This is a genomic window from Cellvibrio sp. PSBB006 (genome assembly GCF_002162135.1).
In the GTDB taxonomy this organism is placed as follows: Bacteria; Pseudomonadota; Gammaproteobacteria; order Pseudomonadales; family Cellvibrionaceae; genus Cellvibrio.
In genome coordinates this window covers 4,880,956-4,996,298 of the sequence record NZ_CP021382.1, presented here as the reverse complement: position 1 = coordinate 4,996,298, position 115,343 = coordinate 4,880,956, and the positions used below count along the sequence as shown (strand labels likewise).

The following is a 115,343-nucleotide window of genomic DNA, read 5'->3' as shown; positions in this document are numbered from 1 at the left end:
TCAATTGATTAAAGATGCCGAAGGCAAGGTGGTGATGCGTAAACTTCCGCCCATCAACGATGAAAAACGCAAAGCGTTGGTTGAGTTTTTAAAGACATTGTAATTTTCCACAATGCAAGTTTGGCGTTAGGCCTTTTGTTTCGAAACCCTCAAGTCAAGGATGACTTGAGGGAGCTACAAGGACGTATTCATGCGTTTTCGAAACAAAAGGCCTAATGCCAAACGGATGACGAAGCGCCTAGCTAAAAAGCGAATTTATATTTTTTCCGCCCAACGTTCTTTAACCTCCAGTACTGCCGGCAGCTGTTCAAGAAACACCTCAACCAAACGCGGATCAAAATGTTTACCGCGTTGCTCACGGATGTAAGCAATCGCCTCATTCAGCGGCCAGGCTTTTTTATACGGCCGCTGAGTGGTCAGTGCATCAAAGACATCCGCCACCGCCACGATACGACCCACGACCGGAATATCTTCGCCCTGTAACCCACGGGGATAACCGCTGCCATCCCAACGCTCATGATGCGTCAAGGCAATATCGTGAGCCATATGTAAAAGTCCGATAGTGTGTACGCCGATAATACGCGCACCAATGACAGGATGTTCACGCATGATCGCCCATTCTTCCGGCGTTAATTTACCCGGCTTCTGCAAGATACAGTCGGGGATACCGATCTTACCGATGTCATGCATAGGCGCTGCATGGAGCAAATCTTCCGCCCTTGCTTCATCAAAACCGGCAGCGCGGGCGATGATATGGGAATAGTGGCTCATGCGAATAACATGAAGCCCGGTTTCGTTATCTTTATATTCAGCAGCGAGCCCCAAACGCTGCACGATTTCCAAACGTGTTTTCTTTAACTCATCGACCTGCACCAGCGATAAATGCGTAGCAACCCGCGCACGGACAATTGCTCCACTCACCGGCTTGGTAATGTAATCCACTCCGCCCACCGCAAAACCCTGGGCTTCTTCAGCCGCATCACTCAATGCACTGACAAAAATGACCGGGATATGTTGGGTAAGTATATTTTGCTTCAACCGCTCACACACCTGATAGCCGTTCATCTGCGGCATCATCACATCCAGCAGTATTAAATCCGGCAACTCTGTCTCGGCCAACTCCAGCGCTTTTTCCGGCGATTTGGCAAATAGCAAACGGTAGTGCTGTTTAAGTATTTGCCGCAATACATTCAGGTTGGTTGTCTCATCGTCTACCACCAGGATCGTGATGCTGAAGTCAGTTGTCATGATGTGACTCTCGCGATGTCATTATTGATTATTGTTGATATCGGCTATCGGGCAGATGTTGCTGCCCCAGATGTTTGCTGCAAAGCCTCAAGGTGATGTAATGCGGTGGAAAATTCAAAATCCATCATCGCCTGCTGGATTCGGTCGAGAATGATCTGCTGTGGTGCTTCACGAAACGCCTGCCGGAGAATGCGCAAGGATTTTTCATCCAGCTCACCGCGCCCCAAGGCGCGGGTCAAATGCGTCATAGCCTGACTGCTTTCCTCTGCACCAACCAATAATTGTGGCATTGCAATTTCGCGCAACTGTGGCAACGCATTAACGGCATCAATTAAATGTTCGACAACCACTTCCAATTCTGCACGCTGCTTGCGCCAGGCATCGCCTTGCAGTTTTTCAACCGGGATTTGCGCAACGTGTTTGAGCGCTTCCGTCAATTCCGGTAAGGCAAGATTCACAGCCGCCCCACGCGCCCGGTGCAGCAACTGTGCAACGGCAGACACATTGCGATCAACCAACGCAGCCTCCAGATTCTCCACCAGCGATCGGTTTTCCGCGATAAATTGACGCAGTGCGTTGTAATAAAAGGTTTCACTCTGCCACAAAGCAAGACCTGCACTCAGCGAGATCGGCACCGCTGTCGATGTCGGCATCGCAGGTGGCGCGACAGATGGCTGCAACCTGAGCCCCAGCAAGCGCGCCATCTCCGATTGCAACTCAAACAGGTTGATCGGTTTGGAGGCGAAACCATCCATACCCGCGTCGCGCGCGGCCAGTTTATCCGCATCCAATACACTGGCCGTTAACGCAATGATCGGCGTGGGATTTAATTGATTTTCCTGTTCGTGTTGGCGCATCAGCCGACTGGATTCCAAACCGTCCATCACCGGCATCTGCACGTCCATCAATACCACGTCGTAGGTGTGTTGCTTAAACGCCGATAAGGCTTCAGCGCCATCCATCGCTGAGCTAATGTCGTGGCCACCTTTGCGCAGCAAGATTTCCAACAACTGCACATTTGGTAACACGTCATCAACCACCAGAATACGCAACGGCGGCAGTGTCATTTGCTGTCGATTGGATGAGCGGGAGTGGATTTCGCCCTGCGCTAATGGAATACGGAAGGTGAAGGTCGACCCCTTGCCCACCTCACTGGTGACAGTAATAGTACCGCCCATCAACTCGATCAACTGTTTGCTGATGGTAGTACCCAAACCTGAACCGCCAAAACGGCGTGTCATGGAAGCATCCGCTTGTGTAAAAGGATCGAATATATGTTCCAGCCGATTAGCGGGAATGCCAATGCCCGTATCCTGAATGGCAAAACAGATGAACGCTTCATCGGCAGATACCTTGACAACCACTTCACCGCGCTCGGTAAATTTCACTGCGTTACCGACGAGGTTCACCAAGACTTGCCGCAAACGTTGTTCATCGCCACGAAAAAATTCACCCATGCCGGAGGAATACGCCAGGCGCAGCGCCAGGCTTTTTTGTTCAGCATTGATTTTGAAGGTCGCAAGCACCTGATAAAGCAGTTCGGTCAACGAAAAGTTAACGTCTTCCAGCTCAACAACACCACGCTCCAATTTGGCGGTATCGAGCACGTCGTTGAGTAAATGCAATAAAGACGCAGAGGCGTGATCAATGGTATCGAGGTATTGTTTTTGTTCTGCGCTCAAGGGGGTTTGCAAGAGGATATCAATGAACCCGATGATGGCGTTCATGGGCGTACGAATTTCGTGGCTCATGTTTGCCAGAAATTCTGTCTTCACGGCTGCGGCCTGCTCTGCTTTTAATTTTTCATGGCGCAACACCTGCTCCATCTCATAACGCTGGGAAATATCCAGGATGACCCCATCGAGCCATACAATTTCCCCCACATCATTGGTAATCAGGCTGCCATTTTCCCACACCCAAAAAACCCGGCCGTCTTTGTGAATGATGCGATATTCCACTTCAAATGTTTTATCGCTGTTGAGAATTTGTAAACCGATGCGGTCGCGATCATCCGGGTGCACCACATCGCTGAATGTTATGCCCCCTTGCCGCATGAATTCGCTGGCAGGGTAGCCGGTGAATTCTTCCACCGTATCGCTGATGTACAACATGGTCCACTCTTTGTCCGGCAAACAACGGTATGAAATACCCGGCAGGTTACCGACCAGCGAGCGGAATTTTTCTTCGCTTTCACGCAGGGCGGTTTCAAAGACCGTTTTGTGTTGCACCTGTTGATATTGCAGGCGGCGATACAATGCGCGATAGCGCAGAAATCCATGTACGGCTAACACAAGAACTGTCAGGACAGCGGCGATAGCAAAGGTCGCGAGTGCAATAAAGGTAACACCGCTGGGAGGATTGTCTAACTGCGCCACACCGAAGAAATGCGCTAGCGCCATACCGGTGTGATCAAACCAAGTCAAAAAATGTGTCGCCACACCAGGACCTCGTGAGGGGTGTCGTTATGTCCTGTGCGAACTGCTGGGGTTCAGGGCCGGCGCAAGCAGGATTTTTGCTCATATGGTTCAAGCATAGACTGCACCACCGAGGCTCGCGAACTCTCCCTGCCAGCACAAGCAGATTTTCAGCGCGGCGCCAGCGTATCCACTGACACACCGGACGCAAGCTCGACCGAACCGCAGATACGATTACGTCCTTCAGCCTTGGCTCGATACAGCGCTTTATCTGCCTGGGCAATCAATTCATCCGCATGGATATGGCGGGCGCTGGCAATGCCGCCGCTGATGGTGAGTATGTTGTAGGGGCTATGTTGATGACTCAGGGCGAGGAGCTGCACAGCCTGACGCGCCCGTTCCGCAGCATGACTGGCGTCGCCGATGTCGGAGCCGGGTAACAGCATCAACAGTTCTTCACCGCCGTAACGGTAAAGTGTGTCGCCATGGCGCATGGTATTTTTGATGGCCGCCACGACCGCTTGCAAGGCATGATCACCCTCCACATGACCATAGTGATCATTAAAGGGTTTGAAGTAGTCGAGATCCAGTAAAGCAATGGCATAACCCTGGCGGGTACGATGGGCCGTTGCCGCCACTTTCGCCATATCCGCTTGCATCGCGCGCCGGTTGCCAATCCGCAGCAGTGGATCTTCCCGCGACTGGGCGCGCAGCTCGGTATTGGCATCTATAAGCGCTGACTGCTGCTCAAGAATATCGACGTAAAGATTGATCATATCGGTATGGGTGACCATGCCCACCAGGTAGCCCTGGCCATCAATCACGGGCAGATGGCGCACATGGTGAGTACGGGCGAGCCGCAAGGCTTCAAAGAGGCTGGCATCCTGGCTGACACAAACCGGATCGGGCGTCATGATTGATGACACCTCCCAGCTATCGATCACCCCGGTTTGCAGCGCACGCGAATAAGCTACGACCAGATCGCGCTCGGTCAGTATTCCTTTAACCAGTCCGTCGGCCGTGATAACCGCACAGGAATGGTTGTTGGCCCGCATGGTGGCAACCACATCCACCAAAAGGTCGTCTTCCCTGGCAGAGGAACCCACTGAGCTCATCAAGTCGCTAACGGTCGTCATAAATTATCCTGAGAACCACCCTGGAAACGCCATCCTGCACCGGTCTTAATGTTATGGGTTGCAGCGGTCGCGAAAATGTGCGGCGGATAATAACACGTATGGCGTTAAAATCTTCAGCTATTGAGCAACAATTAGGCGAAGCGTTTGAGAAGTAACCGACATATCCGCCAGGGACAAGGGTTTTATCCTGAGAAGGAGTAAATGAATTGTAAAACTTTGTGCGGCTAGCCGATGGGGACAACCCTGAGGCCCAGCCCCGCCGCCTGGATATTTAATAGCCCACAACCGCCCGGCAGTACTGCTTTTCCCGACGGCTTCCGAGAATTCCTGAACCAATTGGGTTGGCCCGCAGTCCTAATTCCCGCGCCAACAGCGCCCTTACGCAAACCTAACCTCACCAGCAGATATCTGTGTGTTTGGATTGACACCGCGCCCTACGACACACAGAATCGCCGGCTAGGTTTTACTATCAGGAACAGGCTGCATGAATATTGATCGAATCCAGCGCTTGCTTAGTCGTAGCGCCCTTGTTTTTTCACTTTTAGCCAGCGCATTGGTAATGACCGCCTGCGGTGGCAGCGATAAAAATGATGATGTATTTCCCGACCCCAGCAGCAGTTCTTCCAGCCTGTCCAGCTCCAGCAGTTCATCCAGTTCCAGCGCCAACGCTGTGTGGCCTGACATCAATGTGACGGCGAATTCGCCCAAAACCCTGTCATTCAGCTGGACACCGGTGGAAGGTGCCCTGTCTTACCGCCTGTATAAGAATGCGGATGGCACCAGCGGGTTTGTGCAGGTCGGTGCCGATCTGACTAGCACCAGTGCTACCGATACTATCAGCGTTCACCTCCATGACTGGCTTAACGCCACCTATTATGTTGAAGCCTGTCTCTCCGAAGACTGTACCGATAAAACAGACTCCAATCCCGCCACTACCCCCGACGCCATGTTAGGGGCTATTGGCTACTTTAAAGCGTCCAATACCGAGACCAGTGACTGGTTTGGCTGGAGCCTGGATATCTCTGCCGATGGACAGACCCTGGTGGTTGCCGCCCCGGCTGAAGACAGCAATGCCACGGGTGTTGACGGTTCGCAAACCAGTAATACCAGCCCCTCTTCCGGTGCCGTTTATGTCTTTTTCCTGACTGAGGGCGTGTGGACGCAACAAGCCTACATCAAAGCCTCCAATACTGAGCAACCGAACGACGATGAAGACCTTACTCTGCCTAATGACCGTTTCGGTTACCGTGTGGCCCTGTCTGATGACGGCAATACCCTTGCGGTCACTGCCCTGATGGAAGACAGCTCCGGCGCCGGCATTAACTGTAACCAAGGCAATTACAAGTACATCGACACCGAAGACGAAGACAAGGTTAAACACGGCCAGGTCAATGCAGGTGCTGTGTATATCTTTACGCGCAGTGAAGCTACCTGGAGCCAGGAAGCTTATCTGAAGCCTTTTAACACCTCTTTGGATCATCAGTTTGGTTACAGCCTGGCGCTTTCCGCCGATGGCAATACCCTGGCGGTTGGCACTGTGAATGAATCCTCGTTTGTCGCTGGCATTCCCACGCTCAGCAGTTCCAGCAGCGATCCAGCGCGTTGCGAAAATGCCAACGCCTCGCCTTCGAGCGCCGCATCCAGCACCAGCTCTTCATCGAGCAGCTCCTCGTCAAGCAGTAGCTCATCGTCCAGCAGTACCAGCAACTCTTCATCCAGCTCCAGCTCCACACCCGGTGGTTCCAACTCCGGTGCTGTCTATGTATTCGCACGCGCTGAAGGTGTCTGGATGCAGCAAACCTATATCAAAGCATCCAACGCCGGTTCGGGAGATAGCTTCGGTGCTAGCGTCGCTTTGTCTGCGGATGGCAATAAACTGGCCGTCGGCGCACCCGGTGAAGATAGCGATGCCACGGGTGTGAACGGAGACCAGGCCAATAATTATGCAGTAGGTACTCAGACTGGAACCCAATACCTCAACGCTGGTGCGGTGTACGTATTTACCCGTACCGAGAGCACCTGGACGCAGGAAACCTATCTGAAACCGGATTATGTCTCCTGGGCGCTGCAGTTCGGCCACAGTGTGGATTTGTCGTCTGATGGAAATACGCTGGCGGTCGGTGGTATTGGCGACCTGAGCCGTACGACTGGCATTAACGGCGACCCGTCTGATTACGACCTGGTACAACTTGATCTGCTGTATCCATCCGATGGCGCTTTCTCATCAGGTGCGGTTTATGTATTCACCCACAACGGCACCACCTGGACCCAGAATGCTTATATCAAAGCGTCCAACGCCGAAACCAATGATCAATTTGGTCATCGGGTAAAACTGTCTGGCGACGGAAGCCGCCTTGCTGTCAGCACTATCATTGAGGCAGGCAGCTCAAAAGGTATTAATGGTGATGAAAGTGATAACAACACCTCTAACACCGGTGCGGTGTATGTCTTTGGCCTGGATGCCGGCAACTGGACCCAAACCAGTTATGTAAAACCCTCTAACACCCGTGGCGGCGATCGTTTTGGGTCAGGTCTGGGACTCAGCACAGATGGCGGCACCATGGCGGTCGGCGGTTATCGCGATCCGAGCAATGCGACCGGGGTGAATGGGGATCAGAATGATGATTCCGCGCCTTCGGCTGGCGCGGTGTATGTCTACTAGGACTTGATAGATCTTGTCCCATAGGGATGTGGAGCACCATTTGCTCGTCCCGCACACAATCCAAGTTTGGCGTTAGGGCATGTATTTCAAAACCCTCAAGTCACGGACGACTTGAGGGAGCTACAGGGAGGTATTTATGCGTTTTTGAAATACATGCCCTAATGACAAACGGACTACGAAGTACCTGAGTCGTCACACCTCGTCGTGAGGATTGAGTGGAGCGGAGTTCAACTCACACCGTCAGATTAATCTCCTGTACCGTCCCAACCTCGCCCGTCTCCGTCAGATAAACGCCGCTATTAACCACCTCTCCCAATGATCGGTTTTGTTGATCCTTCAATTGAAACGGACTGGTGACATGGCCAAGATAAATGGCACCTATTCCTTTTTCGCCAAGACCGACCAATTGACTGGAACCATCTTCGTTCATGAGCCAGATGCGCAGACGGGAATAAATGCTGTCAGCCTCATCAATAAACTGATTACTGTCCTCATCATACTGCGCCAGCTCTTCAAAGCCGCGCCCGGAACTCGGACCAAAGAGTTCACTGCCGTCGTTGATGGTGCCGTCACCGTTGCGATCCAGCGCCAGGAATCCGCTGCCGGAGCCGAGCATGGCAATCTGGTCTTCGGTACCGTCGCTGTCCAGGTCAAAGGCGAATCGGGTTTGCGATAAGGCAGCACCTTTGCCGTCAAAGTTAATCACCAGCGGATCAATGCTGGCCACCTGGCCCTGCCGAATAATTAGGCTGGATTCTTCGTAATAATCGCGCGACATGCGCAAACTGGAGCCGAAGCTGATCGTGCGGCCATCCGCTGTTTCTATAAGCCCGGTAGCCTGAAATACCAGTTGCTCAGTTTCCCGATAACGTTCCCGTCGCTCATAAACTAGGCCTCCAGCCGTGGCGTTCGTTGTCGGCGGCAGCGGTAGCGCCAGGTCCAACGAGGTAGATGCTCCCCGCTCACTCTGATTCACATCCGCCGGAGCCATCAGATGCAGCGGCCGGCCCATGACCTGTTCAAACATCATTTGCAAGATCAGGAGGTTGATACGGGACTGGGCGTCCAGCCCTGTAGTTAGATCGAAACGCTGTCGATTAACCTGGGAGGCCAGCAGGTTGAGGGAAAAGCCATGGGGTGAAATATTGACCGGGGCAGGCTGGCTCGCCTGTGTATGTGGCGATGCAACTGCATCCCTTGCCTCCGGCAGGATGAGCAAACGCTCTTCAAGCTCATGGGTTTCCTGGTATTGATGGCGACTGGCCATCGCAATCGTGGCATTGGTGACAATCATTCGCGTAGCTCCTCCACAAGCCAATAATGTGGATAGCGGCAAAAATTGCGCAAAGTTTAGTCAAAACGGCGTTTAAATTAATTTTCTTCAGGATGGATTGAGGGGGGGTACAGCGGACGAATAATTAAAAATTGCTTGCCTGATGTGAAGCCTTGGCCACATCGATCTCCGCCAGCGCATCTTTATAACGCTTGTGCAGGATACGCACACGCTTAACGTAAGCCTCGGTTTCAGCGTAGGGCGGTATACCATCGTAGCGTTTCACCGCGCCGGGCCCGGCGTTGTAGGCAGCCACGGCCAGCGTGATATTCCCGCCGTGAAGTTTCAGAAGATAAGCCAGATACCTGACCCCGCCGTGGATATTCTGGGCGGGCGACAAAGCATCTTTCACGCCCATATCCCGCGCCGTACCCGGCATCAACTGCATCAACCCCACCGCGCCTTTGCGTGAGATAACACTTTCACGAAAGGCCGATTCCGCATGGATCACAGCACGAACCAAGGCGCGATCAACATCATGTTTCCGGGCCGCTGAATCTATGGGATAGGTAAATGCGTGGGTGTTCAGTTTGATGGAGTACCAATCGACCTTTGAAGCGGGATTACAGGCGAAACAACTGTAGGTGACCACTTCGTACCGGGTGCTCATAGGTGCCCGATCCGAAAAAGAAACAACCCCATCTTTATTGTATTTGTAGACCCTCAGGTTCGGCTTTGCCTTGTCCGCCTTGCCGTCGCTGAAGCTGTTGGGCTTGGCTGACGCAGGTGTACTTTCGGTCTGGCCCACTTCGTGATGCGTTTGCGCATAGACCGTCTGGGCATCACTGACGGATGCCAAAAACAGAGCGACTGATCCAGCGAGCCACCCGGCAGCGCGGGCGGACAATATTGATACATGCACGGTAAGTGTGGTCCAGAGAGAACGTCGTCTGATAACAGCAGGTGCGCTGTTAACGCGGGTAACTGTTAGTGTAGCGCATGGCACACAAGTCTCCAGTCCGACAGCGACAAGAGGATCGAAGAGTGAGATCTGGTTCTCATCCGCTCAGCCCTACCAGAGGCTGGCGTGAGTTTTTGTTAAGTAATGTCTAGGCTCAACGCGAGTGGCAGCCATTCACTTATACTCCCGCTAGCCTTAGCCATATAAATAAGATAACCACACAATAACTAACCCTCTTGTGAAGATGTCCATGAAAAAAACCTATTCCCTGATTCGCTCGTCATCCATCTTGCTATTACCTCTGTTATTGATCTCTGCCTGTTCACCCGAAGCACCGCAAACACCGCCGCCGACGGAGACAGCCAGCAGTGCAAGTTCGAAAGCCGCGCTGGAAATACGTCAGGTGACTGACGATGAAGCAAAAAAAACCGCTGCCAGCATCAACCAGCAAGTCAATCTGGTACCGGCAGAGGGGCTGGAAGCCCAGCTTTGGGCCTCGGAAAAATTGTTGGGTGATCCGGTTGCGATCAGCGTGGATAACCGGAATCGCGTCTGGGTCGCCGTTACCAACCGCAGCAACAACTCCGAATTTGATATTCGTGGCTACCCGCAGTGGGAATTCCCATCGGTAGCATTCCGCTCAGTGGAGGATCGTCGCCAGTTCCTGCGTAGCGAACTGGCGCCGGAAAAGAGCCAGCAAAACACCTGGCTGCCGGACCGCAATAAAGACGGCTCCCACGACTGGCGCGACCTGGCGGTGGAGAAGGAAGAAGTCCTGGTTCTAGAGGATAAATCCGGTGATGGCCGCGCAGATCACTCACAGGTTTTCCTGCGTGACTTCAACGAAGAGGTCACCGATGTACTGGGCGGTATCGAATATCACAACCACCGCGATGAAGTTTTCCTCGCCGTGGGCCCCGGCTCCTGGCAAGCAAAAGATACCGATGGCGATGGCGCGGCAGATACCACAACCCCACTGGCTGACGGTTTTTCTATCCATATCGGCTTCAGCGGGCACGGCATGTCGGGTATGACGGTCGGGCCGGATGGCCGTATTTATTACGGTATCGGCGATATTGGCCTGAACACCACCGACGCCAAAGGCAAACACTGGAACTACCCCGATCAGGGCGTCATTGTTCGCAGCGAACCGGACGGTTCCAACTTTGAAGTCTTCGCCCATGGCCTACGCAACACCCATGAATTCACCTTTGATAAATACGGCAACCTGATCACCGTCGACAACGATGGCGACCATGAGGGAGAGTTCGAGCGCCTGGCTTATTTGATTGATGGCTCGGACAGCGGCTGGCGGATCAATTGGCAATTGGGCAAATACAAAGATCCCAAAAACAACACCTACAAGGTGTGGATGGACGAGAGTTACTACAAGCCCCATTTCAAAGACCAGGCGGCGCATCTCCTGCCACCCCTGGCACCCTATCATTCCGGTCCGGCTGGCATGGTCTACAACCCCGGTACAGCGCTGGGTGAAGAATGGCAGAATCATTTCTTTGTGGTGGAGTTTGTGGGCTCGGCGCCGCGCTCTGGCATCAATGCATTTACCCTCGAACCTGAAGGTGCGTCATTCAAGCTCACCAGCGATAAAAAGGTATTTCGCGGCGTACAAGGCACCGGCCTCGATTTCGGCCCGGACGGCGCACTCTATATGAGCGACTGGATTGAAGGCTGGGGCCGCAATGGCAAGGGCCGCATCTGGAAGCTGGATAAACCCGCCGAGATCGGCAGTGAGCAACGCCGGGATACCCAGGCCAAATTGGCCGAGGATTTCAGTCAACACACGCCAGAACAATTAGCGTCCCTGTTGCAACATCCCGATATGCGCGTCCGCCAGAAAGCCCAGTTTGAGTTGGCGGAACGCCAGGCGGTGCCTGCGCTGCTGGCCGCGATTGAACAACAGGAGCATCAACTGGCGCGCATCCACGGCATGTGGGGATTGGGCCAGTTGGCGCGCCAGGATCAGGCTCACGCCGAACCGCTGGTCGCGCTGCTAAGCGATCAAGATCCGGAAATCCGTGCCCAGGCGGCGCGTTTGCTCGGCGATGTGACCTATGCCAAAGCGACTGATTTGCTGATCAAGGCATTGTCTGACGATAATCCCCGCACCGTATTCTTTGCCGCCCAAGCCCTGGGCCGTATCGGCGCGGATAGTGCCATAGCGCCGCTGGTGGCCATGCTGACTGAGAACAATGATCAGGATATTTATCTGCGCCAGGCCGGTGCTATCGCATTGGGTCGCATCGGCAATGAGGCTGCTTTGGCGGAACTGGCCAACCATTCTTCGGAAGCTGTACGCATCGCCGCCGTGATTGCACTGCGTCGCATGCAAAGCCCCGAACTGGAACGGTTCCTGAGCGACAAGAGTGAGTTTGTGGTCACCAACGCGGCGCGCGCCATCAACGATGATGCGTTTGTTAAGCCAGCACTGCCTGTATTGGCCCGGATGCTGGAGCAAGCCCGCTTTACCAACGAACCTTTGTTGCGCCGTGTTATCAATGCCAATCTCTATGTCGGTACCCCCGACGCCGCGACACGTCTGGTTAATTTTGCCCAATCAAAAGAGGCGGGCGATTTGCGCGCCGAGGCAATAAAAGCGCTGGGTGTTTGGGGCGAAACCTCAGCATTTGATCGGGTCACTGGCCAATATCGCGGCGCCATTAAAAACAATGCTGACGACGCACGTGTCGCGCTGCAAGCCGCCTACCCTGCGCTGCTGGCGGACAACACGCCGGCGGTACGCGAAGCCGCTGTTTTTGCGCTGGGTGACCTCGGTTTCACCGAAGCCCTGACACAACTGAATGAGGTGATGCGTAAGGATAAGAGTCCGCGCGTGCGCATCGCAGCGCTGAATAATCTGCAAAAACTCCAGTATGAAGCCATGGGCGACGCAGTCTTTGCCGCCATGAATGATAAAGACCAGGACGTGCGCATGACCGCTCTGGGCTTGCTGCCCACCCTGGACCTGCCGGTTAAGGATGTTGTAGAGATGCATCGCATCCTGCTGGATACCGGCAGTGTCGGCGAACAGCAAGCGGCCTACATCTCCCTCGCCAATGTCGAGGCGCCGGAAGCACACCAGGTGCTGGCAGAAAAAGTACAAGCGCTGATTGATGACAAGATTGAGCCAGCTGTGCAACTGGAAGTCATTACCGCCGCGGAAAAAGCCGATACCGCCGAGCTGAAAACGTTGCTGGCAGATTACGAAAGCCGCAAAGACCCCAACAATCCGCTGGAAAAATATCGCGAGGCTCTACTCGGCGGCGATGTGCAAGCCGGACAGGACCTGTTCCGCTACAACAGCGCCGCCCAATGTGTGCGCTGCCATATGGTCGGCCATCGCGGCACTATGGTCGGACCAGTGTTAACCAACATCAGCACCACCTTAACCCGCGAACAATTGTTAGAAGCCATGGTTGCGCCAGGCGCCCGCATCGCCCCCGGCTTCGGCCGCATTACCGCAGTAATGCCCAACGGCGAACGTATCGAAGGCTTCTTTGAAGCAGAAACAGCAACGGAGATCACCCTGGTCGCCGCAGACAAAACCCATCAACTGGCAAAAGCCGATATCAGCAAAATCGAACCGGGTGTGTCGGGTATGCCGCCCATGGGCTACTTGCTGGACCGCGCCCAACTGCGTGACCTGGTAGCGTATCTGGTGACCTTGACCGGGGAAGAGGAAGAGGCGGAGAAGCATTAACCTATTATTTACCCCTCAAAGTCCATAACAAATTTTTGGGGGGTAACTGCCCATCTACTCACTTAACTCAATGTGAGTTTTGGAAGGGGAGAGAGGGTTTCGAAACCCTCACGTCAGGGACGACGTGAGGGAGCTACAGGGACGTATTCACCGCGTTTTCGAAACCCTCTCTCCCCTTCCAAAACGTATTGTGGCACCAATAACCCGCCACCTTAATAACGGCAAGCCTTAGGATCGTGTTTCACCAGATAAGACTTGTAGTTACTCGCCCTCTCATCCATACACCCCTCCAGATTCAACATACGCACCGACCGGATATCCGTGGGGTGGGTTTCCGCCTGAAAGGCGATATAACCGCTGTCGCGCGGCGTTCCGTCGTCCAGTTGCATACCGCTGTATTCCATGACCACCTCACCATCAATGATGTGCTGGGCCAGTTTATTGCCCTCCACATGCAGCTCCATCGTCACCCATTGATCGCCATGGTAAGTCTTACTGGTAGAAACGATGCAGTGATCGGTGCGCAGCTCGCCGTCGATAACCACATGGGTTCCAGGCGTACAAAGGTTGGCCGTGGTGCGGGGTTTCTCGCCGTCGCCGCCGAGCAACTGGTACTCGATACAGGAAGGAAAATCCTGGTTAACACCCATCTCCAGCGGCGATTGGGCGTGATACATGATGCCGTTGTTACGCCAAGCCCAAGCCGGACCACCCTTGACCTGTTCGCCGACAAAGCGATATTCAACTTGCAGGATGTAATGGGAGTAAGGGCCGCCGTTGTAGAAGATATGGCCAAAGTGATTACCGAATTCACTGTATTCGTCGTAACGGGCCTGCATGATGCCGTCTTGCACACGGAAGGTATTAAAAGCATTTTCGCCCGCCGGATAACCGTTGATCTTGACGGTCCAGTCGTTGAGGTCGCGCCCGTTGAACAGGTCGACCCAGACTTTTTCATCCGGATTTTCACGCGGGGTTTGGGCGATGGGATCGGTGGCACTGCACGCGGTGGTAAAGGTGAGGGCGGCCAGGACAGCCAGATGGTGTAAACGCATGTTTTACTCTCTTATGGGTTGTTATCTTCTGGTCAAACTTACCCGAAAAGAGCAGCTTCTGGCAGGGGATTAACAAAAATATACGATAAATATGAGCATTGTGATCGACGATCTGCGGCTTGGAGAACGGCGCTCAGCTCTCCAGCCAGACATCGTGAATCCAATGCCACACGGATGGCCAGGTTTCATCCGTCAGGTCGCCGTCACGCCACAACACCACCTCACCTTCCGGCTCGACGCAATAGTAGCTGCCGTTGTCCTCGCACAAGGGCACCAGATAACGGGGCACGCCCAGTGACCAAGCCACCGCAGCCACTTCCGGCAGATAGGTGTGGGAATACGGATCAGCTGCCGTGACCGGTTCCAGTGAGCCAAAAATCACATCACTGGCTTCGAGCAGGTAGGTCCGCATATCGCGGGGGATGGGTAACAGGATTTGCTCTTCTACTTCCACCAGCACATCTTCATCCGGTAAATCCAGGGGCACGGGTACAGGCTGGTTGCTGTCGCGCAGCATGTCGATAATCTCTTCCGCTTCCATATCAGTTCTCACGTTCAATAAACAATGTTGAGATGCTAAACGCCTGCCAAGTGATAAACAAGCCGCCGAGAGGTCACTTGAATAATGTCAGTTGGCTATCAACCAGTTCTGCCAGGGATTGCTCGACAAAATGTAAGATCGTATCCGCTACCGGCGTTAATTGCTTATCAACATAGTGCTGGTAATCCAGAGGACTTTGTTGCGCCGCCACCGGTTCGGCACCACTGGTGGTGATCACATAGTCAATCCAGTCACCGCGCCGTAACCGCTCGCCGGTCCACTGTTGCAATTTGCGCGCGGCCTGCACATGGGGCGGTACATTTTTTTGGTATTCGTGCAGTTGGCGACGCAGGCGTTTGCGATAAATTAACTCGGCATCCCGCTCGCCCGCCAGCACGGCTTGCGCCGTTGCACGAACAAAATCCCGATAATCTTCTCCGGCAAAAATTTTGGCGTAGAGCGCCATCTGAAATTCGCGTGCTAATAGAGTCCAGTCAGTACGAACATTTTCCAGCCCTTTGAATACCAGTTCCCGTTTGCCGTTTTTATCCACCACACCGGCGTAGCGTTTTTTGGTGCCCAGGTCAGAGCCGCGCATGGTGGGCATGAGAAAGCGCAGATAATGAGTTTCGAATTGAATTTCAAGAGCGCAGGGCAAATTGAACGAATCCGCGATGGTTGTTTGCCACCAGATATTTAACTCCCGCGCAAGGCGCGCGCCGATTTGTTGACATTGATCGGATGACTTGGGGGTTGTATCCACACTGTGATTTTCGAGCCACACAAACAACGAATCGGTATCGCCATAAATCACCGTGTAACCCTGTTGTTCAATCCAGTCGCGACTGCGCTGAATGATCTCATGTCCGCGCAAGGTGATGGAGCTGCTGATACGTGGATCAAAAAAACGGCAACCGGTTGAGCCAAGTACACCGTAAAAAGAATTCATAATAATTTTGATGGCGTGGGATAGCGGCGCGTTTTTTTCGGCTTTGGCTTGATCGCGCGCCGTCGACAAATGTTCAATGACCTGCGGCAGAATATGCCCTTCCCGCGCAAAGCAGGCGCCGTTAAAACCCGGTACGACTTGCTCGGTAGACAGTGATTGATGTTGCGCCAACCAGAATGCGCAGGGATCAATTAAAAATGTGCGCATGATGCTGGGATACAGACTTTTAAAGTCCAGCACCAAGACATTGTCGTAAATGCCAGGCTGCGAATTCATCACATAGCCGCCCGGGCTGATGATGTCCGACTCAAGTTCTCCGAGATTGGGCGCGATGTAACCGCGCCGATGCAAACGCGGTAAATAGGAATATTCAAACGCGGCCACGGAACCGCCGCTACGGTCCAGTAACAACCCTGTCAGTTGGCTGCGTTCCATCGCGAAGTGCAGCAATTTTTGATCGGCAAAGATCTGCCAGACCAATTCACAATCGCGCAGGTTGTAGGCGGCCAGAGCGGGTTTATCGGTAAGAAAAAGGTCAGTAATTTCTTCGCCGCGTCCCGGCCCCTGCAATAATTTTCCTTCCCCCAACAAGGTCTCGGCAACGTTCTGTAAGGAGTAACTGTCGAAGCGATAATTGGCCGCTTTTAATAATTCGATACCGTCCAGCGCAACACGCCCAGGCATTGTGATGTAGCGTCGGCCACCCTCGCCTTCTTCCTGTCGCCAATGGACTGATTGCCCGCCACGCCCCAGTGCCAGCGTAATACCGTCCCGCTGACACAGGGTTTCCAACACCCATAGATCAAACTGCACCAGATTCCAGCCAATTAAAATATCGGGATCATTGTCGGCAAGCCATTGGAAAAAAGTTTGCAGGCACTGTTTCGCGTCGCGGCAATAAATCAGATTCTCCATTGACGGACCTTCGCCCACCATAAAGATACGCTGCTCTGCCTCTGTCCAAACAGCAATTGAATAGAGTTGTTTGGCATCCATGGAGGTTTCAATGTCCAGGGACACCATACGCAACGCGGGGCGATAGTCGGAAGGTGCAATACGTGGGTTGCGTTGCGGTTTGTCGGCAGGGACAGAAGGTTCAGAGAAGGTCAGTTGCGCGGCGGCCGTGACAAAGCGTTCCATCAGGTATCGCTCTGGTGGGCGAATATCGGCTTCCCAATAATGAATACCGGCGCGATCGAATAATTGTTGGGCATCGCGAGCTGTACGATGGCTGCGGAAATACAGTGCGTTGACCGGTTGATCGCGAAATGTTTTGAGGTCGACTTCCGCACTGCGCCAGTGGCGCAGGTTGCGCAACAATGGCGTCGCTTCCCCGGCGTCGGCCCGCGCAATAAAAAATACCACCTCCTGCCCCAGCGTTTGGGTCCATCGGGCGCCCTGCTCTGTTGCCCACCAAAAATCGAGCACGACGCCCTCGCGGGTATCACGCCATTGACGGGTTAGCAGGAAGGCTTGGGGCATAAACAGGAACCTCAGAAAAGCTGGCTATTTATACAGCCATAACTGAAGTTTGGCAAATCAACACCTGAAAAAAAAGGCCGGATGACAATGCCATCCGGCCTTTGCTACTTACGTACGTTTAGCGTCCGGGCACACACTCCAGATTGATGTTGGTCTGGAACATGAAGTTGGAATCAACGGTATGACGCTCGGCAAAGAAGAGGTCAAACGAGTAGGTTTTACCTTTCTCAATGCCCAGTTCAGCAGCACGCTCGTCGAGACGGATACTGCGCTCGATCACACCGTGGACACCACCGATATCAATGGCCAACTTGCCGTTGATGAACACAAACAGGTCGTCGTCACCGCGGAAGGTAAAGTGCTCGCCACCTTCGTAATCAAATTCCAGGTGCGCCTCCAGAGTGAAGTGATAGTTATGGTCCGGGGCCGGCTTCGGCATATTGCCATAACCCAAACCGTCGATCGGGAAGAAGGTGTCATCAGCGTAACTCCAGACAGTCGTTCCTTCACGGCGTGTCATCTGCAATTCGTAAGGGATGCGAATATTCACACCGCTCACATCGCGATACCACTGGTTAAAGTTGGCGGCACCAGTCGTGGTGCGCGTACCACCAGAGCTGCGGGCATATACCGGCTTGCCGTCATCGCCCAGCGTTTTCTTCACGATGCCGTAGTCTTCACCGATCGTACCTTCGAAGTCAGGGTGTGACTTATCGAAGTCGCGGATGATGACCGGAATCGTGCGGCGTGTGTCACTGGAGATATCACAAACCGGGTGCTGTGCATTGATCGTGACGGTATCCGGTTGGCTATCCAGTTGGCCGTCATTCACGATCAACTGCGCCACGTAGGTTCCATCAACATCGGCAATGAAATGCGGTGCCGCACTATCGGCCGCTTGCAAACTCACTGTGCTGCCCTGGGGTTTGCCCGTCAGGCTCCAACGATAGCTGAGTTGATCACCGTCCGGGTCATGGCTGGCAGAACCATCCAGCTCAATACGGTCACCCACAGTCACGTTCTGATTAGCTCCTGCTTCTGCAATGGGTCGAACGTTAGTGGTGGTCAGGATCACCGTATCTGGCTCACTGTTTTCATAACCATCGTTAACAATCAACTGCAGTACATAGCTACCCGGCACATCAATATCCAATTCGGTGATTTCTTCAGCCGGATTGATGAGCTGGGAGCTGCTGCCCTGAGGCTGGCTCAACAGACTCCAGGAGTAGGTCAGCGGATCGCCATCAGCATCAGAGCTGGCTTCACCACTTGCCAACGCAAGCTTACCGACAAACACCGATTGATCCGGGCCGGCATTGGCTACCGGGCGGGTATTGCGAGTATCAATGGTCATGCTGTCCGGCTCACTGGCCAACCGACCGTCGTTAACCACCAATTCAATGGTGTAAAGGCCATGCAGGTCCGGTGTAAATGATGGCGTAACCCCGGTGCTGTCGACCAACCCGGCAATACTGCCAGCAGGTGCATCCGCCACACGCCACTGGTAAGTCAGTTCATCGCCATCAGCATCGGTACTGGCAGAACCGTCCAATTGCAGTTCATTACCCAGAATACCGGTACGATCCGATCCGGCATTGGCCACAGGTTTCATATTGCCAACCACGAGCTGAACCGTGTCGGGTTCACTGTGTGCCTCGCCATCGTTAACAATTAACTGAATAACATAAATGCCGTGCTCTTCGATGGTAATCGTCGGCATAACAGCTGTCGGATTGAATATGGTTGCCACGCTGTTTTCCGGGCTGATGATAGTCCATTGATAAATCAGACTGTCACCGTCTGCATCGCTACTGCCGGAACCATCCAGGGTAAGCGTATTGCCGATATAGGCTTGTTGGTCCGCGCCTGCATTGGCTACCGGCGGTGTATTTTCGGGGTCTACTGGATCAACCGGATCTACCGGATCAACCGGGTCCACTGGATCAACCGGGTCCACTGGATCAACCGGGTCCACTGGATCAACCGGGTCCACTGGATCAACCGGGTCCACTGGATCAACCGGGTCCACTGGATCAACCGGGTCCACTGGATCAACAGGGTCTACTGGGTCCACCGGATCTACTGGATCAACCGGGTCCACTGGATCAACAGGATCTACCGGATCAACAGGGTCTACTGGGTCCACCGGATCTACTGGATCAACCGGGTCAACCGGGTCAACCGGGTCAACCCCGGGATCATCACAAATCAAACGACTGGTATCCAGATCATCAACAAAATTCGTGTTGTAAGCGTGGTAAGGCAAATCCAGGCCGCGATGTGGTTGTGCCACAGCAATATCGCTGTACACCATATCCTTGCGTGCGCGAACTATTGGCAAGCGAGTATCAGATTTATTGTCGACCACCCAGATACCGTACTGGCTGCTGACCTGTCCTTCAGTGCCATCTGCTTCACAGAAAGAATTTACTCCGCCATTAACCGCAGAACACTGCGACCAACTCACCAGCATCCGCTCGGTGCCGTCACGGTAAGGCCACACGGCGCTATACCAACCGTTAAGCGAATATTGATTGGGGTAGAGATCGACGCTGCCATTCATTAATGGGCGCGGTGCAATATTGCCAAACACTTTGTTGGGTTCCGGGCTATCCGGTGATTGCAACTCCAGGATATTGCCGCCCGAAAATGAATTGTATTTATGGTGGATAACCGCAACCAGGTGACCATTTTCTGCCTGAACAATCTGGTCAAGTTCAATAAAGCTTTCATCAGACCCTTTGAGGGTCACAGTTTTATAAAGCTGTTGCAGCTCTTCACCATCAGCAGTAATGCGCAGGATAGTGTAGTGGTTGCTCGCAACCACTTTACCCAGCGGCGTTGGTTGCGCCAGAGCACACAGGGCTTCATGCGACCACTCCGGCGGCATGTCCAGCCCTTTGGGGTATTGCGCATCAAAGATGTCTTCAAATTCCGCAGCGGTTGTGCTGCCATCCAACGGACAGCCTTGAATCAAATCGTAACTGCGCGACCAACGGATAAACGCAATGCGCCCGTCTTTCAAGGTCGTCGGCTTGGTGTCGTGGTTTCTGCCGTAGGTCAACTGCAGGATGTCTTCACCCTGGTTGGTCATGGAGTGCAGCAGAGAAGGCTTTTCACTGGGGCCGACCTTGTAGCAATTCTCGGCCTGATCTTCGTCAACAATATTGTCGATAGGGCTGTTCGGATTACCGGCGGAACGATCCGAAGAAAAGACGATGGTCCCATCCAGCGCATAAGTAGGATTGGTATCTTGACCTGCGTTAGCCAGAGAGTGGGTTTTGATGATGCGACGAACCGTTTTACCTTCAAAACTGTATTCGTAAATATTCCAGGTGTAATCCGTAGGATGGTTTGCCGGACCGTGGGCCGCGAATACCAGCCGCTTGCCATCGGCTGATACGTTCAGGTCTTTGACATCATAATCGGTTGATCCGAAGTACTCAGCCAGCACTTCCGTATCGATAGCATCGACGTCGAGGCTGGACCGGCTCATCAGCTTGGCGCCGGGGCGGAATTGATAAGGGGATTCAAGATCCAGGGGGGCGCGGTCCTGCCCGCTCATCGAACGCTTGAAACGTTCTTTGCTGGCCTCGTTATCTTTAGCCAGGTTGCGTTCAACGTAGACAAAAGGCGTGTCCTGAGACAGGCCAAGGCTTTCGGACGAGGCATCACCGCCACTACCGCCACCGCCTCCACAAGCTACCAAAATCAAAGGCGTGACAAAAAACACAAGTGATTTTCGACATGATTTGATTAGCCAAGACATTTTCAGCACCATGATAATTTGTTGTTGCATTGGATTACGGGAAAACCGCAAAGCAGGGATGGTAGTGCTGTCAGCAGTACCCCAAGTCAAGCAATGAATATCCTTTAAAAAGGATTTTGTATTTCCCGGGAGGCTGTTATTGATCAACAACTTTTATCCACAGGATTTTTTTGGACACTGACATGTTGCCAGTAGCGGATTAAGGAAAAAGGTACAGGATCACAATTGCCATAAAATCCATTTATCAGGTTATTCCGGTTTAATTTTTTGTGAACTTAAACACTGGTGAGTATCGGACTTTCTTACAGTTTTTGCGTGAGCTGACGCATGTTTAAAAAGCAGAAATAAACGATTTTTTGGTGGCGATTGATCTTTCAACGACGATGATCTGATATCGACAGGGACAAAGAACATTGCCTCAATGAATAATGCGCCGCTACCAAAATCCCTCAGCAAGAACTAATCGAAATGCTTGATCCATTAGCTTATGAACAAAAAAACCGTTTTGCGTATTTTGCAAACCATCAATAAAAAACCCCTGATCGATTCAGATCGATCAGGGGTTTCAGTCCGAACAAAAATCAATCAGCTCGGCAAGAAAACAAATTTATATTCAATTACTGTGGCAGAGACATCTTTCGCGCCGAAGTTCACCTGCTTGATACGCGCAAGGATACTGTCTTCCAACTCCGCAATACCCAACTCGCTCACCACCAGCTTCAAATTGGAGATACTGCCATTGGGCTCAATCACAATCGAAAACGTGAACTTGCCCGCAAGTTCAGGGTGATCCAGTAACGCGCGCTGATACAGCGTGTACACGCTGCTTTTGGTTTGCTCCAGCGTGCGGCGAATACTTTCCATATCGCGCTTGCCCGATTGACCGGACAAATGACTGTATTGGCTACCGATATTGGAATCACCGCCGACAACACCTTCCACCTCGGTAGACTGGTGTTCCGCCAGGGCAACCAGTTCGCCCTTCATGATTTCTTCATTGACCACGATACCTTCGCTTTTCCTGACGATGTTGTCAGCGCCCAGAACCGAGCGATCACTGGCGGCGACGGTACCACCGGTATTGGTAGATACGTTTTTATTTTGCATCTTGGCAACATCAACAGAACCACGCAGGGATTTTAATTGGCTGGATAACTCCGCCAGTCCCTGTGATTTTGCGATCGATGTTCTGGTGTCGACCGTCGGTGCTTTCGCAACCGCTTTGGGGCGATCATCTACCTTGGGCGTAGGCGTCGGTTTTGGTTCAGCCACCTTGGGCGGCTCCACCGGCACCGGCTTGGGTTTTTCCTGCACAACTGGCGGTGGCGGTGGTGGCGGGACTGGTTTGGGGGGGTCCAGCAAAATCACCGTTTCCACCCGATCTTCATCGGGCACATATTCCTGCTCAATCTGGCTCAACCAGGGAACCAGCAGAAACAGGATCAATAAGGGAATAAGAACTTTTTTGAGGATGTTCTTAAATGCCTTTTCGCGCTCTTCATCTGCATGCCAGGGCAGTTGCAGCTCTAACGCAAATGGCTGCGCGGCAAAAGACTGAGCGGCAAACGGCTGAATATTTGCAGACATGTTAACCTCCAGCCTTTGAAGAAGTATTAGCCGTTGCTCTGGCCGCCATGCCAGCGGCATTCGGTGTTGTAACCACCTGATTAACAGCAAGGGAAATTTCACGGAAATCACTTCCCTGACAGGTGGCCATAACACTTTTCAACAAGGTGTAAGAGACGGTTTTGTCCCCCAGAATTGTCACCGGCAAGCCATTGTGCTTCTCATATCCGGTTAAATCACCCAAGGATTCCTTGTGTGCAGCCAACGCCTGGGTTAAGGCATCGATAGGCTTTTCCGGCGCTTTTAATACGTCGGCCACATCGGCAACGGCTTGATCGCCGATCCAGATTTTATCCTCATCGATCATGATGAATAATTCATTGTGCGGCGTCACACCCGAAATGGAGTCCGGCAGCTCAATAAATTTAGCATTCTCAATTTTCTGGCTTTCACCTGAATTGAGGAGCAAAAAGAACACCAGAATCGTAAAGATGTCCATCAACGCCACAAGATTCAGCTTGGGCACAATTGATGTCTTGGGCTTGGTGTAAAAAATAGTTGATCCAATCATTTTGTCATCAACTCACATCATTTTTTAATGGCATCCCCCAGAGAAATCTCCGGGAAAAGTTCAATTTCCACCACGCTTGTCGCCACAACAGTCTTGTAAGACTTAACGGCGTCCATGGTAAACACCAGGTTCTGATAATCAACGTTTGGGTCAGACAAGACCAACACATCGCGCTTTTCAGGCAGTTGCCGTTTTACTTCCTGCATCACCTGTGAGAGCTGCACATAATCATAGGCATTGCCCTCTTCGGTTTCTTCAAGAGGGATTTCCTTGACCAGCACATTCTCCGGATAGAAAACCTTGAAGCCATCTTCAGCAATACGGATTTCCAATTGCGATTGCTCTGTCTGGCTCACCGCTGGACCGCCGGTCAATTCCGGTAGTTTGACATCCAGCACCGTGATTTGCGTAAACGTCATGCTGAGCAGCAATACTGGCACCAACACGATCATCAAACTCATGAACGAGGTGATCTCAAGTTCTGCCTCATCGGTGCCCTTGTATTGAAATTTAAGGTTCATGGCATCAGGCCTGACTTAATACCGCACCAGCGGGCAACACATCATCAGCCGGCGCTTGTTGTGCGGGAGCAGCCTGTGCCGAAGCAACCGGTACCGAAGTAACCAGAGTTTCCTGCGGGCGCGGTGCGCCGGCTTCAATCAAACGGTGCAGTGTCATGATGTTGAGGAATTTCACCGCCGACATCTGGATACTGGTCACAATAGCTGCAACTTTGTTTTGCAGCACAGCATGCAACACCAACAGTGGAATTGCCGCAATCAAACCGAACGCGGTGGTGTTCATCGCCACAGAGATCGACATGGACAGCAATTGTGATTTTTCAGCAGGGTTTGCATTGGCAACGGCAGTAAAGGCGCTGATCAAACCGATAATAGTTCCCAAAAGACCTAACAGTGTGGCAACGTTTGCCAGCACAGCGAGATAACCCACACGCTTCTCCAGGCGCGGCATGGTTTCCAGCATACCTTCGTTCATGGAGTTCTCGATATCGGCGCGTTGCTTGGATACTTTCATCATATCCAGACCACAGGCAATGATGCGGGTAACCGGTGCCTGGCTTTCACGTGAATACATCTGCATTTTTTCCATGTCTGTTGTGCGCAACAACGGCAGGAAATTTTCGAACGCTTTGATATTGCGGATGCGCTCGCGCGTCAGATAAACCCAACGCTCCAGACTAATTGCCAATCCAAGCGCTAATACCAGAGCGATTGGATACATAAAAAATCCACCGTCCTGAAGGAAGCTGGTTACCATATTGTATAAATCGTTCATGATATCTTCTCTCTGTTAACAATTAATCTGCTGAACCGGCGCTTTCCAGATTCATTTCGTTGTAAATATTCATCGAGTTAAGCAAAACATCCCGGTCGACAACCTGCAGTGTCTGGTCATGCTTGCGCTCCATATTCCACTGCAATTTATCCGGCGTGGTATTTCCTTTCCACGGAATAAAATAACTGATCGCTGGCTGCTCTTTGTCTCCAATAAATGTAGATTCCAACAAAATCGTCGGATCGGCATTTTCGGAGGCTTCCTCCGCCCAAACGGTCGGAACCACAGACAACAATACGGCGACAATCAATACGTTTTTCATAGGGTTATTCATTTCACGATAAAGGCTTGGATTCAGCTTTTTGCTTCTCTACTACCAGGCTGATGGGAACACCGGTGCGTTGCTGGATCTCTGCCAACCACTTGGCGACATCCTTATTCTCACCTTGGGTGAGAAATTGGTAAGCCTCCATATGCTTTTGTGCGCGCAGTGGGTGGTTGAGATAAATGTCGTAGAGCACAGCGAGATTCAGATGCGCTTCGGGAAAATCCGGCCACAGGGCAAGGGATTTGGCATAGGTATTCTGTGCATGGAGAAAGTTGCCTTGCATACGCTGTGCTTTTGCCAGCCGCATATAAGCATTCACATTCTTACTGTTAAGCTCTATCGCTTTAGCGTAATGCGTTATCGCCTGATCATATTGTTTTTGCTCAAGCGCCACATCACCCAATCCGATCCATGGGCCAGATAGGCTTTTGTCTTCCTCCGTCAGGGTTTTGAAAAGCTGCTCTGCATGACGATAATTTTTTTGCTTCAACGCCCGCTTGGCATCGATGTATTTAACAATCGATTCCTGCTTTATCTTGCCCCGCTGGGCAAGATAAGGGTTTTCCTTCGGCTCATAAGGCAGATATGCCCCTGCTTCATCTGTCTCGGGAACGGGCAGATATTCCAGAGTCGACACCAGGGTAGCCTCCTGGTTTTCGTCCACCACGAGATTGACTTTTGATCCAGAGGTTGTGGCACAACCTACACTGATCAGCAACCCGCCCGCCAGTAATGTGCATGCAATAACCTTAACGTATTTCATCGCCGTAACTCACCATAATTTCCGTCTTGTTATATCTTGCCGGATTCAGTTTCATCATCTCGGCAAAACTCCGGTCGATCCACTCGTTAAACTTGCCTTCCCATGCGCGATCAATATTGGCCTGATGCAGCTCAATGGCCAGACCATCAAATGGCAACGCCTGCTCTTCAATAATTTCTGCGTAGATAGTTTGCTCATCCGGCGATAACCCGGCCGGTTTGGGTGACGCCCGTAACTCCATAGCAAACTGCTGATATAAGTTCGCAATCTTGAAGCTGGACATGGTGACAAATTCCAGAATGCCGTAATCAGCTGACGACTGATATTGTTTTACAGCACTTTCCAGAGACTTGTTTTTAGCGGGTAAGCTTTTCACCAAAGGTAGATAAAGCTTGTGCGATGAAAATTCAGCCGCGTAGTAATCCCCGTACTTAATGTTTGCCCACGCCCCAAGCCATCGGCTGCGATCCGTGCGTTGAGGGCCGGCTTTCTGGTCGCCCTCGATTAAACGCTTTAACCAAAATAATTGCTTTTCTGTATCGCCCAACTTCTCGTACTGGGTCGCCAGGTGGTAGCGCGCTTCCATTCGGGAAGTAAAGGGTTTTTCGTAAGTAGCATCGTAGCTCTTAAAATGTTCGATTGATGTGGCGTAGTTCTTGTTTTTCTCAAACATTGTTGCCGCCAGGAACAAGGCTTCCCGGCGAACTTCTGCATCGGGATCTTTTTCACTCAGTCCGAGGTAACTTTCAGCGGCCAGCGCCCAGTTTTCATTCTTCTCATAAGCGAATGCCAGCTTACGCGGAAACTCTACCGCCAACTCATGCTCAGGATAAAGTGCAGCCAGTTCTTTCAATTCTGTAATCGCGCGATCCCATTGCTCCAGTTCCAGCAGCATACTGGCCGCGTCAAACTGGGCAGTAACGCGGATGGTGGAATCAGGAGTCAGGGTTTTAATCTTCAGCAATTGCCCGATAGCGGCTTCTTTTTCTCCGCTGTCCACAATACCTTCAGACTTTTTATAAATAGCCGCCGCCAGACGCTCGGAAATCTGGGTATATTCATCACTGGTGCGGTCAACCAACTCACGCTGATTCAGGTAATTGTTTTCCGCATTTTGATAATCACCCAGCTTGAAATGCGAGTGCGCCATAATGCCGTAGGCGGTTTTCTTGAGGGTTCTGTCCAGTTGTGGATTGTTTGCAATCAGACCGCCAGAGACTTCCAGCGCACGCTGGTATTGATCGAGACTAAACAGGTATTCCGCCGCGTTGGTCAGCACCATGGGGGAACGGCTGTCGGTGTGAAAGGTCTTGGCGAATTGCAAACTGCTTTCTACCGCTTGTGCCTGCCATTTCTTCACATCCTGGCTGTCTGCCGGCAGGGTTTCAATGTGCTTTTGGTAAGAAATAATCGCTGCATAACCGGCATTGGCTGCGTGTTTTTCAGCACTTTTTCCTTTTGGACGATAAGCCACGCGCTCGTAGTCTGCCACGGCTTCTGCATAACGCTTGGCGAGGAATAAAGCTTCAGCCTTGAGGAAATAAATCTCATCAATGCGCGCATCATCAGGGAAAGTCGCCACGTATTGCTGATAGAAATCCGCAGCACGATCAAACGACGCAATGGACATTATGGATTTCTCAGCAATCTCTTTGTCGTCGCGGTTCTTTTTCTCGGCAAGCTCAGCAACCAGCTCCTGATAATCCTGACCTTCGTTGTAGTAATGACGCGCAAGCTCATCAAGATAAACCTTGATCGATTGACTTACGTTAGCCGGCATACCACCACGATTACCCTGATAATCCGAATGCAAGCCATAGGCATTGACGTAGGCTTCTTTCTCATCCAGCGCCTTACGTGGGAAACCGCCTTTAATATAGGTATTAATCAGTTTTTCATGCAGCATCGGCGCCTGAACTGAATGGCGATGATTGTTAACAAATAATCTGAAGGCTGTAGCAGAATCTTCATAAAGCTCTTTTTCCAGATAATGCTCGCCGATATCTTCGTAGATCATCCACACATAACTTTTGGTGGCAATCGCCTCCAATGAAGCAATGGTCTCCGCTCCACCGATTCTGTCGAGCGCCAGGGTCATGGAATGCAGGGTATCTTTTACCAACGGCTTTTCAGCTTTACCCAAATTCTCGATGGAAGATTGGTTAATCAGCAACTGATCGAGCACATACGTGAACGCATCAATACTTTTGTTGTACTCGGTTTGCTTGTAGTAGGCCCAGCCCAACATGTAATGGGCATTGATTGCCAGCTTACTTTTATCCAGCTGGGTCACTGCGTGGTAAGACTGCTCGGCGCGCCGATAATCCTGATTGTTGAAGTGGATATCGCCCTTGCGAAAATAGGCTTCGGCGAGATTGGGATAAGTAGGATGACGCGTAGTCAGCTGGGTCAGCATCTTCAGCGCTTCTTCCTGATCACCCTCCATGTCGTAGGCTTTTGCCAATTGATAAAGCACTTCAGCGTTATCAGGTGAATCCGGATATTTATCGAGGATATTGCGGTAGGCTTTAATCGCGTCCACATAATAGCTTTGACGCTGTGCCTGCTGATTTTGATCGTAGACGCCTTCCATCATGTAGACATCGGCAATACGACGCTCAATCTGCTCTTTGAGTTGTTTATCCTCAAATAAGTCCAGCAGTTCCTTGTATTCCGCCCTGACCTCCTGGTGATTGAGCTTCTGGAATTCAATCTCCTCTTCTTTTTCTTTGGGAGTATATTTCAGAGCGCCCAAGGTGTTGCTTTTATTGGAAGCACAACCGAGCGATAGAACCAGCACCCCTACTAAAGGTATCCAGGCTTTCATCGTCTTCATTATTCATCCCCCTGTGCATCAGCACCAACATCGTCTTGTACTGTGGATTTAGCTTTTTCAAGCGACAGCAGTGTCATATCGTACAAACGGGCTTTCGCCAGTTTGGATTGCGCGGCGTAATAGCGCATACGTTCTTCATGTTTATCCAGCTCCACCTTGACGAGACCGCGCATGATGGTTTCAAAGCTTTGAACAAACTTTTCTGTTTCTGCCAGTTGCCGCTCAATTTCGCGGTGCTTTTCGGCAACCATTTTTTTGTAGTAAGCCGGTTGTTCGTAAGGTCTTTTGTAATCCCTGAACTTGGCCACCTTGCCATCCAGCAATTTCAATTCACGCTCAGTGGTTTCGATTAACGCCTTGAGGCGATCCTGGTCTTCTTCATTAAGCGCCAATGAATGCAAGCGTAATTCAGTATTCTGGTCAGAAAATTGTTCGTTTAATTCAGCACTCGTCTTAACCAGCTGTAACACCGAATCGTCAAAGTTTTTCTTTTTATTGGCGTTGTCGAGAATCAACAAATGCTCATTCGCCTGAATTGACCAGTACTTAAGGTTTTCTTCAATCGCGTAAAGATCTGCCAGCTCACGCAGGGTCTCGTGAAACGGATGGCTGGCCATCAGGTCAATCAGAAAGGGCGTGAGCTTCTGGTAGTCAACGGATGGACGCGTGCTATACCAATCACTGTCGTCCATCATGGCATCCAGATTTTTGATAAATTCGCGCGGCACGTCCTGCTTTTCAATAACCCGGCGCGCTTCCGCAATCATTTCAACACCCTCATGAAATTCTTTTTCGGCGATGAGATTACGTTTAAGCGCCTTGCGCGGAGCACCCTCTTGCTCATAGACGTGAGCCAATAACACCTTAGCTTCCTGCACTTCCGGTATGGCAATAGAACGCTCATTCAACAGCTCAAGCGCAGGAATAGCTTGCTGGTATTGTTTCAAATTGATAGCTGCCCAGGCGTAGGACAAGAGCGCACGATTGGAATACAGGCCGGTGGTGCGGATATCTTTCAGGTAAAGCCAGGCCTGCATTAAATTGCCGTGTTGCAAAGCCAATTCTGCCAGGCCATGCCGAGCGCGGTCAGACAATAAAGAAAGCTCTTCACTCACCCCCGCGTAATTCGTCACCGCTTCAAGATTAGCTACTGCGGATTCCAACTTGTTATCCTTCAATTGCAGGATAGCCATGTTGAATAATAAATAAGGGTAGTAAGGATTTTCTTTGGAGACTGCTTTGAATTTATTTTCAGTGTCACCGAGATGATTACCTTCGTGGTTCAACAAGGTAGCCAGGTAGTGGTAATCCGTATGCAGATCGTCAGGCATCTTGCCGCGAATTTGTGCCAGGGATTCACGCGCATTCTGCGCATCAGATTTACTGTAGAACAGCTTGGCCAGATAAAACCATGCGCGGTTTTTCACTTCTTCCGATGCAGAAGAATCCAGCAAGGTATCAAACATGCGTTTTGCTTCATCGGCCATGCCATATGACAGCATCATGCCGCCTTTCAGCACCTGCCCGCGCGGGCTCTTGGCCGTGGCATTATTGATGGCCTGCGCATATTCCTGCTCAATCAGGGCCGAAAAATAATCCTGCTGGAAATAATCAAACAAGATAACGCCATACTCCAGATCCGTCGTGGACTTGTTAACGGAGATAGCGGCAAAGACAGGCTGGGTTACCACAGACAACACTACAAACAACACCAGACACAACATCAACCTGGCCGCAGCGAAAAGCTGTTGCATCGGTCTGTTGACAAGAGTTACTACAACCTTATGTAACATGTGATTACCACTGTTTGATTCCAAAGACTGGTTCTTGTGTAACGCTGTCGTCACTGATGGCGACTTCCAGGTATTCCCCAGCCGGACCCTTCTCAAAATCAATGGTCGACGCGCGTTTGTACGCACGCCCATTTGGCCCTACACCGGTAAAAAATATCGTTGCCGTATGCTGACCTTCATTCAAATTCGTAATATAAAATTTGTGGATGCCGCCGCGAATCAACGCCTGGCGCTGCTTCTCGGAGTAGAGATGCGTAGCCACCAACTTGCCATCCAGCTTGAGTTTGATACTCTCCAACGAAAAGAACTGACCGGAACTCATGGAGACAAAAACGGAATATTTGGTGCTTGAAGGAAAGAGTAATTTTTCCTCCATCAGCCGCAAATCTTTATTAAGATCAATAACCTGCTGCTTCAACTGTTGAATATTTTTGGAAACCCGGTTTACCTCAATACTCGCATCCTGCGTGGCTGCGGAGTCATTCTCGCTCGTGGTATCGGTTTTTTTTCCTGCTGTGGTCGTGGTCCACTTGGGATCGGCAGGCTGCTCGGCAGCGAGCAGCGGCAGAGACATAAACAGCAACGCGGCCATCAGACAGCCCGTCGACATTCTTCTTACCAGATAGTTGTTGGCCATAAGTCGTATACCCATTTCATCCGCTACACACACCAGGGTTTGGCACCAAATATCCAATATACGAGATAAAACAGATCAGACCCGGAGATTTTTTTAAAACTCGAACGCCAGTCACACTTGGTGTTTTGATTTTATGAACTAATCACCAAAAACCTGGTCGCTGCGATTTCGCAGTTGACGAAAAAATAAACGCAGGAAAAATAAAATTCGTTGGAGGGAAAACGACAAAACCGGGATACGCATCGCCCTCAAAGTTTTAACCATATCAAACCACTTCTGTGATGCAGAACAACAAATACCAACATTGGAAGACACTTTACAGCAGCCGACAGACAGCAGGAAATATTTCGCGAATGCACTCCGCCAAACCTTATCAAATTGAAAAACCCATGGCGTAATTATGTGTCAATTCTGCGATCCAACTAACACCAACAGGTTGTTCATTCAGGTGCAAATTCAGGTATAGTTGTCGGCAACATTGGATTTGCATCCCGCTGCGACACAGCGCGGCCGAAGCTAACTCACTGCACATCCAACCTCTATTCCATCATTACCCGCGAGAAAAAGAAGATGTCACGCTCCTTTAAGATTCTGGCTTGTCTTTTGAGCTTGGGGACTGCCGCTCACACCTACGGCAACGACGACAATCAACCCGTCACGGTTATCGATCCAGACAAGAACATGCCAAACATCCAGGCTGCGGCCATTGATACCGAAAAATTTGAATTGGGTGCTTACGTTGGCCTTTTGTCGGTCGAAGACTTCAATACCAACCCGGTAACCGGCATCTCCTTTACCTACCATATCAACCGCAAATTTATTGCCCAGGCAAACTACGGTGTATCGACAGTCGGCAAAGCCGCGTTTGAAGAAGTAGCCGGCGGTAATTTTCTGGCCGACGGTGATTATGATTTTGAATACGTCAACCTGCTTGCCGGATACAACCTGCTGGACGGCCGCTCCTTCCTGGGCAAACGCCACAAATTTAACTCCGCCATCTACCTGTTAGCCGGCGTTGCCGACGTGAGCTTTGCCGCTAACGACAAAACCGGCATGGTGATTGGAGCTAGCTACCGCGCCGTTATAACCGACTGGATGACAATCAACCTGGACCTGCGCGACACCATCGTTGACCGGGAATTTTTGGGTGATAATAAAAAGACCAACAACACCGAAATGTTGATTGGTGTAAATGCGTTATTTTAGAAACTCGACGCTCGCACAATGCAAGTTTGGTATCAGGCACTAGGGTTCGAAACCCTCAAGTCATGGATGACTTGCGGGAGCTACAGGGATGATTCATTCACCACATCCCTGTGGTTCACCCTTCGGGCAGCTTCGCTGTGCAAATTGGCTGTCCTGCCAATTTGTTATGCGTTTTCGAACCCTAGTGCCTGATACCAAACGGATAACAAAGCACAAACCCACCACATCAAAACAAAAATTTCACACCAGAAGATATCTGCGCAGCACCCACAGTGCGTTTCTCATCAGACACCAACGTCGACCGGTAAATATAATCCCGGAAATCAAAGTGCAACCCAATACGACGGGTCAGCGCAACCTGATAACCAATCCCCACCGTATACGTCAGACTGGACTCCCCACCAAACTCCGTATCACCCACACCACCCACCACATAAAGGCTCGACAGATTCGCCTTAGGTGGCGAAGGGAAAAACTCCCCCTGAAACAAGTTATAACCAATCAATAAGTCGTAATGCTTAAATGTCCGGTCATCGCCATCAAACAATTTACCCTGATTGTTTTCATAGGACGAAGCCGATACATCCGTTTGCAGGTAATTGTACTGAATAAAAAAATCTTCCGACGCACGGAAGGTAGCACTGATACCCGGCACAAACTCGCTGCCAAAATCCTCAATATTGATGATGCCGGCAAAAACACCCAACTCAAACACTTCGTTATTGATGTCCGAGATATCAGTCGTTACCGACTCATCCGCAAAAACTGCCGGCGCAATGCACATAGCAGCAGCCAGGGTTGCAGCCTTCATCTTTAAAAGAACGAATTGAAACCTATTGTCCATGCTTCTAGACTCACATTGTTATCATCAGTGGAAACGGAGTAAGAGCGATACTCGCCCTTGAACAGAAAGTTTCTGCCCAGGTAGTAATTAAACCCCAGACCATAATGATTAAAGTCTGAGTCATCGATTTGCAGCGGCACCAGCTTGGGTTGCGAATCAATCTTCATCACACCGCGCCCAATCAATACCGTAGGAGATATACGCCAATCCGAGAAAGGCTCCACCACCAGATTCGCACCGTAGAAATCACCCTTGATATCCGTACCAAAAATTTTTCCCGCCTCCAGCTCAACACCCAGCCACCCCAACGGGCGGTAGCCAACCGTTGCACTGAACAATTCGCTGCTTTGCAATTCCCCACTGGAAAATTGCCCGGTATTAAAACCGGCACGCCAACTGTTCTTCAGGTAATCACCATAGCTGACGGTGGGTAGATCGGCAGGCTCGCCGGTGGTTTGGATCGTGCGGGAAATTTGTGCGGCCGTGGTCCAGCCGGTTTTGCCGTCCTGGGTGCGCACCTCATACCAGCCCGGGCGCCGGGTGATCACGTCAACCCGCTCTCCCTGCTCGATGACATAGAACACCGGATAACCGCGTCCCGGTCCACTGTGCATCTCAACATAGGGATCAATCACTTCAAGCCATAACGGTTCTTTAGCAGAGTCAGCAGAGTCCGCCAATGCTTGCGTTGCGCCCAGAACCCCAAAGGAAAGGCCCACTAACATCATTAACAATCGCATTCGAACTCCCTACTTTTATCTTTCATCAAGGGTGCTGAACCAGAAGCCCAAGGCTCCACGTAGCGGGGCATTCTACGCCATTATGCGCAGCGATTAATTTGCGGCAGGTAGCATTAATAAAACTTGTGATGGAACACTACTCATAATTGCGAACCGTACATCATCCAACGAATAGCGATGCCTCGCAAAAAACAGGCACATTTTCAACAAGCACATCGTAGGAAGGATACCGGTGAGGCGAGCAAACCTCACCGGACGGGATTTACCCTTGGGCGAGTAGACGCCGCAGATCAATGATGGCCGCGTTGGCGCGGGAGATATAAGAAGCCATAACCAGCGAGTGATTGGCGAGCATACCAAAGCCACTACCGTTCAAGACTATCGGGCTGAACAGCGTCTGTTGCGTCGCCTCCAGCTCGCGAATAATCTGTTGCACGCTGACCCGAGCGTTTTTCTTTTCCAGCACATCGGCAAAATCTATCTCCACCGCTTTAAGCATATGAATCAAGGCCCAGGCCGATCCGCGTGCTTCAAAAAACACATCATCCAATTCGTTCCAGGGCGTTTTTACGACGCCGTCATCGAATGAATGCGTTGCGGGAGCAACACCCGGCAGGTCAGTATTCAGGCGCTGCTGCCCAACGCTGGCACTCAGCCGCTGGGACAAATTACCCAAACGCGTCTCAACCGTTGATAACCAATAATTCAAATTATCCGCACGCGCAAAAAACTGCGCATCCTGTGGGTTATCGTCCGCCAGCCGCTGCAGGTAGCGACGCAGATAATCTGCCCCCTCCTGATATTGGGATTCCGATGCCGGAAATATCCAGCTCGCGTTATCAAAATTAAAACGCGGTTCAGCCAGGATCAGATCTTTGTCTTCGCGGGATTGGGACTGCGAACGACTGAAGGCTTCGCGCATGGCCTTGCTCATATCGCGCACCTGGATCAATACCCCGTATTCCCAGTTAGGCATATCGTCCAGCCATAAACCCGGCGGCATGATGTCATTGGAAAGATAACCGCCCGGTTTGTCCCAGAGCGTCTCGGCGACACGAATCAGGGTCGCCGTGGTAACTGTGCCGTTTACCAGTGTCTGTTGCTCACCGGCTAATTCCTGTTGTGCATTAGCGCGAACGTCAAACAGACCGGGGGACAAACTCCAGTAAATGCCAACGGCAACGGCAATCAGCAGATAAATCACCATTACAATCAGCGCCACCCGAAACCACAGACTGCTGCCGGCAATATCTTCCTGCGTATCGGAATACCCGTCGCGCGCCTTGCGTACACCACGCACCCATAAATTTTTAAACTTCGGTAATGCCATGGCTGTTAATCCTTAAAATCGCTTAATGATGATGTGCCTTATCAAAAATACTTTTCACCTTTGCTGTGGCGACCAGCTGTTTACCGTCAGCAAAGGTTAATAACAATTGTAGCTCCTCACCGGTTTGGATGCTGCGTTGCAGATCGAACAGCATGACATGGTAGGAACCAGAAGCAAAAGCCACGCTGGATTGCGCCGGAATCAGGATCTGTTCTTCGCGACGCATTTGCATCATCCCATCCTTGGTGGTGTGGCTGTGCAACTCTGCCCGCTGCGCCACATCGACTTCCACCGACACCAGACTGATGGGCTTATCCGACAGGTTGCGCAGGGTAAAGTATGCGGCGGTATTTTTGGTTCCGGGCACCGGGACGTTGATATAAGCCCCGTCCACGCGAACCTGCGTGGCGACCTTGACGAGAGCAGATTGAGTGCTGGCAACCTCGGCAGGAACAGTGGCCGGTTCAGGTTGACCAGCAAAAGCCGATCCGACCACAAAAAATAAGGTAAGAACAAAAATACGGTGCATGGTGTTGAGCATGGTATGACCCTTGGCAGTTGTTATGAATTATTGCAGGCGCGGTACAAATTTAATGCGCGGCTGCTGGGTGATCCTGATATCACCACGCAATAAAAAGCCCGGCACTGCATCGCGCATCTGTTGGTATATCCAACGCCCTTCGGCATCATTGCGCGCGTGAATCATAACCAGATCACCGCTTTCCCGCGCCACCTGCGCCAACTCACCCAGTTGCGCGATAACCTCCGGGCTTTTTGCCGATAGCGCCCTGGCATCAATCATGCGCTCGTCCGGCCCCGGCTTGTAGGGGGCGGGTGGTTTCTGGTTGGCAATCTCTTTGCGCAGAATGACTGCAAACTCTTCTACCAACGGGTTTTTCGGGTCCAGATCGCGGGCGTTTTTCAAATGTCCCTGTGCTTCAGCATAACGACTGCGCGCTGCTGCACTGCGGGCCAACTCCAGATAGCGCAGGGTAATCGCCTGCAAACCGGTTTTCGCTTCACTGTTGTCGGGGTCCATCAACAACACGGCGTGGTAGCGATCGTGGGCGTTGTCATTGAGCGGCATCAACAACTGGTTTTGACTTAACGCATACTCCGCATCTGCGAGCAAACGCTTGATGCTTTGCTCGCGGGTATTAACCGGCTTGGGTGCCGGGCGGGGCTCGGGAACGACAGCCGCCGGAGCCGGTTTTTTGGGTGCAGGCTTGGGAGATGTCTGGCAAGCCCCCAATACCGTGGATAACACACTGACAACAAATAACTGACACATCACTTTACGCATAAAACCGGGTTCTCTGATAAAGAAGTTCAACTACAGGCGCGTCATATGATACGAATCTATCAAAATTGCTTGAACAGAATGACAAACGGAGTAAAAAGTTGTGTGAACCAACACACCAAAGCCTGTCTAATCCGCTAGAATTTTCCAGGTGTCTTCTACCGCCACGGATCGCTTCATTCGGAATCGAACGGGGATCATGCAGAAATCAAACGGCGTCACTCAGAAATCAAACCGGGGCCTATACTACTAGGCCACAAGATTCATGACACCCCCGGCGACACATAGCCCGAATACTTACCCAACTCACAACAAGAAATCACCGACTATGCCTGCTCTCGTGACCTTGCCCCATCCTGCCCGCTTCCTGGCTTATCTTGCCCTGATGTTCAGCTGCCTGCTATTTGCGTCAACAAGCCAGGCTCAGGATATTTTTGACACCCCCAAACAAAGCGGCCTGGATACCAGCATTCTCGCTCCCGACGATGAATTTCTGTTAGTAACTGAAGCCTTTCAACTGCAAGCACATGTTGAAGATAACCAGCTTGTACTGGAGTGGGCCATTGCGCCGGCTTACTACTTATATGAAGAACGCTTCAAACTGAGTGCCAGCAATGGCATCGCCCTGACACCCCAATTCGGCACAGGCATCACCAAGTACGATGAGTTCTTCGCCAAAGACATGACCGTGTTTTACGACAAGGCGGTACTGACAGTCGACCTGCCACCCGATACAGCCCCCTTTAATTTGCAAGTGGAGTCCCAGGGGTGTGCTGACGCGGGTTTGTGCTATCCGCCCTATACAGACTACCTGCAGGTTGACCCGGGAAATAATCAGGTCGTGATCCTGCCACCGCCGGAAGATCCATTGCTTGTAGAAACCCCGCCAACTGCAACAACAGCAGAAGTGCCGGCGTCACTGATCAAGATCATGCTCTTCGCCATCCTCGGTGGCATCATCCTGAACCTGATGCCCTGTGTTTTTCCAGTATTGTCTATCAAGGTCATGAGCCTGGCACAGGCGGATCGCGACCGCCTGCCCCTGCACGGCTGGGTTTATACCGCTGGCATCGTGGTGTGTTTTGTGGCCTTCGCCGGCGCATTACTGTTGGCCAGAGCCGGCGGTGAAGCCATTGGATGGGGGTTTCAGTTGCAATCCCCGCTGCTGATCGCCGCTCTGACCTATCTGTTTTTTGTGATGGGGCTGAGCATGTCGGGGCTGATCAATATCGGCACCCGTTGGATGGGAGCCGGACAATCTCTGACCCAGAAATCCGGCCTGAGCGGTTCTTTTTTCACCGGCGTATTGGCCGCTGTTGTGGCCAGCCCCTGCACGGCGCCTTTTATGGGCGCCGCACTGGGATTTGCCTTAACCCAGCCCGCCATCGTTTGCCTCGCCATCTTTGCCGCCTTAGGGCTGGGCATGGCGCTACCCCTGTTATTACTGTGTTATATACCCGCCCTCGCCAATCGCTTACCAAAACCCGGCGTCTGGATGGAAAACCTGAAAGAATTTCTCGCATTTCCCCTCTACCTCACAGCGGTCTGGTTGCTGTGGGTATTGGGTCGTCAGGCGGGTGTCGATGCCAGCATGATCGTCGCCGCCGGCGCAGTAGCTATCGCATTTGGTTGCTGGCTGCTTAATCGCTCAGCTCAGGGTGCCTGGCAATGGTTACGCCGCGCCCTGATCGCTGCCGCCTGGATTGGCGCGCTTGTTTTGCCCTGGCAGATGATCGGGCAAGCCACCGAACCTTCACGTTGGCAGGCGTACTCACCGGAGCGCTTGCAGCAATTGCGCGCGTCGGGAACACCGGTATTCGTCAACCTCACCGCAGACTGGTGCCTGACCTGCCTCGCCAACGAGCGCTTGACCCTCCACACCGAAGAAGTAGAACAAGCGTTCGACGATTATCAGGTCGTCACCCTGAAAGGCGATTGGACCAATCGCGATCCGCAAATTACCGCCTTGTTAACCGAATATGGCCGCAGTGGCGTCCCTCTCTACTTGTGGTTTCCCGCTGAAACTAGCGGTAAAGCAGAGATTTTGCCGCAATTATTAACACCTGGGCGCCTGATTGAATCAATAAGTGGCCAGAAAACAGCTTTTAACAACTAAATCTACAATTTTGGCAGCCTTTTCCCGGAGCTTCGTGAAAAGTCTGCCAAACACCCCTGATCAGGGCTACAACGTGCCGGCTTCAGAGCTGAACGCGAAATAAAATGAACCTGGCAAATCCGCATTAGTAGCCTAACTTCCTTAAACTTGCCGCTATTTTCGGGCAATTACGCAAAATCTTTCCTGACCCGTGGACAGCCCGTTTTTTTTACGGCAAACTCGCCCCACTTCGCACTAAACACAAGCGGGTTTTTGCAGGTTCCGGTTTGATTTGCTCATAAACCGAACTAGTCTTAGCCAATAAGCTCAAATTCGACGAAGTTCGATGTAACACTGGTGCCATCGGCACACACGTTTGCCAGATACATATCAAGAACAGGATTAACCGAATCCATGGCTACCATTCTGGTACTTCACGGCCCCAACCTTAACCTGCTCGGATTGCGCGAGCCGGGGATTTACGGAGCGGCAACGCTGGATTCCATCAACCAGCAACTCTCCCAGTTGTGCCATGACGCAGGCCACCACCTCCTGACTCTGCAAAGCAATGCGGAATACGAGCTGATCGAACGCATCCACGATGCCCGTAAAGAAGGTGTGGATTTTATCCTGATCAATCCTGCGGCCTTTACCCACACGAGCGTTGCACTGCGCGATGCGCTCCTCGCCGTCGATATCCCATTTATTGAGGTACACCTATCGAATGTCCACAAACGTGAGGGATTCCGGCATCACTCTTACTTTTCCGATGTCGCCCAGGGCGTCATCTGCGGCTTCGGTGCAACCAGTTATGAACTGGCGTTGCGCGCGGCCTTTCAATTGCTAAAGCATTAACCCTATTTCACATACAACCCTTGTTCTAGAGAGGACTCTATGGATATTCGCAAAATTAAAAAATTGATCGAACTGCTGGAAGAATCCGATATCGGTGAGCTGGAGATCAAAGAAGGCGAAGAATCAGTACGTATCAGCCGTAACTACTCAGGTCAGCCGCAGTACATCGCAGCACCAATGCAAGCCGCTTATGCGCCGCAACCGGCCGCGCCCGCCGCTGCACCGGTTTCAGCACCCGCCGCTAACAATGATGCTCCCGCCAAGGCCTCATATGATGGCCATGTTGTGAAATCGCCCATGGTCGGCACCTTTTATCGTTCACCGAGCCCAGGCTCTCCAGCTTTTGCAGAAGTAGGTAAACACGTCAAAGTGGGCGATGTGATTTGTATTATCGAAGCCATGAAGATGATGAACCAGATCGAAGCCGACAAAGCCGGCGTAATTGAAGCCATTCTGGTTGGCGATGGTGAACCGGTCGAGTTTGACCAACCGCTCGTGACAATCGTTTAAGTTATAGAAAGCCAACGAACACGCCGTCGGCGCTGTTTATACGAACGAGCTTAAGGAACTGGTTATGTTTGAAAAAGTTCTTATCGCCAACCGCGGCGAAATTGCGCTGCGTATTCTGCGCGCCTGCAAAGAGATGGGCATCAAAACTGTCGCCGTCCATTCACAGGTAGACCGCAATTTAAAACACGTACGCCTGGCAGACGAATCTGTCTGTATTGGCCCCAATCCTTCACCCAAAAGTTATCTCAATATTCCGGCGATCATCAGCGCCATGGAGATTACCGACGCTGTAGCGGTGCATCCCGGCTATGGATTTCTGGCCGAAAATGCGGATTTTGCTGAGCAAGTGCAAAAAAGTGGTTTTGTGTTTATCGGTCCCGATCCTGACGTTATTCGTATGATGGGCGACAAGGTAGAAGCCATTAAGGCCATGAAGAAAGCCGGTGTACCCACCGTGCCAGGCTCCGACGGGCCGCTGCCAGCAGATAACGCCGAACAATGTCTGGAGATCGGCCGACGTATCGGTTATCCGGTGATCATCAAGGCAGCTGCCGGTGGTGGCGGTCGCGGCATGCGCGTCGTACACACAGAAGCAGCCCTGATGAACTCTATCCATGTTACCCAGGGTGAAGCCAAAGCTGCTTTTGGCGATGGCACCGTGTACATGGAAAAATTCCTGCAAAATCCGCGTCACGTCGAAGTCCAGATCCTGTCCGATGGCCAAGGCAATGCCATTCACCTGGGTGATCGTGACTGCTCTTTGCAACGCCGCCACCAAAAAGTATTGGAAGAGGCACCGGCTCCCGGAATCCCTGAAGATGTACGCCAGGCTACTTACGCATCCTGTGTAAAAGCGTGTGTGGACATTGGGTATCGCGGGGCAGGTACTTTCGAATTCCTGTATGAAGACGGCCGTTTTTACTTCATCGAGATGAACACCCGTATTCAGGTAGAACACCCGGTATCCGAAATGGTGACCGGCATCGACTTGATCAAAGAACAGATTCGCGTTTGTGCGGGTGAAAAACTGTCGATCAAGCAATCCGATATCGTGATTCGCGGCCATTCCTTTGAATGTCGTATCAATGCGGAAGACCCCAAAACCTTTATGCCCTGCCCCGGCCTGGTTAAAAACTACCATGCCCCCGGCGGCTTGGGCGTTCGGGTTGACTCTCATCTTTACAGTGGTTACACCGTTCCGCCCAACTACGATTCCATGATCGCCAAGGTCATCACCTACGGTGAAACCCGCGAGATTGCCCTGAACCGTATGCGCAACGCTCTGGACGAAACCATTGTTGATGGCATTCGCACCAATATCCCCCTGCAACAAATGCTGGTGCGCGATACGGAATTCCGCAAAGGTGGTGTCAACATCCATTACCTTGAGAAGAAACTCGCCAATTAACATCCCGACCGGTCACCCGTCATGGGTGACCGGCCTCTCCCCGATTCGAGATCCCCATGCCCTGGTTACAACTCAAGGTCAAAGCCACCCGCCCCCAAACTGAAAAACTCGAAGATGCGTTACTGGCCAGCGGTGCGGTTTCGGTCACCCTGCAAGATGCCGCCGATCAACCGATTTTCGAACCCGCATTAGGCGAGACACCGCTGTGGGACGATATCAGTGTTACCGGGCTCTATTCAGCAGACATCGATACCGTCAAGGCGACGCTGCAAGCGCAAAAAATTTTTGGTGGTGAGTTACCTGAACATAAATGGGAATTACTGGAAGACAAGGACTGGGAACGGGAATGGATGAAAAATTACCATGCGATCCGTTGCGGTGAACGTCTGTGGATTTGCCCCAGCTGGCAGCAACCGCCTGAGCCGGACAAGATCAACCTGATGCTCGACCCCGGCCTCGCCTTCGGTACCGGCACCCACCCCACCACCTTTATGTGCCTGCAGTGGATTGACCAACAGGATCTCACCGATCTGCATATTGTGGATTACGGTTGCGGCTCCGGCATCCTCGGTGTTGCAGCCCTATTGATGGGCGCCAGGCAGGTCATCGGTGTCGATATCGATCCACAAGCGTTATTGGCCACCACCGAAAACGCCAAACGCAATAACCTGCCGGCCGATGCCATGCCCGTGTACCTGCCACCGCGCTGCCCAACAGTGCAAGCCGATGTAGTCTTGGCTAATATCCTGGCCGGCCCATTGGCGGAATTGGCCGCGAATCTTAACGCACTGACCAAACCCGGCGGCAAGATTTGCTTGTCTGGCATCCTGGGTGTGCAAGCCGAGAGTGTGATGGCCGCTTATGCACCCTGGTTCGATTTCGATCCGGTGACCAGCCTGGACGAATGGGTGCGATTGACAGCGATCAAAACCCGCTCATAATTCGCTTCCGCTGTTGGCGAGCGCGGTAATGCGTGATACTTAGGTAATGCGCGATACTTAACAGTCCTGCGAGGAAAAATTTACCGCGCTGGCGCCAGGAGCTACACTGATTCCACACTGCAACTTGTCGATAAAAATCAGGACAAACACCTGCCTATGAGCAACATGGTTACCCGCTGCCCCAAATGCGCCACCTCATTTCGCATCACCAGCGCGCAATTGCAGTCCGCCAAGGGCGCCGTGCGTTGTGGCTCCTGTCTGCACATCTTCAAGGCGCAGGACTATCTGGTAAGCGGTAGTACGGCAAATGCAGCCAAACCGGTAGATGCGCCGAAGGTATCACCGACAAAACCTGCTTCCCCCAAGCCAACAGAAAGTACAGCGACCAGGCGAGAGCCCCCTAAACCGACTATACCGTCTGCGCCAGTGCCAAAGGCAGCAATACCCAGGCCCACTGAAAAATCTGCAAGTACGACGCCTGCAACGAGCAATAAAGTCGCATCAACCCAAACAGCGGCGACTAAACCGCCACAACCACCCGCAAAGCCCGGCGACCAGAAACTGGCATTCAGTCAGGATGAAATCAATCGCGAATTGGCCCTGAGTGGGGACGATGATTTTCTTATCAGCGATGACATGGATGAGCCGGATCAACCCAAGCAAACTGATTATGAGTTTGACGGCTTTCTGGATATTGAGAAGTTGCCCAAGCAAAGCGCCTCACTCTTCGACCGCGAAATTCGCCTTAAGGAACCGGAAAAAGATGATGTCGACCCGGACGAAGCCTGGGCGATGGAGCTGCTTGATGAAGCTGACGATGAAATGCGTAGCTCATCCAATGAATTGCGCAGCAAAAATGATAAAAGAAATGATGAGGACGAAGCATTCAGCGCTCACGAGCGATTGAGCGACGTCGACCAATACAATGGCGAACCGGAAGAGGATGAGCAGGAAGAGGCGAAACCGCGAAGCACTTCTTTTACCCCCCATTCTTCTCCCGCCTATAAAGGCCCGGTATTCAACATCGTTGCAGAGAAAGACGACGCGCAGCATGAAGATGCGGAAGAAATCCACGCCCAGCCTTACAACGAGAATCAGCTTTACCAACAGGCAATGAGCGACAACGGCAAGGATGACTCCCGCCTGCGCGCCTTCGATACTTCGCGCGCCGCGCTCTTGATGAACATCATGCCCGAGCCGGTCGAGATGACCACCCGCTATGATCGGCAACGTTCAGCCAAGCGCCTGTGGGGCGGATTATCCCTGCTGCTGGTGCTAATCCTGTTTATACAAATCGCCTGGTTGCAGTTCGATAATCTGAACCGCACCGAACCCTATCGCAGTTTTTATGCAAGTGTATGCTCGGTCGTCGGCTGTAAGCTGCCGGCACTGGTAGATCGCAGCAAAATCCGCGCGTACAACCTGGTGGTACGCAACCATCCCAAACTGGAAAATGCCCTGATTGTGGATGCCATCCTGTTGAACAACGCCAGTTTCCAGCAACCCTTCCCCGACCTGATCCTCGCATTCAGTACGATTGATGACACGCCCGTGGCTTCGCGCCGCTTCAAGCCCCAGGAATACCTGCGCGGGGAATTGGCCGGCAGGAGCCTGATGCCACAAAATCAACCGGTTCACCTCACTTTAGAACTGGTCGATCCTGGCTCTGCAGCAGTGAATTACCACGCGTATATTCCTGAATAATCTACTGGCGATATTGACAAGCAGCGCTCTTGCCCACACGACTATTGGGCGCTCAAAAAAACGCCACTTTGCGCAATTTCCACGTTCCCATCAGCGATGCAAACAGGTATCATGGCGACCCTTTTACGCAGGTGCCTTAACGCAGAAAATCCATGGGCCAGAGGTTGTGAGTCCTATTGCGGGATAACAGCTTTGGCACATCGCTGGTAACAGCGAGATCCTCCATCATTTTTTGTAATCTGCTCATCCAGTGGAGCGCCATGTGTTCCGGATAGGTCCCTATCAGATCGACAGCCAGGTCATCCTTGCGCCCATGGCCGGGGTAACCGACCGCCCCTTCCGGCAGTTATGCCGTCAATTGGGTGCAGGTCTGGTGGTGTCAGAAATGGTAACGGCCAATGCGGAACTCTGGGGCAGTCGCAAGAGCAGTTTGCGTCTGGACCATCGCGGTGAAGTCGCACCGATATCGGTGCAAATTGCCGGCGGTGAGCCAGAGATGATGGCCGAGGCAGCGCGCCTGAATGCGGACAACGGAGCCCAGATTATTGATATCAATATGGGTTGCCCCGCCAAGAAGGTCTGTAAAAAAGCAGCAGGCTCGGCCTTGTTAAAAGATGAACAATTGGTAAACGATATCCTGCGCGCTGTTGTCTCAGCCGTGGATATCCCGGTGACCCTGAAGATTCGCACCGGCTGGAGTATGGAAGAACGTAACGCCGTGCGCGTTGCGCGAATCGCACAGGACAATGGTATCGCCGCACTCGCGGTCCACGGACGCACCCGCGCCTGTGGTTTTGCGGGAGCGGCGGAGTACGACACGATAGCCGCCGTGGTGCAGGCAGTCGATATTCCGGTGTTTTGCAACGGTGATATCGACTCGGCTTCCAAGGCGCGCCATGTGCTTGATCATACCGGCGCGCAAGCGGTCATGATCGGGCGGGCTGCTCAAGGGCGGCCGTGGATTTTCCGCGAAATAGCGCATTACCTGCGTACAGGTGAACAATTACCTGAACCCTCTCTGACGGAAGTCAGGGAAATTCTTTGTAGCCATCTGCGTGAACTGTACGACTTCTATGGCGATGTAATGGGGCCGCGTATCGCTCGCAAACATGTGGGCTGGTATTTGCAAACCGTCGCTGGCAGTGAGTTGTTTCGCCAACAGTTCAATCGTCTCGAAAACGCAGAAGAACAACATGCCAGCGTTCAAACATTTTTTGAACAGCTGATTACGAAAGAGGATATAGCGGCATGAACACAGCAACTTTTATGACAGAAGCCCCAGCCACCACCAGCCCCGCCAATGGCTTTGCCCAGGCAGCGCAGTCACAGTCCCTGCGCGGTTGCGTCGAACAAGCAATGGAAAATTATTTCCAGAATCTTGATGGCCAGCCGGTAAGTGATGTTTACGATATGGTCATGGCTGAAGTTGAGGCACCCATGTTGGAGATCGTGCTCAAGTACACCCGTCATAACCAGACCCGTGCCGCCCAAGTACTGGGTTTAAACCGCGGAACCCTGCGTAAAAAATTAAAGCAATACGGCCTGCTCTAGGGCGGTATCGCGGAGCGCAACCCAGCGTCTCCCAGAGAAGGGGTGGAATAAAAACCACCCCTTTTGCTTTTTAACAGTTTGTCGATTTCTGTTTAACCATGGGGAAATACCACCAACATGTCCAGCGTTAATCTTGTTCCCGTCAAGCGCGCTTTGATCAGCGTCTCCGATAAAACCGGTATTGTGGAATTTGCACAAGCCCTGCACGCCCAAGGCGTAGAAATTTTATCCACTGGCGGCACTTACCGCCTGCTCACCGACAACAAGATTCCTGCCATTGAGGTATCTGATTACACCGGTTTTCCAGAGATGATGGACGGCCGCGTCAAGACCCTGCACCCCAAGGTGCACGGCGGTATCCTCGCCCGTCGCGGTATGGATGATGCGGTAATGAGTGAGCACGGGATTAGCGCCATCGATATGGTCGTCGTCAATTTATATCCCTTTGAAAAAACCGTCGCCAAGGCCGATTGCTCGCTGGAAGATGCGGTAGAAAATATCGATATCGGCGGACCCACCATGGTACGCGCGGCCGCCAAGAATCATGCGTTTGTGAATATTGTTGTTAATGCATCGGACTATGCTGCCATCCTTGAAGAATTAAACGCCAACAACGGCAGCACCACTTACAAAACCCGTTTTGATCTGGCCATTAAAGCTTACGAACACACCGCAGCTTATGATGGCGCTATTGCCAATTACTTTGGTCGCCTGGTTGACGGTGGCAGCGAAGATTTTCCGCGGACATTCAATATCCAATTTATCAAAGCGCAAGAGATGCGTTACGGCGAAAACCCGCATCAGAAAGCAGCGTTTTATGTTGAAAAAAATCCGCAGGAAGTCAGCATCGCCACCGCCAAACAATTACAAGGCAAAGAACTTTCCTATAACAATGTGGCCGACACCGATGCCGCATTGGAAACGGTTAAATCCTTTACTGAGCCAGCCTGCGTCATCGTCAAACACGCTAACCCCTGCGGCGTGGCCATTAGCAGCAATATCAAAACCGCTTACGACCTGGCTTATGCCACTGACCCGGAATCAGCCTTCGGCGGCATTATTGCGTTTAACCGCGAATTGGATGCGGAAACCGCTAAAGCCATCATCGAACGCCAATTCGTGGAAGTGATTATTGCACCGAGCATTGCTGCAGATGCGATTGAGGTTGTGAAAGCCAAACAAAATGTGCGCCTGCTGGCCTGCGGCGAGTGGGGTACTGAACGCATTGGTGGTCTGGATTACAAACGCGTCAATGGCGGTTTGCTGGTGCAGAATCGCGATAACGGCATGGTGACGGAAAGCGATTTGAAAGTCGTGACCAAACGTGTGCCCACCGAAGCTGAAATGCGCGATTTATTATTTGCGTGGAAGGTGGCCAAGTTTGTGAAATCCAATGCGATTATCTACGCAAAAAATAATCAAACTGTCGGCGTGGGTGCGGGCCAGATGAGCCGCGTAAATTCCGCTCGCATCGCGGCGATTAAAGCTGAACACGCTGGCTTGCAAGTCGCCGGTTCGGTCATGGCTTCCGATGCTTTTTTCCCCTTCCGCGACGGTATTGATAACGCCGCTAAAGTCGGCATCGCGGCGGTAATCCAGCCCGGCGGCTCCATGCGCGATGAAGAAGTGATCGCCGCTGCCGATGAACACGGCATGGCCATGGTGTTCACCGGCATGCGCCACTTCCGCCATTAAAATGTAGGTCGGATTAAGCGCGCAGCGCTGTAATCCGACAAGCGGCCTATTTAATAAAAATGTCGGATTACGCTTCGCTAATCCGACCTACGGGTAGAGAAATAAGTTATGAACATTTTGATTATTGGCAGCGGCGGACGCGAACACGCGTTGGCCTGGAAGGCGGCGCAAAGCCCGCAGGTCGAGAAAGTGTTTGTTGCACCGGGTAATGCCGGAACCTTGCTCGACAATAAACTCGCCAATGTGTCTCTCGATATCCTCGATTTTTCCAGACTCGCCGACTTTGCCGAAGCAAACGACGTTGGCTTAACCATCGTTGGGCCGGAAGTCCCATTAGTAGCCGGCATTGTCGATTTCTTCAAAGAACGCAACCTGCCCTGCTTTGGCCCCACTAAAGGTGCCGCGCAGTTGGAAGGCTCCAAAGCCTTCACCAAAGATTTCCTCGCCCGCCACAAGATTCCCACCGCCGAATATCAAAACTTTACCGAGGTTGAGCCAGCCCTGGCTTACCTACGTGAGAAAGGTGCGCCCATTGTGGTGAAGGCCGATGGCCTGGCGGCGGGCAAAGGGGTGATCGTTGCAGAAACGCTGGCGCAAGCCGAAGAGGCCGTGCGCGATATGTTATCTGGCAATGCCTTTGGTGATGCCGGCTGTCGTGTCGTGATTGAAGAATTTCTTGCCGGTGAAGAAGCCAGTTTTATTGTGATGGTCGACGGCAAAAATATTTTGCCGATGGCCACCAGCCAGGATCACAAACGCGTGGGCGATGGTGATACCGGCCCTAACACCGGCGGCATGGGTGCATATTCTCCCGCGCCGGTCGTGACGCAAGCGGTGCATGATCGCGTAATGCAGGAAATCATTCGTCCCACCGTGGACGGCATGGCTGCCGAAGGCAATGATTACACCGGCTTTTTGTATGCCGGTTTGATGATTGATGCCTCCGGTACCCCCAAGGTAATTGAATACAATTGCCGCTTTGGCGATCCGGAAACCCAACCCATCATGCTGCGTCTGCAATCTGATTTAGTAGAACTGTGTCTGACTGCTTTGAAAGGCGATCTGGATAAAGTAACCGCCGAGTGGGATGAGCGCGCTTCCATCGGTGTTGTGTTGGCGGCGGGCGGTTATCCCGGCAATTACAACAAAGGCGACGTGATTTCCGGTTTACCCACCGAAGAAGTTAACGGCGAAAAAGTTTTCCATGCCGGCACGACCAATAAAGATGGCATGGTCGTTACCAGCGGTGGCCGCGTGCTCTGCGCTACCGCTCTGGGTAAAACCGTTTCTGAGGCGCAACAGCGCGCTTATGAGTTGGCGGCGAAGATTCAGTGGGATGGCGTCTTCTATCGCAAGGATATTGGTTATCGCGCGATTGCGCGGGAGCAGAATTAGCATATAAACAGCGGTGTCGGATTACGCCTTCGGCTAATCCGACTTACTTGCTGGCACTTTGGTCGGTTTATCCGTTATAGTCTGTGCATTCCCGACTACGAGATGCGCGTGTGCCCAACCACCTTACCCGCTACCGCCGGTTTATTTTCCTGACGTTGATCGTCTGGTTGTGCGCCATGTGGGGTGGGTTGCATGGGCATTTCTGTTTTGATGGACAGGAATCACCGGTGTCGGTGCATATGGATTTGCTGAATGGTCACCCCGATCACGAACATGGCGATGAAGCCCATATCGATACTGATGCCGAACTCGTAGAATCCATTTTATTCAAGCTCACTAAAGTCGACCTGCCACTGCTCATCACCGCGCTGATTTACGCGCTGCTGTTGATTGTCTCCACACCCTCGTTTATCCGCACCGTTTCTCAGCCATTCGCCAATAAACATTTCCTGTTGCGCCCGCCACTGCGTGCACCTCCACCTTTCTCCAGCTAGGCCTTTTATCCTCCCGTTTTCTCATTGAAAACCGTGGCTCTTTTTATTTGCTGAAATCTCTATGCTGGAGTTTCTATGCGTAATTTATTACTGCACGGCGCGTTGATGGCGTTGTGCTTATTCATTATGGCGTCGGCCAAGGCTGAACAGCCTGACCAACGTTTATTGTCATTGCAGGACGCACTGCGTCTCGGGCTGCAGCAACATCCGCAGTTAATTCACTTTACACTGCGCGCACAATCCCTGGCGGGCGATATGGAAAGTGCGGCCTTGTCACCACCGCTGACCTTATCCGCTGAACTGGAAAATATCGCCGGTAGCGGCAACTTTCAGGAAACCCAAAATGCTGAACTGACGCTGTCATTGTCATCGGTTATTGAACCGCGTTATCAAAGGGACGCGCGGCAGTCGATTATCACCGCGCGACAACAAGCGCTGGCGACTGAAGAGCAATTGTTTGCACTGGACCTGTTGACGGAAATTACGCGCGGTTTTATTGCGGTGGTCGCTGCTCAGGAATTATTAAGCATTCATCAACAAAGCCATCAACTCTGGCAGGGTCGCGTCACGAATTTACAGAAGCGCGTCGCTGCGGGTCGCTCTCCCAAGGTTGAGTTGCTGCGCGCGCAAGCAGCCCTTGCTCAAGCGGATATTGCCCGGCTCGAAGCAGAAAACACCATGCTGTTAGCCAAAATGTCACTAAGTAAATTATGGGGCGAGCCAGACGATTTTCATTTCTCGGCTCAGGGAAACTTGCGCAACCTCGGCGCACCGGCATCCCGCGAACAAATTCTCAACCTGTTAGATCAACACCCCGACCTGCGCTTATTGGCTGATGAAACGCGATTGCGCAAGGCTGAGTTGGATCTCGCACGCAGCCGTAGCTCGTTGACGCCGGAGTGGCAAGCGGGCATTCGTCATATACGCGAAAGTGATGACACTGCATTGGTGCTGGGCATCAGTGTGCCCTTATCCAGTCAAACTCGCGCATCCGGTGAGATAAAAGCCGCGCGCGCGCAACAACAATTAGCCAAGCAGCAACACGACACCGCGATACTCGAACTGCGCAGTCAACTCTTGCAACTGGGGGAACAACAGCAGCTCGCGATCCAGCGGGCAAAAATCTTGCGCGACGAGGTAGTGCCATTACTGTCCCGTGCGGTTACTGAGGCCGACGATGCATTTGCACGCGGTCGCTACAGTTACATGGAGTGGAGCCTTGCACACAATGAGTTACTGGATGCCCAACGTGAATTGATTCAATCGGCGGCCCAGGTGCATTACTGGCGCACTGACATTGAACGTCTGAGCGGTTCAATATTATTTAACGATGTGCAACAGCAATCCATACAAGGAGTCACACCATGAAATTTCCCACCATATCTATGACTGTTTTTGTATGCATGTTGCTGTTGCTACATCCCTCATTAATCATGGCTTCATCAGAACATGAGCACGGCGCTAACGAAACACATGATCATCACGATCACGATGAACACGAACACGGTGACCAAGAACATAGTGAAAGCCAGGTCACTATTTCATCTGCGTTAGCCAAGCAATCCGGCATTCAAACCCAAACCGTCGGTGGCGGTGTTTTACAACAACGCGCTTTGTTATTTGGCCGACTTAAACCCGACCCGCAACATATCAGTCATATTCGCGCCCGCTTCCCGGGACTTATCCGCCAGGTAAATGTCCAGATCGGTGAGTCAATAAAAGCCGGTACTGTCATCGCACGCATTGAGGCCAATGACAGTTTGCGCATTTATGACATCACCTCACCCATTGATGGCGTTGTGATTGATCGCCATGCAAATGCTGGCGAATTCACAGGCGAAGAAATACTTTTCACCCTCGCCAACTATGCACAATTGGAACTGGATCTGAGTGTTTTTGCCCGCGATACACAAGCTATTCGAATTGGACAACGCGTGGATATTTATCAAACGGATGCCCGTTCAAGCCAGGCTATAGCGCACGGAATTATCACTTATCTCACTGCAGGTAATGGTGATATTCCCACAGTCACAGCGCATGTGCCTATTGACAATGGAGGGCAGCAGTTAATGGCAGGAACACTGGTTGAAGCCCATGTCACCCTTGCGGAAGATAAGGTCGCGCTTCTGATAGAAAAACGCGCCGTGCAACAACACGACGGCCAATCGGTTGTGTTTGTTCGACAAGGCGATCATTACACTGCACGTCCGATTATCGTGGGACGGGGTAATGCGCAATTCGTCGAGGTGTTAAGCGGCTTGGATGCCGGCGAAGAGTACGTAGTAGACAATAGTTTCTTGCTAAAAGCTGACCTGGAGAAATCCGGCGCAGCTCACGTTCACTAGGAGGCGTCATGTTGCAAACAATATTGCGCGTCGCCATTGAACGACGCGGCTTGATAATTTTCGGTGTATTGCTTTTTATTGGTTTGGGCGTATGGAACTATCAACGTCTGCCGATTGATGCAGTACCCGACATCACCAACGTACAAGTACAAATCAATACCGAGGCTGCCGGTTACTCTCCGTTAGAAGTTGAACAACGCATCACCTACACCATCGAAAACAGTTTAGCTGGTTTACCGGGCCTGGCTTACACCCGCTCGCTGTCGCGTTATGGGTTGTCACAAGTCACGGCCGTCTTCGATGAAGGTACCGATATTTATTTTGCGCGTTCACTGGTCAACGAACGACTCAATCAAATAGCCAATCAAATGCCCGAAGGTATCGAGCCAGGTATGGGACCAATTGCCACCGGCCTGGGAGAAATTTTCAGTTACACCGTCGAAGCTACCGGTGCTGCCACACAGGAGTACGACATCACCGCGCTCAGGGAAATACAGGATTGGATTATTCGCCCGCAGTTGATGCGCGTTAACGGTGTGGTGGAGATCAACACAATTGGCGGTTATGAAAAGCAATATCACGTTACGCCGGATATACGCCAACTGCTGGCGTGGCGTATTACGCTGGAACAAATCGGCGCGGCATTGCGTAACAATAATCGCAATCGCGGCGCCGGTTTTGTCGAACACAACGGCGAACAGATACTGGTGCGTTCGCCGGGACAACTCAGCACAATTGACGATATTAACGCAGTCGTTGTGGCCACACGCAATGGCATTCCCGTGCGTATTGGTGACATCGCCGAGGTAGCCATTGGTAAAGAGCTGCGTACTGGTGCTGCAACACGCAACGGTCATGAAACCGTACTGGGCACGGCAATGATGTTAATCGGTGAAAATTCGCGCACGGTTGCGCGGGATCTGGCCGAGCAGCTCATCCTGGTGAATCGTTCACTGCCACCCGGCGTTGTTGCAGAAGCGGTCTATGACCGAACCACCCTGGTGGATAAAACCATCCGTACGGTACAAAAAAACCTGCTCGAAGGTGCATTGTTAGTCATCGCGGTGTTATTTATTTTGCTCGGTAACCTGCGCGCTGCACTGATCACCGCCGCCGTGATCCCGATCAGCATGTTGATGACAATCAGCGGCATGGTTGAAACCGGTGTGTCGGCCAACCTGATGAGTCTTGGTGCTCTGGATTTTGGTTTAATTGTGGATGGAGCGGTCATCATTGTCGAAAATGCCTTGCGCCGCCTCGCTGAGGCACAGCAAAAAAATTCCGGAGCTTTATCCTTACAGCAGCGTCTGGCACTCACGTTTGAAGCCACCAATGAAGTTATTCGCCCCAGTTTATTCGGGGTGAGCATTATCACCCTGGTTTACCTGCCGATCTTTTCGCTGACAGGAGTAGAAGGAAAAATGTTTCACCCCATGGCATTGACAGTGGTGATGGCTTTGGCCAGTGCCATGCTGTTGTCAATCACATTTATTCCCGCCGCCATCGCGCTGGTCATGCGTGGAGAAATTAAAACGCAGGAAACAAGGCTGATGCATGCGCTAAAAACACGCTATCAATTCCTGTTGCACCACGCTTTGCGGTATCGCTACGGTGTCATCGGAGGAGCGGTATTATTAATCCTTTTTTGTGGTTGGCTGACGACAACCTTGGGCAGGGAATTTATTCCACAGCTGGACGAAGGTGATATTGCCTTGCACGCCTTGCGCATTCCCGGCACCAGCCTTGAGCAAGCGGTAGGCATGCAGAATCTACTTGAACAGCGTATTCAATCCTTTCCGGAAGTGGATAAGGTCTTTGCTAAACTTGGCACCGCCGAAATCGCCAATGATCCCATGCCACCCAATGTTGCCGATAACTTTGTCATCCTGAAACCCAGATCAGAGTGGCCCGATCCATCACGCGATAAGGCAGACTTACTGGAGCACCTGGAAAAATCGTTGCGAGAACTGCCGGGTAACAACTACGAGTTTACCCAACCGATTCAAATGCGCTTCAACGAGTTGATCTCCGGTGTACGCACAGATTTTGCGGTCAAAATCTATGGCGATGACCTGGAGCAACTACGGATATCTGCGCAAAATATTCTGGGTGTTTTACAAAAACTGGAAGGCGTGGCCGACCCACGCGTAGAGCAGGTAAACGGCCTGCCCTTGTTAACCATTAATCCCAAACGCCATACCTTGGCGAGCTATGGTATGGATGTAAAATTGTTGCAGGATTGGGTGGCGACCGCTATCGCAGGCGAAGAAGCCGGACAACTTTTTGAAGGTGATCGTCGTTTCGATATTGTTGTGCGGCTGCCCGAAAATATACGCCGGGATATAGCACGTTTCGAGCAGTTACCGATTCCCTTGGTTACCGGGAGTGCAACGGAATATGTTCCCCTGGGTGAAGTAGCACAAATAAGCTGGACCGATGCCCCCAATCAAATCAGCCGTGAAAACGGTAAACGATTTATTGTCGTAACCGCCAATGTTCGCGGCCGGGATCTGGGCAGCTTCGTTGAGGAAGCCCAGATGCGCATAGCAAATTCGGTGCAGTTACCGCCCGGTTACTGGCTGGATTACGGCGGCACCTTTGAACAATTGGAATCTGCTGGCAAGCGTCTCGCATTGGTTGTCCCTTTTACACTGTTGATGATTGTCGGTTTGTTATTGCTGGCTTTTGGATCACTGCGCGATGCGCTGATTATTTTTACCGGCGTTCCACTGGCACTAACTGGCGGCGTGCTGGCACTTTGGTTGCGCGATATGCCTTTATCCATTTCTGCCGGTGTCGGTTTTATTGCACTGTCAGGTATTGCCGTGTTGAATGGCCTGGTGATGTTGTCGTTTATTCGTAACCTGTGGGAACAACGAAACTATGCAATAAATACATTGACACCATCTATCATTGAGGGTGCGCTCACGCGTTTGCGTCCGGTATTGATGACGGCTCTGGTTGCCAGCCTCGGTTTTATTCCCATGGCATTAAATACCGGCACCGGTGCGGAGGTACAACGACCACTCGCGACGGTGGTGATTGGTGGTATCGTATCTTCCACGCTACTCACGCTGCTGATTTTACCGGCGCTGTATCAGTTGGTGTATCAACGCCGGAAACCGTCTGTATAACCGGCAACCACCTGTGTAATGGGTTGCCCTATTTTAAAAATCGAAGAAGCTTCAAGGATGAGCTTTTTTATAAGTCTTCTTATCCCACCTCGTATAACCAAATCTAACATCTTCCAGTTTTTACATTTTTTTGTGTGTTAACGAACACTCTTTTAGTTGGTTTGTATGCGAGAGTGATCATCATGATAATTCTGCTCGTACTGAAACTTCGCGCTATAAAAATATTCCGTATTATTTTTATTGTCCCGTCAGCTCGACTGCTGTAACCCGGCAGTAATGGAGGAAGTATGATTACTACATCACGCCGCCACTCAAGGCTCGCCCTCGCCATTTTTTCTACCTTACCGGGAATGGCATTCGCCTCATCCTTTCAACTGCTCGAACAAAGTTCGGCACACCTCGGTACGGCGTTCGCCGGCACCGCATCCAACGTGATGGATGCCAGCAGTGTTTTCTTTAATCCCGCTGGCATCAGCCAACTGGAGGGCCGGCATTTCACCTTGGCAGGTAATCTTGTCTTCACCGAATCTACATTTCACGACCAAGGTTCCAACACCAATGGTGTAGAAAGTACAACAGATGAAACCGGAGTCATTCCCAATCTTTATTACGTCCACCCCGTCAGTGAACGACTCACATTCGGATTGGGTGTAAACGGCCCTTTCGGTTTGGCCAGCGATTACGGCCGGGATTGGATGGGACGCTACCTCGCTACCTATAGTGATCTGGAAGTGGCGAGCGTCAACACTACCTTTGCTTATGATGTTTCGGAAAATTTTGCGTTGGGTTTAGGCGTCAGCTATCAACGCGCCGAAGTTATTCTGGAAAGTCAGGTAGATTCCACCCTGGGTGTTAATCCAAATCCTGCGACCGACAGCAGCGCAAAGATTGAGGGCTCCGATCACGCGTTCGTTGCCGATGTCAGCGCTTATTATCGCCCCTCAGACAGCACCCGTTTCGGTCTGGTGTGGCGTCAGGGCGCTGATTTTGAATTAGATGGCGATGCGCGTTTTGCATTAAACGCCGCTTGCACCCCCGGTGCCGGTTTTCCTACCGGTGCGCCACCAGCACCTACCACCGGCACTATTTGTTCCGCCACATTAACAACGCTGGATGGCGATGCGGCTGCTGACGTCGAACTGCCCGATACTTTGACGTTCAGCTTTACTCAACAACTGAATACACAGTGGGCATTGCATGGGGATGTTGCCTGGACCCAGTGGAGCTCCATCGACACCATTGACGTTATAAATACCGACAACGGTGTAACGGTAGATCAATTGGAATTGCAATATGATGACACCATGCGTTATGCACTGGGCGTAACCTATCAACCGGCAAACGCCTGGACCTGGCGTGCCGGCGTCGCCATTGACGAGGCACCACAAAAAAATCCGGCCATTGTAAATCCACGTATTCCCGATCAGGATCGCACCTGGTTGAGCCTGGGTTTCAATTACGCCGTTTCACAGAATGTTTCTATTGATGTCGGTTATGCGCATTTGATGGTTGACGACGCACGCATCGCCAACGTCGATACACAAACCGGTCATCAGGTTTACGGTGACTTCGATGCGCAAGTTGATATCGTCGGCGTGCAAGCCAATTTTCAATTTTAAAAGCCTCGCGTAGAGCCGGTTGATAGCAAAGACCGGCTTTACATATCCTCAATTACCACCGCGATGTCGAACAAGTCCCAAGTGTAAAAAAAGCTAAGTCTGCTTTATTTTGCGCAATATCTGTTATACCGTTTTTGGCCTGATGTCAGTTCGTTTTCCTGGGAGAGCAGATTATGGAATACCGCCAGCTCGGCCAATCCGGCCTTAAGGTTCCCGTATTCAGTTTCGGCACCGCCACCTTCGGCGGCACAAATGAATTTTTCAAGCACTGGGGTCAAACCCAGGTCGATGAAGCCACACGGATGATCGATTTATGTCTCGATCACGGCATTAATTTTTTTGATACAGCTGATGTTTATTCCGACGGGGCATCAGAAGAAATTCTGGGAAAAGCGCTGCAAGGCAAACGCAGTCAGGCTTTGATTTCAACCAAAGCCACCTTCACCACTGGCACAGGCCCCAATGACAAAGGTTCATCACGTTACCATTTGATTCGCGCGTGCGAAGCCAGCCTGAAACGTTTGAATACGGATCATATTGATCTTTATTTTATGCACGCCTTTGACGCGTTGACGCCCGTGGAAGAAACCCTACGTGCGCTCGACGATTTAATTACCAGCGGCAAAATCAGTTACATCGGTGCGTCCAATTTTTCCGGTTGGCATTTAATGAAAGCGTTGGCCACCTCTGAAAAATATGGCCTGGCTCGTTATGTGGCTTACCAGGGTTACTACTCCTTGATCGGCCGCGACTATGAGTGGGAGTTAATGCCGCTCGCGCTAGACCAAAAAGTGGCGACCATGGTATGGAGTCCATTGGGTTGGGGACGGCTGACGGGAAAACTCAAGCGGGGACAACCCGCGACCAGCGGGCGAATTGCAGCCGGCGGCAGCGATGGTGGTCCGGTAGTCGACGACGATTATTTATTTAATGTGATTGATGCACTGGAAGTCATCGCAAAAAACCGCGCTAAAACCATTCCCCAGGTCGCCCTTAACTGGCTGCTTACGCGACCTACTGTAGCCAATATTGTGGTGGGCGCGCGCAATGAAGAGCAAATGAAACATAACCTCGGCGCGCTGGAGTGGTCGTTAACGAAAGACGAGATTGCTTACCTGGATAAAGCCAGCCATCAACGTCCAATTTACCCCTACTGGCACCAAACAGGTTTTGATGAGCGAAATCCCAAGCCTACGGCCTGGTGATCGACCAGCAAATTTTCGTTAACAAGCGAAGCATTAAAGATAAAATGACACACGTCATCTCTTTTTTAACGCTTCGCTTGTTTGGTCAGGTAATCAGAATTTGCTCTAAGCACCATTTTTCTTATGGTAACAACGTAGGGTATGGTGCCATTATTCAACATTTTTAAACCGTTTACTTATAAACAGAATCTCGCTATATAAAAATAATCTTAGTGATTTTTAGTTTAAGATCTGCATCACCAAATAAACGGCTCGATTTCTCATAATCGTTATGAAAAATAACCAGCTACCTTCTAATGACTTTTGGTTATTGCTAATCGATGCGCCACATCATCAGTTGGTCGCGAAAACCACGCCTCCCACTCTCACCTAACCCCAATCCTTAAGTGAAAAAAACGACGCCAATTGGCAAAATATTCTCGTTTCACAGAGCGCTTTTGAGAAGCAATTCGCGTATTTTTTGTCAACCTTCGCGCGCGAAGTTATAAATAAACAGCAAGCCCTTCGTAGATCAATTTTTCTTGCAATGTCAATAGGCCTCCTCAGCCAACTCACCTATCACCGCTCCTGAACGCTAATTGACCAACAGCTGCGACCTGTTAATCTATTCGTCAAGGGATGCCGGTGAGTCAGAGGATTCGCCACAACTTTCACGGAAATTTTTTTGCTGTACACATCGTTTTTTCAAGATGCTATTTCGCGGGTGAATGGAGTCGAATGAATGAATAGCTCAGGGTTACTTTCAAAATTTTCTATTCATTTTTTCGCTCGTTCCTGGTTGATAGCATCAGTCCGCACAGGTATGCCTATTGATATTTGATGGGGTCTTGTCATCAGGAATTAGCGAGTTTTTCGATAACTCCTGAGGCAGATATGACATTTTCATCAACTACCGCTCGTTACTTTCTTTATGCAGCATCACTCGCTACTTCATTGATTTCGTTTTCGGCTGTTGCCGATACTAATCTGGCATTAAATAAGCCCACACTTGCTTCCAGCAGCGAAAGCGCCAGCCACGGACCGAGCAAAGCGCTGGATGGTAACTCATACAGCCGCTGGGCCAGTTCTTTCTCCGATAGCAACTGGATCTCCGTTGATCTCGGCGGTACCTATACGCTCAATAAAGTGAAACTCAATTGGGAAACCGCCTACGCGAAAGGTTACCAGTTACAGGTTTCTCTTGATAACAGCAACTGGACAACGGTCTATACAACCACAAATGGCAATGGTGGAGTGGATGACGTAAACCTATCCGCTGTTGCCCGATATGTTCGTATGAACGGCACCAAACGAGCCACCGAATGGGGTTACTCTCTGTGGGAGATGGAAGTTTACGGCACCACCTACACCCAAAAGCCAACCAAGATTTCTTACAAGAAAACCGCGACAGCATCCACTTATGTTGGTGCAGATTACGCTCCTGCGCTCGTGCTTGACGGAAATACTTCAACACGCTGGTCAAGCAATCATGCAGACAACAATTGGATCGCTATAGATTTAGGCTCATCCCATACAATTACCGGAGCAAAATTACATTGGGAAGGTGCTTATGGGAAAAGCTATCAGATTCAAACATCCAACGACAAAAATAGCTGGACAACCATCTATTCAACAACCAATGGCGACGGTGGTATCGACAACCTGAACCTGAATGGAACCGGGCGCTACATCCGCATGAACGGCATTAAAAGAGCAACCGAGTGGGGTTATTCACTGTGGGAATTTGAAGTGTTCGGCTATCAATCCGCTGGAGCTCCAAGCTCTTCGAGTTCATCAAGCTCAAGTGTGAAAAGTTCATCCAGCGTGAGCAGCTCATCATCATCCAGTGTTTCAAGCAGCTCCAGCTCGTCGTCCAGTGTTCGCAGTTCAAGCAGTGTGTCAAGCTCCAGCCAATCCTCCAGTTCGACTGGATCAAACACTGGTGGTCTGACACTGGATTGGTATGTACCAACTGAACGTGAAAATGGTGCTTATCTTGAGTTAGATGAAATTGGTGGTTACGAAATCAAGTACAAAAAAGTTACCGATACCAAGTTCACCGTTGTTCAAATAAATGATGGCGCTGCCGACAGCTATTCCCTTGGTAACCTGTCAGGCTCTTATGAATTTTACATTGCAACCATTGATGTCAATGGCGTCTACAGTGAGTTTATCGAGGTAATGCCTTACTAATCCAAACGATTTAAGTGTGTGTAAGTCCGTTTAAGCCGCATTCTGATATGCGGCTTTTTTTATTCTCATCTTCCCTCTATTCCCTTCAACATACCGACTGGCCACCGACGGGTTAACCGCCTAAACTAGCCACCTTTCATGCGATATAAAAGGCTGGATTTATGGTCAAGATTGGTCAGATGAACCGCTTGCAAGCGGTGAAACCCATTGATGCCGGTATGCTGTTGGCGGGCGGGGAGTTTGGCAACATACTGCTGCCTCGCCGCTACCTGCCTGAATCGGTCAAGGTGGGCGACGAACTGGATGTTTTTATCTACCTCGACTCCGAAGATTGCATCATTGCCACGACGCTGACGCCCAAGGTGATGGTAGGTCAGTGTGCGCACTTGCAAGTAAAAGAAGTGAATGCCGTGGGCGCCTTCCTTGATTGGGGTCTACCCAAAGATCTCCTGGTCCCCTACAACGAACAACACAAACCAATGGAAGTCGGCCGCTCCTATGTGGTGACGGTGTTTCTCGACAGCTATACCAACCGCATCACGGCTTCATCCAGGTTAAGCCATCATCTGGACGAACGCGCGGATGGTTTGAAAGTTCATCAAGCGGTAGACCTGCTGATTTGCGGGCGCAGTGACATGGGTTTTAAAGCCGTTATTAACCATACACATCTGGGCCTGATTTTTCGGGATGATGCATTTCGCACCCTGATCTATGGCGAACAATTGCGAGGCTACATCAAAAATATCCGCCCGGACCGCAAGATTGATGTCAGCCTTCAGCAGCACACAGAAAAGGGAAAGGATGAATTGGCAGAAAAAATTCTCCAATTTTTAGCCGCCCATAACGGTGTGTCTTCTTTGACAGATAAAAGCGAACCCGACGCTATCTACCGTCAGTATCAAGTCAGCAAAGGTAAGTATAAAAATGCCCTGAGTACGCTGTATAAACAGCGGAAAATTTTAATTACTGCAGACCAGATTACCCTTGTGGAGCAGCGCTGACGTATGGATAAAAAAACTATTCGCTGGGGCATTATCGGCGCCGGCAATGTAACCGAAGTAAAAAGCGGGCCGGGATTTTATAAGAACCCGGATTCACAACTGCTCGCAGTCATGCGGCGCGATTCAGATAAAGCCAGGGATTTTGCAGAACGCCATCAGGTGCCGTTGTGGTACAACGATGCTAGCGCCTTATTGGCCAACCCGGATATTGATGCGGTCTATATCGCTACGCCGCCGTTGCAACACAAGGATTACGCGTTAGCCGCATTAGCGGCCGGCAAGCATGTTTACATCGAAAAACCTGTGACCATGAATGCAGCTGAGTGCGATGATATTATCGCTGCACAATCTGCTACATCATTGAAGGTATGCGTTGCGCACTATCGCCGTTTTGTGCCTTGCTTTTTAAAGTTCTTTGACCTTATTCAACAAGGTGCTATTGGCAAACCTTTGTTGGCGCGTATCGATATGTTGCGCTCTGCCAACAATAATTTGATTGCCAAAACCGACGAAAACTGGCGAGTGAATCCGGCTATTTCCGGCGGAGGATTATTTCATGACCTGGCACCACACCAGCTGGACTTGCTACTTCATTGGTTTGGACCGGTGATGGACGCACGCGGTTTTGGAACAAACCAGGCGGGGCTCTATCCGGCAGATGATTGCGTGATTGGCTGGGCACGCTTGCACAGTGGTATTGAGTTCCAGGGTCGCTGGCACTATGCCATACCAGCGCATCTGGAACAGGATTTATGCGAAATCATCGGTACCGAAGGCAGTCTTTCCATTAACTTTTTTGGTGAACAGGTGATTCAGCTGCACAATCGCGACGGCCAACAGACGTTCCGCATTCCTAACCCAACCCATATCCAACAACCGATGATTGAACAGGTTAATCACTATTTACGCGGTGAGCGCAACAATCCCTGTTCGGTTGAGGAGGCCAAAGCTGTGATGGCATTGATGGATTGTTTTACACAGAAATAGCGCGAGATTAGTCGTGAAATAAATAGGGAAATAGTTGGCGACGTTCGGCATCCGACAAGGACGTAACACACTCGCGATTACTATCAGGAATTGCTTCTACATCGGGAAAATATTCCAGTGCCTTGGTTAAGCTGGCCTCGCGGATAATATGCAGAATCGGGTAAGGCGCACGGTTGGTAAGATTCTCCGCGTCATCCGGTTCGGCTCCGGCGAAACAGTAGTCGGGATGAAAACTGGCAATTTGATAAACCCCTTGCCAATTCATGCGTTTGAGGAGTTGATTCGCCCATTGCAAAAATTGCGTGTAATCAAAAAAATCCGGCAGCAAATCCGGCACAATAATCAGTGTTGTTTCAAGCTCCGCGACCGGGCGTGTATCCAGCAATTCCAATTCGTGCTGCAAATCTTGCAGTAAGCTTTCTTCATCCGTGGCCTCGCTGGTAAAAAAACGTACCCGATTCTCTCGCGTCGGCTTACCTGAAAACGGGCACAGGTTTAAACCGATCACCACGTCATTAAGCCATTGAATTACAGCAACTTGCGCCGGATGCATTGTCTGATTACCTTTTTTAACTTCTGTGACCGGCGATATCTTGCTAGACTTGACGCCACAAATCCAGCCTTATTCGCCGGGTCCTACCTTGACTGAACTGACACTGATCAATCCTTTTGAACCAGAACGTCTTGCTGCGCGTAAACGCGCAAAGCATTTGTGCCAACAACTGAATAACCTGCGCGCCGATCAACGTAAGGCGCGACAATTACTGTACGCGCAATTGTTTGCAGAAGCCGATAATCCGTTTATTGAACCGGATTTTTATTGTGACTATGGCAGCCATATTTATTTGGGCGAAAACTTCTACGCTAACCACCACTGCCTGATGCTGGATGCAGCGGACATCCACATTGGCAAACGCGTCAAGTTTGGTCCCGGTGTGCATTTGTATACCACTACCCATCCCCTCGATGCGACACAGCGTGCAGCCGGACACGTCCTCATCGCTCCGATTACTATCGGTGATGACTGTTGGCTTGGTGGGTATACCCAGGTCATGCCCGGTGTAACGATCGGAGAGAAAAGCGTGATTGGTGCAGGCAGTATTGTGACACGCTCAATCCCGGCTGGCGTGGTCGCCATGGGTAACCCTTGCCGTGTGGTACGCGACCTGTAAACGCCTGCCTTGTGTGTTGATTTCTTTTACTCATTAAAGGGTTAGTCCTTCATGACAAATTCCCGCCCGCTGATATGGTTGATGGTGGTAGCCAGTACGTTTTTCTGGGGCAGCAATTTTAATGCGGGTCATGCGATAGCTGACGAGGTCACGGCGCTTACCGCTGCCGCCGAACGTTTCGCTATCGCGCTGCTGGGTTTTTTGCTCATCCGGTTATTTCAGGGCAAGGCCGAATCGCAATTGCAGCCCAGGGATATGCTGGTGCTATTGGCTCTCGGCGTTATCGGTGTGTTTGGTTTTAATTATGCGTTCTTTACCGCGTTGCACTCGACGTCTGCGTTGAATGCTGCGTTGATTATGGCATTGTCTCCCATGGTGTCGTTGTTATTTTCCGCCTGGCTGTTGCCGGTAAAAATTCGCGGCTTTCAGTATCTCGGTATTATCATTGCTTTTGTGGGTGTAAGCCTGGTAATTACCGGCGGAAATTTTGGTTTGTTACATATTGCTATCGGCGATGCGTGGATGATGTTCGCTTGTCTGGTCTGGAGTCTCTACAGCGTTGGCTCCAAAAAATTTGCGGGTCATGTTCCGCCGTTGCAGTTTGCGCGCTGGACAGTAAGCATTGGGGCGGTGGCTTTGATCCTTGCGGCCTTGGTGATTGAGGAGCCGTTAACAACGATTCCGTCGTTGAGTGTTAGTACGCATATTATTTTGGTGTATATGGCGACGTTTGGGGCGGTGTTTGCTTATATTTTTTGGTTGCGGGGTGTGTATGCGTTGGGGCCGGAGCGTGCGACGATTGCGTTTAATCTGGTTCCGGTGTTTACCTTGTTGGTGAATCTTGCGTTGGGGACGGTGCCTTTGCCGTTGCAGATTGTGGGGATGGTGTTGGTGTTGGGTGGGGTGTTGATTTCCAGTGGTTGGCGGCCTCGATATTCACGGAAAGTCGCTTCGTAGACCGTTTGTCATTAGGTGTTTTGTGTTTCGAAAACGCATGCATACGTCCGTGTAGCTCCCGCAAGTCATCCATGACTTGAGGGTTTCGAAACACAAAACACCTAACGCCAAACTCCCATAGCAGTGAACTGCAGCTATATCTAATCCAAAATAATATGCGGCAAAAAACGTGAGCTGTCTTTGGTAATCAGTGTGCTGTCTTCACGTATGGCGATGCCTGCTGCGCTGTCTCCTACCACCCAACTGCCGATCATGGTGTAGCAATCTGAATGGTGGTGGTTGTCGTGGAATTTCGGTAGTGGGCAGAGTGCCTGGCGGATGTAGTTGCCGTCGTTATAGGGGCCTTCGGCGCTGATTTTTTCTCCTTGTTCCGTGATCATTTCAACGTTGGCGCCTTCGCGGGAGAATAAGGGTTTGCGTACCCAGCCTTTGTCCAGGGGTTGGGTGTTGTCTTCGAAAAAGGCTGGTAGCAGGTTGGGATGGTCGGGGTATTTTTGCCATAGCAGAGGCAGGATGCCTTTGTTGGATAAGAGCATCTTCCAGCTCGGTTCGAGCCACAGGGTGTTGGAGGTGCGGATGGCTTTGCCGAAGTCTTCGTGGACCATGAATTCCCAGGGGTATAGCTTGAATAGGCCGTTGATGGGGTAGCCTTCCAGGTCAACGAATTGGCCGTCGTGTTCGCCGATGTTTTCGATGGCGATGTAGCGCGTGTCCATACCGGCTTGGCGCGCGATGTCCATCAGGTAGTCGACGGTGCCTTTGTCTTCGATATTTTCACTGACGCTGGAAAAATAAAAGGGTTGTGGTAATGAAAGTGAACGAAAGGCTTCTTCCAGTTTATCTTGCAGCGAATTGAATTGGTCCGCGCCGCTCGGCAATTCACCGCGCTGGATTTTTTCTTCCAGCCATACCCATTGAAAAAATCCGGTTTCAAAAAGTGATGTCGGCGTATCGTAATTAAGCTCAAGTAATTTTGCCGGACCTGTGCCGTTGTAAACCAGATCCATGCGCCCGTATAGATGCGGTTCGCCGTTGGTCCAGCCGTTGTAGATATGGTTCCAGAATGATTCCGGGATAGCCAGCTGGCGTAATTTCTCCGCGTCGCGCACGATTTCATCCACCAACTCCATGGCCATCTCGTGCAATTCTTCGGTGGGTGCTTCCAGGTCGTCTTCGATTTGTTGCAAGCTAAATTGATAGTAGGCGGTTTCGTCCCAATAGGGTTCACCATCGAAGGTGTGAAATGCAAATCCCACACTTTCGGCATAGTCGCGCCATTGCGGCCGCTCTGCGGTATCCACACGTTTCATGCGTCAACCGCCGTAAGAGTTGCGTGCCGCCGCTTGTGCGCCAAACCCGCCGCGTTGTGCGAACTGTCCTGCGCGCGGTTGTACTTGTGATGGGCGCACCATCACCGGTCCGGTCTGCCGTGCTACCGGTGTGTTGGTGGCGGTGCGGAAAGTGCCGCGATCATCGCGGGATTTATACAGCGGTTGGGTGCGCACACCACTGCGCGCATTGGTTGCAGCACCTGCGGCAGCGCCACCGGTTCCGGCGGCTGTGCGTTCTTCCTGCTGCGGTTGGTTGGGCATGGCGCCGCCCTGGCGGTTAAACATTTGCCCGGCCATATAACCCATCATCATCGGCATAAAAAAGGAACCGCCAGCGTGTTGCTGCGGTGCCTGTTCACACTGCCCTGAACCAAAATCGTTCTCGCATTCGCTTTTGTTCAGGTACTTGGGCGCGACCTGGGGATGCAGGGCCTGCGCCGCGCGGTAGTCTGCATAACATTGGTCCGCCGAGGTGCTGGTCACCATAGACGCGCATTCTTCCGGGGAGCTAAACACGACAGCTTCTTTGGGATCTTCTCCACAACTGGCGAGCATCATGGTGGTTGTGGGTACCATCAACATCAAGGCCACTTTTTTACTGCGTTTCATCTCAAGCTCCTCAATAAGTCATGCATGCGGCGTTCAGTATGCCCACGGCGATTGCGCTGGCAGCCGCAAAGATGCCCGCCGCAGTTTCACCTTGGGCAATGCGTTCCGGCAATTGTTTGAGCAGCATACGTAAAACCAGAAACGTCAGAACCTGTACAACCAAGGCAACCAATCCCCAGATAGCGCAGTCGAGCAGCGACAATGAGTTACTGATAGCACTAGACAAGGGCAATGCGAAGCCAACCAGCGCACCGCCGAAGGCGATGGCCGCTGCCGCATTATTGGCGCGAATCAATTCCAGCTCATTGTGCGGCGTGATCCAGGTATACATCAGGGTGAACATAAACAACAGGGCAATAGCCAACACAAAATAAATCAAAAAGGCCGGCAAACCGGACAGTGACGAAAGCGCCGTTTCCAACATAGGAAATCCTCGTAGTAAATTTCAGGGAGACGATCCTGTTTAGGGAAGCGATCCTGCGCAACTTGCGCTCAAAAAACAAGGGCCACATCAATACTCCATTGTTTACATGTGTTAACAGCAGAATACGCGGCTGGATTTTTCGTAAGGTTTGTTGTTAAGTTGTTGCTCCTCTCGCCCTAGGGAATGCCACTCATGGTTCTACAACGCTACGTCATGATGAGCTGGCTGATTGTTGCTCTGCTGCTGTCAGCCTGTCTGGGTAATGAGCCGCCGCAGGCACTCGGCACGCTGGAACGGGATCGGGTGGTGTTGAAGGCAACAGCGGCAGAAATTGTCGTCGCCCTGCCCCGCACTGAAGGTGAAGATGTGCAGGAAGGAGATTTACTGGTCCAGCTCGATGATACCCGTCAACGCGCGCTGGTCGCGCGGGCCGAGGCGCAGGTGGCCAATGCGGCAGCCACGCTGACCAAATTGCAGCACGGCGCGCGCGCTGAAGATATTGCCAGTGCCCGCGCGCAGGTCAGCGGCGCCAAAGCACAATTGGTCGAGGCGCAAAAAACCTTTGAGCGCGCCGAGGTGCTTGTGTCCCGCCAATTGGCCGGCCAGGCCGATCTGGATCGCGCCCGCGCTCAACGCGATTCCGCGCAGGCCGCACTGGAACGCGCCAATGAAGGTTTGTTATTACTCACCAATGGTGCGCGCGAAGAAGATCTTCAACAAGCCGAGGCAGTACTGGCGGAAGCCCGCGCAGTGCTGCAACTGGAGCAACATAATCTGCAAGAACTCAGCATTCGCGCTACACGCGCTGGCCGGCTGGATCGTTTGCCGAAGTATCTCGGTGAACGCGCTAACGTCGGTGATGCCCTGGCCATCGTACTCGCCGGCGAAGCGCCCTACGCACGGGTGTATATTCCCGAACCTTATCGCGTCAAATTGCGCGTTGGTCAAACCCTGAATGTCTCAGTAGACGGAGTAGCCGAACCACTACCTGGCACTATTCGCTGGATCGCCCAGGATGCCGCCTTTACCCCCTACTACGCGCTCAACGCCGCCGACCGCGCGCGCCTGGTTTACCTGGCAGAAATTCAATTGTCCGCCGCCGCCAAAGATTTGCCCAACGGCGTACCGGCACAAGTTGAACTGCCGGAGTAATACGGATGCGCCTGACTACGGCATCCCACCATATCGCGATTGAAACCCGCGGACTCACCCGGCGCTTCGGCGATTTTACGGCGGTGGATAACCTTGACCTCACCATTACCACCGGCACTATTTATGGTTTTCTCGGCCCCAACGGCTGCGGCAAATCCACCAGTATGCGATTAATTACCGGACTGCTTACACCGACTAGCGGCAGTGTGCAGGTGTTGGGCATGGCCATTCCCGACAACGCCGAATCCTTGCGCCTGCGTATCGGCTACATGACCCAGAAATTTTCGCTCTATGAAGACTTAAGTGTGGAAGAAAACCTGCGCTTTATGGCGCAGATTTATAACCTCGACACCCGTGCTACCAAAGCGCGTATCGCGGCGCAATTAGCGGAGTATGGCCTTGATCAGCGGCGTCATCGTTTGGCTGGCAGTCTCAGCGGCGGTCAACGTCAACGGCTCGCCCTGGCAGCAGCAACCCTGCATCAACCGGAATTATTAATTCTTGATGAACCCACGTCCGCCGTGGACCCGGAAAACCGGCGCGATTTTTGGGAAAAATTATTTGATCTGTGCGATCAAGGCGCCACTATCCTGGTGTCGACACATTACATGGACGAAGCAGAACGTTGTCATGGCCTGGCCATCCTGGAAGCGGGGATAAAGCGCGCCGATGGCGCGCCGGCAACACTGATGCGAGAGTTGGGCGCGCAGGTGATAGAAATTGACGGCGCTGACCTGCGTCAATTAAAACAACAGTTAACCGATATTCCGGAAGTGGTCTCCGCCGCACAACAAGGAACCCATTTACGGGTTCTGATTCGCGACACCGTGACCGAACCGGATGTCTGGTTTAAACAGGTACACGCACCGCTAGCGGCCGGGCGAGAAATTCACCTGGTGCGCCCCAGCCTTGAAGACGTTTTTGTCCACTGCACCGGAGAGGGACGTCGCCAATGACATCTTCAGGATGGTTCAAAAGCTGGCAGCGTATTTCTGCCATTATGTTCAAGGAGCTGCGCCAACTCTCGCGGGACCGACCGACTTTCGGCATGATTGTGATGATTCCGTTGATTCAATTATTACTCTTCGGTTACGCCATCAACACCAATGTGCGCAACCTGCCGGTTGCCGTTGTTGACCAAAGCCATAGCGAACTGGGGCGAATATTGGTAGCCGACGTGGCTGCCACGCAAGTTGTAAAAATTGAAACTGTCTACTCAACACCACAACTCGCCGCCGATGCCATCACCCAAGGCAAAGTGCGCGCGGTATTAATTATTCCTGCTGATTTACCGCAACGCATGCAAGACCAACGCCCTCTTGCGCAATGGTTGGTCGACGGTTCCGATACCATGGTGAGCAATGCGCTGCTGGGTCTACAAGCCATGCCGTTAAGCACACCGCTGATTCCCGCCGTTGAAGCCCCCAAAAACACCTTCACCATGAGTCTGCTATACAACCCGCAACGGCGGGCAGCAGTAAATATTGTGCCCGGCCTGGTCGGCGTTATCCTTACCATGACAATGATTATGTTCACCTCCGCCGCACTGGTGCGCGAACGGGAACGGGGCAACCTGGAATTATTAATCACCACACCGGTAAAACCCATGGAGTTGATGGTCGGCAAGATTGTGCCCTATGTATTTGTCGGTTTGATTCAGCTTTCGATTATTCTCGGTCTGGGTTATCTGATTTTTGATGTGCCGATCAACGGCCGGATCGATCAATTATTTATTGCCGTTTTGTTATTTATCAGTGCGAGCCTCACACTGGGCATGTTGATTTCCACTGTGGCAAAAACCCAACTGCAAGCGATGCAACTCACGGTGTTTATTTTAATTCCGTCGATTTTATTATCCGGTTTTATGTTTCCCTATGAAGGCATGCCCACCGTGGCACAATGGATTGCCGAGATCCTTCCGGCTACGCATTTTATTCGCGTTATTCGCGGCATCGTCTTGCGCGGCGCCATGTTAATGGATCTGTTGCCTGATTTATTGTGGCTCGCGGGTTTTACGGTATTGGGTTTGTTTGCGGCAGCCAAGCGGTTTAAGAAGCGGTTGGATTGATAATTTATTTTTGCCTTTTTGCGACTACCGTAAAAGTATGCCAGTGTTTCATAGTTCCCAGCGCTGTTTTGGCAAGCTCATCTCGCTCATATAGTTCAAGCACATCGAAATCAGAAAATATCGAGCCTAGAGATTCTCTTGTAACCTGGTGAACCGAATGATGCGGACTGTGTACCCAGGAATCTTTAGGCCCCACAAAGTCACCTATAAAAATTCCGCCGGGTACCACACTGGATAGCATGTTGATTATCGTCTTATCAAAGCGATTCGGCTGGCAAAAAAACAGGCTGTTGCTTGCCAGGATCAGGCCCGCATTTTTGAACGCAAAGTCTTCCATCAAACAAACGGAAGCGCTAAATCCTGGCTTATCGGCAAACCTGTAACGACAGATGTCTATCGCTTTTTCTTCCTTGTCAAAAGCAATAACCTCATAGCCCTGTTCAAGCAAATATCCTGCATCTGCACCCACCCCACAGCCGCAATCGATCGCAATCTTAAGGCCAGAGGTATTGTGTAACACTGCACTTTCTAAAATTTTTCGGTGAGGTTTGTCTGATACAACATTGAAATATTCTTTCCAATCCGGCTTTATCTTACTCATCCACCCTGTTCCTTTGGTTTCCCGAACTATTAACCGATGGAATATAGAGAAGATAGGCCAAAACGCAAGCTAATCATCCGGTGGATCGTATTTCGGTTATTACAAGTACGCTAATTCCGCAATGGCAAGTTATTGCGCCTACTTATTACAATAATTTTTGTATAGCCCGTCGCCTAAAGCGTTTTTCAGATTTCACTTCCCGGCAGGTAGACTGGGGCTATACTTGAGCTGACAATTTTTAATGGATGAAAGCTGTTATGTTCGATTCCTTGCCATTCGCCACATTAATCATGGGTGAGATCATCTTTCTGCTTTCGGTGATCACCGTGTTGATGGGCCTTCTCATCCGTAAACAACGGCAGCGGCATCAATTCCTGTTGGAGGAATATCGCAAGCTGCGCCAACATAATCATTCTGTCTTTCATATGGGCGAATTGAGCGAACTGGATGTTGGCACACCCGCCGCTGATGACCCGGTAGATCGATTCCTGAACGAGGCAACAAACGATTCCCTGGTACGTTACCGTAAAACAGCCCAAGCCAACCTGCCCCGTCTCTCCCCCGAATTACCTTTCAGCGCCAAGGTTGCGGCACTGCGATATTTTTTCAACAAAGCTGAAGCCGAAGTTCGCAAACAAAAGACAGTGCGTGAAGAGCATTGGATGCAATTTGAAAAGCAATTAGCTGACATTGCCCGCTGGGTGACAACACCGAAGAAACTGTCCAAACCTTTACCCAACAATCGCATTCGCCTATTACAGGAAAAAATTGATGCCTTGCAACCGTTTGAGAAGGAGAATGAGCGTTTGCAAAGAAAATTGGCGGCAGCCGAAGCTCGCTATGAACATTTGACGGAGTATGAACGCGAAAGCAAGCAAACCTTGGCGAAAATGCACAACATTATCCAGGCGTTACAAATGGCTAATGCTTACAAAGGTGGGGACGTTGACCAAAAGATACGGGACGCGCTACAACCGATTGATCAAGACAATCATTGGACCCCACCATACCAGAGCTACCAAAACAGTGTCAGCCAACTGGATAATATTGCCGATATTTCGGAGCGGAAATATTCATTGGTGCGCAAAATGGTAGATGAACTGCCCTTTGCTTATACCGACCTGAATGATAGTCAGCGACAAAAGATGAGCGATTCTATCCGCGCGCTTGAGCTTGATTTGGTCAAGTCTGATCACCACATTACCAACCTGCAAAAAGAATTAAAGGCAGCCAAAGACAGCATGAAGCGGCCAGCAATTGTTGTTGAGGCTAAACCTGTCACACCTTTTAATAAATATGCCCCCGGCAAGGAGATGTTAGTTCACCCCTTACCCCAGGATGCGAAAGAGTCCACAGCGGGCGCACCTACCGAAGAAACCCTGACAATCATCCACAGCGGTGTTCCCGATGCTGAGCCCAAGGCCGAATTACCGAATGACTGGATCAGCGGGGGCGGTCACAAGCGTACCTACGCCGAGATTGAGCAGTTGCGTACCAACAACCAGAACCAACGCAGCATTATTATTGACCTTGAAAAGGAACTGCGTTCATTGCGTAAATCTATGCATGAAACGACCGATGAGGAGGAGAAAAAAGATAAGAGTAAAGATATTGAACGGCTTGAACGCCTGATCAAAGAGTGCGAGTACTGTATAGAAACCCTTGAGAGCGAGGTTGACCTACTGCATGAGCAGCTGCAACAAAGTGTGCACCCGGATACCCAGCAAAGCAAGCCCCTGGAAGAGGTAGAAAAATTGAATCGGGAGCTGGAAAGTATTTCGAGCAAGTTGCAACACACCATCAAGCAGCACACTCAAACCAGCATCATCAATCGCCTGGCGGTGGAAGCTCTCTCCACACAAACCCTGGAAGATTTATCCAAGTTACTCATCAAAGCCATCAAGGACCTGAACATTACCGCAGGCTTTTATCTGCAATCCCAGGCAGGCAATGCGGAGTATTACACAGGCAACAAATTCACGCCCTCCGAACAAAAGCTGTTACGTCAACCCGGCAATGTTGCCGCTGTGGCTTACCTGAATGAAGGTATTTTGTTTGCGCGCCCCAATGCACATATATTACTGCGCAATCCGCCGGACGACGATGATGAACAGCTGCAACTGGAAAATACCCTGAGCAATATTGTCAGTATCATCAGCGGACAGATTGATTACAAAGAAGCCAACAATCAGTTGCAAAAGCAGTCGCGCAAGCTGGATGTCTGGGTAGCGGATACGAAAAAGCAATTACAACAACTGGATATTCAATACGCTTACCAGTCTGAAGAGAGCCGTCGTATTGTCAATAATTTAAGCGAAGAACTGAAACGCTCCATGGAGACGTTGGAGATACCTGACAGCACGCGACTGGTCTTTGACAATGCCATCAGTGAGTGCAATCAACGCCTGCTTGTATTATTCGACAGCGGCAAGATGGTTGATAAAATAGCATCCAAATTAATGTCCAGCCTTGGCAACCTTCACAAACAGATTCTTTAGCTTTTATTCACTACAGCAAGCGCTGCCTGGACTTTATCGATCAGAGCTTTACGGTCAAAGGGTTTCGCCAGAAACATCGTGGCACCTGCCGACCGGCTTTTTTCAATAGTGGCTTTATCGTTAACGCCCGACACTATCACTACCGGTGTGGTTCTGAAGATAGTGGTGGAGCGCAACCGCCGGGTCAACTGCAACCCATCCAGGTCAGGCAGATCAATGTCCAGCAGAATTAACAAGGGCCGCAGGTTACGTAATACCTTCATCGCCTCCACCGCGTTAGCAGCAGATACAATGGTGTAACCCTCCTCACGCAAAATCTTGCTTTGAATGCGACGCTGAAATTCATGATCTTCCACAACCAGTACAGTGCCTTTGGTTTTATCCGGCGCCTTGCTCGCATTGGTTGCGGTTTCGGGAAATAATTCACGCCTTACTCTTTCATTCCATTCCGCGATCCATTCGGGCAAGTTTTCTGCACGCATAGGCTTTGCAATAAAATAACCTTGCGCATAATCACAGGGAGTTTGCCGCACAAAATCCCAATCGCGCTGGCTTTCAACACCTTCCGCCACCACTTGCATATTGAGTTGTTGTGCGAGGTTAAGGCTAGTGTCGAACATGACTTTGATTCGCTTGTCCGCCCAGGCACCATTGACAAAACTTTTATCAATCTTGAATTCATCAAAGGGAATATCGCGCAGTTGGGCCAATGAAGAATGGCCCGTACCGAAATCATCAATGGATAAGATAAATCGCTTCAATCGCAAGCGCGTTAATGTGTCGAGGGTGACCGCCGGATCTTTCATCGCACGGCTTTCGGTGATTTCCAGTGTGACGTCTTTCGGTAATAATCCGGCAGTAATAACCTGCGCACTGAAGCTGTCGGCAAAATCCAGAGAAGCCAGATTTTCCATGGAAATATTAACCGCCAAGGGCAGGTTTATGCCTTGTTGAGCCCACTGGACATGCTGTTTCAGTGCTTGGTCCAAGACCTTGTGTGCCAGGGTATCAATTAATTGATTGTCTTCGGCTAACACAATAAAGGTATCCGGCATCACGACACCATCAGCAGGATGATGCCAGCGCACCAAGACTTCCAAACCGGCCACACGACCGTTATTGAGCGCTACCTTAGGTTGGTAATAATTCACCAATTGACCCTGTTCAATCGCCTGCTGCAATTCGGCGGCTGTGTATTGTTTTTTTATCAGGGGAACCTGTTCGAGCGAAGGTTCCCAACTGGCCAGCATGGTGGCAATGGATTCGGGAGTAAGGGGTTTTTGCAAGTGGCCGACTATCGCAATCTGGTGTGCCTCGACCAAGCGTTGTGCGGTGCTCAACATCCGTAAGTCTTCACCGCTGATCAGAATCAGATTACCGGAAAAATGTCGTTGTACCAGATGACGCACAAACTCGATGCCGTCCATTTCCGGCATATTTAAATCAAGGAAGATCAGCGCCGGGTGACGAGGTCCGCCATCAATGAAGTCCAGCGCTGCCCGCCCGCTAAGGCAGGTGGTGATACGAGAGTAGCCTTGCACAGACAGGATACGCTGCAACAACTTAAGCATAAAGGGATCATCATCAACCACCAAAATATCAGCCGTAGATTTACTGACTGGAGACTCGCTGGTCATGGTTGGCCTCATGCTAAGGTTTACACGTTATGAATCGGAAATAGGGAAATGCTTGATGCCAACATTCAGCTATCCAGCAATAGTAATTCCACACAGTCATTGACCGCCGCCAGCTCGCGCTCAAATGCCTGTAAGCAGTCAATATACGAAATTTCCGGCTGCTGGTTACAGATCATTTCAAGCCGCGCGCAGAGTTCACCAAGCTGCATCGCACCGACGGAGCGCGCAGATGACTTTAATTTGTGGGCAATAGATGCAATCAGCCGACGGTCATTACGGGCGCTGGCTTCGCGCAGATCTTCTGCCATGCTCAAAGCGCCGACGCGGAAATCCTGCAAAAACTCACGCACGATCACCGGTTCACTGCCGACCAGATTCTGAAGGACACGAATATCAATTACGGCATCAGTGTTGTTGGAAACGGCTTGTACATTTTCTTCAACAGGAGGATGGGTCCAGTTCGTTTCCGATATGGCAGGTAGCCAGTGTTCCAATACACTTTGCAGCTCCGCCAGTGACACCGGCTTGGTGAGATATTCATCCATACCCACTGCATGACAGTTTTCTGCCTCACCCCGCACCGCATTCGCACTCAGCGCCACAATGGGAATATAACCGTAACCATTCTCTTGTTCGCGCACTTTTTTAGCCAAAGCGTAACCATCCATCTCAGGCATATGCAAGTCGGTTAGCAACAACGCGTAGTCACCACTTTGCCAATGATGCAGCGCCTCGCGACCGTTACTCACCACATCCGCTGCGTAACCCAACAATGCCAGTTGACGCAGGATAACTTTTTGATTGGTCTCATTGTCTTCTGCCACCAGAATCAAACGCCGTTGTTGCAAAGCCTGTTCGCGCTGTGGCGGTAAAAAGGCGCTCTCCTCTTTGCCGGTAAATAGGGGAGGTTTTTCTTCCTCAGCCTTTCCAATGGCGAGCGCTACCGTGTGGAGAAATGTGGGATAGTCGAGCAGGTTGCCATCGATCATCACATGGTTATGGAGATCGCGGCGCGGTTTGCGCCGCTGACCACGACCGATGATGACGTAACGAATATCCCGCTGCGGCCATTGTTGTGCTATCGAGGCAAGTATTTTTTCGCGGGTGAGCGTGTCATCCCGCGTATCCAATACCCACACCCACATACCCGACGGTGGCGCAGATAACGATGCTGATTGTAAGCAGGATTCGTCTTTGCCGATCAACGGCGTTACCTGCGCACCCGCAGCACTCAGATAACATGTGAGATCTTCGGCGAGACTGTGTTCATCACCGAAGGTGACACAGGACAATCCGGCCAGGGGCAAGGGTTCGGTTTCATCAGTCAAATGAGGAACACAACCAAAGGGTAAGCGAACAATAAAATGTGACCCCTGATTCGTTTGGCTTTCCACACGAATATCACCGCGCATCAATTCGACCAGGTGTCGTGAGATAGTCAATCCCAATCCGGTACCGCCAAATTGTCGCGTCGTGGAGGCATCTGCCTGCATAAAAGGACTGAATAACCGCGCCATGGTTTCAGTGGACATACCGATACCGTTATCAATAATGTGGAACTCCAGCGTAACGGCATCAGGTCGCTGTTCTGTCAAATAAGTGCGAACCATAACCCGGCCGGCCCGCTCCAGGCCCGCCGAAAATTTAATGGCATTATTGATCAGGTTGACCAATACCTGACGCACCCTTAGACCATCACCCAGCAGCATTTCCGGCATCGCCGGGTCTGTAAATAAAATCAACTCGACCCCTTTATTTTCGGCAAATCGGTCAAGCATCAGGCACACGCCCTTGACGACATTCATCAAGGATATCGGCGCAGACTCAATATCCATCTTGCCTGCTTCTATCTTGGAGAAGTCCAGGATGTCATCAATAATGCCCAACAGCGAGTAGGCGGAATCGCGAATAATATCGAGCATCTCCACTTGATAGTTTTTGAGACTGGTTTGGTGCAATACATCAACCATACCGATGACACCACTAATAGGCGTGCGAATTTCATGGCTCATAGTGGCGAGAAAATTGGTTTTCGCTTGATTGGCGATTTCGGCTACCTGTTGTGCGTGCTTCAATTCGTTGATGCGTGCAATTTCAACTTCGGCCCGCTTACTTTCCGTCAGGTCTGTCATACCACCTAACATTCGTATCGCTTTGCCATCCGCCCTTCGTATGACAAAACCACGGTCTTGCACATAGGCGTATGAGCCATCTTTACGTAAAAAGCGATACTCGCTTATCCAGTGATCCTCCACATCGTTCATGGTTGAAAAGATACTGCCAAGCACCCGTTCTTTATCATCTGGATGAATACGTGTTGTCCAGGAGCGGCTGTCTGGCTCCATTTCTGCCGGTGCAAGGCCAAACAGCTTTTTTACTCCCTCCCCCCACCATATTTCGTCAGTCAGCAAATCCCAATCCCAGATTGCATCCGCCGTGGCGCGAGCGATTAATTTAAAGCGTTCCTCACTTTCCTCGATTCTTTGCTGCGCTTCTCGCTGAGCATTAATATCTTGAAAATAGATAGCCAAACCTTCGACGGAAGGGTATGCATTTACTTTGAACCATGCATTCAACGGAGAATAGAAAGCCTCGAACGTAACCTTATGACCTTCAGTCATTGCTTGCCGATAGTTATATTCAAACGGCGTACCGATAGCTAATGGAAACTCCTGCCAGATACTCCGCCCTATCAACTCTGTGCGCCGGCGCTGCAATAACCGTTCAGCCTCGCTGTTCATGTAGATAAAGTTCCATTCACAATCCAGCGTGAAAAATGCGTCGGTAATATTTTCCCATGTCGTAGTAAGGCGTTGCGCCAGTTGAATGGCTTTTTGTTCGGTGTCTTTTACATCAGTAATATCGCTGGTGATCGCCACCATGCCGTCTGCAACACCATCTTCCCGGTGAGTTAACGAGACACTGGCACGCATCCAGATTATTTTTCCGTCGACACGACGGCAGCGCGCTTCATGGATAAAGCTGGTACGTTCCCCGGTTACTAAAGTATCAATCAAACGAAGCGCTTCGGGCAAATCGTCCGGATGAAGGATATCCATGAAAGGTTTATTCAGTAATTCACCTTCCGCCATGCCCAACATTGCACAATACGCGGGATTTACCGATAGAAAATTTCCTTCCAGAGTAACCAGTGCAATTCCGACGGCTGCTGCAGAAAGGATGTTACGCAAGCGCTGCTGCGTTGCCTGTTCGAATCGATAATCTTGACGACGCAGCTCCAGATGACTCATAACTTGTCGCGCAAGCGTCTTCAATGCCTCACATTGGTCCGCGCTTAAGCGGCGAGGCTGAATATCCATGACAGCTAAAGTTCCCAGTGCAAACCCCTCTTTCGTCACGAGAGGAATACCTGCATAAAAACGTAAGTGGGGAGACTCGATGACCAATGGGTTTTGTTTGAATCGGTCATCCTGCCAGGTATCAGACACAATAAAAGGCTGGTCGCTCTTGATAGCTTCGGCACAAAATGCTATCGAACGATCTGTATAGCGAACGTCAAGACCATAGGCAGATTTAAACCACTGACGCTCTTCGTCAACCAAACTTATGACAGCGATGGGAGTTGCACATATCATCGCAGCCAATTGGGTCAATCGGTCATAGTCCGTCTCAGGAGGAGTATCCAGAATTCGGTAATCATCGAGTGCGGCAAGTCGACTTTTCTCATTCATAGTCTATGCCCAACATTTCTCTCATCTTATTCTCATTGAGATTAGCACATAACGCCATAAGCGATAGAACTAGCGGCATTGTCTCTGCCATGTCGATGGAACGGATGATTCTATCTGTTACCTGGGAGTGCAAGCCTATCCAGCCAGATTTTCGGGTTGTGATCCATGAGTAGCGTTTCAAACACTTCCGGTGACACAGGTTTGGAGAATACATAGCCTTGCAACAAATCCGCACCGTATTCCCGGCACAGTTGCGCCTGCTCCCAGGTCTCAACGCCCTCAACAATAGTGACAAGGTCCAACCGTTTGGCGAACTCGATCATGGCCCGAAAGATGCGACAATCGGCTAAATTGTCGGGAAGCCCCTGCACAAAAATACGATCCAACTTTAATGTCCGGGCCGGCAGCTCTTTTAAATAGGCCATAGAAGAATAGCCAGTACCGAAGTCATCTACGGAAATTTCAACACCAAAATCCTGAATTTGCTGCAGCAATTTTGCCGTGCGCTCAAAATTTTCGATCATCACAGACTCAGTAATTTCGAGCCCAACACAATGACCCGGCACATTGCAGCTGATCAAATCATCCTTGATGTCCTGATGAAGATCATCGTCCGTTAGCAACTGTGCACAGACATTAAACTTCATCTTGAACGTATCACTGATGCGTTTTTCCTCCCGCCACCTGGCGAGTTGTCGGCAAGCCCTTAAACGCGTCTTTGAATCAATTTCTGTTATCAACCCGATTTCTTCAGCAATATCAATAAACTCACTGGGCGGTAGAATACCCCGCGTTGGATGCTGCCAGCGCACCAATCCCTCAGCACCGCAAATCTCAAATGTGCACGCATCCACAATCGGTTGGTAAAACAAAATAAAATGATCCGTGGGAACTTGCGCACGCAATTCTTTTTCCAGTCGAATGCGCTCATGCATTTGCGCCTGTAGAGCTTGTGAAAAAAAATGATAATTGTTGCGCCCATCGCGCTTGGCGCGATACATCGCCAGATCCGCTGCGCGCAACATATCCACCGCGTTATCTGCAGAATCAGGATAGGTAGCAATGCCGATACTGACTGAAATCGTATTCTCAGCATTGCCAACGGTAAATGGACAGTGCAGGTCATCCAGGATTCGTTGCGCCAGTTGTGCTATGCCCTCCTGAGAATCGACATTGTATGCCAGCACTGCAAATTCATCGCCCCCGAGACGACAGACGATATCCCCGGTACGCACCACGGTCAGCAGACGGCGTGCGACTTCTTTCAGCATCTGGTCACCGATCAAATGTCCCTGGCTGTCGTTAATAACTTTGAAGTTATCGACGTCGAGAAATAACAATGCCAGTTGATCGTTCAGGCGTTTTGCGCGCGGAATAGCAGAGCGTAGACTTTCATCAAAAAAGTAACGATTTGCCAGCCCGGTAAGCGAATCATTTTCTGCCAGCGTGCGCAGCCGTTGGTGGCTTTCCTGAAGCTGGCGTTCCAGCACATGGCGAATACGCGCATGCACAATCGCGCGGGTTAAATGTTTATGTGCTATCTCAGATTTAAACAGAACATCCTGTGCGCCCGCTTCAATACACTCACGCTCAAGATCCTCATTTTCAGTGGCACCGGTCAGGATAATAATGGCGGAATGATGATGTGGATGCCCGTTGAGAATTTTCAAAGTCTGTAAACCATCAATGTCCGGAAGGCGATAATCCAGCAGAACCGCATCAAAATCATTTTCATCAAATTGCGCGAGGCCTTCAGTGGCACAACTTGCCTGAACAATTTCAATGTCCCATGCGCTACGCTTAAAAGTGCGAATAATTGCCTGCCGGTCTAACTCATCATCATCAATCAATAACAGCTTCATGCCAGTACCTCTCGTCTCCGTATTATTTTCTTGCAACGGGTAATTCAATAATGCGCCAGTAGTGATCCAACAAGCTGATAACCTGCATAAAATCGCTATCCATACGCTGCTTCAGCAGATAACCTGCCACATGCTCGCGATAGGCGGCCATAATATCCTCATCGGATTTTGAGGTGGTCAGAACAAAAACTACCGCATGAGTTAGTTCAGGGTCGGCTCGCAATGCTTCCAGAAATTCCAGACCGTTCATGCGTGGCATATTAATATCCAGCAGGACAATAAAAGGCTTGGGGATCTTGCCGGTACGCAATAATTCCAGTGCCTCAATGCCATCGCGCGCACGATAAAGTGGATTCAACAGCTTCAATTTATGCAAAGCACGCTTTAATGCCATCGCATCAATATCATCATCGTCTACGATCAATAAGTTGACTGTTTTGGTGGCCTCAATATCAGGTTCTGGATAAATGGGATCAGACATTGGCTACGCTCCATTTTTTTGGCCAGGTAAATGTGAAGCAAGTGCCCCGCCCTGTCGAATGCACATTGATTTCACCACTATAGTTTTCGATGATTTTCTTAATCAGTGCCAAACCCATGCCGCTTCCCTCCAATTCATCCCTCGGTTTAAGAGTTTGAAACATGCCAAATATCCGCTGCTGATATTGCTCAGGAATTCCTGGGCCGTCATCACATACACTGAACTCAAAATAATCACTATTCTGCTCCCGACAAGCGACGCGAATCAGTCCTTCATCTTTGTCATGGTGCTTGATGGCGTTGGAAAATAAATTGCGTAAGACCTGCTCAAAAGGTATCGCAAGCGTCATAAATATCGGCAACTCACCCTCAACCTCCAGCCGCAAACCGGGTTTGAGATTCTGCATGTCAAATAGCTCAATCGCCATGCGTTTTACATCGACAACCTTTTGACTGTTATCGATCTTTCCCGCACGATAAAAAATCAACATATCATCCAGTAATTTTTCCATACGCATAATACGACTGCGCAAGAGTTTTGTATGATCAGAAACATTGTCATACTCTTGCGCCAGCAAATCTTCGTCAATCCAATTGGATAATTGCGCAACACCCCGCAAGGGTGATTTAAGATCATGAGAGGCTACATAAGCAAACGCTTCCAGCTCTTTATTAATGCGCGCCAGTTCGCGATTGGATTTTTCCAGATCCCGCTGGTGCGCCAACAACAACTGCGCAGATTTTTTTCGCTCGGTGATATCCACGACGGAGGCTAGCACTTTCATACCCTCGTCCGTTGTTATCGGAGCCAAGCCAATCTCTACCGGAAACTCCTTGCCATCTTTGCGCAATGCGAACAGATCACGACCGCCACCCATGGCGCGGGGAACAGGGTTGGAAAAGAAATCCGCCCGATGGTGCGGATGCTGATGAGCGACATTTTTGGGTATCAGGTTTTCAATGGGTTGCCCAAGCAGTTCACTGCGGTCATAACCAAAGATCTTTTCCGCCTGACGATTCACGATTTCTATCATGCCTACATCGTTTATCATCACAATACCGTTAGGTGCAGCCTCGATAATTTGCCGCATACGCTCTTCCATTCGCCCGGTTGTGTTGATGTTTGCAGCAACTTTTTCAGCAACTACACTGTGACCCAAAAAACTCAATTGTTTAAATGCTGCTTTAAGAGATGGATAGCTATGAGTAAGCAATGCGCTAACTAACAATATAAAAGCTACCGCTGTTGGTATGGGCATCTTGAGACCCAACCATTCAAAAGCCGGCAGATGGCCGATGGTATGAGCCAGTAAGGCAATGACGGCCGTAGTGACCGCCACCACGCTCATGACGAGTATGACCATCATGGTTCGCGCACGGGGAGTCTGCGTACCCAGCAAGAACAATATGGTGCCAGTGAGGACAAAACTGAATGCCGTGGTCGCAGCCATGGGAACGGGCGCTGGTGGGATATCGGTTACCAGGAGCATCATCTTCCGGTTCACCGCCAAACCGGAGAACCAATAAATTTCTGCCAGTCTGATAACCGCGATGGCCACGATAAACAGTGCAGCAGTGCGCAGGGTAAATAAGCGCCGCCAGCTCAGGGCTAAAAGCGCTACGCCGCTCAACAGGAAACACAGCGCTGTGCTGTATGCCATGGTGCGCAGCGACAAATAGATTCCTGTTACGCGCTGCACATCATGCCAGGCAATCAACACCATAATCGCAATAGCTAACAGAATGAAAGCGATCATTCGCATGGCGAACGCGGCCTTCAAAGCACTGGCTTGTGTGTACATCAACTCTACTGTCCCTAACCCTGAGATTTGCCTATCGTGTCCCGCTTTGGTTTTTATCGATGTCTTGATAACGAAGCATTCGATCCAAGTGTAGATGAAAATAAAACCATTACGGCTGGACTGAGCTTAATGCGCCATGGCACAACGGAAATGATTGTTGAAACACAGATATAGGCAGGGAAAACGACGCTATACGCATGGACACCTTAGCTTCCACTAAAACACGCGCCATTGACATAACAGGACATTACTTCAACAAAACAGGCAAGCCATGATATTTATTCAGGAATGAAAAAGTTTTTTCTTACAATATTTTCTTACGTGATATGCAAAAAGCAAAGGGAAAATGACGACGTTAGATAATTCAGAATTGAATACAAGGGATTACCAGTGGCCGCTAATGCGGCCACTGGTAGTGCAAACTCAATCGAGCGCAAGGACCACAACAGACTTTGGAGGCAGATTAACCTCCACCTTACCGTTTTTGACCTCTGCGCGATAAGCCACTGGTTTGATGGCTTCGGGCTTGGCAAAGGTGTTGTGCGCATCCATTGCATCAGCGGTCAGCAGTCGACCATTTGCGGAAGAGGGATTAACACCTTTCAGTGCAACACTGACGTCTGTAGCCGAGCGCGGATCAATATTCACCAGCGCCAGATACACTTTGCCATCCTTACCCCGTGCAGCCGACGCACTGATCGCCGGTACGGATTTATCACCGAGCGTATAAGTGGGTGATTTGAAATCGACCGGGATGGAGGTGGCGTCCTGGAATGGAATAAACATGTGGAAGGCATGGTAAGTCGGCGTCAGTACCATTTTTTCCTTGTCGGTCAGAATCATGGCCTGTAGCACGTTAACCATTTGCGCAATGTTGGTCATGTGCACGCGGTCTGCATGGGCGTGGAAAATATTGAAGTTCACTGCGGCCACCAGTGCATCGCGCAAGGTGTTTTGCTGACGCAGGAAACCGGGGTTGGTACCAGGCTGCGGGTCATACCATGTGCCCCACTCATCCACGTAAAAACCAACGCGTTTTTCCGGATCATTCTTGTCCATCACCGCTTTGTTGTTGCGAATGAATTCGTCCATCCGCAAGGTCTGGGCGAACGTGGAAATCCAGTCAGCTTCGGGGAAATCAATCGCAGCCCCTTTAACTTCCCAATCGCCCTTGGGCAGGGTGTAGTAATGGAAGCTCACCGCATCCATCTTCAGGCTCCAGTTAGGTTCAACATTGCCTGTCAGATGCTCTGCCCATTTGGTGTCTTCTGAATGGCCACCACTGGCAATAAACTTGGGCGTATTGTCCTTGGGCGCTTTCAGGAAGCTGGCGTAGTGCTTGTAGAGGTCGGTGTAGTACTCAGGCCGCATATTGCCGCCGCAGCCCCAGGCCTCGTTACCGATGGCAAAGTAATGAACGCGCCAGGGTTTATCCCGCCCGTTCTTGCGGCGCAGTTCGGCGAGGGTAGATTTGGTATCTGATGTCATGTACTCCAGCCACTCCGCCATTTCCTGCGGCGTGCCGGTGCCGAGGTTGCCGTTTACGTAAACCTCCGCGTCCAGCATCTCGGCCAATTCAAAAAATTCGTGGGTGCCGAAGGCATTGGTTTCTTCTACACCGCCCCAGTTGGTGTTGACCTTCACTGGGCGTTTATTGCGCGGGCCAATGCCGTCGCGCCAGTGATATTCATCGGCAAAACAGCCACCGGGCCAACGGATCAAAGGAACCTGGAGATCCTTGAGTGCGGCAACCACATCTTTCCGAAAGCCGTTTGTATTAGGGATTCTGGATTTTTCACCGACCCAGATACCTTCATAGATACCGTGCCCCAGATGCTCAGCAAACTGGCCATAAATGTTTTTGTTGATAACCGGCCCGGGTTGATCCGCCTTAACAGTCAGATCAACCGATGCAGCAAACACACTGCTGGCAAGTAAACTGGTGGTGATAAACAGGGTTCGCAGGTGAATTTTCAAGCGTTTCATGGCGTAGCCTCCTCAGCTGTTATAGTTATGAAGACCAGATCTTACCTGACCAGGTCATATTGTCATACAAGTTAACAGAATTTTACTTTTAACGGGAATGGCTCCGTATCACTGCGCAATAGTGGGGATGTCGTAAGCACCGGATATATCGCGATTGAAGGCGGTGAAGTCATCGGCATAAAAAGCCCGGAAATCCGCCAGGGTGCCGTTGTTGATATTCTCCGGTCGATTGGTCGGTACCCAGTAATGCGGCACCGGCTGACCATCCGGGCCGGGCACTCCTTCCGGCGCATTGCGCCACACCAGCAAAAAGGAAATCCGACGTGCTTCCGGGTCAGCCTTTAGCCCACCGATAAGCTTGCGATACCACTGGTTATCGAATTTACCCGCCTCAATGTCCGGTGCCCGAATGCCTATCTCGGAGATTGCCGCTACCTTGCCCCGCGCCTCTGCCATACGCACTACCAGTGCTGCATTAGCAACAACGTTGGCAAACCAGTCTGCGTTGTCGTCTGCCGGGCCATAGGTATCGAAACCCAGTACATCGACCCAGGCATCGCCGGGATAGCGTTCCAGATAATTGGCTTCGGTGACCTCCCGGAAATTATTCGGTGAGTAGGCGAACAGGAAATTATTTACCCCCCTGGTATCGCGCAGATACTCTACGGTAAACCGATACAGCGCCTTGTATTCTTCCGGTGTGGATTGTTCCGCGCCCCACCAAAACCAGCTGCCGGTATTTTCATGAAGGATGCGGAATACCACCGGTATCAGGGTACCTTTTTCATCACGCAGGTTATTCGCCCAATCAGCAACCTGATCCAGGTAGCCAACATAGGTAGCATGCGCCTCGCCACCAGGCAACGCAGCAACCACCGCTGGAGTTTTGTCCCAGGATGTACCTACCGGCCAGTTATCCGGTTTCTTCTGCTGGTCGGTCAAGGGGTTATCCGGGTGGGTGCTGACGGTGATAATACCGCCGCGGGCGTAGGCTTTTTTCACCTGCTCAACAATATCGCCTTCCTGCCTGGGCGTGATGATGGACAAGGTATCCCATCCATACACGGCAGCAAAATCACCTACGACGTTAAAGGTGTCCGACTGACTGCCATCGGTGGAGTGGATAGTCAGCCCTTGGGTAGTCTCATGTTGATGGCCAAACATGATGGAGCCCTTGGCTTGCTCACGCATAAATGCAAACAACGAACGTGTTTCCGGTGTTGCATGCTGGTTGACCAGACTCACCACCCTGAATTGCACGTCGGTTGTTGGCGTCACTCCGGACGGGGCATCCGCCTGACAGCCAAGCAAAAACAGCCCGGCCAGAATGTACGTTAATAGCTTCATTTTTATCTCTCGGTTATATGTCTTATGAGTTTAGTAAACCACTGCTAAATTTTTATAAACAATCGCGCTTACATAAATGAACCGGCCCATCCGGGCACTATCGGGCGGTTGGTATTTTTCGCGTCACAAGGTAGACTGGTGTACTAGCTGCAGCATAGCAGCGAGACCGCCTGTGAAGGTGGGTTACATAATGACAAGAATAGGGGAACAGGCTGCAAACAGGCCTAACCTGCGTCAGCGGCTCACGAGCGCCGACGTATAAAAATCAACCATGGAATCACCTGTAGTTCGTGAAATATTCGCTGAGATGCACATTGAGAGGTGCATTCTGAGGTTTATCAATATCCTGGCAGATAAACCCCTTCAGCAATACCTCACTTCCGGTTATAAAAGGCTGGATAAGGTATTGGCGAACTATTGGCACGATTCCTAAATCGACTTATACGGTGTTATATCCAGCAGGCTTGCGTGGCTAGAGCACAGGTATATTGTGAGGAACTGAGAGAATGAGCTTTATTCATGACGATTTCTTGCTCGATACCGAGCAGGCGCGTGTGCTCTACCACGACTACGCGAAAGATTTGCCCATCATCGATTACCACTGCCACCTGCACCCGGAGCAAGTCGGTAACAACAAACAATTCAAAAACCTCTACGAAGTCTGGCTGGCCGGCGACCATTACAAATGGCGCGCCATGCGCTCCAACGGTGTCGATGAACGCTATTGCACCGGCGATGCCAGCGACTGGGAAAAATTTGAAAAGTGGTGCGAGACGGTGCCGTACACGTTGCGCAACCCGTTGTACCACTGGACTCACCTGGAACTGCGTAAGCCCTTCGGTATTACGGATCGGTTACTCGATAAATCCAACGCAAAACGCACGTGGGACGAGTGTAACGAAATGCTCGCGACCCCCGAATTCAGTGCACGCGGTTTGATGACCCAGGCCAAGGTTAAGCTGGTGTGTACCACCGATGATCCGATTCACGACCTCGCCCATCACAAAGCGGTTGCCGCCGATAAATCCTTTGGCAGTGCCATGCTGCCGACCTGGCGGCCAGATCGCGCCATGGCGGTGGAAAGTGCAAAAGATTACAACGCCTATCTGGATCGTCTGGCCAACGTCAGCGATACCCAGATCAGCACCTTCGACGATTTGATGACAGCCCTCAACAAACGTCACGATTACTTCCACGCAAACGGTTGCCGCTTGTCTGACCATGGTTTGGAAACGGTTTACGCAGCGGATTACACCGAAGCAGAAATTAAAACCATCTTTGCCAGGATTCGCGGCGGCAGCGAATTGAATGCAGAAGAAATCGAAAAATTCCAATCCGCCATGATGGTGGAATTTGCGTTGCAAGATCACGCCAAAGGTTGGGTACAACAATTCCATATCGGTGCGATTCGCAACAACAACCCGCGCCTGTTCCGCACCCTTGGCCCGGACACCGGTTTCGACTCCATCGGCGATCACAACTACGCCAAACCCCTGGCGAAATTCCTCGGACGCCTCGACAGCGAAAATCGCCTGGCCAAAACCATTCTGTACAACCTGAACCCACGTGATAACGAAATGATCGGCACCATGATCGGTAACTTCCAGGACGGCTCTGCCGCCGGCAAGATCCAGTTCGGCAGTGGTTGGTGGTTCCTCGATCAAATGGATGGCATGACGCGACAAATTGAAGCCTTAAGCCAACTCGGTTTACTGAGTCGCTTCGTCGGCATGCTGACCGACAGCCGCAGCTTCCTCAGCTACTCACGCCACGAATATTTCCGTCGTATTCTGTGCGGCATTCTGGGGCGCGATATGGCCAAAGGTGTAGTGCCCAACGATACCAGTATGGTCGGCAAGATGATCAGCGATATCAGCTTTAATAATGCGAAGGAATATTTTCCGTTTGTTGTGCCAGAATAATGTGGGCAGCTTAACGAGGAAGGGTACTTCGTAATCCGTTTGTCATTAGGCTTTTGGTTTCGAAAACGCATGAATACATCCCTGTAGCTCCCTCAATTCATCCCTGAATTGAGGGTTTCGAAACCAAAAGCCTAACGCCAAACTCAGTTAGTGCAAGCGTCGAATTTTTCAGCTTCTTTTAGCGTTTCACTAAAGCGCTTTAAACTTCGGTTGAAAACGAAAACTGATCGCCAAGCGATTCCAGGCATTAATCGCCATAATCATACCTGTCAGATTCACCAATTCCTGCTCATTAAAGTGCGCCGCTACCGCCTCGTAATCTTCATCGTGAACAGGGTGTTGTGACAAGCGCGCCAGGGTTTCAGCCCAGCGTAATGCAGCCCTTTCCCGTTCAGAAAACACGCCAACTTCCGCCCAGGAAGCAACGACATCCAAACGTTCTTGTTGCTCGTCATCGTGACGTGCTTCGGCGGCGTGCATGTGCTGGCAAAATGCACAGCCATTGATCTGCGAGGTGCGTATTTTTACCAGGTGCAGAAGCTTGGGTTCCAGGCCATTGCGAACCGCTTGATCAAATACCGCGAGGGATTTCAACAGGGCCGGTTGTAATTCGTAAACACGCGCGGGCGTTAAACGTTCTTTCATGACAGTCTCCTTGATGGGGTAGAGACTCCATGGTGCCAGTGGTTGCTCAGGGAGAATTGTACTTTTGCGACAACTTTTTCTTGCGGTACTGACCCGGCGTTAATCCCGTTAACTTTTGAAACTGCCGAATAAAATGTGCCTGATCGTAAAAGCCCGTATATTGCGCCACATCTACCAGGGACAATTGCGGTTGATCGTTGATTAACTTGCGTGCCAGTTTGATCCGACCAAACTGCTTGAGCTGCCCCGGCGACAATCCCACCTCCTGATGAAATTTCCGCTCCAGGTTACGCCGGCTCATCGCTACCTGCTCACAGATGGCCTCAATCGACTCCGGGCTATAAATCAATTTGGGCAATACATGTTGTAACAACCCAGGTTGGGCAGAAATCTGTGCGGCTTGCTCCAACAACCAATTATCAATAAAACCAATTCGCTCCGGAATTGAGGTTAAATTGCCGAGCTTTTTTTGCAGCTCGTGCAAGGGACGAAACCCCAGATCCAGAGAAGAAAACTCTCTGCCAATCCACTCCGGCATTGATAGGCCCAGCAACTGAAAAACACCACCGGGATGGAAGCGAATACCAAGACAATCCTGCGCTCCACTGAGGTGGATTTTGTTTACAATTTGTCGGGCATAGAAAGAAATCCGAGTATCCTGATCGGGCGTAAAGTAAAAATTGATATTAGTACCGCCATCCGGATACAAGGTTTCTGTAGAACCTTGCGCCGACAGCCGCGATTGCATAACCCAGTAGCATTGCACCCAAGGACGCAATGCGGGATGCGGCATAAATCGTCGGAACCCCAGATGCCCGAGGTCGCCGATAAAGATGTCCGCCGAAGGTTCAAAAACGGGAAGGTGCATAGGCCACCTGTTAGGTATGAACAGCGAATACAGATTATCTGTAACAGAGACAAGATTTGATTATAGTGTCGGATACTTGCCAGCGTAAGATGAAGCGATGCAGTTCCCCACACACAGATCGGAGGTATAGTGCCCGACTCATCTGCCATACAGACTTTCAGTTTTGCATTTTCGGTCACTGCGCCTATCTTTCTGATGGTCCTGATCGGCATGGCATTAAAACGCCTGCGTATGATTACCGAAGAATTTATTGATACTGCTTCCAAACTGGTCTTTAACCTGGGGTTACCCACACTGCTATTTACCAGCAGCGCCACCACAAATTTCTCTCACCTCGCCGATATAAATCTGTTGCTGGCCATGGGCCTGATGACATTGATAGTGTTTGGGTTAACCCAATTAACCGCACGCTGGCATGTACAACACGCGCGCGATGAAGGGGTTTTTGTACAGGGTGCTTTTCGCGGCAATCTGGTCATCACCGGCTTGGCATTCTGTGCCAACGCCTATGGCGAACAAGGCTTGGCCATTGCTGCTTTACCGGTGGCCATGACCGTGGTGCTTTACAATTTGTTGTCTGTTTACACCCTGAATCGCAGCCTCAATCAAGGCAATGGAAAAACCTGGCATAAGACCTGGCGCGGCATCCTGCGCAATCCGTTGATTATCGCGATTGTCGCCGGCTTTGTATGTAATGCCATCGGCATCAGCCTGCCCGGTTTGATCCTTGATAGCGCTAATTACCTGGGACAAATGGTGTTGCCGCTCGCATTAATCTGCATTGGCGGTGCACTGAACTTGAAACAATTGCGCCGCATCGATGCGGCAGCCTTTATGGCAACACTGTGGAAATTAATTCTGTCGCCAATACTGGCTTGTGCTATTGCCATTGGTTTAGGGACACGCGGTGAAAGCCTGGCGATAGTATTTCTGCTCGCCGCATCGCCATCGGCAACTGTCAGCTTCGTGATGGTACAAGCTATGGGTGGCAACGGAAAATTGGCCGCCAATATCATCGTGCAAACAACACTGGCCGCGATGATCAGCGTAACGGTGGGATTGTGGTTATTGCAGTGGTTAAAATTTGTATAATCCGAAGATTACAACCACTTCTGCCAAAACAGTGCTTTGCCCATTTGTGGGTCCAGTTCATAGCCAGCAAACCCGAACTTTTTATAAGCGGCTTGCGCGGCGCTATTACCTTCAAGCACTTCCAGCGTGAGCTTGCAGCAGTTTCTTTGTTTTGCAATGGCTTCAACGCAAGTCAACATAACATGACTGATATGGCGGCCGCGATACTCTCGCCTTACTACGATATCGTGAATATTGATCAATGGGCGCGCTTTGAAAGTCGAAAAACTTTCAAAGCAATTAACGAGCCCCACCGCTTGGTCATCGACATAACACAATACCGTGAAAGCGAAAGATCGGCGGGCAAGTTCGTCAACAATGCACTGTGCTACCGCATGGTCCAGCGGTGCACCACCACCCATGGGGTCGCGCGCGTAGTGGTCAAGCAATGCCACAATATCGCGCGCATGTTGGGGATTGGTGTAGTCGGCGAGAAAAACATCAGGGTTCATGATTCAGTGCCTGGCTCGTTGTTCAACGGGCATCAGGAAAGGACTGATTTCAAACACCTGGTGTGCGAGTAGCGCGGGTTTTAATTTTAAAAAATATACGCTCGCCATCATCACCGTCACTATTGATAGCGGCACCCAGCTTAAAACAGCCGTTACCAATTAATGGCGTCGATTCATTCTGGATTCGAAAACTTTGCGACAGGCTGAGTTGAATGAAGGTACCGTTGCGGCTGAAATCGCGCAGTAAAAATTTACCACCATGGAATTCAACAGCGCAATGTTTGCGCGATGCAAATTCAGAGCTGACTGATAAACCGGCGCTGGTATCATTGCGACCGATTTCAAAGGGCGTCTCTTCGGGAGAGACCATGACCGGAAATCCGTGATAATAAAGTTCCAGTACAATTTTGTCCGACTCCGGATAATCCGTATTCAGCACAGTGGATTCCATAACATGCCTCTCCAAGGTCTTGTCGGTTAACAGGGATTCGCCCGAAACACTACCCTGCCAGCCCGAATAATACAAGGGACCAGAACTCATACAGGCCGATACCGTTCTTCCGGTAACCCGCATACATCTGTCTGGTAAATAAATAATGCACCGGCCTGCGGTTGCACAGCCAGTTGCGAATTGCTGAGCCCTTTTCGCGCACTGGTAACAAAAAGCCAATTCATCTCAGGACCACCCAACGCCACACAGGTTGGTTGTGTCACGGGCAGGTTCAGGATGCGATCAACTTCTCCTGTTGGAGAATAACGCACCACACGACCACCACCCCATTGCGCATTCCACACATAACCTTGCTGGTCAACGCAAGCGCCATCCGGCTCAATGCCGGGCGGCACTTTCGCAAAGATTTTTTTATTGCTGAGCTGGCCATTTTGCGCATCAAAATCATACACATCGACCTGGTAATTCGGCGAGTCAGCGTGATACAACTTGAGCGAGTCGGGGCTCCAACACAAACTGTTGGATATCCGTAAACCTTCAAGATGCCGTGTCACACCCTGCTGCCTATCCAGACAATAGAGCGCTGCTGCCTGGTCATCCGACAGTTTCTGCTCCACCGTTGTGCCCGCCCAAAAACGCCCCTGCCGATCTACCCTGCCATCATTAAACCGATTGCCCGCCAATGTAAGTTCCGGTCGTGCAATCCAGTCACAGCGACGTGTATTCAGGTCAAACCAGGCAAATCCGGTCGCCAGCGCGAGCAACAAACGTGAATCACCCTCAACAAAAGCAAAACTGCCTACTGGTTCAGGTGTTACCCACTCGTCCAATTTTTTTTCTGTAGGAGAATAGCGATACAGTTTTGCCGCCGGAATATCTGTCCACCAGACGCACTGATCGTGCTGATTCCACTGAACCCCTTCACCGAGAATATTTTCACAAACAACTGTATCGCGTAACTGAAACCGTGACATGACTTACCAGATTGTATAAATACAACAAGAACGCCCCTCGAAAGGGGCGTATGGGAATTACCACCAGGCGGCGTAAAGGGCGATTAAAATTAGAACGACACCGAGGGTGGCGATGTTGAAACTCGCTTCGGTTTTGAATTCTATGCCTTGCAGATCAACAGCTTTTTCCTGCACTTTACCGCCAGAAGCAAGCGAAATAATAACCGCTAGCAGAACGCACAAAATAAAGACAATGCCTACGCGGTCGATAAAAGGCAAACTCGGCCAGAAAAAATGAAACAATGCTGACAGCACGAATGAACCCACAGCAGCGACCAGTGCCGCTGTGCCGGTAGTTTTCTTCCAGAAGAAGCCTAATAAAAAGATAACCACAATACCTGGCGTAAAGAAGCCAGTGAAGGTTTGGATAAATTGAAAAGCCTGCGGCAAGTTACCCAACAACGGCTGGGCAATAATCACTGCAATGATCATTGACAAGATCGCAACAGAACGACCAATAACCACCGTCTTGTTCTCGGAAGCGTTGCGATCAATAATTTGCCGATAAATATCCATGGTGAAAATAGTTGCAATACTGTTGGTCATTGAGCCCAGAGATGAGGCGATGGCCGCAACCAATGCAGCAAAGGTGATACCCAGCAAACCATGAGGAACCAACTTCATCATTTCCGGATAAGCCTGATCAGGTCGCTCTAATTCGGGAGCCAGAACCGCCGCAGCAATACCGGGAATAACCACGATAATCGGCATCAATAATTTCAGATACGCCGCAAATGCAATACCTTTTTGTGCTTCTTGCAAGCTTTTGGCCGCCAGTGCGCGCTGTGTAATGTATTGGTTAAAACCCCAATAAGAGAAGTTCATGATCCACATACCCCCAAGCAGTACTGACAAACCGGGCAGATCAATGTAATTGGGATTCGATGGTTCCAAAATCATGTCAAACTTTTCTGGCACTTGCGCCAACATCATTGTAAAACCTTGCCAGGCTCCCTCACCCGCCGCGATTTTATCCAACGATAAATAGGTCACCAAAAAGCCTCCGAAGATCAGCAATACCACCTGAATAATATCGGTCAGCGCAACAGCTTTCATACCGCCGTAAATCGAGTACACAATTGAAAAAACTGCAAGAAAGACCAGGCCGTAGGTAATATCAAAACCGGTAATCGCATTGATGGCCAATGCACCTAACCACAAGATAGAGGTCAGATTCACCAGGGTGTACAGGCCAAGCCAAAATACGGCCATGATAATGCGCACACGATGGTCGTAACGATCTTCCAAAAATTGCGGCATGGTATAAATGCCTTTGGCGAGGAAAATCGGCAGGAAATATTTACCGACAATAATCAGGGTTATCGCCGCCATCCATTCATAGGAGGCGATTGCCATACCGATGGCGAAGCCTGACCCGGACATACCGATAATTTGTTCAGCGGAAATATTGGCCGCAATCAGCGAGGCACCGATTGCCCACCAGGGAAGGGATTTACCAGCAAGAAAATAATCTTCTGCGTTTTTTTGATGACCAGCTTTTTCGCGGGATACCCACCAAGCAATAAAGACCAATGCTACGCCATAAAGGCAAAACACCGCCATATCAAGCGAATTAAGGTTCACGTCTTTTCCTCGTTAGTTGTTTGTTGACATCACTGTGTATTTTTTTATTTCCCTTGCCTTGTTATTGCTCGAATGCTGAAGCATCCTTTTTGTTGTTATAAAATTTTTATTTACGCGCGGCCACCATCAACCACAAATTGTTGAGAGGTGATCATCGCTGCATCATCGGAGGCAAGAAACAGAGCCATCTTGGCGACATCGTGAGCACCGAGGCGTTTTTTCAGGCACACACGTTTCATCCACTCCTGCTCCTGTTCCGGCGTCAGCCATTTCTCCAATTGCTTCGGTGTTGCTACCCAGCCGGGTAAGATGGAATTCACGCGAATATTATCGTTGCCAAAATCCGTTGCCAGTGCCTTGGTAATTCCCAACATGCCCGCTTTGGCCGTGATATAGCTGGCGAGATTAGGCGGTCCGAATTGAGTATTGATCGAACTGATATTCAGGATCGATCCCCCCCCTTGGGCAATCATCATGGCATGTACGGTTTGCGCAGCAAAAAAGGCCGGATGCAGATTAATGGCCAAGCCATCGAGCCACTGCTGTTCTGTCAATGTGCGAACATCGTAGCGTTGATCATTGGCCGCATTATTAATCAACACAGTGATGTCGCCGAGCGCCTGTTGTGCTGCAACAATGCTCGCGCGCAAGGCTTCAATATCACTCACATCACACAACGCAAACCAGGGGCGTTTGAGACCCTTTGCCACTAACTCAGCACATAGTGTGTCAGCGGCTTGTTGATCGATATCTACAAAAGCCACTGCTGCATCTTGTACGGCAAAGGCCTCCACCAGACTGGCACCGATGCCGCTGGCGCCCCCGGTAATAAATACCGTGCGAGACGCCAGACTGGCATAGCGCGTATAGCCCTGATGGGTCGAATAGCTGTACATGTCATTAAACTCCCGCGACGCTCTGTCGCCGCTGGCTTTGGTTGAAACCGGGGTTTCAATCCAATGGAGGAACCAGGCACCCCGTGCAGTGTGTCTTGTCAGACTGGCACCGTTTTGCCTATGTTCCCCCGTGCATCATTTATATATTCCCGCCGGTCATCCTCATGAGCTTCCGCGTGTTATGGACGCGTAGCGGACCGGCACGACTTTACCATAGGCGCTGGAGATCCTGCGCAAGCCCTTAACACTATTCAAGAAAGGGAGCGCATGCTGCCAGACTTGGGGGCAAGGGTTCAAGGTGATTGACGCCTGCCCGGGCAATGCAAGCCTGCCTGTGGTATCGGGAAAATATGAATTGCCTCAGGATTTTCGGCTGCTGATGGAATTATTGATCAGTTGCTGGGCTTCAAGCAGCAGCGAACGCACCGCCGCATTGGCGGCATCCGGTTTACCGGCGCAGATCGCGTCGTAGATCTTTTTATGATCGTCATAGTTGGCGTTAAGCACGCCTTTTAACTGGTTGGTGCTTGCAATACTCACGCGCAGGGCTACCTGGATAAAGTCCCGCAACTGAAAGAAGAAGCGGTTATTGCTTGCAGCAAGAATTGAACAATGAAAATCGATATCGGCCTCCAAAGGATCGTCCTTTCCCTCATCAGCGCTTTTCATGCGCGCCAGGGCTACACCGATGGGCTTGATTCTGGCTTCTTCCTGATAATTCTCCGCTGCCAGCGCAGCCGCTTCCGGCTCAATAGCCAAACGCAGCTGGGTGAACTCTTTCAGCAATTCCAGGGATGGTCGCGAATTCAGAGTCCAGGCAAGCACATCGGGATCGAACATATTCCAGTGGGTGCTCGGCATCACGCGAATGCCTTGGCGCGGGCGGGATGCGATGAGGCCTTTGGCGGTCAGCATCTTGACAGCTTCACGGGTGACGCTGCGGCTGATATTAAATTGCTGTGATAACTCCGCTTCCGTGGGAAAAGTTTTATCGACGGCGTAGTGCCCCTGAATGATGGCAGCACCTAATTGATGGGTAAGTTGGTAAGTAAGATTACGCCCGGCATCTAACATGTTCATTTAGCCTATTAATATTATGTATGTGCATTATATCCGCAGGAGGTAGCCATTGAAAGCTACATTGATTGAAGAAAAAACGATCACATTATGAAGAGCTAAACGACAACAAGGCAAGCTTGGCGCCTTGTTCAATGTCACAGGAGGAGGAAAAGTTATAAAGGGGAAGGCGGTCCGGGCGGGATTTTATCCGCACCCGGGAATTCAAGAGCCACAACAGGGTTACAGGTTATTCCGAATCCTGTATGTGCTCGGCGATGTCGTCCAGACTGCTGTGCCGAACATCTTGTCCCTTAATCAGGTAGATCACATATTGCGCCAGATTCCGCGCATGATCACCGATACGCTCAAGCGCGCGCAATGACCACATGATGTTGAGTACACGCGTGATACTGCGTGGATCTTCGATCATAAAGGTGATCATCTCGCGCATGGCAGTGCCGTACTCCATATCGACGACTTTGTCGGTTTGCACTACGTGCAGTGCCATGTCCATATCCAGGCGCGCAAAAGAATCCAGTGCGTCCTGCAACATCCGCGATACATGGCCGCCGATATGACGCACTTCCACGTAGCCGCGCGGCGCCACACCGTCACGATTGAGTGCAATGGCCTGGCGAGCAATTTTACTGGCTTCATCACCAATCCGCTCAAGGTCTGTAATCGCTTTGGTTACCGCTATAACCAAACGCAAATCACTCGCGGCGGGTTGCCGACGCGCCAGGATACGCACGCATTCTTCGTCAATGGAAATTTCCATTTGATTGACGCCTTTATCGCCGCGTACAACCTGTTCTGCTTTCTCCAGATCGGCATCAATCAACGCCTGGATCGCATCATTCACCTGCCGTTGGGCCATGCCGCCCATCTCCGACAAATGCTTTCTGATATCGTCCAGCTCAATGTTGTATTGCTGGGAAATATGGTGAGTATGACTGGTAATATCCATAACCATCTTGTGTCTCCGCCTTAACCGTAACGACCGGTAATGTAGTCTTCAGTTTGTTTCTTCACCGGATTGGTAAAGAGCGCATCCGTTGCCCCATGTTCCACCAGGTCACCCATATACATAAAGGCTGTAAAATCGGAAACCCGCGCCGCCTGCTGCATATTGTGGGTCACAATAACAATGGTGTATTTGTTTTTCAGTTCGTAAATTAATTCTTCAATTTTTAACGTAGAAATCGGGTCCAGTGCTGATGCGGGCTCATCGAGCAAAATAACTTCCGGCTCAATCGCAATCGCGCGCGCAATAACCAGACGCTGTTGCTGACCACCGGACAAACCGAATGCATTATCGTGCAAACGATCTTTGACTTCATCCCACAGCGCCGCGCCGCGTAGAGAGTTCTCTACCACCGTATCGAGAATGCGCTTGGATTTCACGCCTTGCAAGCGTAGTCCATAGGCAACATTCTCATAAATCGATTTCGGGAAAGGATTGGGTTTTTGGAACACCATACCCACCTGGCGACGCAATTCGGGAACATCGACATCTTTCGCATAGATATTTTTCCCGCCCATCAAAATCTCGCCTTCGATGCGGCAACTGTCGACCAGGTCATTCATCCGATTGAAGCAGCGTAACAATGTAGATTTACCACAACCCGACGGACCGATAAAAGCCGTTACTTTTTTCTCTGGAATAGCCAGGCTGACATCATTCAACGCCCGCTTTTGATCGTAGTACAAATTCAGGTTTTTAACTTCCAGTTTGATGGTTTCATCAGTCAATGACATAGTCGTGTTTGCCTGTGAGTGAGGTCGATTATTGGCCGTATCAATGGCGACGTCAGGCCGCTTCCGCGTAGCCGGTTGGTTCGCGGTGGACGATGAGGTAACTTCCAATTCGGACGTTTCTAGCATGATTGTGCTCCGCTTATCAATCGGACGCGCTGCGATATTTTTCACGCAGATTGTTCCGGATTTTGATGGCTGCGATGTTCAGGATGACGATCAACATCACCAGGACCAGTGAGGTAGCGTAAACCAGGGGGCGCGCTGCTTCTACGCTCGGACTTTGAAAACCGACGTCATACACATGGAAACCCAGGTGCATGATTTTTTGATCGAGATGCAAGTAGGGGTAATTGCCATCGACCGGTAAAGAGGGAGCCAATTTCACAACACCCACCAGCATCAAGGGTGCCACTTCGCCTGCCGCACGAGCGATAGCCAGAATTAACCCGGTCATCATCGCCGGTGTTGCCAAGGGCACAACCACTTTCCACAAGGTTTCTGCTTTGGTGGCGCCCAGCGCGAGACTGCCCTGACGAATCGTACTGGGAATACGCGCCAAACCTTCTTCGGTGGATACAATGACTACCGGCAGCGTTAACAGTGCCAGCGTCAGCGAAGCCCAAAATAATCCGGGCGTACCGAAGGTCGGCGCAGGCAATGACTCCGGGTAAAACAATTGGTCAATGTTGCCACCAAGAAAATACACAAAGAAGCCGAGACCAAAAACGCCGTATACGATGGAGGGTACACCGGCGAGGTTGTAGACCGAGATCCGAATCAGTCGCAACACCGTTCCCTGCCGAGCGTACTCGCGTAAATAAATTGCTGCCAATACACCGAAGGGCGTTACCATGATCGACATGACGATCACCATGGTCACAGTGCCGAAGATGGCCGGGAAGATACCACCTTCGGTATTTGCCTCACGTGGCTCGTCTGTCAGGAATTCCCAGAAGCGCTCCAGATACTGAATCGATTTGGCAACCACACCCATATCGTTAGGGCGTGTAATGCGCACGATTTTTTCGAAGGGAATAACCACTTCTTTTCCATCGGCGGTGGTCGTTAGTAATTGGTCACGCTTGGTGCGCGCCAGGATTTCATCGCGCTCAGCTTTAATGGTCAAGTATCGGGCATCAAGCTCTGCACGCCGCTGGGCGATCTCCGCCTGTTCCCGGGCAAGCTCTTCACCGCTTACACCGTCCAACTGCAAACGCCGTTCCTTCAGACGCAAACGTTCCAATCCGTTATTGATACGACCGATGCTGACTTTTTCTATCTCACGCAACTCGGCAAATAAATTAACACTGCGTTCAACACGTTGCTCAAGTTGTTGCCAGAAATCACCACTGCCGTAACGGCTGACAGTATTGCCATCTTCACGGATCTCTACCGGATAGCCGTAGTAGTTGCCCCACTCGCGCCGTTCGATAACAATCGCCTGATCAGGGTATTCCCATTCATCCATACCGGTTTCGAGATACCACATAAAATCGCGGGAGCTGACGTCGCGATTACCTTGCTTGATGAGATGGCGAGTTACCAGTTCGACATTTTCCGGCACCGTGTAGCCATTATCACGCGCTACGGCGGTCGGAATCACTTCACTGCGCACCGCTTCGCCCATCACGGCATGGCGATTCCCTTCACGATCCACAATCGTGGTGTGCAGAATATCCGCAGGCCAAAAATGGCCGAAACCGCGAATGGCGATCAAAGCAAGCAACCCGATTACCATGACCATGGAAACGGCTACCGCACCACCGTTCAGCCAGATCCAGGGAGAGCCGCTTTTAAACCAACTGGTGATGCTGTTTGATTTGGATTTCATAATTATCTCTCCAGGCATCACAGGCTGCTGTAACGTCGGCGCAACCGCTGACGCACTATTTCAGCAAGCGTATTAACAATAAAGGTCAATGCAAGCAACGCCAGGGCAGCGAGGAATAGAACGCGGAAGTGACTGCTACCTACCGCAGTTTCCGGCAGTTCTACCGCAATATTGGCTGACAAGGTGCGCATGCCTTCGAAGATATTGAAGTTCACAATCGGGCTATTGCCGGTCGCCATCAATACGATCATCGTTTCACCTACTGCACGGCCAAAACCCATCATCACCGCCGAAAAAATACCGGGGCTGGCTGTGGGCAATACAACCCCAACCATCGTTTGCCAACGCGTCGCACCGAGCGCCAATGAACCTTGCGTAAGATGGCGCGGCACATTGAACAATGCATCTTCCGCGATTGAAAAAATGGTAGGAATCACGGCAAAGCCCATCGCAATACCAACAACCATCGCATTGCGTTGATCATAGGTAATGCCATTGTCAGTAAACCACTGACGCATACTGCCGTCGAAGAACAAGACCTCCACGTGAGGGCTGGCAGCGACACAAGCCCAGCCTGTCAACAGGATCGGGATAACCAGAATTACCGCTTCCCATCCGTCGGGTATCAGGTTGCGAATGGCAGCGGGTAAGCGGCTCCAGAAAAATGCAACCATTAGCATCATCACCGGCATCAGAAAAAGAATGCTGAACGTTGCCGGCAAATGATTTTCAATGAAAGGAGCCAGCCATAAACCGGCAAGGAAACCGAGAATAACCGTCGGCAAGGCTTCCATAATCTCAATAGTCGGCTTCACGTAACCACGCAGCTTGGGCGTCATAAAATACGCGCTGTAGATGGCTCCCATGATGCCCAGGGGAATGGCGAATAACATGGCGAACATTGCCGCCTTCAGTGTACCAATCGAAAGCGGAACCAAGCTCATCTTGGCTTCCGATTCATCGCTACCGGATGAGGCCTGCCAAATATATTCCGGTTCTGAACGGCCTTCGTACCAGACTTTTTGCCACAGTGAACTGAAAGAAATTTCCGGGTGTTTATTCCACACATCCGCAACATGGATTTGGCGATTTTCATCCATGACCAGCAACCGGCCATTAATGGGCGATATCGCTAAATGCTGGATTGCAGTATCGGCGATGGGCTCCACTAGTAATGTGCGCGAAGAGGTTCCGTAGTATGCACCAATGGTTCCTTGATCATCTCCCACCCAAAAACCGCGACGGTTGTGTTCCGGCGCAATGGTCGTCACCTTGCCGGGTAGTGGTTCAAAATCCCGTACCGGTTTGATGTGGTATTGATTGTCCGCGTCACGCACCAAAAACCATTGGCTGACGCTGCCAGTATCAGTACCTATAGCAACCGATCCGGTGCCGATCAGAAATTGCATGGCGGTGACCTGACCGCGCTCTGTCGGCACCCCTTCACGACGTTGGATATCGTTTGGTTTAGCAATATCGAATAAATGAAGATTGGCGCGATCATCAGCAATCAGCAGATGCTGTCCTGTGCTGTCCAGCTGAATAAACTTCGCTTGCGCGCCGTCAGGCAATGCAGGCATCGGGTAAATTTCCTGCGTCACTTTGGTGATGCCAAGAATGTTGGTTCGCGCTGAGAAAACACCGAGCAGCAAGCGATTGTCGGCAGTGGCGGCTGCGATGTATATGGCATTCGCGCCTTGCTGTATGGCCACCTGATTCAGCGCCGCGCCCTGTTCATCCAATTGAATAGGTTTATCACCCAGCGGGTATGCCAGACTGGGGGTCACCAGACGCTCGTCGTTCGGGTAGCTCAGTTTATATTCCGGTTTGGCAACACCAATCTGGCCGTTGGCAAAGCCGTATATCACTAGGCCATCTGCCGCTGTGCCAGTACCAGTTGCCGTCAGCTCAGCCTGTTCCGGTACGGGCATCTGCTCGGTCAGGCTCACGACACCATCATCGGCCCGAAAAAAGCTGACGCTACCAAGGCGATTAAAACTAGCGCCAATTTCTTCGTAGCGCTCCAGAATGAGGTGGATTGCAGGATCATCCACTGATGCGACACTGGCCTGGTAAGTCTTTTGTACGTCAACGGAACTGCTGCGTAATAAGGGAAAGACTTCGGAGAATAAATAAAGAAAGATAAGCCCCAGTGCGCCAACCACTGCCATTCCGGCCGCCGCAACGCCGTATCGTGAGACAGCATCGCGAATATTGCGGATTTTTCGCAAGCGAGCCCGCTGGCGTGCATCTGGCATCAGGCTTGGTGGGGTCTGCTCAGCGGTGGAGAGTAGCTCTGACATGATCAAAAGGTCCCGGGCAAGAAGAGTTCTGTGCGCCTTTCTGATGGCGTGGGAATCCTAACAACCAAAAATGACACTTTTGTTACAAAAACGCATTACTACAAAAATGTTTCATTCTGATTGCTAAATAATGACATTGTTTTTAACTGCACCAAAAAAACAAAACCGCCGGCATTTGCCAGCGGTTTTATTCACATTTGGAAAGTACTGTTTATCACAGCTGTAGATCTTTCATTGCTTTCGCGGATACTGCGGCAGGCAATGGAATATAGCCATCACGCACAACCACTTCCTGCCCTTGCTTGGAAAGTACCATCTTCAGGAACTCCGCCTGAAGCGGATCAAGCTTGCGGTTAGGATGCTTGTTAATGTAGACAAAAAGCGTACGCGCTAAAGGATAAGAACCGTCCAGCGCGTGATCGGCATCAGCAGGAGAAAATTCATCACCGGCCTTGGCAGCCAAAGGAACAGCACGAACACCAGAAGTAATGTAACCAATACCGGAATAACCGATACCGTTGATCGACTCTGAAACACCTTGTACAACAGAAGCAGAACCTGGTTGTTCATTGATGCTTGCTTTGTAGTCACCACCACACAGGGCAACATCTTTGAAGTAACCATAGGTACCTGATACGGCGTTACGGCTGTAGATAGTGAAGTCACGATTTGCCCAGCCACCAGTCAAACCCAGCTCGCCCCAACGGGTAATGTCTTTATCATTGCCGCATTTGCGGGTTGCAGAAAACACCGCATCTACTTGCGCAATAGTCATACCTTTGATTGGGTTATCTTTATTTACGTATACCGCTAACACATCGATAGCTACCGGCACAGCGGTGGGCTTGTAGCCATGCTTGGCTTCAAACGCTTCAATTTCAGAGGACTTCATCTCCCGGCTCATGGGGCCGAAATTGGACGTTCCTTCCGTCAGGGCTGGTGGCGCGGTAGAAGAACCAGCACCTTGAATCTGAATATTTACATTAGGATAAAACTTGGCATATTCCTCAGCCCAAAGTGTCATCAGGTTATTCAACGTATCTGAACCGATACTGTTGACGTTACCTGATACACCGGAGATTGCCTTGTATTCCGGCAGATCCTGATCAACCGCTGCTTGTACCACTGCTGCACAAGCCATGGAACCGACCAAAGCCAGTCCTGTTAATAATTTCTTGGCGTTCATTGAGCGCTCCTGAGTTCATTTGGATACAAAGACTTAAAAACTCGTCTGCTGACAGGTGAGTAATCTCATCCCTGCGATGCACTCTAACGGGGCTTTGTTACAGTTATGTGACGAACCCACGCTTGCTTCATAAAAACGTCATATGTCATTTTTATGAACCCCAAATGAAAAACGGGCAGCATAAGCCACCCGTTTTTATGATCAAGTAAATAAGCTTTTTATCAGTTTGTGTATATCGGCCCAAAGCCTGAGCCCCACACAATAACGGTCGCGACCAGTACCACAACCGCAAGTACAAGCCCCACCGTAATGACCGAGCTGGCGTAAATGAAGCCGCGCTCTTTTGGTATATTCATCAGGATTGGAATACCTTCATAAATCAAATAAACGGAATAACAGGCGGCCACAATAAACACACTGGCAACGACCCATAATTGCGGATACAACAAGATGATGCCGGCCAACATCATAGGCGCTGATGAATACACAGCCAAGGCGGTACCTTCGTAATGACGTTGGTGGGCGTCATCGGCAACCCCAAAACTACGCGACATCCAATTGATGTACTCACCCAAAATATAAACGGCAACCAGCTGCGCCACATAGGCGCCCAAGCACAACCACAAAGCGCTTTGTGCAGTGAGTTTTACCACGCCGCCATTACCTACACTCCAACCTATTTGGGTTACACCGAAATAAGCTGCAATAACCGGAATCAATGCTAACAGTGGCGTGTGAACTAAAAACACTCGGATAAACGAGTGACGCTCATTGCGAATTCTTTGCCATTCACGATCAGGATTGATAAAGACACCGAGGGTATGCTGCAACATCGCCATAAAAATACTCCAGATAATTCATTTTTATTAGAACGCGTTTAGTATCAGCCAGTTATTTCAGGCTCACAAAGAAGTTATCGAGATATTAGATAATCGGTAATCAACAATAGTTCTAATAAATAGCACTTAGGTCTAAGTGCTATTTCATTTAGATCAACAAAACTGGAGAAGAGACAACAAGGTTAACGATTGGTAACACTCATCAACATTGATGTTGGCCTTAGTAACAATGCCTATTTAACGACGCGCAAACTGGGGCGTTTTTGAGAGCTATCAGCACCACCCGCCGGGGTTGGCTCGGGAGGTGATGGCGGACGGGTATTGGACTCAGCTTCAAACATCATGCCTTGCCCGTTTTCACGTGCGTATATCCCTAACACCGCACCACAGGGAATAAAGAGATCAAAAGGCACACCGCCGAAACGGGCGCTGAATGAAATAGCCTCCAAACCGATAAACAGATCCTTCAGGGCAGACGGAGCAATATTCAGGATAATTTGACCGTCTTTGTTGACATATTGTTGCGGTACTTCGACGCCCTGGACGTGGGCGTCCACCAAAATGTAGGGCGTGCAATTGTTGTCGACTATCCACTCATATAAAGCACGAATCATATAAGGCCGACTGGATGTCATGGACATGGGATCACTCACTCCATTGTTACGTATCGTTTAGCGCGTTGACTGCTGGATGGATTTAGATAACTGCACAATCATGCCTTGAACATTTCTCGCTCCGGCTCCGTCAGGCTGGATTGAAATGCTTCTCGTTGGAACAAGCGCTCCATGTAATTCAGCAGTGGTTGTGTCTGCCTGGTTTTGGGTAATTCTATTTCCATCAATGACAAGCGCCACAGGATAGGACCAAGACAGCAATCTACGATCGTAAAATCATCGCTCATGAAGAACGGCTTTTCGGAGAAAATAGGGGCAATACTGACAAAACTTTCTTTTAAATCCTTGCGCGCCCGAGCGACATGCTCTTTGTTTTTGCTACCCAGAATCGTATCAACTAAAGGAGACCAATCACGCTCCAGACGATACATCCACAAACGACTCTTGGCACGTGCCACCGGATATACGGGCAACAACGGAGGATGCGGGAAGCGTTCATCAATATATTCCATGATGACCTTGGATTCATAGAGCGATAAATCATCCCGATCAACCAGGGTTGGCAAGGTATTGTAGGGATTTAAATCAGCCAACTCTTCCGGCTTGTGTTTAAGATCAACATCCACTACTTCTACAGTGACGCCTTTTTCCGCCAATACGATCCTTACCCGATGACTGTAATGATCCCGCGCATCGGAAAACAACGTCATGACTGAGCGTTTACTGACCACTCCCATGGATTGCACCTCAATAACCTCGACCTTAAAACGAAAACGGGCGGTAAGAGTACCGCCCGCAGCAACGCGCTACCTGCCTGAACCTCAATGAATACCTTTCCAGTATTCGCGGTTGAGCAAGAAGGTGAATACGAAAAGTACCGCCAGGAAAAAGAGCACGAACACACCCATACGTTCACGCTGCATGGCGGCAGGCTCTCCGAGGTACTCCAGGAAATTCACCAGATCGTAAATCGCGCGATCAAACTCTTCTCCGGTCATAGTACCTTTAATCGAGCCTTCTGTAAGCGCTCCGCAATGCTCATCCATTTCAGGATTGCCAAGATTGTCACGCAATACGCCACCACCTGCAGCCAACTTGGGGCCTGGACCGCACTCAAGCAGTCCTTGCGCACCAATCATCACGTGAGGCATACCGACGTTTGGAAAGACACGGTTATTAACCCCCCAAGGCCGGGTGTCGTCTTCATAGAAATTACGGAGGTAGGTATATAACCATTCCGGTGAGCGGGCACGCGCAACCAATGAAAGATCCGGGGGTACCACACCAAACCAGGTCTTAGCCTGAGCCGGACGCAGGGAGATCTCCATCAAACCACCGATACGCTGGTCGGTGAAGACCATGTTGTCCATCATCAAGTTGTGCGGAATGCCCAGATCATCTGCCACACGCTCATAGCGAGAGAACTTTGCCGCATGACATCCCATGCAATAGTTCACAAAATATTTAGCACCACGCTGCAGGGATTCCTTATTAGACAGGTCCGGCTCCATCACATCACATTCAATGGTGCCGCACTTGAACTCGCTCTCTGCACCCACCGCCTTGATCGGCACAATTACCAATACGATGAAGAGCGCAAAACCACCCAGAACCATCGACAACGGCAAGCCTTTACTTTGCACTCGCGTCGGTTCGGGCAAGGTTTTTTCGCGACGGGTCCAGAAAGGCATACCGATAAAGTAGGCGAAGTAGAGGATGGTACAAATTTGCGCCAGCAGCGTACGACCCGGTGTCGGAGATTTCACACCCAGGTAACCCAGAATCACAAAGGAGGCAGCGAATACCAATAGGGCAATGCGACTGAACGTTCCCTTGTAGCGAATGGATTTAACCGGGCTTTTATCCAGCCAAGGCAACACAAACAGGATGGCTATCGCAGCACCCATAGCAATCAGACCAAGGAACTTGGAATTCAATGGGCCGATATCAAACGTCACCGCACGCAAAATGGCATAGAAGGGAGTGAAGTACCAAACAGGCGCAATGTGTGGTGGCGTCTTGAGATTGTTGGCTTCTTCAAAGTTAGCGTACTCCAGGAAGAATCCGCCCATCTCCGGCATAAAGAAAATAACGAAACAGAAAACAAACAGGAAAACGGTAATACCAACCAGATCATGGACTGTATAAAACGGATGGAAGGGAACACCATCGCGAGGAATACCGTTCTCATCTTTGTTTTTCTTGATTTCAACACCATCGGGGTTATTGGAGCCCACTTCGTGAAGTGCCAGCAAGTGCAGTACAACTAATGCGAGCAGCACAATCGGCATAGCAACCACATGAAGTGCAAAGAAGCGATTCAAGGTAACACCGGAAATCAGGTAATCACCGCGAATCCACTGCACCAGATCTTCACCAACAACCGGGATCGCACCGAACAAGGAAACAATTACCTGAGCCCCCCAATAGGACATCTGCCCCCAAGGCAAAACGTAACCCATAAAGGCTTCAGCCATTAGCACCAGATAAATAGTCATACCGAAGATCCACACCAGTTCGCGCGGCGCTTTATAAGAGCCGTACATCAAGCCACGGAACATATGCAGATAAACAACAACGAAGAACGCTGAAGCGCCGGTAGAGTGCATGTAGCGCAGCAACCAGCCGTAATCAACATCACGCATGATGTACTCAACGGAAGCAAAAGCGCCTTCTGCGGTGGGCGTAAAGCTCATGGTTAGCCAGATACCCGTCACCAACTGATTTACCAGAACCAGTAATGACAACACGCCGAAGAAATACCAGAAGTTAAAGTTCTTAGGGGCATAATATTTGCCCATGTGGGTATCCCAGGCACGCTGTACAGGTAAGCGCTTATCAACCCACTGCCACAATCCAGTCAACCAATTCATTCTTATGCCTCCTGATCCACACCGATGATGACCACGTTATCGCTCTCATAAGAGTGCGGTGGTATTTCCAGGTTAATCGGTGCGGGAACACCTTGATAAACCCGACCGGCCAGATCAAATTTGGAGCCATGACAAGGACAAAAGAAGCCACCCTGCCACTCCTCGCCACCAAGATCCTGCGCACCAACATCAGGACGATACATAGGTGCACAACCGAGGTGAGTGCAAAGCCCAAGAAGAATCAGGAACTCTTCTTTAATGGAGCGATATTGGTTCTGGGCGTATTCCGGCTGCTGCGGAGCTTCGGAATTAGGATCGCGCAACATGTCTTCAACTTTTTTGAGACCTTCAAGCGCTTCCGGTGTACGACGTACGATATAAATTGGCTTGCCTCGCCACTCCACCGTAATCATTTGACCAGGCTCAATCTTGCCAATATTGGCTTTAACTGGAGCACCTGCTGCCCTCGCCTTGGCGCTGGGATTCCAGGAACCTACAAAAGGAACAGCTACACCTATCACACCTACCGCACCCACCACGGATGTAGCAGCAGTGAGAACGCGGCGACGCGTTTTGTTTACTACGTCATTGGTCATGACGAATTCTCCCCTAACAGCTTCCAACGGCCTGTAAATCACTAGAATTCAATGATTTAGAATTATTTTTGAGATACGCAAAAAATGGCCAATCTTAATGAAATTAAGCGCCGCTTACAAGAATAACCACATGTATGCAGCGGATTATAAACAGAAGGCATAAAAAAACGCCCAAGCCGCTGACGGCTTGGGCGTTTGCGAAGAACTGTCGCTCGCCGGAAAACCAGCCAGCAAAAAATTAACGCTTGGAGTATTGTGGTCTCTTACGTGCTTTACGCAGACCCACTTTCTTACGCTCCACTTCACGCGAATCGCGAGTAACAAAACCAGCTTTACGCAAGGGTGAACGCAGAGATTCATCGTACTCCATCAACGCACGGGTCAAACCGTGGCGAATAGCGCCCGCCTGACCGAAGCTGCCACCACCACTCACAGTGACATTTACGTCGAACTTATCGGTCAGACCAACATTTTCTAATGGTTGACGAACGATCATGCGTGACACCGGACGACCAAAATACTCGTCCAACGGACGATCATTCACAGTGATGGTACCGCTGCCAGCGGTGATAAAAACACGAGCGGTAGAGGTCTTGCGACGACCGGTACCGTAATATTGAGTTGCAGCCATGTCAGACCCCTTAGATATTCAGTTCTTGAGGTTGCTGAGCAGCATGCGGATGCTCATTACCTGCGTACACTTTCAACTTCTTGAACATTGCACGACCCAGCGGACCTTTCGGCAACATGCCTTTAACCGCAATCTGGATGGTGCGCTCAGGAGCCTTTTCAATCAGCTTTTCAAAGCTGATAGCCTTAATGCCGCCAATGTGGTTGGTGTGATGATAATAAATTTTATCAGTCAACTTCTTACCGGTTACGCGCACTTTTTCAGCGTTGATGACAACAATGTAATCGCCGGTATCCACGTGGGGAGTGTACTCAGGTTTGTGCTTGCCGCGCAGACGCGAGGCAATTTCTGCCGCCATACGACCGAGGGTTTTCCCCGCCGCATCGACGATGAACCAGTCGCGAGCGACGGATTCTGCTTTGGCACTATATGTCTTCATGTTATTCCTGCCTGTTAATGTGGTGTGACCCACCCAAAAAGAGCGCGAATACTACACAACTGACATTACCTTTTCAAGGGGATTTTCTGCTCATGCAAACCCGACCGGCTCAAGGGCGGTGCGGCTTGGCGAGATATTCGCGACTTTGCATCTCCAGCAAACGACTGATTGTTCGCTGGAACTCAAAACTCAGCTTTCCCTCGCTATAAATGCCAGCTAACGGCCGAGCCGCCGAAAGAACCAATTTCACATGGCGATCATAAAATTCGTCGACGAGATTGATAAACCGACGTGCCTGGTCGTCGTTATCGCGCCCCATTCCTGGCACATTGCTGATAACGACCGAGTGATATTCACGCGCCAACTCAATATAGTCATTCTGCGAACGAGGCCCGTCACAAATCGCGCCGAAGTCGAACCACACCACATCTTCTGCCACATAACGCACTGCAATCGAACGGCCTTCGATCTCAATCTGAAGGTTCGACTCAATCTCGTCACTACAGGGTACGAGCGCCTGGAAGCACGCCATCAAATTCTGTTCCGCCGCTTCACCCAGAGGCGAATAGTAGAGCTCAGCCTGTTCCAGAGCGCGCAACCGATAATCTACACCGCCATCTATGTTGACCACCTGGGTATGCTCTTTAAGCAGGGCAATAGCTGGCAAAAAACGGGCACGCTGCAAACCATCTTTATAAAGACCGTCCGGCTCAATATTAGAGGTGGCTACCAAGATCACGCCGCGCTTGAACAATTCTTCCATCAGCGTTCCGAGGATCATGGCATCCGTGATATCGGAGACAAAAAACTCATCAAAACAAATCACCCGAGCTTCCCGGCTGATGGTTTCAGCCACTTTTTGTAAAGGGTTTTTATGGCCACCAAGCTTTTTCAGTTCAGCGTGTACGCGCCGCATAAAGCGGTGGAAATGCACACGCATCTTTTGCTCAAACGGCAGGCTTTCATAGAAATTGTCCATCAGGTAGGTTTTGCCTCGACCGACACCGCCCCAAAAGTACAACCCCTTAATAGGCTTGAGCTCACGCTTTGTAAAACGCTGGCTCAACCAGGACAGAAAACCGTTCGGTTCACGCTCTGCATGGCTGGCGATTAGAGTCTCATAAAGCTTTTGCAACAGATCCACTGCTAACGCCTGGGCTGGATCGTGACGAAAATCCGGCCGTTCCAGGTCGCGCCGGTAGCGTTCAAGAGGAGAAGGGTTCATAGACAAGTAAATAACTCAATAACAACGATGGGGCGAGCGCCACTGTAACCGCGTTGGCTGCGGGAGGCAATCTGGCAGATAAACGCCTCAATCACCCAGATGACGCAAAATCAATGGCGATAAATCCTGTTTGAGACGGGTCAGGTAACCATGAAAGAAATGACTCGCTTCTTTATATCGCAGCAATTCTACCGGTGATTTCAATCCGGCAATCCAGGTATGCACACCTGCCGAATTGACGCGCTCATCACGGTCCCCCTGAACCACGATAACTGCGCAGGGAAAATGCCCCGCCTGGTCGTAGGAATACCGCTCTACCGGCGGCGCCACCAGGAGCAGATGTCGGACGTTCGGCACACGATAACAAGCCTGGGCAGCAATAGAAGAGCCAAATGAAAAACCTGCCAACAGCAAACCGGACGCGGGATATTGGTCGTTGACCCAACCTATGACCGCCAACAGATCATCTACCTCACCCACCGCGTTATCAAATACGCCCTCACTCTTCCCTACCCCACGAAAGTTAAAGCACACGGTTGTAACACCCAGATCCCGATAGGTTCTCTCCAGCGTCGTTATCACTTTGTTATCCATGGTTCCACCGTGAACCGGATGGGGATGACAAATCACAACCACCAGATGCTTATCCGCCAAAGCACCTTGTTCATCAGGCTGTGTCAGCCGGGACTCAATCAGGCCCGATGGGCCAGGTAAAAAAAATTGAGAATCATCTTGTTTGTTTACAGTCATATTTACCCGCTTCGTTAGGATACCCACCCAACATTGAGTGAGCGGCTACAAATAATGGCGATTTAATCCACACTAAAGACCGTATAATACATTCGTGTATATAATGTGCACGCCCGACCCCTGCCCGCGCCATAAGCCCAGGGCAGATATTTTATGCAGTGTAAGGAGAGTTTTGTGTTTTCACTCAGTACCCTTGTCTTGACCAGCCTGATCAGTCTGCTCGCAGGCGCCGGGCTCGGTGCGTTTTTGCTCTACCTGTTTCGTGCCCAGGTTTATAGTCGCGAGTTGGAGCAGCGTCTGCATGAGGCAGAAAACACCCTGCAAAGTTATCAGCGCGATGTAGCCGAACACTTTGCCCAGACCTCCCAACTGGTGAATAACCTGACCCAATCTTATCGCGATGTGCATGAGCATCTGGCCAATAGCGCATTGAAACTGGCAACACCAGCTATCAGTCGACAAATCCTGGAAGCGGCGAACGCCAACCTGCTGAGCACAGAAAAAACCTACATCAGCGAACAGAGCTTTGAGCCTCCTCGCGATTGGGCCCCTAAAACAACGGGCTCCAAAGGCGCACTGAGTGAAGACTTTGGCTTGCACGAAGATCAGGATCACAAAACACCGACTGAGTCAGCCGATGACTATGACTTCGATGACACACATAAAAAGCGTTAAGGAAGTCATTTACCAGCCACAGGATTTCATCGGCCTTGTACTGGCACCCACAACCGATGCGACAATCGGAGCGTAATAATGCCAGTGCAACGTCTATTCAGTTTTCTCGGATGGCCTGTCACCGCAGGATTATTAATTGCGGTGTTACTGCTATTGCTGTTTCCGGACCTGCGTCAGAATAGTGATACCGCACCAACTTCTCCCTCTGACATATCAGGCAACTGGGGGCCGGTGTCCTATTCCGATGCGGTAAACAAGGCCGCCCCCTCCGTCGTCAACATCTACACCACCAAATTGGTCAAGCGCCGCTACCGTTACTCTGATCACCCGCTTTACCGCCACTTATTCAATAACGCCAACACCCCACAACAAGTCCGCATGCAATCCACACTCGGCTCAGGGGTGATTGTAAGTAAAGATGGGCATATCCTGACCAATAACCATGTCATCAGTGGCGCGGATGAAATTATTGTGTTGCTGCACGATGGACGGGAAACCGCTGCCACCCTGGTTGGGACTGATCCCGACAATGACATTGCGGTATTAAAAATTGAATTGGAAAATTTGACGGCTATTACGATGGGTGAGCCTGTTAAAGCGCAAGTCGGAGACGTGGTGCTCGCTATCGGCAACCCCTTTGGCGTCGGCCAGAGCGTCAGCCTGGGAATCATCAGCGCCACCGGCCGCTACGGATTGCGCACTAATAATGAATACGAGAATTACATTCAAACTGACGCGGCGATAAATCCCGGCAACTCCGGCGGCGCCTTGATAGATGCGCGCGGCAATTTGTTGGGTATTAGCACCGCTGTCCTGGATGAGACAGATTCGTCAGCTGGCATCAGTTTTGCCATACCGGCGGATTCCGCGATGAAATCCCTTGAGCAGATTGTGCAGCACGGCAGTGTGGTACGTGGATGGCTGGGGCTGGACGCCAATCAGCTCTCACCTGAAGGGATGAAGCGTTACGGAACAGCAGGCATTATCGTCATGGCCGTATTGGAGGATAGTCCTGCTGATCGCGCCAATCTCAAGCCTGGCGATATCATTACACACATCAATAACCAGTCCGTTGCAGATGCTCGCCAGGGGCTCTTTCTGGTAGCCGATATCACCCCCGGTAGTGAAGTCAATCTGAGAGTGGTACGTGAGGGCGAAACACTGGAATTGGTAGCAATTGCCGGAGTAAGACCGAGCGCTCGCACGCGAACCTGATGCCTAAATAAAAAGACCGGTATTAAACCGGTCTTTTTCACAGCAACTGATCGTCAATCTATGATGCGATATTCTGCGGACCGCGCATGCGCTTCAAGATCTTCGCTCCGCGCCAGCACCGAGGCCGTACGGGACAACGCCGAAGCGCCGCTGGCGGAGCACATGATGATCGAGCTGCGCTTCTGAAAGTCATATACCCCTAAAGGCGAGGAAAAACGCGCAGTGCCGGAGGTGGGCAAGACGTGGTTTGGGCCAGCACAGTAATCTCCCAAAGCTTCCGGGGTATAACGCCCCATAAAGATCGCGCCCGCGTGGCGAATCTGCGGTAACAGCGCTTCGGGATCTTCCACTGATAGCTCCAGGTGCTCCGGCGCAATCCGGTTACTTACCTCAATCGCCTGAGCGATATCCCGCACTTTTATCAAGGCTCCCCGCATGCGAACCGAAACGCTGGCAATCGCACGACGCGACAAGGTCGGCAGTAACTTTTGCATGGCCGCCTCAACCTTCTCAAGGTAAGCAGCATCAGGACACAACAGAATCGATTGGGCCTGTTCGTCATGCTCCGCCTGGCTGAACAGATCCATCGCAATCCAGTCCGGATCAGTCTTGCCATCACAGATCACCAGGATTTCAGAAGGACCGGCAATCATGTCGATAGCGACCTGGCCAAATACTGCGCGCTTGGCAGTGGCTACATAAATGTTACCCGGGCCGACAATTTTATCGACCTTGGCAATAGATTCAGTACCATAAGCAAGCGCCGCAACAGCCTGGGCACCGCCGATAGTAACAACCTGATCGACACCGGCGATGGCAGCAGCAGCCAGCACCATCGGATTAAGCACACTATCCGGAGCCGGCACCACCATAACAAGCTGCTCAACGCCGGCCACTTTGGCGGGGATAGCATTCATCAATACGGAAGATGGATAAGAAGCCTTGCCGCCCGGCACATAGAGCCCCACTCGTTCCATCGCGGTAATCTGCTGCCCAAGGACTGTGCCATCAGCTTCGGTATAGCGCCAGGAGTCCTGCCGCTGGTGTTCGTGGTATTGACGAATACGTAGCGCCGCCGATTCCAACGCCTGACGTTGTTCGGCGGTAATCTTTCCCAAGGCGTCTTGCAATTGAGCGCTGGAAACCACCAGCTCAGACATGGCGCTCGCGCTACGGCGATCAAAACGGTTGGTATATTCAAGCACCGCCGCATCGCCACGGGAACGAACCTGTTGCAGGATATCGTCCACCACCGCCGCTACCCGCGCATCGGACACTGACTCCCAAGCCAGAAGCTTGTTCAAGGCTTCGGCAAAGTCCGCTTGTTCAGCGTCCAGACGATTAATAAAGGATTCCGACATGAGATTGCTCTAGCTGATAAACGTTAACAGAAAGATCACTTGACCACGGCCTTGGCAATATCATCGATCACCTGCTGAATCTTGACGTGCTTCATCTTCATTGAGGCCTTGTTGACGATAAGGCGTGAGCTGATGTCGGCGATGAAATCGCGCGGTTCCAGCCCGTTAGCACGCAAGGTATTACCGGTATCAACGATATCCACAATTTCATCCGCCAGTTGCATGATGGGAGCAAGCTCCATCGCGCCATAAAGTTTGATGATATCGACCTGACGCCCACGAGACGCGTAATACTGCTTGGCGATATTGACATATTTGGTGGCCACGCGAATACGACCAGGCCGGGTGGGAATATCCTTGATGGCAGCCGTCATTAATTTACAGCGGGCAATATTGAGATCCAGCGGTTCATACAAGCCATCCGCACCGTTCTCCATCAGGGTATCCTTGCCGGACACCCCCATATCTGCCGCGCCGAATTGTACATAGGTAGGTACATCAGCCCCGCGCAATACCAACAGGCGCACCCCATCCTGATTCGTATCAAAAACCAGTTTGCGGCTTTTAGCGATATCTTCCAGTGGCTGTATCCCTGCCGCCGCCAGCAGCGGTAAGGTTTCATCCATAATGCGCCCCTTGGTCAGGGCAATGGTCAATGTCTGGTTCATACTCATCCAACAATAAATTTAACGACCCGGCACCCTACGGATGTTGGCACCCAGCGCCTGAAGCTTTTCTTCAATACATTCGTAACCGCGATCAATATGGTAAATACGATCCACCAATGTCGTGCCATCAGCCACCAACCCGGCGATTACCAGACTGGCCGATGCACGCAGATCGCTGGCCATAACCGGCGCACCTTTCAAACGCTCCACGCCTTTGACGATTGCCGTGTTGCCTTCAAGCGTGATGTTGGCACCCATGCGATTCAGTTCATGAACCTGAATCAAGCGATTCTCAAAGATCGTCTCGGTAACCGTACCCGTTCCTTCCGCCACGGCGTTCATAGCGGTGAATTGCGATTGCATATCGGTCGGGAACGCCGGATAGGGCGCGGTACGCAGGTTCACCGCTTTTGGGCGATTGCCTTTCATATCCAGCTCAATCCAGTCTTTGCCCGTGCTGATGTGCGCGCCGGCCTCTTCAAGCTTCAACAGGACACCTTCAAGAATTGCTTCACTGGTGTCCTTGACCTTGATGCGCCCACGCGTGGTGGCAGCCGCAACCAGGTAAGTGCCCGTTTCAATGCGGTCCGGCATTACCGAATAGTGGCACCCTTGCAGGCGTTCAACGCCATGCACCACCAATGTCGCCGTACCTATACCTTCAATACGCGCACCCATGGCAACCAACAAGTTCGCAAGGTCCACAATTTCAGGTTCGCGCGCCGCATTCTCCAATACCGTCGTACCTTCTGCCAGTACGGCAGCCATTAGCAGGTTTTCCGTACCGCCAACAGTGACGATATCCATCAAAATATGGGCACCTTTCAGGCGACCATTGCTTTTGGCGCGAATGTATCCTTCATCGATATCGATGATGGCACCCATGGCCTCCAGGCCACGCAGGTGAATATCCACCGGCCGACTCCCAATGGCACAGCCTCCCGGGAAAGAGACGTTAGCGACTCCGAACCGCGCGAGCATCGGCCCCAACACCAGAATGGAGGCTCGCATGGTTTTAACCAATTCATAGGGCGCAGTGAAGTCATTAATACTGCTGGTATCGATCTCCACCCCCATACGCTCATCAATCGTCACGCCGACGCCCATACAACGCAATAACGCGAGCATGGTGGTTATATCATTCAGGTGCGGCATATTGCGCAACAGTATCGGGCTGTCAGCCAGCAAGGTGGCGGCGAGTATCGGCAAAG

The 115,343-nt window shown here is 50.9% G+C and carries 93 protein-coding genes (2 of these 93 only partly in view); 33 read left to right on the top strand and 60 right to left on the bottom strand.

Features of this window, described 5'->3' with window-relative positions; genetic code table 11:
• A protein-coding gene (locus tag CBR65_RS20810; protein WP_087468642.1) for a di-heme-cytochrome C peroxidase crosses the window boundary here: on the top strand, positions 1-103 show its end. The gene continues 1,793 nt to the left of window position 1, outside the view; the window shows 103 of its 1,896 coding nt (coding positions 1,794-1,896); the start codon falls outside the window, past its left edge; the stop codon is at positions 101-103.
• Between the two features lie 152 nt (positions 104-255).
• On the opposite strand, the gene CBR65_RS20805 is transcribed toward CBR65_RS20810, so the two are convergent.
• The 3 genes from CBR65_RS20805 to CBR65_RS20795 form a co-directional block, all read right to left on the bottom strand.
• A complete protein-coding gene (locus tag CBR65_RS20805) occupies positions 256-1,248 on the bottom strand; it encodes an HD domain-containing phosphohydrolase (RefSeq protein WP_087468641.1) in 993 nt (330 codons plus the stop codon).
• Between the two features lie 44 nt (positions 1,249-1,292).
• Positions 1,293-3,686 (bottom strand): PAS domain-containing hybrid sensor histidine kinase/response regulator, encoded by a 2,394-nt coding sequence (locus CBR65_RS20800; protein WP_087468640.1) that lies wholly within the window; start codon positions 3,684-3,686, stop codon positions 1,293-1,295.
• A gap of 146 nt (positions 3,687-3,832) precedes the next feature.
• Positions 3,833-4,798 carry a GGDEF domain-containing protein gene (locus CBR65_RS20795; RefSeq protein WP_087468639.1) on the bottom strand — a complete coding sequence of 322 codons (966 nt, stop codon included), beginning with the start codon at positions 4,796-4,798 and terminating at the stop codon, positions 3,833-3,835.
• A gap of 484 nt (positions 4,799-5,282) precedes the next feature.
• Between CBR65_RS20795 and CBR65_RS20790 the strand changes: the two genes are divergently transcribed.
• On the top strand, positions 5,283-7,460 hold the full coding sequence (locus CBR65_RS20790) for an FG-GAP repeat protein (protein ID WP_087468638.1): 2,178 nt from the start codon (positions 5,283-5,285) through the stop codon (positions 7,458-7,460).
• 232 nt (positions 7,461-7,692) lie between these two features.
• Here CBR65_RS20790 and CBR65_RS20785 read toward each other — a convergent pair whose 3' ends face one another.
• Positions 7,693-8,754, bottom strand: a complete 1,062-nt coding sequence (locus tag CBR65_RS20785; RefSeq protein WP_087468637.1) for a hypothetical protein — start codon at positions 8,752-8,754, stop codon at positions 7,693-7,695.
• Between the two features lie 124 nt (positions 8,755-8,878).
• The gene (locus CBR65_RS20780; protein ID WP_232461269.1) at positions 8,879-9,655 is read right to left on the bottom strand and encodes a lytic transglycosylase domain-containing protein; all 777 of its coding nucleotides are present in this window, start codon (positions 9,653-9,655) and stop codon (positions 8,879-8,881) included.
• Between the two features lie 289 nt (positions 9,656-9,944).
• On the opposite strand from CBR65_RS20780, the gene CBR65_RS20775 reads away from it, so the two are divergent.
• Positions 9,945-13,412, top strand: a complete 3,468-nt coding sequence (locus tag CBR65_RS20775) for a PVC-type heme-binding CxxCH protein (RefSeq protein WP_232461268.1) — start codon at positions 9,945-9,947, stop codon at positions 13,410-13,412.
• Positions 13,413-13,624: 212 nt separating this feature from the next.
• Here CBR65_RS20775 and CBR65_RS20770 read toward each other — a convergent pair whose 3' ends face one another.
• From CBR65_RS20770 to CBR65_RS20705, 13 genes are all read right to left on the bottom strand, one after another.
• Entirely contained in the window at positions 13,625-14,467 is an 843-nt protein-coding gene (locus CBR65_RS20770) for a DUF1080 domain-containing protein (RefSeq protein ID WP_087468635.1), read from the bottom strand.
• Between the two features lie 133 nt (positions 14,468-14,600).
• Positions 14,601-15,008 carry an SMI1/KNR4 family protein gene (locus CBR65_RS20765; RefSeq protein WP_087468634.1) on the bottom strand — a complete coding sequence of 136 codons (408 nt, stop codon included), beginning with the start codon at positions 15,006-15,008 and terminating at the stop codon, positions 14,601-14,603.
• A 73-nt stretch (positions 15,009-15,081) separates the two neighbouring features.
• A complete protein-coding gene (locus CBR65_RS20760; protein ID WP_087468633.1) occupies positions 15,082-17,439 on the bottom strand; it encodes a DNA polymerase II in 2,358 nt (785 codons plus the stop codon).
• Between the two features lie 118 nt (positions 17,440-17,557).
• Positions 17,558-21,208 (bottom strand): PKD domain-containing protein, encoded by a 3,651-nt coding sequence (locus tag CBR65_RS22365; protein ID WP_198300829.1) that lies wholly within the window; start codon positions 21,206-21,208, stop codon positions 17,558-17,560.
• A 585-nt stretch (positions 21,209-21,793) separates the two neighbouring features.
• A complete protein-coding gene (locus CBR65_RS20745) occupies positions 21,794-22,795 on the bottom strand; it encodes an AgmX/PglI C-terminal domain-containing protein (protein ID WP_087468632.1) in 1,002 nt (333 codons plus the stop codon).
• 1 nt (position 22,796) lies between these two features.
• Entirely contained in the window at positions 22,797-23,345 is a 549-nt protein-coding gene (locus CBR65_RS20740; RefSeq protein ID WP_087468631.1) for a biopolymer transporter ExbD, read from the bottom strand.
• 17 nt (positions 23,346-23,362) lie between these two features.
• Complete coding sequence (locus CBR65_RS20735; RefSeq protein WP_087468630.1) at positions 23,363-23,866, bottom strand: biopolymer transporter ExbD; 504 nt, start codon at positions 23,864-23,866, stop codon at positions 23,363-23,365.
• A gap of 4 nt (positions 23,867-23,870) precedes the next feature.
• Positions 23,871-24,641, bottom strand: a complete 771-nt coding sequence (locus tag CBR65_RS20730; protein ID WP_087468629.1) for a MotA/TolQ/ExbB proton channel family protein — start codon at positions 24,639-24,641, stop codon at positions 23,871-23,873.
• A 22-nt stretch (positions 24,642-24,663) separates the two neighbouring features.
• Positions 24,664-24,963: a hypothetical protein gene (locus CBR65_RS20725; RefSeq protein WP_087468628.1), complete on the bottom strand. Its 300-nt coding sequence runs from the start codon at positions 24,961-24,963 to the stop codon at positions 24,664-24,666.
• Positions 24,964-24,976: 13 nt separating this feature from the next.
• A complete protein-coding gene (locus CBR65_RS20720) occupies positions 24,977-25,732 on the bottom strand; it encodes a tetratricopeptide repeat protein (protein ID WP_232461266.1) in 756 nt (251 codons plus the stop codon).
• Complete coding sequence (locus tag CBR65_RS20715) at positions 25,719-28,568, bottom strand: tetratricopeptide repeat protein (protein ID WP_087468627.1); 2,850 nt, start codon at positions 28,566-28,568, stop codon at positions 25,719-25,721. Before CBR65_RS20715 ends, CBR65_RS20720 begins: the two co-directional genes overlap by 14 nt.
• Positions 28,568-30,361 carry a lipopolysaccharide assembly protein LapB gene (locus CBR65_RS20710; RefSeq protein WP_232461265.1) on the bottom strand — a complete coding sequence of 598 codons (1,794 nt, stop codon included), beginning with the start codon at positions 30,359-30,361 and terminating at the stop codon, positions 28,568-28,570. The genes CBR65_RS20715 and CBR65_RS20710 overlap by 1 nt, the downstream gene beginning before the upstream one ends.
• A 4-nt stretch (positions 30,362-30,365) precedes the next feature.
• Entirely contained in the window at positions 30,366-31,013 is a 648-nt protein-coding gene (locus CBR65_RS20705) for an AraC family transcriptional regulator (RefSeq protein WP_157672176.1), read from the bottom strand.
• A gap of 555 nt (positions 31,014-31,568) precedes the next feature.
• On the opposite strand from CBR65_RS20705, the gene CBR65_RS20700 reads away from it, so the two are divergent.
• The gene (locus CBR65_RS20700) at positions 31,569-32,204 is read left to right on the top strand and encodes an outer membrane beta-barrel domain-containing protein (RefSeq protein WP_087468625.1); all 636 of its coding nucleotides are present in this window, start codon (positions 31,569-31,571) and stop codon (positions 32,202-32,204) included.
• Between the two features lie 226 nt (positions 32,205-32,430).
• Here CBR65_RS20700 and CBR65_RS20695 read toward each other — a convergent pair whose 3' ends face one another.
• From CBR65_RS20695 to CBR65_RS20675, 5 genes are all read right to left on the bottom strand, one after another.
• Complete coding sequence (locus CBR65_RS20695; RefSeq protein ID WP_232461264.1) at positions 32,431-33,015, bottom strand: outer membrane beta-barrel domain-containing protein; 585 nt, start codon at positions 33,013-33,015, stop codon at positions 32,431-32,433.
• 2 nt (positions 33,016-33,017) lie between these two features.
• A complete protein-coding gene (locus CBR65_RS20690; RefSeq protein ID WP_087468623.1) occupies positions 33,018-33,788 on the bottom strand; it encodes an SH3 domain-containing protein in 771 nt (256 codons plus the stop codon).
• A gap of 262 nt (positions 33,789-34,050) precedes the next feature.
• Entirely contained in the window at positions 34,051-35,118 is a 1,068-nt protein-coding gene (locus tag CBR65_RS20685) for a DUF2333 family protein (RefSeq protein WP_087468622.1), read from the bottom strand.
• A 22-nt stretch (positions 35,119-35,140) separates the two neighbouring features.
• The gene (locus CBR65_RS20680; RefSeq protein ID WP_087468621.1) at positions 35,141-35,659 is read right to left on the bottom strand and encodes a copper chaperone PCu(A)C; all 519 of its coding nucleotides are present in this window, start codon (positions 35,657-35,659) and stop codon (positions 35,141-35,143) included.
• A gap of 27 nt (positions 35,660-35,686) precedes the next feature.
• Entirely contained in the window at positions 35,687-36,421 is a 735-nt protein-coding gene (locus CBR65_RS20675; RefSeq protein ID WP_087468620.1) for a M48 family metallopeptidase, read from the bottom strand.
• A gap of 325 nt (positions 36,422-36,746) precedes the next feature.
• Here CBR65_RS20675 and CBR65_RS20670 point away from each other — a divergent pair, with 325 nt between their 5' ends.
• The 19 genes from CBR65_RS20670 (at position 36,747) to CBR65_RS20580 (ending at position 61,529) form a co-directional block, all read left to right on the top strand.
• Positions 36,747-38,534, top strand: coding sequence for a protein-disulfide reductase DsbD (locus CBR65_RS20670; protein WP_087468619.1), 1,788 nt, complete (start codon positions 36,747-36,749; stop codon positions 38,532-38,534).
• A gap of 393 nt (positions 38,535-38,927) precedes the next feature.
• On the top strand, positions 38,928-39,368 hold the full coding sequence (gene aroQ / locus CBR65_RS20665) for a type II 3-dehydroquinate dehydratase (RefSeq protein WP_087468618.1): 441 nt from the start codon (positions 38,928-38,930) through the stop codon (positions 39,366-39,368).
• A 39-nt stretch (positions 39,369-39,407) separates the two neighbouring features.
• Positions 39,408-39,878, top strand: coding sequence for an acetyl-CoA carboxylase biotin carboxyl carrier protein (accB, locus tag CBR65_RS20660; RefSeq protein WP_087468617.1), 471 nt, complete (start codon positions 39,408-39,410; stop codon positions 39,876-39,878).
• Positions 39,879-39,942: 64 nt separating this feature from the next.
• On the top strand, positions 39,943-41,286 hold the full coding sequence (gene accC / locus CBR65_RS20655) for an acetyl-CoA carboxylase biotin carboxylase subunit (RefSeq protein ID WP_087468616.1): 1,344 nt from the start codon (positions 39,943-39,945) through the stop codon (positions 41,284-41,286).
• 56 nt (positions 41,287-41,342) lie between these two features.
• Positions 41,343-42,227: a 50S ribosomal protein L11 methyltransferase gene (prmA, locus tag CBR65_RS20650; RefSeq protein WP_087468615.1), complete on the top strand. Its 885-nt coding sequence runs from the start codon at positions 41,343-41,345 to the stop codon at positions 42,225-42,227.
• Between the two features lie 156 nt (positions 42,228-42,383).
• On the top strand, positions 42,384-43,931 hold the full coding sequence (locus tag CBR65_RS20645) for a DUF3426 domain-containing protein (RefSeq protein ID WP_087468614.1): 1,548 nt from the start codon (positions 42,384-42,386) through the stop codon (positions 43,929-43,931).
• A 262-nt stretch (positions 43,932-44,193) separates the two neighbouring features.
• A complete protein-coding gene (gene dusB / locus CBR65_RS20640; protein ID WP_087468613.1) occupies positions 44,194-45,183 on the top strand; it encodes a tRNA dihydrouridine synthase DusB in 990 nt (329 codons plus the stop codon).
• Positions 45,180-45,482, top strand: coding sequence for a DNA-binding transcriptional regulator Fis (fis, locus tag CBR65_RS20635; RefSeq protein ID WP_087468612.1), 303 nt, complete (start codon positions 45,180-45,182; stop codon positions 45,480-45,482). The genes dusB and fis overlap by 4 nt, the downstream gene beginning before the upstream one ends.
• A 117-nt stretch (positions 45,483-45,599) precedes the next feature.
• Positions 45,600-47,177: a bifunctional phosphoribosylaminoimidazolecarboxamide formyltransferase/IMP cyclohydrolase gene (gene purH, locus CBR65_RS20630; RefSeq protein ID WP_087468611.1), complete on the top strand. Its 1,578-nt coding sequence runs from the start codon at positions 45,600-45,602 to the stop codon at positions 47,175-47,177.
• 108 nt (positions 47,178-47,285) lie between these two features.
• A complete protein-coding gene (gene purD, locus CBR65_RS20625; protein ID WP_087468610.1) occupies positions 47,286-48,572 on the top strand; it encodes a phosphoribosylamine--glycine ligase in 1,287 nt (428 codons plus the stop codon).
• Between the two features lie 110 nt (positions 48,573-48,682).
• Positions 48,683-49,066, top strand: a complete 384-nt coding sequence (locus CBR65_RS20620) for a hypothetical protein (RefSeq protein ID WP_157672175.1) — start codon at positions 48,683-48,685, stop codon at positions 49,064-49,066.
• Positions 49,067-49,141: 75 nt separating this feature from the next.
• Positions 49,142-50,434, top strand: coding sequence for a TolC family protein (locus CBR65_RS20615; protein WP_087468608.1), 1,293 nt, complete (start codon positions 49,142-49,144; stop codon positions 50,432-50,434).
• Positions 50,431-51,411, top strand: coding sequence for an efflux RND transporter periplasmic adaptor subunit (locus CBR65_RS20610; RefSeq protein WP_087468607.1), 981 nt, complete (start codon positions 50,431-50,433; stop codon positions 51,409-51,411). Before CBR65_RS20615 ends, CBR65_RS20610 begins: the two co-directional genes overlap by 4 nt.
• Positions 51,412-51,419: 8 nt before the next feature.
• Entirely contained in the window at positions 51,420-54,545 is a 3,126-nt protein-coding gene (locus tag CBR65_RS20605; protein WP_087468606.1) for an efflux RND transporter permease subunit, read from the top strand.
• Positions 54,546-54,832: 287 nt separating this feature from the next.
• Positions 54,833-56,164: an OmpP1/FadL family transporter gene (locus CBR65_RS20600; RefSeq protein ID WP_087468605.1), complete on the top strand. Its 1,332-nt coding sequence runs from the start codon at positions 54,833-54,835 to the stop codon at positions 56,162-56,164.
• A gap of 173 nt (positions 56,165-56,337) precedes the next feature.
• Positions 56,338-57,369, top strand: a complete 1,032-nt coding sequence (locus tag CBR65_RS20595) for an aldo/keto reductase (RefSeq protein WP_087468604.1) — start codon at positions 56,338-56,340, stop codon at positions 57,367-57,369.
• An 873-nt stretch (positions 57,370-58,242) separates the two neighbouring features.
• Positions 58,243-59,541, top strand: a complete 1,299-nt coding sequence (locus tag CBR65_RS20590) for a discoidin domain-containing protein (RefSeq protein ID WP_198300828.1) — start codon at positions 58,243-58,245, stop codon at positions 59,539-59,541.
• A 161-nt stretch (positions 59,542-59,702) separates the two neighbouring features.
• On the top strand, positions 59,703-60,542 hold the full coding sequence (locus tag CBR65_RS20585; RefSeq protein ID WP_087468602.1) for a S1 RNA-binding domain-containing protein: 840 nt from the start codon (positions 59,703-59,705) through the stop codon (positions 60,540-60,542).
• Between the two features lie 3 nt (positions 60,543-60,545).
• Complete coding sequence (locus CBR65_RS20580; RefSeq protein WP_087468601.1) at positions 60,546-61,529, top strand: Gfo/Idh/MocA family protein; 984 nt, start codon at positions 60,546-60,548, stop codon at positions 61,527-61,529.
• 7 nt (positions 61,530-61,536) lie between these two features.
• On the opposite strand, the gene CBR65_RS20575 is transcribed toward CBR65_RS20580, so the two are convergent.
• Positions 61,537-62,082: a DUF1415 domain-containing protein gene (locus CBR65_RS20575; RefSeq protein ID WP_087468600.1), complete on the bottom strand. Its 546-nt coding sequence runs from the start codon at positions 62,080-62,082 to the stop codon at positions 61,537-61,539.
• A 40-nt stretch (positions 62,083-62,122) separates the two neighbouring features.
• Here CBR65_RS20575 and CBR65_RS20570 point away from each other — a divergent pair, with 40 nt between their 5' ends.
• Together CBR65_RS20570 and CBR65_RS20565 are read left to right on the top strand one after the other, a co-directional pair.
• Positions 62,123-62,701 (top strand): sugar O-acetyltransferase, encoded by a 579-nt coding sequence (locus CBR65_RS20570; protein ID WP_232461263.1) that lies wholly within the window; start codon positions 62,123-62,125, stop codon positions 62,699-62,701.
• A gap of 51 nt (positions 62,702-62,752) precedes the next feature.
• The gene (locus CBR65_RS20565; protein ID WP_087468599.1) at positions 62,753-63,658 is read left to right on the top strand and encodes a DMT family transporter; all 906 of its coding nucleotides are present in this window, start codon (positions 62,753-62,755) and stop codon (positions 63,656-63,658) included.
• 140 nt (positions 63,659-63,798) lie between these two features.
• On the opposite strand, the gene CBR65_RS20560 is transcribed toward CBR65_RS20565, so the two are convergent.
• The 3 genes from CBR65_RS20560 to CBR65_RS20550 are packed head-to-tail and all read right to left on the bottom strand — an operon-like array spanning position 63,799 to position 66,022.
• Positions 63,799-64,968: a glutathionylspermidine synthase family protein gene (locus tag CBR65_RS20560; protein ID WP_087468598.1), complete on the bottom strand. Its 1,170-nt coding sequence runs from the start codon at positions 64,966-64,968 to the stop codon at positions 63,799-63,801.
• Positions 64,969-64,971: 3 nt separating this feature from the next.
• Positions 64,972-65,598, bottom strand: coding sequence for a DUF1190 domain-containing protein (locus CBR65_RS20555; protein WP_198300827.1), 627 nt, complete (start codon positions 65,596-65,598; stop codon positions 64,972-64,974).
• Between the two features lie 10 nt (positions 65,599-65,608).
• Positions 65,609-66,022 (bottom strand): DUF350 domain-containing protein, encoded by a 414-nt coding sequence (locus CBR65_RS20550; protein ID WP_087468596.1) that lies wholly within the window; start codon positions 66,020-66,022, stop codon positions 65,609-65,611.
• A 192-nt stretch (positions 66,023-66,214) separates the two neighbouring features.
• Here CBR65_RS20550 and CBR65_RS20545 point away from each other — a divergent pair, with 192 nt between their 5' ends.
• From CBR65_RS20545 to CBR65_RS20535, 3 genes are read left to right on the top strand one after another with little or no spacing between them, the layout of a single operon-like run.
• Positions 66,215-67,174: an HlyD family secretion protein gene (locus CBR65_RS20545; protein ID WP_087468595.1), complete on the top strand. Its 960-nt coding sequence runs from the start codon at positions 66,215-66,217 to the stop codon at positions 67,172-67,174.
• Positions 67,175-67,179: 5 nt separating this feature from the next.
• The gene (locus CBR65_RS20540; protein WP_087468594.1) at positions 67,180-68,130 is read left to right on the top strand and encodes an ABC transporter ATP-binding protein; all 951 of its coding nucleotides are present in this window, start codon (positions 67,180-67,182) and stop codon (positions 68,128-68,130) included.
• Positions 68,127-69,242: an ABC transporter permease gene (locus tag CBR65_RS20535; protein ID WP_087468593.1), complete on the top strand. Its 1,116-nt coding sequence runs from the start codon at positions 68,127-68,129 to the stop codon at positions 69,240-69,242. The genes CBR65_RS20540 and CBR65_RS20535 overlap by 4 nt, the downstream gene beginning before the upstream one ends.
• Positions 69,243-69,246: 4 nt before the next feature.
• On the opposite strand, the gene CBR65_RS20530 is transcribed toward CBR65_RS20535, so the two are convergent.
• On the bottom strand, positions 69,247-69,843 hold the full coding sequence (locus CBR65_RS20530) for a bifunctional 2-polyprenyl-6-hydroxyphenol methylase/3-demethylubiquinol 3-O-methyltransferase UbiG (RefSeq protein ID WP_087468592.1): 597 nt from the start codon (positions 69,841-69,843) through the stop codon (positions 69,247-69,249).
• Positions 69,844-70,100: 257 nt separating this feature from the next.
• Between CBR65_RS20530 and CBR65_RS20525 the strand changes: the two genes are divergently transcribed.
• Positions 70,101-72,341, top strand: coding sequence for a hypothetical protein (locus CBR65_RS20525; protein ID WP_087468591.1), 2,241 nt, complete (start codon positions 70,101-70,103; stop codon positions 72,339-72,341).
• On the opposite strand, the gene CBR65_RS20520 is transcribed toward CBR65_RS20525, so the two are convergent.
• The 7 genes from CBR65_RS20520 to CBR65_RS20490 form a co-directional block, all read right to left on the bottom strand.
• On the bottom strand, positions 72,338-73,978 hold the full coding sequence (locus CBR65_RS20520) for an EAL domain-containing protein (RefSeq protein ID WP_087468590.1): 1,641 nt from the start codon (positions 73,976-73,978) through the stop codon (positions 72,338-72,340). The genes CBR65_RS20525 and CBR65_RS20520 overlap by 4 nt on opposite strands.
• 65 nt (positions 73,979-74,043) lie before the next feature.
• The gene (locus tag CBR65_RS20515; RefSeq protein WP_087468589.1) at positions 74,044-77,670 is read right to left on the bottom strand and encodes a PAS domain S-box protein; all 3,627 of its coding nucleotides are present in this window, start codon (positions 77,668-77,670) and stop codon (positions 74,044-74,046) included.
• Positions 77,671-77,780: 110 nt separating this feature from the next.
• The gene (locus CBR65_RS20510) at positions 77,781-79,532 is read right to left on the bottom strand and encodes a bifunctional diguanylate cyclase/phosphodiesterase (protein ID WP_087468588.1); all 1,752 of its coding nucleotides are present in this window, start codon (positions 79,530-79,532) and stop codon (positions 77,781-77,783) included.
• 22 nt (positions 79,533-79,554) lie between these two features.
• Complete coding sequence (locus CBR65_RS20505; protein ID WP_087468587.1) at positions 79,555-80,013, bottom strand: response regulator; 459 nt, start codon at positions 80,011-80,013, stop codon at positions 79,555-79,557.
• A complete protein-coding gene (locus CBR65_RS20500; protein ID WP_087468586.1) occupies positions 80,006-81,814 on the bottom strand; it encodes an ATP-binding protein in 1,809 nt (602 codons plus the stop codon). Before CBR65_RS20500 ends, CBR65_RS20505 begins: the two co-directional genes overlap by 8 nt.
• Positions 81,815-82,237: 423 nt before the next feature.
• Positions 82,238-83,800 (bottom strand): alpha-N-arabinofuranosidase, encoded by a 1,563-nt coding sequence (locus tag CBR65_RS20495; protein WP_087468585.1) that lies wholly within the window; start codon positions 83,798-83,800, stop codon positions 82,238-82,240.
• A 108-nt stretch (positions 83,801-83,908) separates the two neighbouring features.
• On the bottom strand, positions 83,909-85,147 hold the full coding sequence (locus CBR65_RS20490) for a glycosyl hydrolase (RefSeq protein WP_087468584.1): 1,239 nt from the start codon (positions 85,145-85,147) through the stop codon (positions 83,909-83,911).
• 506 nt (positions 85,148-85,653) lie between these two features.
• Between CBR65_RS20490 and uxaC the strand changes: the two genes are divergently transcribed.
• A complete protein-coding gene (gene uxaC, locus CBR65_RS20485; RefSeq protein ID WP_087468583.1) occupies positions 85,654-87,069 on the top strand; it encodes a glucuronate isomerase in 1,416 nt (471 codons plus the stop codon).
• Between the two features lie 189 nt (positions 87,070-87,258).
• Here uxaC and CBR65_RS20480 read toward each other — a convergent pair whose 3' ends face one another.
• Positions 87,259-87,714, bottom strand: a complete 456-nt coding sequence (locus CBR65_RS20480) for a carboxymuconolactone decarboxylase family protein (RefSeq protein ID WP_087468582.1) — start codon at positions 87,712-87,714, stop codon at positions 87,259-87,261.
• Positions 87,715-87,760: 46 nt separating this feature from the next.
• The gene (locus CBR65_RS20475; protein WP_087468581.1) at positions 87,761-88,582 is read right to left on the bottom strand and encodes an AraC family transcriptional regulator; all 822 of its coding nucleotides are present in this window, start codon (positions 88,580-88,582) and stop codon (positions 87,761-87,763) included.
• Between the two features lie 129 nt (positions 88,583-88,711).
• On the opposite strand from CBR65_RS20475, the gene CBR65_RS20470 reads away from it, so the two are divergent.
• Positions 88,712-89,674, top strand: coding sequence for an AEC family transporter (locus tag CBR65_RS20470; RefSeq protein WP_232461262.1), 963 nt, complete (start codon positions 88,712-88,714; stop codon positions 89,672-89,674).
• Between the two features lie 8 nt (positions 89,675-89,682).
• Here the strand turns inward: CBR65_RS20470 and CBR65_RS20465 are convergent, their stop codons facing one another.
• From CBR65_RS20465 to CBR65_RS20370, 20 genes are all read right to left on the bottom strand, one after another.
• Positions 89,683-90,165 carry a GNAT family N-acetyltransferase gene (locus CBR65_RS20465; RefSeq protein ID WP_087468580.1) on the bottom strand — a complete coding sequence of 161 codons (483 nt, stop codon included), beginning with the start codon at positions 90,163-90,165 and terminating at the stop codon, positions 89,683-89,685.
• Between the two features lie 49 nt (positions 90,166-90,214).
• Positions 90,215-90,706 (bottom strand): FHA domain-containing protein, encoded by a 492-nt coding sequence (locus tag CBR65_RS20460; protein WP_157672174.1) that lies wholly within the window; start codon positions 90,704-90,706, stop codon positions 90,215-90,217.
• On the bottom strand, positions 90,703-91,590 hold the full coding sequence (locus CBR65_RS20455; RefSeq protein ID WP_087468578.1) for an SMP-30/gluconolactonase/LRE family protein: 888 nt from the start codon (positions 91,588-91,590) through the stop codon (positions 90,703-90,705). Before CBR65_RS20455 ends, CBR65_RS20460 begins: the two co-directional genes overlap by 4 nt.
• 57 nt (positions 91,591-91,647) lie before the next feature.
• Entirely contained in the window at positions 91,648-93,192 is a 1,545-nt protein-coding gene (locus CBR65_RS20450; RefSeq protein WP_369825669.1) for a sodium/sugar symporter, read from the bottom strand.
• Positions 93,193-93,323: 131 nt separating this feature from the next.
• Entirely contained in the window at positions 93,324-94,109 is a 786-nt protein-coding gene (locus CBR65_RS20445) for an SDR family NAD(P)-dependent oxidoreductase (protein WP_087468576.1), read from the bottom strand.
• A gap of 360 nt (positions 94,110-94,469) precedes the next feature.
• A complete protein-coding gene (locus CBR65_RS20440) occupies positions 94,470-95,189 on the bottom strand; it encodes a FadR/GntR family transcriptional regulator (RefSeq protein ID WP_087468575.1) in 720 nt (239 codons plus the stop codon).
• 226 nt (positions 95,190-95,415) lie between these two features.
• Positions 95,416-96,135: a phosphate signaling complex protein PhoU gene (phoU, locus tag CBR65_RS20435; protein ID WP_087469190.1), complete on the bottom strand. Its 720-nt coding sequence runs from the start codon at positions 96,133-96,135 to the stop codon at positions 95,416-95,418.
• A 20-nt stretch (positions 96,136-96,155) separates the two neighbouring features.
• A complete protein-coding gene (gene pstB / locus CBR65_RS20430; protein ID WP_232461458.1) occupies positions 96,156-96,926 on the bottom strand; it encodes a phosphate ABC transporter ATP-binding protein PstB in 771 nt (256 codons plus the stop codon).
• Positions 96,927-97,068: 142 nt separating this feature from the next.
• On the bottom strand, positions 97,069-98,757 hold the full coding sequence (pstA, locus tag CBR65_RS20425) for a phosphate ABC transporter permease PstA (protein WP_198300825.1): 1,689 nt from the start codon (positions 98,755-98,757) through the stop codon (positions 97,069-97,071).
• A gap of 17 nt (positions 98,758-98,774) precedes the next feature.
• Entirely contained in the window at positions 98,775-101,060 is a 2,286-nt protein-coding gene (locus CBR65_RS20420) for an ABC transporter permease subunit (protein ID WP_087468574.1), read from the bottom strand.
• Positions 101,061-101,274: 214 nt separating this feature from the next.
• The gene (locus CBR65_RS20415; RefSeq protein WP_087468573.1) at positions 101,275-102,246 is read right to left on the bottom strand and encodes a PstS family phosphate ABC transporter substrate-binding protein; all 972 of its coding nucleotides are present in this window, start codon (positions 102,244-102,246) and stop codon (positions 101,275-101,277) included.
• A 221-nt stretch (positions 102,247-102,467) separates the two neighbouring features.
• Positions 102,468-103,085, bottom strand: coding sequence for a Yip1 family protein (locus tag CBR65_RS20410; RefSeq protein ID WP_087468572.1), 618 nt, complete (start codon positions 103,083-103,085; stop codon positions 102,468-102,470).
• Positions 103,086-103,318: 233 nt separating this feature from the next.
• Positions 103,319-103,726: a ClpXP protease specificity-enhancing factor gene (locus CBR65_RS20405; protein WP_087468571.1), complete on the bottom strand. Its 408-nt coding sequence runs from the start codon at positions 103,724-103,726 to the stop codon at positions 103,319-103,321.
• 71 nt (positions 103,727-103,797) lie between these two features.
• A complete protein-coding gene (locus CBR65_RS20400; RefSeq protein ID WP_087468570.1) occupies positions 103,798-104,436 on the bottom strand; it encodes a glutathione S-transferase N-terminal domain-containing protein in 639 nt (212 codons plus the stop codon).
• 84 nt (positions 104,437-104,520) lie between these two features.
• A complete protein-coding gene (locus CBR65_RS20395) occupies positions 104,521-106,572 on the bottom strand; it encodes a ubiquinol-cytochrome c reductase (protein ID WP_087468569.1) in 2,052 nt (683 codons plus the stop codon).
• Positions 106,573-106,574: 2 nt separating this feature from the next.
• Positions 106,575-107,168 (bottom strand): ubiquinol-cytochrome c reductase iron-sulfur subunit, encoded by a 594-nt coding sequence (petA, locus tag CBR65_RS20390; protein WP_087468568.1) that lies wholly within the window; start codon positions 107,166-107,168, stop codon positions 106,575-106,577.
• A 238-nt stretch (positions 107,169-107,406) separates the two neighbouring features.
• Positions 107,407-107,799 (bottom strand): 30S ribosomal protein S9, encoded by a 393-nt coding sequence (rpsI, locus tag CBR65_RS20385; protein ID WP_087468567.1) that lies wholly within the window; start codon positions 107,797-107,799, stop codon positions 107,407-107,409.
• 10 nt (positions 107,800-107,809) lie between these two features.
• Positions 107,810-108,238, bottom strand: coding sequence for a 50S ribosomal protein L13 (rplM, locus tag CBR65_RS20380; protein ID WP_087468566.1), 429 nt, complete (start codon positions 108,236-108,238; stop codon positions 107,810-107,812).
• A gap of 109 nt (positions 108,239-108,347) precedes the next feature.
• The gene (zapE, locus tag CBR65_RS20375) at positions 108,348-109,463 is read right to left on the bottom strand and encodes a cell division protein ZapE (protein WP_087468565.1); all 1,116 of its coding nucleotides are present in this window, start codon (positions 109,461-109,463) and stop codon (positions 108,348-108,350) included.
• A gap of 87 nt (positions 109,464-109,550) precedes the next feature.
• Positions 109,551-110,213 (bottom strand): alpha/beta hydrolase, encoded by a 663-nt coding sequence (locus CBR65_RS20370; protein ID WP_087468564.1) that lies wholly within the window; start codon positions 110,211-110,213, stop codon positions 109,551-109,553.
• Positions 110,214-110,387: 174 nt separating this feature from the next.
• Between CBR65_RS20370 and CBR65_RS20365 the strand changes: the two genes are divergently transcribed.
• Together CBR65_RS20365 and CBR65_RS20360 are read left to right on the top strand one after the other, a co-directional pair.
• Complete coding sequence (locus CBR65_RS20365) at positions 110,388-110,888, top strand: YhcB family protein (protein WP_087468563.1); 501 nt, start codon at positions 110,388-110,390, stop codon at positions 110,886-110,888.
• Positions 110,889-110,966: 78 nt separating this feature from the next.
• On the top strand, positions 110,967-112,103 hold the full coding sequence (locus tag CBR65_RS20360; protein WP_198300824.1) for a S1C family serine protease: 1,137 nt from the start codon (positions 110,967-110,969) through the stop codon (positions 112,101-112,103).
• 53 nt (positions 112,104-112,156) lie between these two features.
• On the opposite strand, the gene hisD is transcribed toward CBR65_RS20360, so the two are convergent.
• The 3 genes in view from hisD to murA are tightly spaced (at most 35 nt apart) and all read right to left on the bottom strand, a layout consistent with a single transcriptional unit that may run on beyond the window.
• Positions 112,157-113,464 (bottom strand): histidinol dehydrogenase, encoded by a 1,308-nt coding sequence (gene hisD, locus CBR65_RS20355; protein WP_087468561.1) that lies wholly within the window; start codon positions 113,462-113,464, stop codon positions 112,157-112,159.
• Between the two features lie 35 nt (positions 113,465-113,499).
• Positions 113,500-114,132 carry an ATP phosphoribosyltransferase gene (gene hisG / locus CBR65_RS20350; protein ID WP_087468560.1) on the bottom strand — a complete coding sequence of 211 codons (633 nt, stop codon included), beginning with the start codon at positions 114,130-114,132 and terminating at the stop codon, positions 113,500-113,502.
• 18 nt (positions 114,133-114,150) lie between these two features.
• On the bottom strand, positions 114,151-115,343 hold the 3' portion of the coding sequence (gene murA, locus CBR65_RS20345; protein ID WP_087468559.1) for a UDP-N-acetylglucosamine 1-carboxyvinyltransferase. 73 nt of this gene lie beyond the right edge of the window; only the last 1,193 of its 1,266 coding nucleotides appear in the window; the start codon falls outside the window, past its right edge; the stop codon is at positions 114,151-114,153.

Excerpts from the sequence above, each read along its gene's own strand:
- CBR65_RS20805 (WP_087468641.1), bottom strand. The coding sequence starts at position 1,248 with ATGACAACTGACTTCAGCATCACGATCCTGGTGGTAGACGATGAGACA.
- CBR65_RS20795 (WP_087468639.1), bottom strand. The coding sequence starts at position 4,798 with ATGACGACCGTTAGCGACTTGATGAGCTCAGTGGGTTCCTCTGCCAGG.
- CBR65_RS20790 (WP_087468638.1), top strand. The coding sequence starts at position 5,283 with ATGAATATTGATCGAATCCAGCGCTTGCTTAGTCGTAGCGCCCTTGTT.
- CBR65_RS20785 (WP_087468637.1), bottom strand. The coding sequence starts at position 8,754 with ATGATTGTCACCAATGCCACGATTGCGATGGCCAGTCGCCATCAATAC.
- CBR65_RS20775 (WP_232461268.1), top strand. The coding sequence starts at position 9,945 with ATGAAAAAAACCTATTCCCTGATTCGCTCGTCATCCATCTTGCTATTA.
- CBR65_RS20770 (WP_087468635.1), bottom strand. The coding sequence starts at position 14,467 with ATGCGTTTACACCATCTGGCTGTCCTGGCCGCCCTCACCTTTACCACC.
- CBR65_RS20765 (WP_087468634.1), bottom strand. The coding sequence starts at position 15,008 with ATGGAAGCGGAAGAGATTATCGACATGCTGCGCGACAGCAACCAGCCT.
- CBR65_RS20760 (WP_087468633.1), bottom strand. The coding sequence starts at position 17,439 with ATGCCCCAAGCCTTCCTGCTAACCCGTCAATGGCGTGATACCCGCGAG.
- CBR65_RS22365 (WP_198300829.1), bottom strand. The coding sequence starts at position 21,208 with ATGTCTTGGCTAATCAAATCATGTCGAAAATCACTTGTGTTTTTTGTC.
- CBR65_RS20745 (WP_087468632.1), bottom strand. The coding sequence starts at position 22,795 with ATGTCTGCAAATATTCAGCCGTTTGCCGCTCAGTCTTTTGCCGCGCAG.
- CBR65_RS20740 (WP_087468631.1), bottom strand. The coding sequence starts at position 23,345 with ATGATTGGATCAACTATTTTTTACACCAAGCCCAAGACATCAATTGTG.
- CBR65_RS20735 (WP_087468630.1), bottom strand. The coding sequence starts at position 23,866 with ATGAACCTTAAATTTCAATACAAGGGCACCGATGAGGCAGAACTTGAG.
- CBR65_RS20730 (WP_087468629.1), bottom strand. The coding sequence starts at position 24,641 with ATGAACGATTTATACAATATGGTAACCAGCTTCCTTCAGGACGGTGGA.
- CBR65_RS20725 (WP_087468628.1), bottom strand. The coding sequence starts at position 24,963 with ATGAAAAACGTATTGATTGTCGCCGTATTGTTGTCTGTGGTTCCGACC.
- CBR65_RS20720 (WP_232461266.1), bottom strand. The coding sequence starts at position 25,732 with ATGAAATACGTTAAGGTTATTGCATGCACATTACTGGCGGGCGGGTTG.
- CBR65_RS20715 (WP_087468627.1), bottom strand. The coding sequence starts at position 28,568 with ATGAAGACGATGAAAGCCTGGATACCTTTAGTAGGGGTGCTGGTTCTA.
- CBR65_RS20710 (WP_232461265.1), bottom strand. The coding sequence starts at position 30,361 with ATGTTACATAAGGTTGTAGTAACTCTTGTCAACAGACCGATGCAACAG.
- CBR65_RS20705 (WP_157672176.1), bottom strand. The coding sequence starts at position 31,013 with ATGGGTATACGACTTATGGCCAACAACTATCTGGTAAGAAGAATGTCG.
- CBR65_RS20700 (WP_087468625.1), top strand. The coding sequence starts at position 31,569 with ATGTCACGCTCCTTTAAGATTCTGGCTTGTCTTTTGAGCTTGGGGACT.
- CBR65_RS20695 (WP_232461264.1), bottom strand. The coding sequence starts at position 33,015 with ATGAAGGCTGCAACCCTGGCTGCTGCTATGTGCATTGCGCCGGCAGTT.
- CBR65_RS20690 (WP_087468623.1), bottom strand. The coding sequence starts at position 33,788 with ATGCGATTGTTAATGATGTTAGTGGGCCTTTCCTTTGGGGTTCTGGGC.
- CBR65_RS20685 (WP_087468622.1), bottom strand. The coding sequence starts at position 35,118 with ATGGCATTACCGAAGTTTAAAAATTTATGGGTGCGTGGTGTACGCAAG.
- CBR65_RS20680 (WP_087468621.1), bottom strand. The coding sequence starts at position 35,659 with ATGCTCAACACCATGCACCGTATTTTTGTTCTTACCTTATTTTTTGTG.
- CBR65_RS20675 (WP_087468620.1), bottom strand. The coding sequence starts at position 36,421 with ATGCGTAAAGTGATGTGTCAGTTATTTGTTGTCAGTGTGTTATCCACG.
- CBR65_RS20670 (WP_087468619.1), top strand. The coding sequence starts at position 36,747 with ATGCCTGCTCTCGTGACCTTGCCCCATCCTGCCCGCTTCCTGGCTTAT.
- aroQ (WP_087468618.1), top strand. The coding sequence starts at position 38,928 with ATGGCTACCATTCTGGTACTTCACGGCCCCAACCTTAACCTGCTCGGA.
- accB (WP_087468617.1), top strand. The coding sequence starts at position 39,408 with ATGGATATTCGCAAAATTAAAAAATTGATCGAACTGCTGGAAGAATCC.
- accC (WP_087468616.1), top strand. The coding sequence starts at position 39,943 with ATGTTTGAAAAAGTTCTTATCGCCAACCGCGGCGAAATTGCGCTGCGT.
- prmA (WP_087468615.1), top strand. The coding sequence starts at position 41,343 with ATGCCCTGGTTACAACTCAAGGTCAAAGCCACCCGCCCCCAAACTGAA.
- CBR65_RS20645 (WP_087468614.1), top strand. The coding sequence starts at position 42,384 with ATGAGCAACATGGTTACCCGCTGCCCCAAATGCGCCACCTCATTTCGC.
- fis (WP_087468612.1), top strand. The coding sequence starts at position 45,180 with ATGAACACAGCAACTTTTATGACAGAAGCCCCAGCCACCACCAGCCCC.
- purH (WP_087468611.1), top strand. The coding sequence starts at position 45,600 with ATGTCCAGCGTTAATCTTGTTCCCGTCAAGCGCGCTTTGATCAGCGTC.
- purD (WP_087468610.1), top strand. The coding sequence starts at position 47,286 with ATGAACATTTTGATTATTGGCAGCGGCGGACGCGAACACGCGTTGGCC.
- CBR65_RS20615 (WP_087468608.1), top strand. The coding sequence starts at position 49,142 with ATGCGTAATTTATTACTGCACGGCGCGTTGATGGCGTTGTGCTTATTC.
- CBR65_RS20610 (WP_087468607.1), top strand. The coding sequence starts at position 50,431 with ATGAAATTTCCCACCATATCTATGACTGTTTTTGTATGCATGTTGCTG.
- CBR65_RS20605 (WP_087468606.1), top strand. The coding sequence starts at position 51,420 with ATGTTGCAAACAATATTGCGCGTCGCCATTGAACGACGCGGCTTGATA.
- CBR65_RS20600 (WP_087468605.1), top strand. The coding sequence starts at position 54,833 with ATGATTACTACATCACGCCGCCACTCAAGGCTCGCCCTCGCCATTTTT.
- CBR65_RS20595 (WP_087468604.1), top strand. The coding sequence starts at position 56,338 with ATGGAATACCGCCAGCTCGGCCAATCCGGCCTTAAGGTTCCCGTATTC.
- CBR65_RS20590 (WP_198300828.1), top strand. The coding sequence starts at position 58,243 with ATGACATTTTCATCAACTACCGCTCGTTACTTTCTTTATGCAGCATCA.
- CBR65_RS20585 (WP_087468602.1), top strand. The coding sequence starts at position 59,703 with ATGGTCAAGATTGGTCAGATGAACCGCTTGCAAGCGGTGAAACCCATT.
- CBR65_RS20580 (WP_087468601.1), top strand. The coding sequence starts at position 60,546 with ATGGATAAAAAAACTATTCGCTGGGGCATTATCGGCGCCGGCAATGTA.
- CBR65_RS20575 (WP_087468600.1), bottom strand. The coding sequence starts at position 62,082 with ATGCATCCGGCGCAAGTTGCTGTAATTCAATGGCTTAATGACGTGGTG.
- CBR65_RS20565 (WP_087468599.1), top strand. The coding sequence starts at position 62,753 with ATGACAAATTCCCGCCCGCTGATATGGTTGATGGTGGTAGCCAGTACG.
- CBR65_RS20560 (WP_087468598.1), bottom strand. The coding sequence starts at position 64,968 with ATGAAACGTGTGGATACCGCAGAGCGGCCGCAATGGCGCGACTATGCC.
- CBR65_RS20555 (WP_198300827.1), bottom strand. The coding sequence starts at position 65,598 with ATGAAACGCAGTAAAAAAGTGGCCTTGATGTTGATGGTACCCACAACC.
- CBR65_RS20550 (WP_087468596.1), bottom strand. The coding sequence starts at position 66,022 with ATGTTGGAAACGGCGCTTTCGTCACTGTCCGGTTTGCCGGCCTTTTTG.
- CBR65_RS20545 (WP_087468595.1), top strand. The coding sequence starts at position 66,215 with ATGGTTCTACAACGCTACGTCATGATGAGCTGGCTGATTGTTGCTCTG.
- CBR65_RS20540 (WP_087468594.1), top strand. The coding sequence starts at position 67,180 with ATGCGCCTGACTACGGCATCCCACCATATCGCGATTGAAACCCGCGGA.
- CBR65_RS20535 (WP_087468593.1), top strand. The coding sequence starts at position 68,127 with ATGACATCTTCAGGATGGTTCAAAAGCTGGCAGCGTATTTCTGCCATT.
- CBR65_RS20530 (WP_087468592.1), bottom strand. The coding sequence starts at position 69,843 with ATGAGTAAGATAAAGCCGGATTGGAAAGAATATTTCAATGTTGTATCA.
- CBR65_RS20525 (WP_087468591.1), top strand. The coding sequence starts at position 70,101 with ATGTTCGATTCCTTGCCATTCGCCACATTAATCATGGGTGAGATCATC.
- CBR65_RS20520 (WP_087468590.1), bottom strand. The coding sequence starts at position 73,978 with ATGACCAGCGAGTCTCCAGTCAGTAAATCTACGGCTGATATTTTGGTG.
- CBR65_RS20515 (WP_087468589.1), bottom strand. The coding sequence starts at position 77,670 with ATGAATGAGAAAAGTCGACTTGCCGCACTCGATGATTACCGAATTCTG.
- CBR65_RS20510 (WP_087468588.1), bottom strand. The coding sequence starts at position 79,532 with ATGAAGCTGTTATTGATTGATGATGATGAGTTAGACCGGCAGGCAATT.
- CBR65_RS20505 (WP_087468587.1), bottom strand. The coding sequence starts at position 80,013 with ATGTCTGATCCCATTTATCCAGAACCTGATATTGAGGCCACCAAAACA.
- CBR65_RS20500 (WP_087468586.1), bottom strand. The coding sequence starts at position 81,814 with ATGTACACACAAGCCAGTGCTTTGAAGGCCGCGTTCGCCATGCGAATG.
- CBR65_RS20495 (WP_087468585.1), bottom strand. The coding sequence starts at position 83,800 with ATGAAACGCTTGAAAATTCACCTGCGAACCCTGTTTATCACCACCAGT.
- CBR65_RS20490 (WP_087468584.1), bottom strand. The coding sequence starts at position 85,147 with ATGAAGCTATTAACGTACATTCTGGCCGGGCTGTTTTTGCTTGGCTGT.
- uxaC (WP_087468583.1), top strand. The coding sequence starts at position 85,654 with ATGAGCTTTATTCATGACGATTTCTTGCTCGATACCGAGCAGGCGCGT.
- CBR65_RS20480 (WP_087468582.1), bottom strand. The coding sequence starts at position 87,714 with ATGAAAGAACGTTTAACGCCCGCGCGTGTTTACGAATTACAACCGGCC.
- CBR65_RS20475 (WP_087468581.1), bottom strand. The coding sequence starts at position 88,582 with ATGCACCTTCCCGTTTTTGAACCTTCGGCGGACATCTTTATCGGCGAC.
- CBR65_RS20465 (WP_087468580.1), bottom strand. The coding sequence starts at position 90,165 with ATGAACCCTGATGTTTTTCTCGCCGACTACACCAATCCCCAACATGCG.
- CBR65_RS20460 (WP_157672174.1), bottom strand. The coding sequence starts at position 90,706 with ATGAGTTCTGGTCCCTTGTATTATTCGGGCTGGCAGGGTAGTGTTTCG.
- CBR65_RS20455 (WP_087468578.1), bottom strand. The coding sequence starts at position 91,590 with ATGTCACGGTTTCAGTTACGCGATACAGTTGTTTGTGAAAATATTCTC.
- CBR65_RS20450 (WP_369825669.1), bottom strand. The coding sequence starts at position 93,192 with ATGGCGGTGTTTTGCCTTTATGGCGTAGCATTGGTCTTTATTGCTTGG.
- CBR65_RS20445 (WP_087468576.1), bottom strand. The coding sequence starts at position 94,109 with ATGTACAGCTATTCGACCCATCAGGGCTATACGCGCTATGCCAGTCTG.
- CBR65_RS20440 (WP_087468575.1), bottom strand. The coding sequence starts at position 95,189 with ATGAACATGTTAGATGCCGGGCGTAATCTTACTTACCAACTTACCCAT.
- phoU (WP_087469190.1), bottom strand. The coding sequence starts at position 96,135 with ATGGATATTACCAGTCATACTCACCATATTTCCCAGCAATACAACATT.
- pstB (WP_232461458.1), bottom strand. The coding sequence starts at position 96,926 with ATGTCATTGACTGATGAAACCATCAAACTGGAAGTTAAAAACCTGAAT.
- pstA (WP_198300825.1), bottom strand. The coding sequence starts at position 98,757 with ATGAAATCCAAATCAAACAGCATCACCAGTTGGTTTAAAAGCGGCTCT.
- CBR65_RS20420 (WP_087468574.1), bottom strand. The coding sequence starts at position 101,060 with ATGTCAGAGCTACTCTCCACCGCTGAGCAGACCCCACCAAGCCTGATG.
- CBR65_RS20415 (WP_087468573.1), bottom strand. The coding sequence starts at position 102,246 with ATGAACGCCAAGAAATTATTAACAGGACTGGCTTTGGTCGGTTCCATG.
- CBR65_RS20410 (WP_087468572.1), bottom strand. The coding sequence starts at position 103,085 with ATGGCGATGTTGCAGCATACCCTCGGTGTCTTTATCAATCCTGATCGT.
- CBR65_RS20405 (WP_087468571.1), bottom strand. The coding sequence starts at position 103,726 with ATGTCCATGACATCCAGTCGGCCTTATATGATTCGTGCTTTATATGAG.
- CBR65_RS20400 (WP_087468570.1), bottom strand. The coding sequence starts at position 104,436 with ATGGGAGTGGTCAGTAAACGCTCAGTCATGACGTTGTTTTCCGATGCG.
- CBR65_RS20395 (WP_087468569.1), bottom strand. The coding sequence starts at position 106,572 with ATGAATTGGTTGACTGGATTGTGGCAGTGGGTTGATAAGCGCTTACCT.
- petA (WP_087468568.1), bottom strand. The coding sequence starts at position 107,168 with ATGACCAATGACGTAGTAAACAAAACGCGTCGCCGCGTTCTCACTGCT.
- rpsI (WP_087468567.1), bottom strand. The coding sequence starts at position 107,799 with ATGGCTGCAACTCAATATTACGGTACCGGTCGTCGCAAGACCTCTACC.
- rplM (WP_087468566.1), bottom strand. The coding sequence starts at position 108,238 with ATGAAGACATATAGTGCCAAAGCAGAATCCGTCGCTCGCGACTGGTTC.
- zapE (WP_087468565.1), bottom strand. The coding sequence starts at position 109,463 with ATGAACCCTTCTCCTCTTGAACGCTACCGGCGCGACCTGGAACGGCCG.
- CBR65_RS20370 (WP_087468564.1), bottom strand. The coding sequence starts at position 110,213 with ATGACTGTAAACAAACAAGATGATTCTCAATTTTTTTTACCTGGCCCA.
- CBR65_RS20360 (WP_198300824.1), top strand. The coding sequence starts at position 110,967 with ATGCCAGTGCAACGTCTATTCAGTTTTCTCGGATGGCCTGTCACCGCA.
- hisD (WP_087468561.1), bottom strand. The coding sequence starts at position 113,464 with ATGTCGGAATCCTTTATTAATCGTCTGGACGCTGAACAAGCGGACTTT.
- hisG (WP_087468560.1), bottom strand. The coding sequence starts at position 114,132 with ATGAACCAGACATTGACCATTGCCCTGACCAAGGGGCGCATTATGGAT.